This is a genomic window from Marinobacter sp., assembly GCF_040882185.1.
Classification (GTDB): Bacteria; Pseudomonadota; Gammaproteobacteria; order Pseudomonadales; family Oleiphilaceae; genus Marinobacter.
This window is the reverse complement of sequence record NZ_JBBEBW010000016.1, coordinates 1-109513: the sequence shown is the minus strand read 5'-3', so window position 1 is coordinate 109513 and position 109513 is coordinate 1. Positions and strand designations below refer to the sequence as shown.

The 109513-nt window shown below is 54.2% G+C and carries 95 protein-coding genes, 1 tRNA gene and 1 pseudogene; 53 read left to right on the top strand and 44 right to left on the bottom strand.

The features are described 5' to 3' along the window. Window positions 1–240 precede the first annotated feature (240 nt). The 5 genes from WEB64_RS09615 (at window position 241) to WEB64_RS09595 (ending at window position 10018) form a co-directional block, all read left to right on the top strand. Window positions 241–1086, top strand: a complete 846-nt coding sequence (locus WEB64_RS09615; protein ID WP_368058762.1) for an AAA family ATPase — start codon at window positions 241–243, stop codon at window positions 1084–1086. Window positions 1087–1135: 49 nt separating this feature from the next. After that, window positions 1136–2314, top strand: coding sequence for a VWA domain-containing protein (locus WEB64_RS09610; RefSeq protein ID WP_368058760.1), 1179 nt, complete (start codon window positions 1136–1138; stop codon window positions 2312–2314). A 662-nt stretch (window positions 2315–2976) separates the two neighbouring features. After that, window positions 2977–4656: an AMP-binding protein gene (locus WEB64_RS09605; protein WP_368058758.1), complete on the top strand. Its 1680-nt coding sequence runs from the start codon at window positions 2977–2979 to the stop codon at window positions 4654–4656. Window positions 4657–4780: 124 nt separating this feature from the next. Then, window positions 4781–8716 carry an ATP-dependent RNA helicase HrpA gene (gene hrpA, locus WEB64_RS09600; protein ID WP_368058756.1) on the top strand — a complete coding sequence of 1312 codons (3936 nt, stop codon included), beginning with the start codon at window positions 4781–4783 and terminating at the stop codon, window positions 8714–8716. Between the two features lie 180 nt (window positions 8717–8896). Beyond that, a complete protein-coding gene (locus WEB64_RS09595; protein ID WP_368058754.1) occupies window positions 8897–10018 on the top strand; it encodes a beta-ketoacyl-ACP synthase III in 1122 nt (373 codons plus the stop codon). Here the strand turns inward: WEB64_RS09595 and WEB64_RS09590 are convergent. Then, a complete protein-coding gene (locus tag WEB64_RS09590; RefSeq protein WP_368058752.1) occupies window positions 10015–10425 on the bottom strand; it encodes an acyl-CoA thioesterase in 411 nt (136 codons plus the stop codon). The genes WEB64_RS09595 and WEB64_RS09590 overlap by 4 nt on opposite strands. 103 nt (window positions 10426–10528) lie before the next feature. On the opposite strand from WEB64_RS09590, the gene WEB64_RS09585 reads away from it, so the two are divergent. From WEB64_RS09585 to cysB, 5 genes are all read left to right on the top strand, one after another. Further along, window positions 10529–11335 carry a VacJ family lipoprotein gene (locus WEB64_RS09585; RefSeq protein ID WP_368058750.1) on the top strand — a complete coding sequence of 269 codons (807 nt, stop codon included), beginning with the start codon at window positions 10529–10531 and terminating at the stop codon, window positions 11333–11335. 175 nt (window positions 11336–11510) lie between these two features. Continuing rightward, window positions 11511–13259 (top strand): AAA family ATPase, encoded by a 1749-nt coding sequence (locus WEB64_RS09580; protein ID WP_368058748.1) that lies wholly within the window; start codon window positions 11511–11513, stop codon window positions 13257–13259. Between the two features lies 1 nt (window position 13260). Next, window positions 13261–14010: a general secretion pathway protein GspB gene (locus WEB64_RS09575; RefSeq protein WP_368058746.1), complete on the top strand. Its 750-nt coding sequence runs from the start codon at window positions 13261–13263 to the stop codon at window positions 14008–14010. Beyond that, on the top strand, window positions 14010–16190 hold the full coding sequence (gene dinG, locus WEB64_RS09570) for an ATP-dependent DNA helicase DinG (RefSeq protein WP_368058744.1): 2181 nt from the start codon (window positions 14010–14012) through the stop codon (window positions 16188–16190). The genes WEB64_RS09575 and dinG overlap by 1 nt, the downstream gene beginning before the upstream one ends. Window positions 16191–16431: 241 nt before the next feature. Continuing rightward, window positions 16432–17409: an HTH-type transcriptional regulator CysB gene (gene cysB / locus WEB64_RS09565; protein WP_368058742.1), complete on the top strand. Its 978-nt coding sequence runs from the start codon at window positions 16432–16434 to the stop codon at window positions 17407–17409. A 52-nt stretch (window positions 17410–17461) separates the two neighbouring features. Here cysB and WEB64_RS09560 read toward each other — a convergent pair whose 3' ends face one another. After that, the gene (locus WEB64_RS09560) at window positions 17462–18184 is read right to left on the bottom strand and encodes a phosphoadenylyl-sulfate reductase (protein ID WP_368058740.1); all 723 of its coding nucleotides are present in this window, start codon (window positions 18182–18184) and stop codon (window positions 17462–17464) included. Window positions 18185–18374: 190 nt separating this feature from the next. On the opposite strand from WEB64_RS09560, the gene thrH reads away from it, so the two are divergent. Continuing rightward, complete coding sequence (gene thrH / locus WEB64_RS09555; RefSeq protein WP_368058738.1) at window positions 18375–18986, top strand: bifunctional phosphoserine phosphatase/homoserine phosphotransferase ThrH; 612 nt, start codon at window positions 18375–18377, stop codon at window positions 18984–18986. 5 nt (window positions 18987–18991) lie between these two features. Here the strand turns inward: thrH and pabB are convergent, their stop codons facing one another. Beyond that, entirely contained in the window at window positions 18992–20350 is a 1359-nt protein-coding gene (pabB, locus tag WEB64_RS09550; protein WP_368058736.1) for an aminodeoxychorismate synthase component I, read from the bottom strand. A 424-nt stretch (window positions 20351–20774) separates the two neighbouring features. On the opposite strand from pabB, the gene WEB64_RS09545 reads away from it, so the two are divergent. The 10 genes from WEB64_RS09545 to WEB64_RS09500 all read left to right on the top strand — a co-directional run bounded on the left by WEB64_RS09545 (window position 20775) and on the right by WEB64_RS09500 (window position 31599). After that, window positions 20775–21614: a DUF58 domain-containing protein gene (locus WEB64_RS09545; protein ID WP_368058734.1), complete on the top strand. Its 840-nt coding sequence runs from the start codon at window positions 20775–20777 to the stop codon at window positions 21612–21614. Further along, a complete protein-coding gene (locus WEB64_RS09540) occupies window positions 21604–23667 on the top strand; it encodes a DUF3488 and DUF4129 domain-containing transglutaminase family protein (RefSeq protein ID WP_368058732.1) in 2064 nt (687 codons plus the stop codon). Before WEB64_RS09545 ends, WEB64_RS09540 begins: the two co-directional genes overlap by 11 nt. Before the next feature lie 24 nt (window positions 23668–23691). Then, window positions 23692–24690: a DNA polymerase III subunit delta' gene (locus WEB64_RS09535; protein WP_368058730.1), complete on the top strand. Its 999-nt coding sequence runs from the start codon at window positions 23692–23694 to the stop codon at window positions 24688–24690. A gap of 124 nt (window positions 24691–24814) precedes the next feature. Then, window positions 24815–25165, top strand: coding sequence for a PilZ domain-containing protein (locus WEB64_RS09530; protein ID WP_368058728.1), 351 nt, complete (start codon window positions 24815–24817; stop codon window positions 25163–25165). Window positions 25166–25181: 16 nt separating this feature from the next. Beyond that, window positions 25182–26093 carry an alpha/beta fold hydrolase gene (locus WEB64_RS09525; RefSeq protein WP_368058726.1) on the top strand — a complete coding sequence of 304 codons (912 nt, stop codon included), beginning with the start codon at window positions 25182–25184 and terminating at the stop codon, window positions 26091–26093. After that, the gene (locus WEB64_RS09520; protein WP_368058724.1) at window positions 26083–26985 is read left to right on the top strand and encodes a DUF4892 domain-containing protein; all 903 of its coding nucleotides are present in this window, start codon (window positions 26083–26085) and stop codon (window positions 26983–26985) included. The genes WEB64_RS09525 and WEB64_RS09520 overlap by 11 nt, the downstream gene beginning before the upstream one ends. 34 nt (window positions 26986–27019) lie before the next feature. Continuing rightward, the gene (locus WEB64_RS09515; RefSeq protein WP_368058722.1) at window positions 27020–28231 is read left to right on the top strand and encodes a patatin-like phospholipase family protein; all 1212 of its coding nucleotides are present in this window, start codon (window positions 27020–27022) and stop codon (window positions 28229–28231) included. Between the two features lie 114 nt (window positions 28232–28345). Further along, window positions 28346–29251, top strand: coding sequence for a 50S ribosomal protein L3 N(5)-glutamine methyltransferase (gene prmB, locus WEB64_RS09510; protein WP_368058720.1), 906 nt, complete (start codon window positions 28346–28348; stop codon window positions 29249–29251). A gap of 35 nt (window positions 29252–29286) precedes the next feature. Beyond that, window positions 29287–30384: a chorismate synthase gene (aroC, locus tag WEB64_RS09505; RefSeq protein WP_368058718.1), complete on the top strand. Its 1098-nt coding sequence runs from the start codon at window positions 29287–29289 to the stop codon at window positions 30382–30384. A gap of 48 nt (window positions 30385–30432) precedes the next feature. Continuing rightward, window positions 30433–31599, top strand: a complete 1167-nt coding sequence (locus WEB64_RS09500) for an MFS transporter (RefSeq protein ID WP_368058716.1) — start codon at window positions 30433–30435, stop codon at window positions 31597–31599. On the opposite strand, the gene WEB64_RS09495 is transcribed toward WEB64_RS09500, so the two are convergent. Beyond that, window positions 31596–32462 carry a LysR family transcriptional regulator gene (locus WEB64_RS09495; RefSeq protein ID WP_368058714.1) on the bottom strand — a complete coding sequence of 289 codons (867 nt, stop codon included), beginning with the start codon at window positions 32460–32462 and terminating at the stop codon, window positions 31596–31598. The genes WEB64_RS09500 and WEB64_RS09495 overlap by 4 nt on opposite strands. A gap of 167 nt (window positions 32463–32629) precedes the next feature. On the opposite strand from WEB64_RS09495, the gene leuC reads away from it, so the two are divergent. The 20 genes and pseudogenes from leuC to cobA all read left to right on the top strand — a co-directional run. Continuing rightward, window positions 32630–34048, top strand: a complete 1419-nt coding sequence (gene leuC / locus WEB64_RS09490) for a 3-isopropylmalate dehydratase large subunit (RefSeq protein ID WP_368058712.1) — start codon at window positions 32630–32632, stop codon at window positions 34046–34048. Between the two features lie 10 nt (window positions 34049–34058). Continuing rightward, complete coding sequence (gene leuD / locus WEB64_RS09485) at window positions 34059–34697, top strand: 3-isopropylmalate dehydratase small subunit (RefSeq protein WP_368058710.1); 639 nt, start codon at window positions 34059–34061, stop codon at window positions 34695–34697. A 16-nt stretch (window positions 34698–34713) separates the two neighbouring features. Next, window positions 34714–35787, top strand: coding sequence for a 3-isopropylmalate dehydrogenase (leuB, locus tag WEB64_RS09480; RefSeq protein ID WP_368058708.1), 1074 nt, complete (start codon window positions 34714–34716; stop codon window positions 35785–35787). A gap of 118 nt (window positions 35788–35905) precedes the next feature. Then, a complete protein-coding gene (gene asd / locus WEB64_RS09475; RefSeq protein ID WP_368058706.1) occupies window positions 35906–37021 on the top strand; it encodes an aspartate-semialdehyde dehydrogenase in 1116 nt (371 codons plus the stop codon). A gap of 465 nt (window positions 37022–37486) precedes the next feature. Further along, window positions 37487–40621 (top strand): FimV/HubP family polar landmark protein, encoded by a 3135-nt coding sequence (locus tag WEB64_RS09470; protein ID WP_368058704.1) that lies wholly within the window; start codon window positions 37487–37489, stop codon window positions 40619–40621. A 118-nt stretch (window positions 40622–40739) separates the two neighbouring features. After that, window positions 40740–41582, top strand: a complete 843-nt coding sequence (gene truA / locus WEB64_RS09465) for a tRNA pseudouridine(38-40) synthase TruA (protein WP_368058772.1) — start codon at window positions 40740–40742, stop codon at window positions 41580–41582. Further along, complete coding sequence (locus WEB64_RS09460) at window positions 41579–42208, top strand: phosphoribosylanthranilate isomerase (protein ID WP_368058702.1); 630 nt, start codon at window positions 41579–41581, stop codon at window positions 42206–42208. The genes truA and WEB64_RS09460 overlap by 4 nt, the downstream gene beginning before the upstream one ends. 4 nt (window positions 42209–42212) lie before the next feature. After that, entirely contained in the window at window positions 42213–43409 is a 1197-nt protein-coding gene (gene trpB, locus WEB64_RS09455; protein ID WP_368058770.1) for a tryptophan synthase subunit beta, read from the top strand. 29 nt (window positions 43410–43438) lie between these two features. Further along, the gene (trpA, locus tag WEB64_RS09450) at window positions 43439–44251 is read left to right on the top strand and encodes a tryptophan synthase subunit alpha (protein WP_368058700.1); all 813 of its coding nucleotides are present in this window, start codon (window positions 43439–43441) and stop codon (window positions 44249–44251) included. 50 nt (window positions 44252–44301) lie between these two features. After that, window positions 44302–45228, top strand: coding sequence for an acetyl-CoA carboxylase, carboxyltransferase subunit beta (gene accD, locus WEB64_RS09445; protein WP_368058698.1), 927 nt, complete (start codon window positions 44302–44304; stop codon window positions 45226–45228). After that, entirely contained in the window at window positions 45212–46516 is a 1305-nt protein-coding gene (gene folC, locus WEB64_RS09440; protein ID WP_368058696.1) for a bifunctional tetrahydrofolate synthase/dihydrofolate synthase, read from the top strand. The genes accD and folC overlap by 17 nt, the downstream gene beginning before the upstream one ends. A gap of 142 nt (window positions 46517–46658) precedes the next feature. Continuing rightward, window positions 46659–47303, top strand: a complete 645-nt coding sequence (locus WEB64_RS09435) for an SPOR domain-containing protein (RefSeq protein ID WP_368058694.1) — start codon at window positions 46659–46661, stop codon at window positions 47301–47303. A gap of 86 nt (window positions 47304–47389) precedes the next feature. Next, window positions 47390–47935: a CvpA family protein gene (locus WEB64_RS09430; protein WP_368058692.1), complete on the top strand. Its 546-nt coding sequence runs from the start codon at window positions 47390–47392 to the stop codon at window positions 47933–47935. 35 nt (window positions 47936–47970) lie between these two features. Then, the gene (purF, locus tag WEB64_RS09425) at window positions 47971–49500 is read left to right on the top strand and encodes an amidophosphoribosyltransferase (protein WP_368058690.1); all 1530 of its coding nucleotides are present in this window, start codon (window positions 47971–47973) and stop codon (window positions 49498–49500) included. A gap of 11 nt (window positions 49501–49511) precedes the next feature. Further along, complete coding sequence (locus WEB64_RS09420; RefSeq protein ID WP_368058688.1) at window positions 49512–50735, top strand: O-succinylhomoserine sulfhydrylase; 1224 nt, start codon at window positions 49512–49514, stop codon at window positions 50733–50735. Between the two features lie 75 nt (window positions 50736–50810). After that, entirely contained in the window at window positions 50811–53420 is a 2610-nt protein-coding gene (locus tag WEB64_RS09415) for a DNA translocase FtsK (protein ID WP_368058686.1), read from the top strand. Between the two features lie 11 nt (window positions 53421–53431). Next, window positions 53432–54070: an outer membrane lipoprotein chaperone LolA gene (gene lolA / locus WEB64_RS09410; protein WP_368058684.1), complete on the top strand. Its 639-nt coding sequence runs from the start codon at window positions 53432–53434 to the stop codon at window positions 54068–54070. Further along, window positions 54070–55407: a replication-associated recombination protein A gene (locus WEB64_RS09405; protein WP_368058682.1), complete on the top strand. Its 1338-nt coding sequence runs from the start codon at window positions 54070–54072 to the stop codon at window positions 55405–55407. Before lolA ends, WEB64_RS09405 begins: the two co-directional genes overlap by 1 nt. Before the next feature lie 141 nt (window positions 55408–55548). Then, window positions 55549–56823: a serine--tRNA ligase gene (gene serS, locus WEB64_RS09400; protein ID WP_368058680.1), complete on the top strand. Its 1275-nt coding sequence runs from the start codon at window positions 55549–55551 to the stop codon at window positions 56821–56823. 104 nt (window positions 56824–56927) lie between these two features. Next, window positions 56928–57671 (top strand): annotated as a pseudogene (cobA, locus tag WEB64_RS09395) (uroporphyrinogen-III C-methyltransferase); the annotation flags it as partial. 65 nt (window positions 57672–57736) lie between these two features. Here the strand turns inward: cobA and WEB64_RS09390 are convergent. Then, window positions 57737–58810 carry a 3-deoxy-7-phosphoheptulonate synthase gene (locus WEB64_RS09390; protein WP_368058678.1) on the bottom strand — a complete coding sequence of 358 codons (1074 nt, stop codon included), beginning with the start codon at window positions 58808–58810 and terminating at the stop codon, window positions 57737–57739. A gap of 245 nt (window positions 58811–59055) precedes the next feature. Between WEB64_RS09390 and WEB64_RS09385 the strand changes: the two genes are divergently transcribed. Continuing rightward, on the top strand, window positions 59056–60897 hold the full coding sequence (locus WEB64_RS09385) for a DUF1631 family protein (RefSeq protein ID WP_368058676.1): 1842 nt from the start codon (window positions 59056–59058) through the stop codon (window positions 60895–60897). Window positions 60898–60923: 26 nt separating this feature from the next. Beyond that, a complete protein-coding gene (locus WEB64_RS09380; RefSeq protein ID WP_368058674.1) occupies window positions 60924–61337 on the top strand; it encodes a PilZ domain-containing protein in 414 nt (137 codons plus the stop codon). A 50-nt stretch (window positions 61338–61387) separates the two neighbouring features. On the opposite strand, the gene WEB64_RS09375 is transcribed toward WEB64_RS09380, so the two are convergent. The 7 genes from WEB64_RS09375 to gloB form a co-directional block, all read right to left on the bottom strand. Next, on the bottom strand, window positions 61388–62185 hold the full coding sequence (locus tag WEB64_RS09375; RefSeq protein WP_368058672.1) for an enoyl-ACP reductase: 798 nt from the start codon (window positions 62183–62185) through the stop codon (window positions 61388–61390). A gap of 80 nt (window positions 62186–62265) precedes the next feature. Continuing rightward, window positions 62266–63885 (bottom strand): ABC transporter ATP-binding protein, encoded by a 1620-nt coding sequence (locus tag WEB64_RS09370; RefSeq protein ID WP_368058670.1) that lies wholly within the window; start codon window positions 63883–63885, stop codon window positions 62266–62268. Between the two features lies 1 nt (window position 63886). Then, window positions 63887–64906: an ABC transporter permease gene (locus tag WEB64_RS09365; RefSeq protein ID WP_368058768.1), complete on the bottom strand. Its 1020-nt coding sequence runs from the start codon at window positions 64904–64906 to the stop codon at window positions 63887–63889. A 10-nt stretch (window positions 64907–64916) separates the two neighbouring features. Further along, window positions 64917–65993 (bottom strand): microcin C ABC transporter permease YejB, encoded by a 1077-nt coding sequence (locus tag WEB64_RS09360; RefSeq protein WP_368058668.1) that lies wholly within the window; start codon window positions 65991–65993, stop codon window positions 64917–64919. Window positions 65994–66042: 49 nt separating this feature from the next. Beyond that, window positions 66043–67743: an extracellular solute-binding protein gene (locus WEB64_RS09355; RefSeq protein ID WP_368065584.1), complete on the bottom strand. Its 1701-nt coding sequence runs from the start codon at window positions 67741–67743 to the stop codon at window positions 66043–66045. Window positions 67744–67936: 193 nt separating this feature from the next. Continuing rightward, window positions 67937–69718 carry a LysM peptidoglycan-binding domain-containing protein gene (locus WEB64_RS09350; RefSeq protein ID WP_368065583.1) on the bottom strand — a complete coding sequence of 594 codons (1782 nt, stop codon included), beginning with the start codon at window positions 69716–69718 and terminating at the stop codon, window positions 67937–67939. Window positions 69719–69893: 175 nt separating this feature from the next. Then, window positions 69894–70688, bottom strand: coding sequence for a hydroxyacylglutathione hydrolase (gloB, locus tag WEB64_RS09345; protein ID WP_368058663.1), 795 nt, complete (start codon window positions 70686–70688; stop codon window positions 69894–69896). A gap of 123 nt (window positions 70689–70811) precedes the next feature. Here gloB and WEB64_RS09340 point away from each other — a divergent pair, with 123 nt between their 5' ends. The 4 genes from WEB64_RS09340 (at window position 70812) to WEB64_RS09325 (ending at window position 74641) form a co-directional block, all read left to right on the top strand. After that, the gene (locus WEB64_RS09340; RefSeq protein ID WP_368058661.1) at window positions 70812–71609 is read left to right on the top strand and encodes a class I SAM-dependent methyltransferase; all 798 of its coding nucleotides are present in this window, start codon (window positions 70812–70814) and stop codon (window positions 71607–71609) included. Continuing rightward, window positions 71602–72048 (top strand): ribonuclease HI, encoded by a 447-nt coding sequence (rnhA, locus tag WEB64_RS09335; RefSeq protein ID WP_368058659.1) that lies wholly within the window; start codon window positions 71602–71604, stop codon window positions 72046–72048. Before WEB64_RS09340 ends, rnhA begins: the two co-directional genes overlap by 8 nt. A 12-nt stretch (window positions 72049–72060) precedes the next feature. Continuing rightward, a complete protein-coding gene (dnaQ, locus tag WEB64_RS09330; protein ID WP_368058657.1) occupies window positions 72061–72786 on the top strand; it encodes a DNA polymerase III subunit epsilon in 726 nt (241 codons plus the stop codon). 145 nt (window positions 72787–72931) lie between these two features. Continuing rightward, window positions 72932–74641, top strand: a complete 1710-nt coding sequence (locus tag WEB64_RS09325; protein ID WP_368058655.1) for a chemotaxis protein — start codon at window positions 72932–72934, stop codon at window positions 74639–74641. A 56-nt stretch (window positions 74642–74697) separates the two neighbouring features. Here the strand turns inward: WEB64_RS09325 and WEB64_RS09320 are convergent, their stop codons facing one another. Further along, complete coding sequence (locus tag WEB64_RS09320; RefSeq protein ID WP_368058766.1) at window positions 74698–75012, bottom strand: SCP2 sterol-binding domain-containing protein; 315 nt, start codon at window positions 75010–75012, stop codon at window positions 74698–74700. 215 nt (window positions 75013–75227) lie between these two features. On the opposite strand from WEB64_RS09320, the gene sohB reads away from it, so the two are divergent. Together sohB and WEB64_RS09310 are read left to right on the top strand one after the other, a co-directional pair. Continuing rightward, window positions 75228–76304 carry a protease SohB gene (gene sohB, locus WEB64_RS09315; RefSeq protein ID WP_368058653.1) on the top strand — a complete coding sequence of 359 codons (1077 nt, stop codon included), beginning with the start codon at window positions 75228–75230 and terminating at the stop codon, window positions 76302–76304. A gap of 63 nt (window positions 76305–76367) precedes the next feature. Continuing rightward, window positions 76368–77366 (top strand): YhdH/YhfP family quinone oxidoreductase, encoded by a 999-nt coding sequence (locus WEB64_RS09310; protein ID WP_368058651.1) that lies wholly within the window; start codon window positions 76368–76370, stop codon window positions 77364–77366. A 73-nt stretch (window positions 77367–77439) separates the two neighbouring features. On the opposite strand, the gene WEB64_RS09305 is transcribed toward WEB64_RS09310, so the two are convergent. The 4 genes from WEB64_RS09305 to metH all read right to left on the bottom strand — a co-directional run bounded on the left by WEB64_RS09305 (window position 77440) and on the right by metH (window position 84014). Continuing rightward, window positions 77440–77943 (bottom strand): DUF934 domain-containing protein, encoded by a 504-nt coding sequence (locus WEB64_RS09305; protein WP_368058649.1) that lies wholly within the window; start codon window positions 77941–77943, stop codon window positions 77440–77442. Next, a complete protein-coding gene (locus WEB64_RS09300; protein WP_368058647.1) occupies window positions 77936–79588 on the bottom strand; it encodes a nitrite/sulfite reductase in 1653 nt (550 codons plus the stop codon). Before WEB64_RS09300 ends, WEB64_RS09305 begins: the two co-directional genes overlap by 8 nt. Before the next feature lie 473 nt (window positions 79589–80061). Then, window positions 80062–80280 (bottom strand): DUF2970 domain-containing protein, encoded by a 219-nt coding sequence (locus WEB64_RS09295; protein WP_368058645.1) that lies wholly within the window; start codon window positions 80278–80280, stop codon window positions 80062–80064. A gap of 35 nt (window positions 80281–80315) precedes the next feature. Next, window positions 80316–84014, bottom strand: coding sequence for a methionine synthase (gene metH / locus WEB64_RS09290; protein ID WP_368058643.1), 3699 nt, complete (start codon window positions 84012–84014; stop codon window positions 80316–80318). Between the two features lie 213 nt (window positions 84015–84227). On the opposite strand from metH, the gene nfuA reads away from it, so the two are divergent. The 3 genes from nfuA to WEB64_RS09275 all read left to right on the top strand — a co-directional run bounded on the left by nfuA (window position 84228) and on the right by WEB64_RS09275 (window position 86693). Beyond that, the gene (gene nfuA / locus WEB64_RS09285; protein WP_368058641.1) at window positions 84228–84815 is read left to right on the top strand and encodes a Fe-S biogenesis protein NfuA; all 588 of its coding nucleotides are present in this window, start codon (window positions 84228–84230) and stop codon (window positions 84813–84815) included. 255 nt (window positions 84816–85070) lie between these two features. Next, the gene (locus tag WEB64_RS09280; RefSeq protein WP_368058639.1) at window positions 85071–86273 is read left to right on the top strand and encodes a hypothetical protein; all 1203 of its coding nucleotides are present in this window, start codon (window positions 85071–85073) and stop codon (window positions 86271–86273) included. 12 nt (window positions 86274–86285) lie between these two features. After that, a complete protein-coding gene (locus WEB64_RS09275) occupies window positions 86286–86693 on the top strand; it encodes a hypothetical protein (RefSeq protein WP_368058637.1) in 408 nt (135 codons plus the stop codon). Here WEB64_RS09275 and WEB64_RS09270 read toward each other — a convergent pair. From WEB64_RS09270 to WEB64_RS09245, 6 genes are all read right to left on the bottom strand, one after another. After that, window positions 86667–87725 (bottom strand): glycosyl transferase family protein, encoded by a 1059-nt coding sequence (locus WEB64_RS09270; RefSeq protein ID WP_368058635.1) that lies wholly within the window; start codon window positions 87723–87725, stop codon window positions 86667–86669. The two genes, WEB64_RS09275 and WEB64_RS09270, sit on opposite strands and share 27 nt — an antisense overlap. 12 nt (window positions 87726–87737) lie before the next feature. After that, window positions 87738–88055 carry a TusE/DsrC/DsvC family sulfur relay protein gene (locus WEB64_RS09265; RefSeq protein WP_368058764.1) on the bottom strand — a complete coding sequence of 106 codons (318 nt, stop codon included), beginning with the start codon at window positions 88053–88055 and terminating at the stop codon, window positions 87738–87740. Between the two features lie 5 nt (window positions 88056–88060). Then, window positions 88061–88333, bottom strand: coding sequence for a sulfurtransferase complex subunit TusB (gene tusB, locus WEB64_RS09260; RefSeq protein ID WP_368058633.1), 273 nt, complete (start codon window positions 88331–88333; stop codon window positions 88061–88063). A gap of 18 nt (window positions 88334–88351) precedes the next feature. Then, entirely contained in the window at window positions 88352–88699 is a 348-nt protein-coding gene (locus WEB64_RS09255) for a DsrE family protein (RefSeq protein ID WP_368058631.1), read from the bottom strand. Window positions 88700–88702: 3 nt separating this feature from the next. Further along, on the bottom strand, window positions 88703–89119 hold the full coding sequence (gene tusD, locus WEB64_RS09250) for a sulfurtransferase complex subunit TusD (protein WP_368058629.1): 417 nt from the start codon (window positions 89117–89119) through the stop codon (window positions 88703–88705). A gap of 97 nt (window positions 89120–89216) precedes the next feature. Then, a complete protein-coding gene (locus WEB64_RS09245; RefSeq protein ID WP_368058627.1) occupies window positions 89217–89936 on the bottom strand; it encodes a Bax inhibitor-1/YccA family protein in 720 nt (239 codons plus the stop codon). Between the two features lie 274 nt (window positions 89937–90210). Here WEB64_RS09245 and WEB64_RS09240 point away from each other — a divergent pair. Beyond that, window positions 90211–90301 (top strand) — tRNA-Ser (locus WEB64_RS09240). A 197-nt stretch (window positions 90302–90498) separates the two neighbouring features. Here the strand turns inward: WEB64_RS09240 and WEB64_RS09235 are convergent. From WEB64_RS09235 to WEB64_RS09135, 21 genes are all read right to left on the bottom strand, one after another. Further along, window positions 90499–91002, bottom strand: coding sequence for a hypothetical protein (locus tag WEB64_RS09235; protein WP_368058625.1), 504 nt, complete (start codon window positions 91000–91002; stop codon window positions 90499–90501). A 615-nt stretch (window positions 91003–91617) separates the two neighbouring features. Beyond that, a complete protein-coding gene (locus WEB64_RS09230; protein ID WP_368058623.1) occupies window positions 91618–92103 on the bottom strand; it encodes a hypothetical protein in 486 nt (161 codons plus the stop codon). 263 nt (window positions 92104–92366) lie between these two features. Next, complete coding sequence (locus tag WEB64_RS09225) at window positions 92367–92516, bottom strand: hypothetical protein (protein WP_368058621.1); 150 nt, start codon at window positions 92514–92516, stop codon at window positions 92367–92369. Between the two features lie 455 nt (window positions 92517–92971). Beyond that, a complete protein-coding gene (locus WEB64_RS09220; RefSeq protein ID WP_368058619.1) occupies window positions 92972–93829 on the bottom strand; it encodes a hypothetical protein in 858 nt (285 codons plus the stop codon). A gap of 42 nt (window positions 93830–93871) precedes the next feature. Beyond that, entirely contained in the window at window positions 93872–96244 is a 2373-nt protein-coding gene (locus WEB64_RS09215; protein WP_368058617.1) for a phage tail length tape measure family protein, read from the bottom strand. A gap of 9 nt (window positions 96245–96253) precedes the next feature. Further along, window positions 96254–96526: a hypothetical protein gene (locus tag WEB64_RS09210; RefSeq protein WP_368058615.1), complete on the bottom strand. Its 273-nt coding sequence runs from the start codon at window positions 96524–96526 to the stop codon at window positions 96254–96256. A gap of 151 nt (window positions 96527–96677) precedes the next feature. Further along, entirely contained in the window at window positions 96678–98072 is a 1395-nt protein-coding gene (locus WEB64_RS09205; RefSeq protein ID WP_368058613.1) for a hypothetical protein, read from the bottom strand. Further along, window positions 98069–98425, bottom strand: a complete 357-nt coding sequence (locus WEB64_RS09200; RefSeq protein ID WP_368058611.1) for a hypothetical protein — start codon at window positions 98423–98425, stop codon at window positions 98069–98071. The genes WEB64_RS09205 and WEB64_RS09200 overlap by 4 nt, the downstream gene beginning before the upstream one ends. Window positions 98426–98857: 432 nt before the next feature. Further along, window positions 98858–100687, bottom strand: a complete 1830-nt coding sequence (locus WEB64_RS09195; RefSeq protein WP_368058609.1) for an AAA family ATPase — start codon at window positions 100685–100687, stop codon at window positions 98858–98860. After that, window positions 100677–100889, bottom strand: coding sequence for a hypothetical protein (locus WEB64_RS09190; protein ID WP_368058607.1), 213 nt, complete (start codon window positions 100887–100889; stop codon window positions 100677–100679). The genes WEB64_RS09195 and WEB64_RS09190 overlap by 11 nt, the downstream gene beginning before the upstream one ends. Continuing rightward, entirely contained in the window at window positions 100886–101062 is a 177-nt protein-coding gene (locus tag WEB64_RS09185; RefSeq protein WP_368058605.1) for a helix-turn-helix transcriptional regulator, read from the bottom strand. The genes WEB64_RS09190 and WEB64_RS09185 overlap by 4 nt, the downstream gene beginning before the upstream one ends. Before the next feature lie 88 nt (window positions 101063–101150). Beyond that, the gene (locus WEB64_RS09180) at window positions 101151–101588 is read right to left on the bottom strand and encodes a hypothetical protein (RefSeq protein WP_368058603.1); all 438 of its coding nucleotides are present in this window, start codon (window positions 101586–101588) and stop codon (window positions 101151–101153) included. A 185-nt stretch (window positions 101589–101773) separates the two neighbouring features. Continuing rightward, window positions 101774–103069: a tyrosine-type recombinase/integrase gene (locus WEB64_RS09175; protein ID WP_368058601.1), complete on the bottom strand. Its 1296-nt coding sequence runs from the start codon at window positions 103067–103069 to the stop codon at window positions 101774–101776. A 387-nt stretch (window positions 103070–103456) separates the two neighbouring features. Next, a complete protein-coding gene (gene hemH, locus WEB64_RS09170; RefSeq protein ID WP_368058600.1) occupies window positions 103457–104548 on the bottom strand; it encodes a ferrochelatase in 1092 nt (363 codons plus the stop codon). Between the two features lie 114 nt (window positions 104549–104662). After that, window positions 104663–106423 (bottom strand): SulP family inorganic anion transporter, encoded by a 1761-nt coding sequence (locus WEB64_RS09165; protein WP_368058598.1) that lies wholly within the window; start codon window positions 106421–106423, stop codon window positions 104663–104665. A gap of 3 nt (window positions 106424–106426) precedes the next feature. Beyond that, on the bottom strand, window positions 106427–106858 hold the full coding sequence (locus tag WEB64_RS09160) for a TIGR01244 family sulfur transferase (protein ID WP_368058596.1): 432 nt from the start codon (window positions 106856–106858) through the stop codon (window positions 106427–106429). A 31-nt stretch (window positions 106859–106889) separates the two neighbouring features. Continuing rightward, window positions 106890–107753 (bottom strand): MBL fold metallo-hydrolase, encoded by an 864-nt coding sequence (locus WEB64_RS09155; protein ID WP_368058594.1) that lies wholly within the window; start codon window positions 107751–107753, stop codon window positions 106890–106892. A gap of 12 nt (window positions 107754–107765) precedes the next feature. Beyond that, entirely contained in the window at window positions 107766–108212 is a 447-nt protein-coding gene (locus tag WEB64_RS09150; RefSeq protein WP_368058592.1) for a DUF6691 family protein, read from the bottom strand. Then, the gene (locus tag WEB64_RS09145) at window positions 108196–108633 is read right to left on the bottom strand and encodes a YeeE/YedE family protein (protein WP_368058590.1); all 438 of its coding nucleotides are present in this window, start codon (window positions 108631–108633) and stop codon (window positions 108196–108198) included. The genes WEB64_RS09150 and WEB64_RS09145 overlap by 17 nt, the downstream gene beginning before the upstream one ends. Continuing rightward, the gene (locus WEB64_RS09140) at window positions 108630–108956 is read right to left on the bottom strand and encodes an ArsR/SmtB family transcription factor (protein WP_368065582.1); all 327 of its coding nucleotides are present in this window, start codon (window positions 108954–108956) and stop codon (window positions 108630–108632) included. The genes WEB64_RS09145 and WEB64_RS09140 overlap by 4 nt, the downstream gene beginning before the upstream one ends. A 171-nt stretch (window positions 108957–109127) precedes the next feature. Beyond that, on the bottom strand, window positions 109128–109513 hold a 386-nt coding region (locus WEB64_RS09135; protein ID WP_368065581.1), incomplete at its 5' end, for a group II intron maturase-specific domain-containing protein.

Here is a 109513-nt window from a genome sequence, read left to right as displayed (position 1 = left end):
GTAATGTCTGGACCTTGCAAGAAGTCGCAACGCGGAGTGTGAATCGCTCTGAAAGCCCCGAAGGGCGCGCTCTGAAGGCTGCATCTGCGGCGTTGCGACTCTTGCCAAGGGCTACGGCCATTGGCGGCGAGCCGCGCCTTGCACCTACAGCCTTCAGAGCACGCAGAGGCGATTCAGGAGTTAATCAGAGGCTCCCCCCTACTCTTTACGAATCAAGACTCTCAGAACAGGATCACTTGCATGAAATTTACCGGTACCGAGAACTATGTCGCGACGGAAGACCTTCAAATTGCGGTCAACGCGGCTATTGCACTGCAGCGTCCACTACTGATCAAGGGTGAGCCGGGCACCGGTAAGACATTGCTGGCAGAAGAAATGGCAGCCTCTCTGGGGATGAGACTGATTCCCTGGCATATCAAGTCCACCACTAAAGCCCAGCAGGGGCTCTACGAATATGACGCGGTATCCCGTCTTCGGGATTCCCAGCTTGGGGACGAGAAGGTCAAGGACATCAGCAATTACATAGTCCAGGGTAAGCTATGGGAAGCTTTTGACTCCGAGGAGCAAGTGGTGCTGCTGATTGACGAGATCGACAAGGCCGATATCGAGTTTCCGAACGACCTGTTGCTTGAACTCGACCGCATGGAGTTCTTTGTTTACGAGACCAAGAAGCTGGTCAAAGCCAAGCATCGTCCAGTCATCGTGATCACCAGTAATAATGAGAAGGAATTGCCGGACGCTTTTCTGCGTCGGTGTTTTTTCCACTACATCAGCTTCCCGGATCACGAGACTATGCAGAGCATTGTGGATGTGCACTTCCCGAACCTGCAGCAGAATATCGTTCGTGATGCGCTGGAAGTGTTTTTTGATGTCCGCAAGGTGCCGGGGCTCAAGAAGAAGCCGTCCACGTCTGAACTGATTGACTGGCTGAAGCTGTTGATGGCGGATGAGCTCTCCGCCAAGCTGCTGCAGGATGGGGATTCCAGTTCGGCGCTGCCACCTCTGTACGGTGCACTGGTAAAAAATGAGCAGGATGTTCATTTGCTGCAAAAGCTTGCGTTTATGGCCCGTCGCCGCCGTGGCTGAAACGCCTCTGAACGAGTCCCTCATTCACCCTGATGGCAGGGGGTAGCTTATGCTGATTGATTTTTTCATGGAGGTTCGCCGGGCCAAAGTTCCGGCCAGCCTGCGGGAGTTCCTGGATTTACTGGAAGCGCTCAAGAGTCGTGTTGTTTTTGCCAATATGGAAGAATTTTATTATCTGGCCAGATTGTGCCTGGTAAAGGACGAGCGCCATTACGACAAATTTGATCGGGCGTTCGATGCCTACTTCAAGGGCATTGAGAACCTGGACGAGCTAATGCAGGCGCTCATCCCGGAAGACTGGCTCCGCGCCGAGTTCGAAAAACAACTCTCTGAGGAAGAGAAAGCGAAGATCGAATCGTTGGGTGGCCTTGAAGAGCTGATCGAAGCCTTCAAGAAGCGTATGGAAGAGCAGAAGGAACGCCACGAGGGCGGTAACAAGTGGGTCGGGACCGGCGGTACCTCTCCATTTGGCGCCAATGGTTATAACCCGGAAGGTTTCCGTATCGGCCAGAAGAACGGCCGCCACGGTCGAGCAGTCAAAGTCTGGGAAAAGCGGGATTTTCGTGATCTGGACGACAGCATCACCCTCGGTATTCGTAATATCAAAGTGGCCATGCGCCGGCTGCGTAAATTTGCTCGACAGGGGGCTGCTGATCAACTCGATCTGGACGACACCATCAGCTCCACAGCCCGGAATGCGGGCTATCTGGATCTGAAAATGGTTCCGGAGCGGCATAACGCGGTCAAGGTTCTGATCTTCTTCGACGTGGGCGGTTCCATGGACCCCCATGTGCGGGTCTGTGAGGAGCTGTTCTCGGCGGCGCGGGTAGAGTTCAAGCACATGGAGTACTTCTACTTTCATAATTTCATTTATGAAAGTGTCTGGAAGGACAACATCCGGCGCATGAATGAAACCACCAGTACCTGGGATATTCTGCATAAGTACACGTCGGACTATAAGGTTATTTTTGTGGGCGACGCCACCATGGCGCCTTACGAAATTGCCCAGCCTGGCGGATCGATTGAGCACTGGAACGAAGAGGCCGGGGCTACCTGGTTTCAGCGCCTGAGCGACCACTTCCGCAAGGTGGTTTGGCTGAATCCGTTACCAGAGCAGTACTGGGGCGGCGGTGGTTCACTGGGCATGACCCAGCAACTGGTCAATAATCACATGTACCCGCTGACCATTGAAGGCCTTGAATCCGCCATGAAACAGCTCAGCAAATAAGGGAGCCTCCAGGGAATTGACCGGGGCTCCCCGAAGCGATAGGCAAAAAAAAGCCGATGCAGTTGAGGTGCATCGGCTAAGCTCGGCATATCAGGCAAGCACCACCTCAGGATGGTAAAAATGATGTCGCCAATTTAGCTAAGCAATCGGTAAGCCATCTATTTCAAGTGTTTGAATTTAAATAATTATATTTTTTGCCCTTCTTTGTTTTTCCTTGTTGCGCGTTCGCCTTCCTCTAAATTTGTAAAGCTTTTCGACAGATCAATTTTTAATCTGGTGATCTGGATACCTATTCATGCTCACAGGGATCGGGTCAAGTCCACAGAGATCGGGTCTTGTTCCCAAGGATCGGGCCAAATTCACGAGGATCGGGCGAATAAAAGTTTCTGCGACTAAAGTTCAATATTGCAGCCTGCAGACGCTACCTCATTGGCTTTAAAACTGATATTCTCACGACTCTTTTTTATGGCTGAGACTTTAGTCTGGTTGTTTTTAAACCAGTTTTCCTATTTGTGCGATTCGTAATTGATCGGCGACGTGGCGATAGGGCAGTGTCAGTAACCAACAATAGAAGTCAGGCCAGCGCTGCCGGAAAAAGCGTCGGGAACTGACCAATGCCTGTCAAATACTATAAGCATAAGCGACAAACAGGAGACGGTGTGATGGATTTAGCGCAGTTCTATCAAGATAAATATCCCCCTGGCGTGCCCAGCGAAGTCGACCTTAACAAGTACCAGAGCATGGTGGATGTGTTTGATCAGGCGGTTAATAAGTACGCCGACCGTCCGGCTTTCAGTGCTGTGGGCGTAACGCTGACTTATCGCGACCTGGACACTCAGAGCCGCAACTTTGCCGCCTGGCTACAAAATAAAACCAATCTGAAACCCGGAGACCGGATAGCCGTTCAGATGCCCAACCTGACTCAGTATCCGGTTGTGGTGTTCGGGGCGATGCGCGCAGGACTGATCGTGGTGAACACCAACCCGCTCTATACCACTCGCGAGATGGAGCACCAGTTTAACGATTCGGGTGCCAAGGCGCTGGTGGTGCTCGCGAACATGGCCCACAACGCTGAGAAAGTATTGCCGCAAACTGGCATTGAACATGTGATCGTCACTGAAATTGCCGATATGCACGCGCCGCTCAAGCGCACGGTGATGAATGCAGTGGTAAAGCATGTGAAGAAAATGGTGCCCGGTTTCAGTCTGCCCCAGGCCTATAAATTACCTGCGGTGCTGGCTGCTGGCGCCCGCGAAAAATTTACGGCGGTGGCGTGCAAGCAGGACGATATCGCAGTGCTTCAGTACACCGGTGGCACCACTGGCGTGGCCAAGGGCGCAATGTTGACCCACGGCAACCTGGTGGCCAACCTGCTCCAAACGCGCCCGATGATGGAAGATATCATCACAGAAGGTAAGGAAGTGATTATCGCGCCGTTGCCGCTGTATCACATTTACTCCTTCACTTTGAACTGCGGCATTATGTTGGAAGCTGGCGCGCACAACGTCTTGATTCCCAATCCCCGAGATATTCCGGGCTTCGTCAAGGAACTCAAGAATCACAAGTTCTCGGGTTTCTTGGGGCTCAATACGTTGTTTGTCGCGCTTTGCAATAATGAAGAATTCAAGTCACTGGACTTCAGTGCCCTGAAATTGACTTCGTCGGGCGGCATGGCGTTGACCAGTGACACAGCGAAACTCTGGACCCGGGTGACGGGGTGTGAGATCAGCGAGGGCTACGGCATGACAGAGACCTCGCCGGTGGTTACCTTCAATCCGCACAGTGCGATCCAGCTTGGTACCATTGGCTTGCCGGTTTGCAATACCCAGATCAAGACTATCGACGACGACGGTAATGAGACACCATTAGGTGAACCGGGTGAGCTTTGCGTCAAAGGCCCGCAAGTCATGCGCGGATACTGGCAGCGGCCGGAAGAAACTCAGAAATCGTTTACTGACGATGGTTACTTACAGACCGGCGACATTGCGTTGATCCAGGAGGACGGTTACGTACGCATAGTTGACCGCAAGAAAGACATGATTATCGTCTCCGGGTTTAACGTCTACCCGAACGAGATCGAGGACGTGGTAACCGGTCATCCCAAGGTAGTCGAGTGTGCAGCTGTAGGCGTAGCCGATGACAAGAGTGGCGAAGCCGTGAAAGTCTTCGTGGTGTCCTCGTCCCCGGATCTGACTGAAGGCGAGCTCAAAGAGTTCTGCCGGGAGCGACTGACGGCGTACAAGGTGCCCAAAAAGTTTGAGTTCCGTGACGACCTGCCCAAAACCAACGTGGGCAAAATTCTGCGTCGGGAACTTCGCGACGAAGACGCGAAAAAGAGTTAGTTGAAGCCCGAATGTTGCCCCGGTCGCGATATACTGCCGCAGGGCAACAGGCATCGAACAGAACCCTGCTCAGGCGGGGTTTTTTGTGGGTGGTTCACCGGTAATAATCAGGGCATGGGTTTTCATGGGTCGTAAAGCAACAGACAACGAGCAGATCAACGGAGAGGCATTGGGGGCAGACGCGGCTCTGAATGCTGTCCTGGCGCAGTTGGCACAATGCAATCAATGGGAAGCTGCCCGCATTCGCCAGCTCGTTGCCCGTAAAAAAGGCTCTCTGACGTCTGCTGATCTGGCAAAAATCAATCAGTGGCTTGATCGCGGCCTGACCCGTGTTCTGCACCGCCAGGCCAGCCATAAACCGGCAAGCTATCCCCCGGCGTTACCGGTATCCGAGCGCATTGACGATATCCGGGTAGCGCTGGAGCAGCACCAGGTGATTATCGTGGCGGGCGAAACTGGGTCCGGTAAAACCACTCAGATCCCGAAGTTGTGCCTGAATGCCGGGCGCGGTACCCGGGGCCTGATCGGTCATACACAACCCCGTCGTATAGCGGCCCGCAGCGTCGCGGCACGGTTATCTGAAGAGCTGGGAGAACCCCCCGGCGAGCGCGTCGGTTTTCAGATTCGTTTTACCGACACCACGTCCGAGCAGTCCCAGATCAAAGTCATGACGGATGGTATCCTGTTGGCGGAAGTTCAGCACGATCGGTTCCTTGATCGATACGATACCCTGATTATTGATGAAGCCCATGAGCGGAGCCTCAACATCGATTTTCTGCTGGGCTATCTGCGCCAATTGTTACCAAAACGCCCGGATCTCAAAATCATCATCACCTCGGCAACCATTGAGGTGGAACGATTCAGCCAGTTTTTCAACAACGCGCCGGTGATTGAGGTATCCGGCCGTACCTATCCGGTTGACGTCTGTTACCGCCCCTTGGCGGGTGATGACGAAGACAAGGATCAGGGCTGGACCGAAGGGGTGCTTTCTGCGCTGGGGGAAATCGAGCACCACGAGCGCAGCCATCGGCAGCCCCCGGGTGACCTGCTGGTATTCTTGCCCGGTGAGCGTGAAATTCGTGCCATGAGCCGTAACCTTCGCCATGCGGAGTTGCGCCATACCGAAGTTATCCCGCTGTATTCGCGCCTCAGCAATAAAGAGCAGAACCGGGTTTTCCAGCCCCATAGTGGCCGTCGTGTGGTGCTGTCGACCAACGTGGCGGAAACATCCCTGACCGTGCCGGGCATTCGCTATGTGATCGATACCGGAGTTGCCCGCATCAGCCGATACAGCGTGCGCTCAAAGATTCAGCGGTTGCCGATTGAGCCCATCTCCCAGGCGAGCGCAAACCAGCGTTCCGGACGTTGTGGCCGGGTGGCACCGGGTATCTGCTTCCGTCTTTATGATGAAACGGACTTTCTCAACCGACCGGAATACACAGACCCGGAAATCCTGCGTACCAATCTTGCGTCGGTAATTCTTCAGATGGCCAGCTCCGGCCTCGGAGAGATCCGGCGGTTTCCGTTCCTGGAGCCCCCGGATAACCGGCAGATCAATGACGGTTACAAATTGCTGGAAGAATTGGGCGCGGTGGATGACAAGCGCAGGCTGACAGGCCTCGGGCGCACCATGGCGAGACTGCCCCTGGACCCGAGGCTGGCGCGCATGCTGGTAACCAGCGCCGAACTGGGCAGCCTGTCGGAAACTCTGATTATTATTGCAGGGCTCAGTATTCAGGATCCCCGAGAGCGGCCGCAGGACAAACAGCAAGCGGCTGATCAGGCCCATGCGCCATTCAACGATACCGACTCTGATTTTGCGACCTTGCTGAACGTCTGGAACTTTTATGAAGAGCAGCGCCAGACGCTGTCACAGAACCAGTTAAAAAAAGTGTGCCAAAAGCATTTCCTGTCCTGGATGCGAATGCGGGAGTGGCGGGATATTCATCGTCAGCTCGCGTTGATTTGCCGCGATCAGAAGCTGACTATTAATAAAGCTCCGGCCACTTACGACAGTCTACACAAGGCCGTTTTGGCGGGGTTGCTTGGCCAGGTAGCAACCAAACTTGAGAAGCGGGAATACCTGGCGACCCGTAACCGCAAGGTGCTGATATTCCCCGGCTCGAAAGTAGCGAAAACCTCCCCCAAGTGGATTGTGGCGGCTGAAATTGTCGAGACCAGCCGGGTGTTTGCCCGCGTCGTTGCAAGGATAGAGCCGGAGTGGGTTGAGCCGCTGGCAGCTCACGTAGTGAAACGGCAGTACTTTGAGCCCCACTGGGAGCGTAAGCGGGCGCAAGTGATGGGCTATGAAAAGGTAACCCTGTACGGCCTTGATGTCATCCCCAAACGACGGATTGCCTATAGTAAGGTTGACCCGGCGGAGTGTCGGCTATTGTTTATCCGGCGGGCTTTGGTCGAGGGCGATTACGATACCGGTGCGCCCTTCATAGAGGCCAATCGCCAATTGCTCGACTCGGTTGAGAATCTGGAACGTAAAACCCGGCGGCGAGACTTGTTGGTGGATGAACAGGCACTGGTAGACTTCTATGACCAGCGCCTGCCCGCCGACATTGTCAGTGGTCGGCATTTTGAGACCTGGTGGCACTCCCTTGATAGGGCTGGACTGAAAAATCTGGAGCTGACCGAAGACGATGTACTTCAGCGCCCGTTGGACAGCGGAGCCGTTGCGCAGTTTCCGGACCACCTGGAGTGGGAGGGGGTAAAGTATCCTCTCGACTACCAGTTTGAGCCCACTGAAACCGATGACGGTGTCACCTTGAAAGTGCCTTTGATGGCACTCAAGCAACTGCCTGCGCAGCGACTTGAATGGCTGGTACCGGGGCTGGTGAGAGAGAAATGCATCGCACTGGTAAAGAGCCTGCCGAAGTCGATACGCAGGAACTTTGTGCCCGTGCCTGACTTTGTCGATGCTGCGCTTGATAATATGACGCCCTCCAATGAGCCCCTGACCCAGACACTCGCCGAGCAGCTCAGACGTATGACCGGTGTCAGGATCGCATCGGAGGCCTGGCAGGCAGGGGATCTTTCCACCCACCTGCGGATGAACCTGCGGGTAGTCGATGATAAAGGTCAGACTGTTGCTCAGGGACGGGACATCGAAACACTGCAGGATAAGCTCGATAAGCAGGCCGAAGCTGCGCTCAAGACCTCCGAATCGACCGCTGACAGCCCCATCGAGCAAATAACCGCCCGTGACTGGCAATTCGGCACCTTGCCTGCTGCCCTGCAGACTGAGCGTGGAGGTATGCAGGTGACGGTATACCCAGCGCTGGAAGATCTGGGTGACAGTGTAAGAACCACCCGTTTTCTTGATCCCGTGACGGCAGAGGACAGCACCCGTCGTGCCGTTGCACGCCTGGTACTGAATCAACTTGGCAACACCCTTGACGATATCGAGCGCCGGTTGCCCCTGTTTAAAGCCTCCGGTCTATTGTTTGCGCCAATAGGTAAGGCCAGTGGTTTGCTGGACGATCTCCTTCTGGCGACAGCTATGGCCTACTTTACACCTGACGCCTTGCCCCGTTCCGGGTCCGAATTCCAAGCTATGTTCGAGGCCGGAAGGGCAGACTTCATCCCGGTTCTGGAAGCCGCAGACACGCGTCTGAATAAGGCCCTGAAGGGTTACAACCGCTTGATGAAACAGCTCAAAGGCAAGATCAACCTGGCACTGGCGAGCAGCATGGCCGATCTGAAATTCCAGCTCCAGAACCTGATATATCCGGGGTTTATCAGTGCCACCCCGGCCCGATGGCTGGCAAATTTCCCCCGGTATTTTGAGGCTGCAGACGCACGACTCGAGAAAATGCCCAGGGAGATGGGCAGGGAGCGGGAATTTCTCCATAGTATAGAGCCATTGTGGGCTCGTTACGCCAAGAAAAGGGAGGACCACCAGCGTCAGGGTGTTCGGGATCCAGAGCTGGTGCTGTATCGCTGGATGCTGGAAGAATACCGGGTGTCGTTCTTTGCGCAGCAGTTGGGCACCGATATTACGGTGTCGGTCAAACGACTCGATAAACAGTGGGAAAAAGTGCGAATATAAACGAATTTAATGGGTTGGGGAGCCTCTGATTAACTCCTGAATCGCCTCTGCGCGCTCTGAAAGCCAGAGACGATCCAGGAGTTAATCAGAGGCTCCTTAGCGGGCAGGGCATCTTTCTTCGGGTGTGTTAAGATTTCGCTCTGTCTCACTATATTTCACTAACATGACGTGGGGTAATACGTGATTAAAGCCGTCATCAGCGGAACCGGACTCTATACTCCGCCAGCAACGATTGATAACGATGAACTGGTACAGGCCTTCAACGCCTACGTTGAGCTTTATAACGAGCGTCACCGTGACGAGATTGCGCGGGGCGAGCTTGTTGCCATGGAGCCGTCAGCCTCCGGTTTTATTGAGAAAGCGTCAGGCATCAAACGTCGTCATGTTATTGACCGCGAGGGCATACTCGACCCCGAACGCATGTGCCCACGTATTCCGGATCGCAGTAATGACGAGCCTTCAGTTCAATGCGATATGGCAGTGGCGGCGTGTAATGAGGCGCTGAGCCGTGCCGGTAAGACCGCCGCCGATGTCGATGCGATAATTGTTGCCTGTTCGAATTTGCAGCGAGCCTACCCGGCAGTGTCGATAGAAGTGCAAGCAGCGATGGGGGTTGATGGTTTCGCCTATGACATGAACGTCGCCTGTAGTTCAGCGACCTTTGGGCTTCAGGCAGCAGTGAACGCTGTGGAAAATGGAACGGCGCGCGCCGTTTTGGTGGTCAGCCCGGAAATCTGTTCTGGTCATCTCAATTTTACCGACCGCGACAGCCATTTCATTTTCGGGGATGCCTGTACAGCGATTCTGGTTGAGCGGGACTCGGACGTTGCTGACGGCCAGGGTTTTGATGTTCTGGGTACGCGGCTGAAAACCCAGTTTTCAAACAATATCCGGAATAACTTCGGCTTTCTCAACCGGGCGGACGAGGAGGGCGTTGGCAAACCGGACAAGCTCTTTATTCAGCAGGGCAGGAAAGTATTCAAGGAAGTATCACCGCTGGTGGCCGAAACCATTCAGGGCCACCTCGAAAGCCTGTCACTTACTCCAGGCGCCTTGCGGCGGATGTGGTTACATCAGGCCAATCTGAATATGAATCAGTTGATCGCACGTCGGGTTCTGGGTCGGGACGCTACGGAAGACGAAGCCCCGGTGATTTTGGACGAGTACGCCAACACCAGTTCGGCAGGCTCAATAATCGCCTTTCACAAGCATCAAAGTGATCTGGTGTCGGGCGACCTCGGCGTCATCTGCTCTTTTGGTGCAGGGTACTCGATTGGTAGCGTGGTGGTTCGCCGCCGCTAGGAGGAGGTCGCCAGGGCTCGGAGGGTGTCGGGTAAAGGTGTGGATTTGTGCGCTTCGCGATCGAACCAGACCACCTTCGCGTAGCCCTCTGAATACAAGGCTCCGGTGTCTTTGTCCACAATCTCATGCCAGGTGTCGAGGCTGGTATTTCCGGCCTTTCCAGCGTATGTTCTCACCTCTACGGTTGCTGGGTGGCTGAGTTCTTTCAAAAACGTCGCGCTGGTTTTGATGATAATGGGACCTGTAGGTTCGCCCTTCAGACCCAGCTTGAGTGAAGTAAGCCAGGTAATACGGGCTTCTTCAAAAAACCGGAAATAAACCGTATTGTTGGCGTGGCCGTATGCATCCATGTCGCCCCAACGAAGCGGCATATCGATGACGTGGACGAGATTACCGGGATCAGACATAACGACTCCTCTGGGTGGTTCAGGTCGGCAAGTATAATGGCACCTTATAGACAGCTGTCATTATCGACGATTAAACCGTTAAGTCAAAATTTCAGGCCTGAACATGACCTTACGCATCACAAACAACGCTGCAATCTTCAAATTCGCGATCCTGCTTTTGTGTCTTTCCTCGGTTGCAGCTTCTGCGCAAGGTAACGGTGAAACCACACAGAGTGATATTGTCGAGGCAGACATCCGTTCCGGCGCAGCCAGCGAAGCAGATCCCTACGAGAACTGGAACCGAAAGGTTTACGATTTTAATGTGTTCATTGACGACTGGTTTCTGAAACCCGTAGCACAGGGTTATCGGGCAGTCATGCCTTCAGTTGCGGATCGAGCGGTAACCAATTTCTTCAATAACATTGGAGAAATCGGTAATTTCGCCAACAGCATTTTCCAGTTGAAGGGCGAGGCGGCCGTGGTCGCAGTGGGACGCTTTACCTACAACACTGTTTTCGGGCTTGGCGGATTGTTTGATGTGGCAACTGTTTTTGAGCTGCCTGAACGTCCGGAAGATTTTGGTCAGACCCTTGGATATTGGGGCATGGGCAGCGGACCATACCTGATGCTGCCGCTGATGGGCCCGTCCACCGGCCGGGACTTTACCGGTTTTGTAGTAGATGTGACCGCTTTGCCGGGCCTCAGTACCGCGGTGGACGAGCCTGATTACTATTATCTGGTCGGGGTGCAAGTCGTTGATCGACGCGCTGATCTGATTCCTGCCGAACGGTTTATTTCCGGTGATCCATATACGTTTGTCAGGAATGCGTATCTGCAAAGACGGGCGTATCTTATCAATGACGGACAGCCCTCCTCTGACCCGTTTGCCAGTGGTGAAAATAATGAGGACTTGATGCTTGAGGATTTCTGATCTGGAGCGCTGCATTGCACGGCTTCGGGCCAGGCAAAAGCACAAAAAGGCCGAGTTGAGGCTTATTTCATCCATCGAACCTGTCTGACGGGTAATGTCCACTTTTTCCGCTAGTGACAGTCGCAAGACCCTGACGGTATGATTGTGAATCCACAGCGCACCTGACTGGACACGCATGTACTACGATTTTTTCGGTTTTCGGGAACCCCCGTTCTCGATTGCCCCTGACCCGCGCTATCTTTATCTGAGCGAACGCCATAAAGAGGCGTTGGCCCATTTGATGTATGGGGTGAAAGGTCAGGGTGGCTTTATTGTGATTACCGGCGAAGTGGGCACGGGCAAGACCACCGTAAGCCGCTGTTTCATCGAAAATGTGCCGGACCACGTTGATATTGCCCTGATCCTTAATCCCAAACTGTCCTCCCGTGAGCTGTTGTCCAGTATTTGCGATGAACTGGGCATTGGTCATCCTGCAGGTGCCAGCATCAAGCGCATGATCGACCTGATCAATGCGCACTTGCTCGAAGCGCACGCCGCTGGCCGGCACAAAGTGTTAATGATTGACGAAGCTCAGAACCTCTCAGCCGATGTTCTTGAGCAGCTACGTTTGCTGACCAACCTGGAAACCGCAGAGAAAAAACTACTGCAGATTGTATTGCTCGGACAGCCGGAATTGCAGGAAATGCTTGCGCAACCTGAGCTCCGGCAGTTGTCGCAGCGAGTAACGGCGCGTTATCACCTGGATGCCATTGAGCGCAACGAACTACCGGCATACCTGAGTTACCGGTTAAGCGTGGCGGGTCAGCGCACTGAGTTTTTCAGTCCGGGGGCAGTGAAGACTTTGTTCAGACGTAGCGGCGGCGTGCCCCGACTTATCAACCTGATTAGTGATCGGGCCTTTCTCGGAGCTTACGCAGAAGGGTTGCATCATGTGGACGCGAGGCATATCAAAAACGCTGCAAAGGAAGTACTTGGTGGGACCAAATCTCGTGAAGTGAAACCGCTGGCTTCACAAAAATTGCTCATTGCAACGGTAATCGTCAGCCTGGCTGTCGCAGTTGTCCTGACAATAGGGTTGTTCCAGAAAGGTCCCGTGAACTTCGGCAACGAAATCCCGGTATTGGCTGGCACCGTCCAGAGGACGGAGAATGCCCCGGTGGTGCCCTCTGTAGAGAGCGAGCCGGTTACTGACCAGAGCGTCGAGCCTGAAAATACACAGGAAGAGCCGGAGGAGACGCAAGCCCCGCAAGACACGCAAGCCACTCCACCTGATACGACGGCAGAGCCCGAGCAGAACCTGAGTTTTTCGGTCGAAAACGATGGTGTTTCCCTGTCAGATGGGTTTCAGTCTTTGTTTGGGGTCTGGGGTATTAATTACCAACCCGCGGAGAACCCGGTAGCCTGCGACTTTGCTGAGAGCACGGGCCTTCGGTGCCTCCATCGTCAGGGTAATTGGCGAAGCCTGCAGCAAATCAACCACCCGGTGATACTCGAATTACGGGATGACGGGGGCGAGCAGCGGTTCGTCACGGTCATTTCCCTGGCCGGGGACAGGGCTACTATTGCCTCTGAAACGGGGCCCCGTGAAGTCTTGCTGGCTGAACTTGAGCGTCACTGGTTCGGTGCTTACTCCCTGGTTTGGCGACTGCCGCCCTACTTGCGCTCTGATAACACCGCCGCTACCGGCGCAGACCGTGAGCTCTGGCTCAATGCTCAGTTGATGCAACTGGTTCGTCGCTTCGCCAGCGATAGCGATGAGCGTCAAAGTCTGGAGGCCATGCCGCTGGATCAACAGATAAGGTGGTACCAGAAGGAAAAAGGTTTGGAGGCGGACGGTATCGCCGGAGCCATGACGCTGATTCAGTTGAATAACGATTTGAACTCCGGGGTCCCGAACCTCATCGCCGACGGGGATGCGAGCTGATATGTCGTATATTCTTGATGCGCTGAGAAAGTCCGAAGACGAGCGGCGGCAGGGCCGGGTTCCGGATCTGGGGCAGCAGGTGCAATTGATACACCGGCCAAAGAAAAAGGCCATCCCGGTAACGGCCTGGGTCGGTATCGGGTTGATTCTGAATGCCTGTATTCTCGCGGCCATATTTTGGCCGGGAATCGGGTTGATGTCGCTGGGTGTGTCCTTGTCATCCGACAAAAAGTCGTCGGAACCCGCCTCAATCAATGGAGATGAATTCGTGCCCGCGCCCGTTCTTGACCCTGCTTCCGTTCAGCCAGATAAAGAACCGCAGGTTCTCCAACCGGTAGCGGCTGGCTCGGAGGAATCTATCGATAGCGACGTCAATTCGCCGTCTCCAGAGCTTGTTAACGAGAGCGAGGAACGTCCAACGTTGATCGTACCGTCCTGGAATGCTCCGCTGGAGGATTATCCGGGGAGTGCTGGGAGGGATGAGCGTTTTGCTTCGAGTGAGCGGGTGCCTCATCTGGTTGAGTTGCCTATGTCGTTTCAGCGCCGGATTCCCAATCTCATTTTCAGCAGTCATATCTATGCCTCCGATCCCGCTGCCCGCCGAGTGATGATCAATGATAATTACTTGCGACCGGGTGAGCGCTTTGCCGGTATTCGCGTGGATCGAATCACGGCGGAGGGGGTTGAACTGAGTCTCGACGGACAGCGATTCCGGGTTGGTGTGGTACGTGACTGGATAAGCCCCCGCTAATGACATTAACAGAAGCCGTCAAGACGTCTATCCAACAAGCATATCGCGATGTCCTCAGTGGCAAGGGTATCCGTGCCCGCTACGGCCAACGTTTGATGATCGCCGAAATTGCCCGCTATATTGGCAACATCACCGCCAATGATGGTGAGCGCACATCCGCCCCTGCTGCTTGTGTTGTCGAGGCGGGGACGGGCACCGGAAAGACCCTGGCGTATCTGGTCTCAGCAATACCGGTGGCGCAGGCCCTGGGCAAGAAGCTGGTGATTTCTACGGCGACGGTGGCGCTGCAGGACCAGATCGTCCACAAGGACCTCCCGGATCTGAAAAAACACAGCAAGCTGGACTTCACCTGGACCCTGGCCAAGGGCAGGGGACGCTACCTGTGCCTGTCGCGCCTGGAGACTCGTCTTCATGAAGAGGGTGTGGGGGACAGCGAGAGCATGCCGCTGTTTGTGCTGGATGAGCCGCGTAACGATGAACCCGGTACCCGGGAATTCTTTGAAGATATGTTGGCTCGCTACGGAGCCCGTGAATGGGATGGCGACCGCGATCACTGGCCCACCCAGATTCCTGATGACACCTGGCGCCAAGTGACAACAGATCATCGCCAGTGCACCAATCGTCACTGCAGCTACTTCGATAGTTGTGCGTTTTTTGACGCCCGCAAAGGTCTGGATGATGCAGATGTGATCGTTGCCAATCACGATCTGGTGCTCGCGGATCTGGCGCTTGGCGGCGGAGCGATATTGCCGGAGCCGGAAAACGCGCTGTTTATTTTTGATGAAGCGCACCATCTCCCTGATAAGGCGCTGAACCACTTTGCGGCGTCGGTTCCGCTCAATGCGACCAGGCAATGGTTGAAGCAACTCTCCCAGGCGCTGGCAAAGATTCCACCCTTCCTGACCCCCGGGACCCTGGCAGCTAAAACCGTCGACAAGATCAGCACGGCCTCTCGAGACCTCGACAACGTTATCGTCCAGGTTTATGACGAATCAGAGCAGAATACGGTCTGGGAATTCAGCGAGGAGCGGCGCTCAGCACAGTGGCGATACCCGGAAGGGGAGTTGCCGGAGGCGATGGCCGAGCTGGCAGCCTCTGCTCAGATATCCACCGCTGCCCTGGTTCGTCAGCTCGGCGTGTTGGTTGACGAGTTGCAGAAAGCCTTCGACGATAAACGGGAACACGATGTTGACCGGGACACCGCCGAGGCCTGGTTTCCCATTTTGGGAGCTTTTCACAGTCGGGCGGAAGATCAGCTCCGGTTATGGGTCGCCTGGTGTGAGAAACACCGGAATACTGACGGCGAAACCAGTGACGGTAAAGAGATCAAGCGGTCGAAAAATCCGCCACCGGCCCGGTGGGCTATTCGGCAACGCTGGGACCATGCTGAGGACATTACCTTCTACAGCAGCCCGGTGCTGGCCAACAGTCTGCTTTATACCCGGCTCTGGTCACGGGTTTACGGCGCCATCCTGACCAGCGCCACTCTGACCGCACTCGGTCGGTTTGACCGGTTACAAGCCAGGGCGGGGCTGCCGGAGGAAAGTCGATTCCTGGTGGTGCCCAGTTCTTTTCGCTATGGCGAAATGGCCACCGTCGAAGTGCCCAACATGCCAGCGTTGCCGACGGAAACAGAAGCCTTCACGGATGCACTGGTAACCAAACTGCCGACTCTTTGGGCCGGGGAGAAAGCGACCCTGGTGCTGTTTACGTCGCGTCGTCAAATGAATGCGGTCCGTGACAGGTTAGCCCCTGAGTATCCGGAGCTGATCACAACCCAGGACGACATGGCGAAAGGCGAGGTGTTACGCCAGCACTGCGAGCGGGTCGATAAGGGGCGCCCCAGCGTGTTGTTCGGGGTAGCCAGTTTTGCCGAAGGTATCGACCTGCCAGGCACCTATCTTGGGCATGTTGTAATAACCCGCTTACCGTTTTCGGTTCCCGATGATCCGATCGAAGCCAGTCTTGCGGAGTGGGTTATTCGTCGCGGCGGCAATCCCTTCATGGAGATCACGGTCCCGGATGCTTCAATCAAACTGGTGCAGGCCGTCGGTCGCTTACTTCGCACGGAATCCGACACTGGCCGGGTAACCATTCTGGATCGCCGCATCATCAGCAGACGCTATGGGCAGCTTTTGCTCGATGCGCTACCGCCGTTCCGACGCTTGATTGAGCACTAACCAGAGACTTCCTAATTCCGGGCGGGCAGATAAAGCGCCATCCCAACATTCGCTTCGTGCTCCTTGTCATTATGAAGTCAAGCACCCTGGGATATTAATCGATGACACTCCAGTATAAGAATAGTTTTGGGCTACACTGCTAAACAGGCACTATCTATTCTTAAAAAGTATGATTGCAGATATTTTTATACGCATACTGTGCTCAGCGACAGGCCGAACACATTGGGGAGCGAGGGGTTAAATGAAATTACAACAGCTACGTTACATCTGGGAAGTGGCGCACCACGAACTGAACGTCTCAGCCACTGCCCAGAGCCTGTTTACCTCTCAGCCCGGAATCTCAAAACAGATTCGTCTGTTGGAGGATGAATTGGGCATCGAGGTCTTTGCCCGCAGTGGCAAGCATCTCACCCGAATCACCCCAGGTGGAGAAACCATAATTCGGGAGGCTGGCGAGATTCTCCGCCGCGTTGAGGGCATCAAGAAAATTGCCCAGGAGTTCAGCAATCAGCGCAAAGGTGATCTCAGCATAGCGACTACCCATACCCAGGCCCGTTACGCTTTGCCTCCAGTCATCCAGGGCTTTATCGAATCTTTTCCTGATGTTTCGCTGCACATGCACCAGGGCACACCCATGCAAATATCAGAGATGGCCGCCAACGGTGCGGTGGATTTTGCCATCGCCACTGAAGCGATGGAGCTGTTCAGCGACCTGATTATGATGCCTTGCTATCGCTGGAACCGCTCGGTTATTGTGCCAAAAAATCATCCGCTAGCCAGTGTGCGGGAGCTTACCCTGCCGGTTTTGGCCGAGTATCCGTTGGTCACCTATGTATTCGGCTTCACGGGACGCTCCAAACTCGACGAGGCATTCCAGTCTGCAGGTCTGAAACCGAAAGTTGTGTTCACGGCGGCCGATGCGGACGTGATCAAGACCTACGTGCGCCTGGGTCTCGGGGTGGGGATCATCGCAAGTATGGCGTTTGATGAGAACGTCGATACTGACCTTGTGGCGCTGGATGCCCGCAAGCTGTTCAGCCCCAGTATCACGCGGATTGGTTTCCGCAAAGGCACGTTCCTGCGGGGCTACATGTACGATTTCATCAAGCGGTTTGCGCCTCATCTCACCAAGGAGCGGGTGGACAACGCCGTGGCACATCAGGGCAGTCGTGCGGAGATTGAAGAGTTATTCCGGGACGTAGAACTGCCCACCTATTGAAGTGTAGCGTCCCACCGACTGAGTCATCATTGGTGGGGCGCCCGCGCTGGTGTCATTCTCTGGCAATCACATTACCAGCGTGCAGTCCGCATTCTTTTTTCGTGGCTTCTTCCCACCACCACCGGCCTTCGCGCTCGTGCTGGCCCGGCAGGATAGGGCGCGTGCACGGCTGGCAGCCGATACTGACGAAACCTTTTTCGTGCAGCGTGTTGTAGGGCGCCTCTGTCATCCGGATATAGTCCCAGACTTCTTTTGAGGTCCAGTCTGCCAGTGGATTGAACTTCACAAGCGTTTTCGCATCGCTTGAGAAGGCGTCGTCCCGCTGCACGATGGGCACGTCATTGCGAGTGTCGGGGCTCTGGTCCCGGCGTTGTCCGGTAATCCACGCATCAACGCTGGCGAGTTTGCGGCGCAACGGGTTGACCTTGCGAATCCCACAGCACTCTGAATGGCCGTCTTCGTAGAAACTGAACAAGCCTTTCTTGTTCACCAGCGCTTCCACTTCAGTAGCATCCGGAAACAGAATTTCGATATCAATCCTGTAATGACGACGAACCCGGTCGATGAACTCATAGGTTTCCGCATGGAGCCGTCCGGTATCCAGGGTGAACACCTTCAGGTTGTCAGTCATTTTATGAGCGAGCTCAATCAGGGCGACATCTTCCGCGCCGCTGAAGGAAATCGCGATATTGTCATATCGGGCCAGGGCTGCCTTGATAATGGCTCGGGGAGACTGGCCCTGAAGGTCGTTTTTCAACTGGTCGATGTCGGTCATAAACTCTCGGATGGATGATTATTTTGGAGTGAATTTACCATTGTCTGGCGCCGGGATGAAGGAATGACCCTGTCTAACCTTATGCCGTTGTGAACAAGAAATGCATTTTGAGGCGGTTTTTTCTATCATACGACCACTTGAGCCGACCGCTAAATCACGGCTCTCTTTTTAGAACTGACAGGAGAAACTTGTGGAACTTGCTTGCCTTGACCTCGAAGGTGTACTGATCCCGGAAATCTGGATCGCATTTGCGGAAAAAACCGGTATTGATGAGCTCAAGGCCACCACTCGCGATATTCCGGACTACGATGTGCTGATGCAGCAGCGCTTACGCATACTGGATGAACACGGTTACGGTCTGCCGGAGATTCAGGAAGTCATCGGCACGCTGAATCCACTGGAGGGCGCCCGGGAATTCATTGACTGGCTCCGCGAGCGTTTTCAGGTCGTCATCCTGTCAGATACGTTTTATGAATTTGCGATGCCATTGATGGCGAAACTGGGTTATCCCGCGCTGCTTTGCCACAAGTTGGAAGTGAACGAGCAGGGCCGGATTACCAATTACCTGCTGCGCCAGCGTGACCCTAAGCGCCAGTCTGTCAGGGCCTTTCAGTTGCTGAATTACAGGGTGATCGCTGCCGGTGATTCCTACAACGACACCACCATGCTGAAACAGGCAGAGGCAGGCATTCTGTTTCACGCCCCGAAAAATGTTATCGACGAGTTTCCTCAATTCCCGGCTGTTCACACCTTTGACGAACTTAGGGCAGAGTTCCTGAAAGCGAGTCAGCTGCATAGCTGATCTGTTCATTGTAGGATTTCAAGAAGCTCCATGAGGGGGCGCACCTTGGTCAGTGTCTCCTCATACTCGCTGACCGGGTCAGAATCCGCCACGATGCCGCCGCCTCCCCAGCACCGTATCTTTCCGTTTTCGCAATAGAGCGTCCGAATGGCGATATTGCTATCGATCCGGCCATTCAGGCCCCAGTAAAATACTGATCCGCAATAAGGCCCGCGCCAGTGCGGCTCAAGCTCCCGGATTATCTCCATTGCCCGAATTTTGGGAGCGCCGGTGATCGACCCGCCGGGAAATGCCTCAAGAAACGCTTTGAACGGGTCGGTGCCCGGCGTGAGTTCACCCTGGACATGGCTGACAAGATGGTGAACGTTCTGATAGGTCTCCAGCTCGAACAGACGGCCTACTTTGACGCTACCGGGTTGGCAGTTGATGCTGAGGTCGTTGCGCAGCAAGTCGACGATCATCAGGTTTTCTGCCCGATCCTTTTCTGAACGCTGCAGCTCTGAAGCCAGGGCGGCATCTTCGTCCGGGGTGTCACCCCGTCGGCGAGTGCCCTTTATTGGGCTGGTTTCGACGTGCCCCCGGTTGATTTTCAGAAAGCGTTCAGGGGATATTGAAAGCAGGGCCTGCCCGTTGAATCGCATAAACGCGCTAAACGGCGTTGAGTGGGTTTTGCTGAGTGCCAGGAACGCTGCCCAGGGGTCACCGTCATAGGTACCCTGGAATTGCTGGGCAAGGTTGGCCTGATAACAGTCCCCGGCCTCAATGTAGTCTTTAACCCGCCGGATGCCTGCAAGAAATACTTCCCGGTCCTGCTCAGGCTGGAAAGCTCGCGTCATATACCAGGAGAGTGGCCGCTCGGTTCCGGACTCTTGCCGCCAGACCGCTAACTGCTGCCGTGTTTGCGGTGCGCAATCCTTATGCAGAAACAGCAAGTACTCCCCGGTATGACGGTCGTAGGTCGCGACCCACAGGAACAGGCCAGCGCAGAATACCGGTGAGGGCATCGGCGGACAGAGCGCCTGGAGTCTGGGCTCCCGCAGATAGCCGAATTCATAACTGACGAACCCGAACCAGCCTCCGGGCAGGGGGTGTTCAGCGGCGCTTTCTTCAACCACAAAGGGTGCCGCTGCCTCAGTCAGTTCCTGACTGACGGGCCCCGCCGGGGCGCGCCCGAATTGCTGGCGGCAGGTGGCGTGGTCAAAGGTTATCTGATGGTGGGCGCAGGCTGAAAAGTGTTGATAGCGGCCAGAATTTCCATGATCCGCAGTACTCCCAAGGAAGATGAAATCTTTCTCCTGACTGGCATGACACCGCAAGCGCTCGAATTCCGATGCACTCAAGGCCTCAATGGAATGGTGTTTCAAGCCGACTCCCCGATTAATGAAAACAATGCCAAACAGCTCACAAAACGCTTATTGCGGCTTAATAGGGGGCTGCTTTAATGGCGACCACCCCCTCCGGTGCCCTTGATTTCATTATTTTACAGAAATTATGAATCAAGGGCGGCCTGATTCCTCCAATATGAAATCGAAAGACCGTCACCACGGGGTTTGCCCCTTTGAAAATTTTTTCAGAGCAAAGTGTTTGCTATAAAAATACATGGAGCCAGCTCACAATTCAGAATTCAGAGGTTCCCTGAATATACCGCAGGCAGAAAACAGAGAGCAGTAGATGGTTAAAGCGCTAAGAAGACGGTGGAGTCGGTGGGTTCATAAACGGATCCCCAGGTCGGATACCCAGCGTTTTGTTCAGAAAAATATCTTTATCTTGCCTACCGGTGCCGGGATCGTGTTCGGCTTTTTGTTGATCATTATGTTGCTCACCGGCATCAACTACCAGAACAGTCTCATCTACCTGATGACCTTTTTGCTGGGTGCCATCTTTGTTGCCGCGATGCACCAGACTCATCGTAATCTGTCTGGTCTTGAGCTGACGTTGATCAAGGCTGGCGATGGCTTCGCCGGTGATGATATCCCGTTTACTCTCCGCGCCGCCGCACCAGACGAAAATGCTGCAGCAGTCCGGCTGTCCACAAACGACCGTCATCTGGAGCATCAGAATATACACGCTGGCGAGCCTATCGATCTGGTAGTGTTGATCAAATCCTCAGCTCGGGGTTACCTGAGTATGGACCAGCTTCGGGTCGAAACCCGCTTTCCCTTCGGTCTGCTGAGCGCCTGGTCCTGGATGCGTCCGGCGGCGCAGGGCGTAGTCTTTCCTCGGCCTATAACACCGCCAGACAAGGGTGTGCCGTCAGCGAGTGGCGACAATGCGGCCGAAGAACGCTCCAGCGAAGGGCACGATCACGCTGAATTGCGGCCATGGCGTGCTGGTGATCTTAGCCAACGGGTACTCTGGAAGCGGTATGCACGTAGTGGCGATATGATCATTGCGGACTGGGAGGGCGAGCGGGGTAGCCCCCAGTGGCTGGACTACGATGCCTTTCCGGGCACTGATCCGGAGCTGCGGCTGAGTTACCTCAGTGCCCAGGTGCTGGACCGCGAAAGGTCAGGTTCTCCCTATGGTTTGAAGTTGCCCGGTCAGGTAATCGAGCCTGATGATGGCGCCGCCCACAAGGTACGCTGTCTCCGCGCCCTGGCCGTGTTCGGGGTGCGGGATGAAGGTTGAAGTTAACGAGCACGGCATTCCCACTTGCGCCTTGATATGGCTTATCGCCAGTTTTGGAATTCTGATACTGCCACAGTTTGATCGGTTGCCGGTTTGGCTGATGGCTGTCTGCATTACTCTGGCCGGTTGGCGCTGGCTGGCGCAAATGGGCCGGTTTCGTTTGCCTGGCCGTATTCTCCGTACCACGATTATGCTTGCGACCGTCGCACTCTATGTTGCGACGGTGAACGGTCACTTCTCCGTGGATACCGCAGCGTCCTTTTTCGTGCTGGCGGTTGGACTGAAATGGCTTGAAACCCGTGCGTCGCGGGATTTCTACGTGCTGTTTTTCATTCTCACCTATCTTGCAGCGGTGAACTTCCTGTTCCAGCAGGGTATTGGCTGGACATTGATGAATCTGGCTGGCGTGGTGTTTTTGCTGATCGGTCTGCAATTGCTCAACGCGCCAACCATGGCAGGAGCAATCAAAGCGAGCTGGAAGCGACTGGGCATGATGACGCTGAAAACGCTGCCCATTGTTCTCCTGCTATTCGTGTTTTTCCCCCGTATGTCGCCCCTCTGGAGTGTGCCGTTAGTCTCGGACCGCGGCATAACCGGCATCAGTGACACCATGACGCCCGGCTCAATATCAGGTCTTGCACAGTCCAGTGAACGGGCCTTTCGGGCGACCTTTGGTGGCCCCATTCCCGCGCACAGAGACCGTTACTGGCGTGGTTTGATTCTGGACCGCTTTGACGGTGAAACCTGGGATCAGTGGGACGATGCTCCGCTTCTGAGGCCTGGCAGGGTGGCTCTGGATGGCGGTATTGGAGCATTGAAGGTGAATCAGTACGACGTTTTGCTGGATGCCACAAATCAGCAATGGGCGTTTGCGCTTGAAAATTCTGTAGTGGTGTCGAATAACGTCCAGTCTGCTCCCGGCGAGTTATTCCGCTTCAGACGACCGGCGGATACCAGCGTGCGCTATCGCATGGCTTTTGGGTCCGAGGGCGTCAATCAACGCGATGGTGACCCGCTGTCAGATCTTGATCGTCGCCGTTATCTTCAGTTGCCGTCTGACGGCAACCCACGTGCACGCGCTTTAGCGGCCGATCTGAAGCAGAACACCAATGGCCCAAGGGCGTTGGCACAGTCCATTCTGGAGCGTTTTCGTTATAACGAGTATTTTTACACCCTCCGACCACCGGTAATGCTAGAGAACGGAGTTGATGCTCTTCTGTTCGATGAAAAGCGCGGCTTCTGTGCGCATTACGCCAGCGCGGCCACGTTCCTGCTGCGTGCAGCGGGCGTTCCGGCCCGTGTGGTGGTGGGGTATCAGGGCGGTGAAGTCGTTGCTGAGGGCGAGTATGTACTGGTCCGCCAATACGATGCCCATGCCTGGGTTGAAGTCTGGCTGTCTGAATCCGGCTGGACGCGCATGGACCCGACCGCGGCGATTTCTCCCGACCGTATTGAAAGTGGGTTGCGTGAAGCCGTGGCGGAAGAAGGCTCATTCCTGGAGAACAACTGGACGTCGCCGCAACGGTACGGTGATTTGGCCGTTGTACAGTGGGCGTCGTTGTACATGGACCGGCTCAACTATCAATGGCAGCGCTGGGTGGTCGGCTATCAGGGCCAGTCCCAGATGGATCTGATGTCGCGTTTGCCCGGAGGGTTGGGATTGCGGGAGTTGGGTTATGTCAGTGCGGGCCTGGTCGGCGTGGCGTTACTGGTCGCCGGACTTATCAGCCTGTGGCAGCAGCACACAGGCCGGTCCCGTGACCCCTATACCCGTTTACTTCATCGCTGGCACCGTCTGGTGGCGCGCAGGGGTATTGGTTTCGAAGCCGGTGACACTCCGGATCAGATTGCCCGTAAGGTAGGGCAGGCATACCCCGCTGCGCAAAAGCCAGCTGAGGCCTTTGCTCGAGGTGTGAACAATCATTACTATGGAGCTTCATACCAGTCGCCCCGACACACTCGAAAACAGGATCTTGCGCGCATGCGGCGGCTGTTGGCGAATTTCCGCGCAGCGCTGCATCAAACTGACAAACGCCCATTGAAATCGAGGTAAACCTTGCACACACCGGAACATGCAATGCCCTGGCTCGATGCGGCAAGGGCGTCCGTACACGGCCGATTTACTGCAAGCCAGCTTCCCCATGCGCTATTGATTGCCGGGGAGAAGGGTGTTGGCAAACGGGCATTCGCTGAAGAAGTGTCATCGTTTCTGGTGTGTGACCAGCCTGTCGATCAAGCGCTGGTAGCGTGCGGCAAGTGTAAGCAATGTGAGTTGCTTGCTGGTGAATCCCATCCGGATGTTCGGGTATATGCCCCGGAAAAATCCCGCATGATCAAGGTGGATCAGATCAGAGCACTCTCTGGCTTTGCGGTGGCATCTCCCCAGGTTGCCCGCCGGAAGCTGATCATTGTGGACCGGGCGGATCAATTGAATATTAATGCTGCCAACGCTCTGCTCAAGACTCTGGAGGAGCCTTCGGCAGACGTGGTGTTATTGCTGTTACAGGAAACCGGACGGCCAATTCTGCCTACCCTGATGTCGCGTTGCCAGCGATTGCTGATTCCTACACCCTCGACAGACATCGCTCAGCAATGGTTGCAGGGTAAACTGGCGGATACTGGCGTGGAGTATGGTGATGAGTTGCAAAGGCAGGCGCTGGAGCTGGCGGGGTTTGCACCGAGGCTGGCATTCGATTATCTGGCGGGTGATTTTCTGTCACTGCGGGCTGATGCCTTAAAGGCGTTTCGTCGTTATATGAAATCTGAAATTCCGGTATCTGAAGCTTCCAGGCCGTTCAAGGCACTGGGCCTGGAAGCCACACTCTGGTTAATGGAAGTCTGGGCGGCGGATCTCGCCCGGACGAGTGCAGGGGGAACCCCACGAGACAGCGATGCTGCAGAGATGTTGTCATTTCTGGCGTCGGTTAACCCCGCTTTCCGGGCGCACCAGTTGCGGGATGCTATCCATGAGGCCCGCTCGGCCAGTATTTACAATGCGAATCCTGAGCTCGAAGCACAGCGACTTCTGATACAGTGGCGCAGCCTCATGCCGGTCCGTAAACGTCGGGCCGGATAACAATCGAATAACAACAGCGCGAGGGTGAATCGTCACCAAGCCTGCTATGATTCGTTAAAAAGCTTTGGTGGCTTGCAAGGCGGCAACGCTGACAAGACAATTACGTTGATGAAAGGATAGAGTTATGGGGCCTGGTTTCGGCGCACGCAGTGGCATTCTGACCCTGACAATCAAAGATAAGGCCGTGCTGTACGCAGCGTATATGCCTTATATACGCCAGGGGGGTCTTTTTATCCCCACCCAGAAACAGTACCAGCTTGGTGATGAGGTTTTTCTTTTGCTTAATCTCATGGACGAGCCGGATAAGATCCCTGTAGCCGGTAAAGTTGTCTGGATTACGCCCAAAGGAGCCCAGGGTAACCGCGCCGCTGGCATCGGGGTTCAGTTCAACAGTGACGATGAAACCGCCAAAAACAAGATTGAGTCCTATCTTGCCGGTGCTCTCAGCTCGGATCGACCGACCCACACCATGTAAGGCATTGCTTCGTTCAATGACACAAACTTCTGTTTTCGACGCCAGCCAAGCCAGCGTGGCTATTTGTCATGAAATGCGCTGGACACTGCCCCATATGTCGCTGTCAGGTCTTCACTGGCCCTCAAAAGCACCGTCGCCTCAGCATCCACCCGTGATCATGCTTCATGGCTGGTTGGATAATAGCCTGTCTTTTACGCACCTGGCCCCGGGCTTACAGGACTTTACCGACGTTTACGCGGTTGATATGGCCGGTCACGGGCTATCAGACCACCGACCATCAGGGCAAAGCTATTTATTGGTAGATTATGTCGCCGACCTAGCCATGCTGGTGGAAAACGAGTTTGACGCGCCGATTGATCTGGTTGCTCATTCCCTTGGCGGTATTGTCGCTATGATGTATGCGGCTGCCCATTCGGAAAAGGTCCGCAAGCTGGTGTTGATCGACAGTCTGGGTCCGATCACTAGAGGCGCGGATGATGTGGTCGGCCAGCTTCAAAAGAGCATTACGAAACGTATCGCTGGGTCTGGTCGCAGTGCCCATTACACAACCATAGCCGAAGCGGCAAAAGCGAGGGAGGGCGGGCTGAGTCCGCTTTCCCATGAGGCAGCGATGACATTGGTACCGCGGAACCTGAAGCCGATGAGAGATGGTTTTGAGTGGAGGACGGATCCGAAACTGCGCCATCCCTCACCAATGCTGTTTGCAGAACCTCAGGCCATCGCTTTCCTGGAAGCGGTGACCACCGATACGCTCCTGGTACTCGCAGATAAAGGCCTGCTAGCTGAGCGTAAGTTTTGGTGTTCGCGCCTTGAAGCGGTCCCTTCTTTCAATAGGGTCGTAGTACCAGGTACACATCATTGTCACCTCGATGGTGATACCGCACCTGTAAAAGAAGCGGTCAGGAGGTTTTTGTTTCATGAGCTTTAACGTAGTGGGTTTCGTTCGTGCCAGCTGTTACCTGTTGGTTTTGATGTTGTCGGTATCCGCGGCGCAAGCGGCGAAGATTGAGCCGTTCCCGCTTGCTACCCTGGAAGCGGAGCGCCCGATCATCTCACCGAGCCACCGCATCCTTCTTAGCCCGGTTCGGGAGGTAAACAATGAAATTCGGTCCGACTCCCTTGTCCGCCTTGCCGTGCGCGGAGTTGGCCAGCGAATGCAAATAAGTCCGGATTCTGGCCGCGATGAAGCCAAAGATTACTATCTGAACGAGCTGGCTTCGCGTAATGCGGTCATTTTGTTTGACTGCACTGGCAGGGATTGCGGGAGAAGCAACGTTTGGGCGAATCAGATATTTAATGAGGCCACGCTTTATGGTCGCGACGCCGATCAGGATTATCTGGCCGCTGCCTACCGGGATGTAGACGATACTATCCATGTGGTACTGCTTTACACCGTTACCAGAGGTAACCAGCGTGAATACGTCTGGACAGAGCAGTTGTCAGTGCCGGAAGGCTCGGTAATTCCGGGCTTTCATGCCAGCTCTACACGCCTGCGTGGACCGATTATCGTGCCTTGGTCGGGTGGGGTGACCTACCGTTTTGACTGGAACGCGAATGACCGCCGGTTGCTGCAGGAATGGACGCAATCCGAAACCGACAGGGTGGTACTCGTGAGTTATTCGACTCTTGGTGAGCAGGGAGCATTTGAGGAATCGATGCGTCGGGCCACGGATGCAGTTGAATCGATGACAGTATTGCTCGGTAAAAGCGGCGTTCGAAAAGACCAGATAACACCGATTATCGTTGGGCCTGCGCTCGCATTTACTGACCCCGGGCGACAGGGCGACAGAATTGAAATTATGGTGGTCAGGGCTCCTTGAACCTGATTTTCCAAATGCCATGGAGATACAGCGGATGAGCAAGGCTTCCGACCCGGCAAAAGATGCCGCTGAAGACAATGACAAAGCTGGTGAAACCCGAAGCGAGAACCAGGTGGTTTCTGGCAATTCGGCCGCGGTCACCTCTGACAAACTCTCTATCAGAGGGCAACCCGACGGCGGGGACACAGAGACAAAACCCCCCAAGCGAAAAACCGTCGCTCTGACACTGGGAAGTGGCGGGGCCAGGGGCTACGCCCATATTGGCGCCATCGAGGCTCTGGTTGAGCGGGATTATGAGATTATAGCGATATCCGGCTGTTCCATGGGCGCCTTGATTGGTGGCGTGTATGCTGCGGGTAAAATGAAGGATTACAAAGACTGGGTTACCGGGCTGGGTCAGTTTGACGTATTGAAACTGCTGGATATTTCCTTGTCAGCCGCCGGGGCGATTCGTGGTGACAAGATATTTACCGTGGTTCGAGACATGTTGGGAGACATCCGGATTGAGGACTTGCCCATCTCGTTTACCGCGGTGGCTACGGACCTCCTGGCCCATAAAGAAATCTGGTTTCAGGAAGGGCCGCTTCACAAGGCTATACGGGCCTCGGTGGCCATTCCTAGTGTCGTGACGCCCGTGGTGCTCAATGGACGTGTGCTGGTTGATGGCGCTTTGCTGAATCCGTTGCCTATCGTGCCAACGATTTCCTCCCATGCTGATCTCATTTTTGCCGTTAACCTCAGTGGTGAGGACGACCGGCGCCACCGTATACCGGATGCAGCGTTTGCAGATGAACCGGAGAGTGACCTTGAAGAATGGGTCACCAGAATGCGGGGCAAGGCCTCCCGCTGGTTCGACTGGGATGTCCTTAAAAAGGTTGGTGGCAAGCCAGGCGATGAAGAAACGGCTGAAGAAAAGCTCAGCAAAGAGGCGCAAAAGAAAGAAGCCGAGAAAAAGCACTCTGACCATAAACCAGATGAAGATCCTGACACTATTGCCTGGGATAAGCTGGGTATTGGTAAGTTTGACGTTATGAACCTGGCCATCGAGACCATGCAAAGCGCCCTGGTGCAATATAAGTTGGCAGGCTATCCGCCGGATTTGCTGATCAATATCCCCAAAAATGCTTGCAGTCCATACGATTATCACAAGGCTCCGGAATTGATCCAGTTAGGGCGGGAGCGCATGATGGCCGCCCTGGACCGTTTCGAGCAGAACGAGAGCAGCTCCGGCGCATTGGCACTTTAGAATAAAGCTTCCGCGCAGGCCCGCGCCAGGGCTGCAGAGGCATGAAAATTCAGCGTATAATGCCTCTCAGTGGCGGGACAAACCGCCAACCAGTAATCCAGGAACCGGCTATCCGTGACTCACCCGATTGATGATTTGAAAACCGTCCGTGATTTTCTACGTTATGCGTCGTCGCGATTTGCCGCGTCGGATCTCTTTTATGGTCACGGTACTGACAATGTATGGGACGAGGCGGTCCAGCTGGTAATGCGTACACTGCATTTGCCCCTGGAGAACAATACGCTGTTTTTGGATGCCAATCTGACCTGGGATGAACGTCACTTGATTCTGGAGCGTCTTGAGCGGCGTATCGACCAGCGTATACCTCTTGCCTATTTGTTGGGAGAAGCCTGGTTCATGGGTATGCCCTTCCAGATTGACGAACGTGTGCTGGTCCCCCGTTCGCCGTTGGCGGAGCTCATTGTCACCGGTGTACAGCCGTGGCTTGGTAATCATCACGTAGAGCGTATTCTCGACTTGTGCACCGGCAGTGGGTGTATTGGTATTGCGGCAGCGACGGTTTTCGACGATGCCCGCGTGGATCTGGCTGATATTTCACCGGACGCATTGGCCGTGGCAGAAGCCAACATCACCATGCATGAATTGGGCGACCGGGTCAGAACAGTGCAATCCGACGTATTTAACGAGCTTGAAGGGCGCTATGATCTTATCCTGAGCAACCCGCCGTATGTTGATGCTGATGACATGGCCAGCATGCCCGACGAATTTCATCATGAACCAGTGCTCGGCCTCGCAGCGGGCCATGACGGTCTTGAATTTGCTCACCGTATTCTGGCTGGCGCCCATGCCCGGCTGAATCCAGGCGGATTGCTGATTGTGGAGGTGGGTAATAGCTGGCCTGCCCTTGAAGCGGCCTACCCGGCGCTGCCGTTTGTCTGGCTGGAGTTTGAACAAGGTGGAGATGGGGTGTTTCTCCTGACGGCAGAAGACCTGGCAGCCTGGTCGGCTGAAAATCAGTGAAAACGCTTTAATTTAACCATATAAGATGATGATTTATGTCTGGAAATTCTTTCGGTAAGCTATTTTCTGTGACCACCTTTGGTGAGAGTCACGGCCTCGCTCTGGGGTGCATTATCGATGGCTGTCCGCCGGGGCTTGAACTGTCTGAAGCCGATATCCAGGGCGATCTGGACCGTCGCAAGCCCGGAACCTCCCGACATACTACCCAGCGCCGGGAGGCTGACGAAGTCCGCATTCTGTCCGGTGTTTTCGAGGGGAAAACCACAGGTACACCGATTGGTATGCTGATCGAGAACACCGACCAGCGCTCGAAGGATTACTCGAAAATATCAGAGCAGTTTCGCCCTGCCCACGCTGATTACACCTACCAGCACAAGTATGGCTTCCGGGATTATCGTGGTGGCGGCCGTTCATCCGCCCGGGAGACCGCCATGCGGGTTGCGGCTGGCGCGGTTGCACGCAAGTTTTTGCAGCAACGTCTCGGGATCCGGATACGCGGATACCTGGCCCAGCTTGGACCCATCGTCATTGATAAACTTGACTGGTCACAGGTTCATGAAAACCCGTTTTTTTGTCCCGATGCCGATAAGGTTGCCGAGTTGGAGCAGTATATGGATGCTCTGCGCAAGGAAGGTAACTCTGTAGGCGCCCGTATCAATGTCGTCGCCGACCACGTGCCTCCGGGGTTGGGGGAGCCGGTGTTTGATCGTCTTGATGCGGATCTCGCCCACGCTTTAATGAGCATCAACGCTGTCAAAGGCGTGGAAATTGGCGCCGGGTTTGATTGCATTGCCCAGAAGGGTACTGAGCATCGCGATGAAATGACACCGGAGGGTTTTCTGTCAAATCATGCGGGGGGCGTTCTGGGAGGCATTTCCTCAGGACAACCTATTCTCGCCAGCATCGCACTCAAGCCCACATCCAGTTTGCGACTGCCAGGGCGTAGTATCAATGAACGCGGGGAGCCCGTGGAAGTCATTACTACGGGACGCCATGATCCCTGTGTCGGAATCCGCGCGACACCGATTGCCGAAGCCATGATGGCCATCGTATTGATGGATCACTATCTTCGTCATCGTGGTCAGAATGCGGATGTCGTGGTATCCACCCCGGATATTGAGTCCGGACGATAGGGTTTTCAGTCTCGTTTCCTTTGCTGGTGCTTCCGTAACAACCCACAGGTGACCGCTATTTACTGGCGATTGTCCAATCTCTACTTCTGGTTTTTTGCCCTGCTGGGGGCGTTGCTGCCTTACTGGTCGCTGTACCTGGAGGGCAGGGGGTTCAGTTACCTCGAAATCGCCACGCTGATGGCGACGATTCAGTTGACCAAAGTGATCGCGCCAAATGTCTGGGGCTGGCTTGGAGATCGTTCGGGTCGGCGGGTGCGACTGGTGCGTTTTGGCTCCGTGTTGGGAGCGCTTTGCTTTCTCGGCGTTTTTCTCGAGCCCGGGTTTTATGGCCTGTTGCTGGTCATGCTGGTGTTCACCTTCTTCTGGAACGCGATACTTCCGCTTTACGAAGTCATTACTCTGAACGGCCTGGGCCGCAACCGCGAACGATACGGTCGTGTGCGCCTTTGGGGATCGGTCGGGTTCATTGTGTCGGTGGCCGGTATTGGCGGGTTACTCGACATCCTACCGCTGGACTGGCTGCCCTGGCTGCTGCTCCCGCTGTTCGGGGGCATTGTGATCGCATCTTTTCTGGTGCCCTCCGAACGCCAGTCAATCAAGCCTCCCGCAGGGACAACAGCGCGCCTTGCCAAGATCGTATCGGATCCGGCAGTACTGGCGTTTTTTGCCATGAACATGCTGTTGCAAGTCTCTCATGGAGCCTACTACACCTTTTTCAGTATTCATCTTGAGAAGATCGGCTATGGCAAACTTGCCATTGGCCTGCTCTGGTCATTGGGGGTGGTGGCTGAGATTGGTATTTTCCTGATCATGCACCGCATTATGCGAGCGTTCAGTATCCGTCAGATAGCGTTGACTGCGTTGGCACTCACTTTATTACGCTGGATCATGATTGCGGAAGTATCAGAGATATTATTGCTGCTTATTGTGGCCCAGTGCCTGCACGCAGCTTCCTATGGGGCGCTGCATTCCATTTCGGTTCACTACATCCAGGGCTATTTTGGCCGCCACCATCATGGTCAGGGGCAGGCGCTCTACAGCGGGCTCACGTTTGGCGCCGGGGGTGCCATTGGGGCCTGGCTGTCCGGTTTTATCGTTGATGGCGCAGGGACACCGCTGGCATTCTGGGGGAGTGCGGCTGCGATTGCTCTTGCGATGGTTGTGGCCTGGTTATGGCTGCGACCACCGCCGTCAACTGTTGCTGGGAACCCCTAATGAAGCTCGCCCACGATGCCCAGCAGGGTTCTGGCGGGAGCCGATAGTGTTCTTCCGCGCAGGGCCACGGCTCCCAGCACCCGGGAAACATCCTGGTCGATTCCGAGCACGGTCAACGAATCGTCTACCATGCTTTGGGGTAATACACTCCAGCCAAGACCGACACTCGTCATCATCTTGATGGTTTCGAGGTAATTGGTTGGCATCTGCGGCTTCAATGTGAGGTCTGCATTCAGAAACAGGGCGCTGATGGCCCGATAGGTAGCGGTGCCCTTGTCTGGTAACAACGCGGGATAGTTGGCGAGATCCTGCAAGGAGGGCTGGGCTATGTCCGCCAGGGTGTGTTGATTACCCACCACAAACGCCATAGGGTCGGGCCAGCGGGTGTGAATCTCGAAACTGCGATCCATGCTTTCATTTAATGTAACGAAAGCGAGCTCCGCACTGCGTTTACGCATCTGATCAAAGGCACTTTCTGAATCCATGAACTGGAGGCTAAGGCTGACTTCTGGAAAATCCCGGTTCAGCCTGCGAAGCCATGCCGGTAAATGGTGAAGCCCGATATGGTGGCTGGCGATTAGCGAAAGCTGGCCACTTACCTCGCCGTCAAGGGCTGATAAAGACAGCCGGGCGTTGTGCAATTCATCGAGGATTCGGCGAGCGTAGGGCAGCAAACGCGTGCCAGCATCCGTTAGTCTGAGTTTGCGCTGGCTTCGGTCAATCACCGGTGACCCCACGAGCGCCTCGAGAGATGCTACACGTTTACTGATAGCCGGCTGAGTGAGATGTAGGGATTCCGCCGCTTCCGAAAACGAGCCTTCATCCACCACCGCTAAAAAGGCTGCCAGCGCCTGAGTGTCCATGTAACCCTCTCTGTCATAATTCCAAATTGGAATAGAGTTTATAATAAACATGAATTGAGGTTATGTTCTAGTAGGGTATATCATTTGTTTATCTGGCAACGCTCAGCGACTTATACCCAGAATTCTTTTTTGCACTGTTCTCGAACATTATGCCTTTGGAGGCTTCCATGGCGGGCAAGACGTTATACGATAAATTGTGGGATGACCATCTGGTGAAGCAACGGGACGACGGTTCTGCGCTGATCTATATTGATCGTCATTTACTCCATGAAGTGACATCGCCGCAGGCATTTGAGGGGCTTCGGATTGCCGGTCGCAAACCCTGGCGACTGGATGCCAACCTGGCGACACCGGATCACAACGTGCCGACCACCGATCGTGTTCTTGGCATCGACGGCATCTTGGATCCGGTATCGCGGATTCAGGTTGAAACCCTCGATAACAATTGTGACGAGTTCGGTATCCTGGAATTCAAGATCAGGGACCAGCGTCAGGGTATTGTCCACGTTATAGGCCCCGAGCAGGGCGCCACCCTGCCAGGTATGTCGATTGTCTGTGGCGATTCCCACACCTCGACCCACGGAGCATTTGGCACTCTCGCTCACGGTATCGGGACTTCGGAAGTCGAACATGTACTGGCGACCCAGTGTCTGGTGCAGCAGAAAATGAAGAACATGCTGGTTCGTGTCGACGGCACGCTGGCGCCGGGTGTCACTGGCAAAGACATTGTGTTGGCGATCATTGGTCGCATCGGTACCGCCGGAGGTACGGGCTGCGCGATCGAGTTTGGCGGTGACGCTATTCGTCAGCTTTCAATGGAAGGCCGGATGACAATCTGCAACATGGCGATCGAAGCTGGCGCCCGGGTGGGCATGGTGGCAGTGGACGACACCACGATTAACTATGTTCGTGGCCGTCCTTTTTCGCCCTCTGGTGACTCCTGGGACCGGGCTGTCGAGCACTGGCGTACTCTCCACAGCGACGACGACGCGGTGTTCGACAAAGTGGTTGTGCTTGATGCCGCTGAGATCGGCCCACAGGTGACTTGGGGCACTTCGCCGGAAATGGTGACCGGAATTGATGGCTTCGTGCCCGACCCGGATAAGGAAGCGGACCCCATCAAGCGTGAAGGTATCGTCCGCGCCCTGAAGTATATGGGTCTGACCGCGAATATGCCGATCTCCGACATCCGGCTTGATCGCGTGTTCATCGGTTCCTGCACCAATTCCCGCATCGAGGATTTACGGGAGGCTGCAGCGGTTGTGAAAGGCCGTAAAGTATCGCCGACTCTCAAGCAGGCGATGGTCGTACCCGGCTCCGGCCTGGTGAAAGTCCAGGCAGAGCAGGAGGGTCTGGACAGAATATTTCTTGAGGCAGGCCTTGAGTGGCGTGATCCGGGATGCTCGATGTGTCTGGCGATGAACGCTGACAAACTCGGGCAGGGCGAGCATTGCGCCTCGACGTCGAACCGGAATTTTGAAGGTCGGCAGGGCTTCGGTGGCCGTAGCCATCTGGTTAGCCCGGCGATGGCGGCCGCAGCAGCGATTACCGGCTACTTCACCGACGTTCGTGAACTGATTCATTGAGGAGAGCGCCATGCGCCCATTAAAGCAACATAAAGGAATCGTCGCTCCCATGGACCGTGCCAATGTGGATACGGACCTGATTATTCCGAAACAGTTTCTCAAGTCCATCAAGCGTACGGGGTTCGGGCCAAACCTGTTCGATGCTGCGCGCTATCTGGATGAGGGCAAGCCGGATCAGGATTGCTCTGAACGCCCGCTGAATCCGGATTTTGTACTCAACCAGCCGAGGTACAGCCATGCTAGCGTGTTGCTGGCGCGGCGCAATTTCGGCTGTGGGTCGAGTCGTGAGCACGCCCCCTGGGCGTTGGATGACTATGGCTTCCGGGTCATCATAGCCCCGAGTTTTGCGGATATTTTTTATAATAATTGCTTTAAGAATGGTTTGTTACCTATTGTTCTTGATGAAAAAATTGTTGATCAACTATTTGGTGAATGTGACGCTTCCGAAGGTTATGAACTCGCCATCGACCTGGAGAATAAATCGGTGGTGACACCGTCGACCGAGACTTTCAGTTTTGATGTCGACGACTTCCGTCGTCACTGTCTCCTGAATGGCCTTGATGATATCGGGGTCACGCTGGAAAATGCCGCACTGATTAAAGAATATGAGGACGCCCGGCGGCAGAGTGCGCCCTGGTTGTTTCACTGAAATAAGGGAAGGATGAATGAGCCAGTCAGTATTGTTATTGCCGGGTGACGGCATAGGCCCCGAAATTGTGGCAGAGGCCGAAAAAGTGCTGCGCAAGGTCAACGAGTCTTTTGGGCTGAATCTGGATTTCGATTCTGCCCTGGTGGGCGGTTCGGCTATTGATGCTACCGGCGGTCCGCTGCCAAAAGAAACCATCGATAAGGCTCAGAAAGCGGATGCCATTCTGCTTGGCGCGGTCGGCGGTCCCAAATGGGATCACCTTGAGATGGCCTTGCGACCTGAGAAAGGGCTGCTGGGGTTACGCTCGGGGCTGGAGCTGTTTGCCAACCTGCGGCCAGCAATCCTCTACCCACAGCTGGCCTCCGCCTCGTCGCTAAAGCCTGAGGTTGTCTCCGGGCTGGATATCCTCATTGTGCGCGAGCTCACCGGGGGTATTTATTTTGGCCAGCCCCGGGGCGAGCGTGTACTGGAGAATGGTGAGCGACAGGGTTTCAATACCTACGTTTACAGCGAGTCGGAAATCCGCCGCATCGGTCGCGTTGCGTTCGAAGCAGCGCGCCAGCGAAACGGAAAGCTTTGCTCGGTGGATAAGGCCAACGTGCTGGAAGTGACGGTGCTGTGGCGTGAAATCATGAACGAGCTTGCGAAAGATTATCCCGATGTTGAACTCAGCCACATGTACGTTGATAACGCCGCCATGCAATTGGTTCGGGCGCCGAAACAGTTCGATGTGATTGTGACCGGCAACATGTTTGGTGATATTCTTTCAGATGAAGCGGCCATGTTAACCGGCTCGATCGGCATGTTGCCGTCAGCGGCTCTGAATTCCGAAAAGCAGGGTATGTATGAACCTTGCCACGGCTCAGCGCCAGATATTGCCGGGCAGGGTATTGCCAATCCCCTGGCAACGATTCTGTCTGTCGCCATGATGCTGCGATATAGCCTGAATGCAGAAGAGGCAGCCTGTGCTATTGAAGCGGCCGTCAGTAGTGTTCTGGACCAGGGCCTGAGAACCGCGGATATCATGGCAGACGGTGGCCAACGGGTAAGCACCCGGGAAATGGGCGAAGCTGTACTGGCAGCGCTTTGAATTAGCAGACTTTCAAACCCGACGGTAGCACGATGCCGTTACCGCGGGATCATCCATCCGGTCCTGAGCCGGCGAGAGAGGCTCAGGGCTGGCATAAAATGAGGTTCAAAGGTCGCACATGAAGCGAGTTGGACTAGTTGGCTGGCGGGGTATGGTTGGTTCCGTGCTCATGCAGCGTATGCAGGAAGAAAACGATTTCGCCGATATTAATCCGGTGTTCTTTTCGACGTCCCAGGCCGGACAACCTGCGCCGGATGTTGGCAAGTCAGATGTGCCAGCATTGAAAAATGCGTTTGATCTGGACGCATTAAAAGAACTCGATGTGATCGTGACCTGTCAGGGGGGCGATTACACCAGCGAAGTCTTCCCGAAACTCCGCGAAGCAGGCTGGCAGGGTTACTGGATTGATGCCGCCTCCACACTGCGCATGGCGGATCACTCGGTTATCGTTCTGGACCCTGTCAATCGCAACGTCATTGATGAAGCGCTGGATAGAGGCACCAAAGACTTTATTGGTGGCAACTGTACCGTTAGCCTGATGATGCTTGCGTTGGGTGGCTTGCTGGAAAAAGACCTGATTGAATGGGTATCACCCATGACCTATCAGGCGGCCTCAGGTTCCGGTGCCCAGAACATGCGAGAACTGTTGTCACAAATGGGAGAACTGAGGGATAGCGTGTCGGACCTCCTGGATCAGCCATCATCGGCCATCCTCGAGATTGACCGAAAGGTTACAGAAACCTTGCGCTCTGATGGTTTTCCGACTGACCATTTTGAAGTGCCATTGGCTGGTAGCCTGATTCCGTTTATCGACAAGCAGTTGGATAACGGCCAGAGCAAGGAAGAGTGGAAAGCGCAGAGCGAGACTAACAAGATCCTGGGCCGCACTGCCAACCCCATTCCCATTGATGGTATTTGTGTGCGTATTGGCGCGATGCGAAGCCATAGTCAGGCGATGACTATCAAGCTCCGCAAGGACCTGCCGATAAGTGAAATAGAAACAATTCTGGCAAACGCCAATGATTGGGTAAAAGTCATTCCCAATGAGCGCGATGCGAGTATCAGGGAACTGACCCCCGCCAAAGTTACCGGTACGTTAAATGTGCCCATAGGTCGGATCCGAAAGCTGGCAATGGGGCCGGAATATATTTCCGCCTTCACTGTTGGAGATCAGTTGCTCTGGGGCGCTGCGGAGCCGCTCAGACGTATGCTGCGAATTTTGCAGGAGCGTTGATTGGGCAGTTTGAATGCCAGAATCGCGGTTAAAACCGCTCCTACGGGAAGCCACCGATACTTGGATAAATCGTAGGAGCGGTTTTAACCGCGAAAATGGAACTGAGTCCGGTTTTACGTAATTTAATTGGGGCGAAGGCTGTAAACAGTCTTCGCTCCTATTACTTTCAAAAGTAGGTTATTTACGCTGTTTCTCGTGATTAATGGGCATCCTGTCACGTTTAATAACCGCCCGGTTACAGACTGGAACCAGTGTTGACAGTAAGTTCCACCATCTTCATGAAAGAATGGTCCAATGATTGTGTGTGATTGATTGATAAAACTGGTTTTATCAACAATACTTGCGCAAATGTAAAATCGGCAACACCCATAATAACTAGACATATCAAGACGGAAGTCATCCAACCTCGTCCGATTCTGTTTAAAAAAAACAGTAACGAATAACGGAGACTGGTAAGGAAAAAGCATGAAGGTACGCAAGCTTGCGATTGCCCTGGCCTTGGCAGGAGGGCTTGGCTCTGGTGTTGCTCAGGCACTGGGGTTGGGAGAAGTTGAACTTCAGTCCTTTCTGAACGAGCCATTGGATGCAGATATCCGTCTGTTGAAGACGGAGGGTGTCAGTCGTGACGAAGTATTCGTCGAACTCGCCTCCCAGCAAAGTTACGAAAGGCTGGGTTTAACCCGAGACTTTTTCCTTAGTAATCTGAGATTTGAAGTTGTTACTGCGCCTAACGGTGAGCTGATGGTCAACGTCACCTCCCGTGAACCCGTGCGTGAACCCTATCTTAACTTTCTGCTGGAAGTGACGTGGCCCAGTGGTCGGCTAATGCGTGAGTACGCCGTTCTGGTTGATCCGCCGATTTACGCAGAAGAATCAGGGCTCCAGGAGCAGGTGCAGGCGACGTCCTCTGCTGCCAGTCCAGCAGAACCTCCCCGGCAGCAGGCGGCCTCGCGTGCTCCGACCCGACAATCTCAGGGTCAGGCAACATCGTCGTCTCCCCGGGTCTCCCCAGACAATACATTCGGGCCAACCAGTGCTACTGACACGCTTTGGGGTATCGCTGTGGCTGTTCGACCGAATGAGAGCCTCAGCCCACAGCAGGTCATGTTGGCTCTGCAGGACCTGAACCCGAATGCGTTTATTGATGGCAACATCAACAAACTCAAGCGCGGCGAAGTACTGCGCATTCCTGACCAGGATCAAATTCAGACGCGAACCCGCGCCGAAGCCGTTCGTCAGGTAACCGCCCAGAATGAAGCATTGACCCGTCCTGCCCGGGAAGTCGACGGAACTGAACAGGCCCCGCAGACAGCAGCAACCGGCTCAACGCCCGATCAAAGTGGTGACGAACTCCGGTTAATAGTACCTGGCGATGGGCCGAGGTCGTCAGAAGACGGAGCCTCTGCGGGGTCGGATGGTAGCAGTACCGGAGGGTCTGAAGCAGATCGTGCCGCTGCCCTTGAAAGCCTGGATGAGTCACGCCGGGAGAATGAAGAACTGACGACGCGAGTCGATGATCTGCAATCTCAGGTAGAGACACTTCAGCGTTTGATAGAGCTGAAAGATTCCCAGTTGGCTGACTTGCAGGCAATGGCCCAGGCAGAGACAGAGACAGAGACAGAGACAGAGAGCGCTGAAACTACTGACAGTCGCATGGCAGACGAAACTGACGTGGCAGAAGGCGGTTCGACGACGAATGATGAAAATGCAGGCCCCGCCAGCGGAGACCAATCTGACTCTGACACAACTTCCTCAGAAGAAGCCACTGTAGAACAGGCTACTGTCGAAGAGGCCACTGAGAGTGAGACGGATACCGGCATCGAGGCGGCGACGGATGCCGATACTGCCACCGAGACAAGTGTCGATATCGAAACTGATACCGACACCGACACCGGTCGCGATGTAGAAGCGGCCAACGGAGGTCAGGAAGCACCGGCGCCTGGCGATTCCGCTGGGCAGGGTGATGTTGCCACGACTAATGCCGAGGCACAGTCTTTATCCGGTGGGACCGATGCCGGGGACGACACTGCCGGTAATACAGGCTCCGAGATGGCAGCGGCCCCACCGGTTACGCAGACCGAACAGAAGCCTGATGCCAAAATGCCACCCGCTGAACGGCCCGTTGATAAGGGCTTCCTGGGCAATACGATCGATGCGATCAGCAACAACCCGCTATACCAGATTGCGCTGGGAGGTGGGCTTGTACTTTTGCTTCTGTTGCTATTGTTGCTTGCTCGTCGCAACGCCAACCGCGAGAAAGCTTTCTACGAGCAATTGCACAATGAATCGGACGAAGATTCTGATGGCTTTGATCTGACGCTCGATGATCATGATGAACCGGAGGAGCCACCGGGGGAAAGTGACCCGATTTCAGACGCTGACGTCTACATTGCGTATGGCCGACTGGATCAGGCAGCGCACTCTTTGGAAACGGCAATTTCCCGCGAGCCCAGCCGAACGGATTTACGACTGAAGTTGCTTGCAGTCTATGCCGACAGTCAGGATCGTGGTGCGTTCGAAAAGCAGTTCAGTGAACTGGAGACGCTGGGCGATGAGCAAGCGGTTGAAGAAGCGTCAGCACTGAGGTTGCGCCTCAATGAAGCGGAAGCCATGCCCAGCATCGATGATCTCGAGTCGCAGTTGCGCTCTGACACCTACGGGTCTGCGGTTGCCTCGGACACCGACCAGGAAGAGGAGACCTCATACTCTTTCAATGAGGCTGCTGAAATGGAGCCTCGTGAAAGTCAGTTCGATACCTCATTGGAAAGCTTCGAGCTTGAGGATGATCTGAACAGGTCATTGGAGAGTGAAGAAGTCGACGAGAGTGATGAACCGATAGAATACGATGTATCGGCGCTTGAAAAATCCTCCGTCAACGAGGAGAGGCTGGAATCCGAAGGCTCACTGGAGGAGGAACTCTCGAACTCGGTCGAGGACGAAAAAGACTTGGACTCCGATGATGAGCCGCTGGATCTGGGCGACGAGTTCGCCTCTCTTGATCTGGATGATGATGGCGATCTTGATCGTCTGCCGGAAGAAAGCGAAGATGAATTGCCTTCTCTGGACGATGATGAGCTGACAACGTCTGAAGACGGTTCACTTGATGAATCCTTCCTGGACGAACTCGATGCGGAGCTTGAAAAGGTGGCGAGTGAGGACAGTGAAGAAGAGGCACTTGCTTCTGACGAAGATCTTGATGATCTCGAGTTGGATGTCTCCGATGAAGATCTGGCTCTGATGGAAGAGGTTGCCGATAAATCAGACGACGCCGATGAAGTGCCATCTCTTGAAGATGAGTTGGATAACGAAGATGATGCGCCGCTTGTTGAACCCGGCTCAGATGTAAGCGATGAGGCAGCACCCGCTTCATCTGCAAGGTCGATGAGTCGTGAAATTGATGAGTCTGAACTTGGGGACGATGACGACGACTTCGATTTCCTCTCAGGAACTGACGAAGCCGCTACCAAGCTTGATCTTGCCCGGGCCTACATCGAAATGGGAGATTCGGACGGTGCTCGGGATATTCTTGAGGAGGTTTCGATTGAAGGCAGCGATGAACAGAAAACGGAAGCACAGGATCTGCTTAAAGATCTGGCCTGATTCGTTATAATTGCCCCATCGTGCGCAAAACGCCGGTACCCGAAAGGTAACCGGCGTTTTGTTTTGTTACTTGTACCTTTAGCCGGTAGACCTCTTGTTTCAGACTCCGCTCAAATTAATGACCGATACTCCGATAGGTAGCGGCCGTGTTGCCCTGGCATTCGAGTACGATGGTGCTGGCTACCATGGCTGGCAATTTCAGAAATCAGGCATCCCGTCCATAGAGGGCGCTCTGGTAAAGGCTATATCCAAGGTGGCAGACCATCCGGTGGAGTTGGTCTGTGCGGGGCGCACAGACGCCGGAGTGCATGCAAGTTATCAGGTTGTTCATTTTGATACACCTTCGGTACGGGATATGCGGGCCTGGGTGATGGGCATCAATACCGGGTTGCCGCCAGCTGTATCGGTGCATTGGGCCGGCGCCGTGCCTGAAGATTTTCATGCCCGTTTTTCGGCTATTTATCGGCGCTACCGGTATATTATTTTCAATCATGAAGTGCGCCCGGGCATTCTCAGGAAGCAGGTTTCCTGGACATTCCGCCCACTCAACGCCGAAGTCATGAATAATGCCGCTCAGGTGTTGCTCGGAGAACATGATTTCTCGGCTTTCAGAGCCGCCGGGTGTCAGTCGAGAACACCGAACCGCCGACTCGACTCCATTGCAGTCAGTCGTCACGGCGACTATCTGGTCCTGGATGTGAAGGCCAATGCCTTTCTTCACCACATGGTCCGGAACATTGCCGGTGCATTGATGGCGGTGGGTTCCGGCAAGCGACCGGAACACTGGATTCGTGAGATACTTACGGGAAGAGACCGCAAGTTGGCGGGTGTAACAGCGCCGCCAGATGGGCTTTATCTGGTTGATGTAGGTTACCCTGATCACTTCGGCGTTCCCAAAAGCCACCCGGGCCCGGGGTTCGTGCGCCCATGGCAGAATGACTTTATGAGCGAAAACGGATGACGGTTCGTACCAAAATATGCGGCATCACCACGGTACATGACGCACGCGCGGCGGCGGAAGGCGGAGTCGACGCCATCGGGCTGGTGTTTTACGATCCCAGCCCAAGAGCAGTGACTCCTTCGGTCGCGTCTGAAATCGCTCGTTCAGTACCCGCTTTTGTGAATGTGGTGGGGTTGTTTGTGAATCCGACAAAAGCTTTTATCGAAGGCGTATTGGCGCAAGTGCCGTTGGATACCCTGCAGTTTCACGGTGACGAGCCCCCTGAATTCTGCCATCAGTTTGGCCGGCGCTGGATCAAGGCGGTACGGGTTCAGTCAGAGGCCGATATTGTGAACGCCTTTGATACTTACCGAAAAGCAGCAGGGATTCTGGTGGATGCATACGACCCTCAACGTTACGGCGGTACGGGAAAAGGTTTTGACTGGACTCTGATTCCTGCAGAGCGCCCACTGCCGCTTATCTTGGCCGGTGGGTTGGACTCTGATAATGTAGCCCGCGCTATAGAGCAGGTCAGGCCGTGGGCAGTCGATGTAAGTGGTGGTGTTGAGCGCGAGAAAGGCATCAAAGATGTCGCTCGCATGAATAATTTTTTGAGAGAGGTTCACCGTGTCGATAAAACTGACTGAAGATATGCTGGCAATGCTGCCTGACACCCGCGGCCACTTCGGTGATTACGGCGGGCGATTCGTGTCGGAAACCTTGATGGACTCTCTGATGACCCTCGAGAAAGAGTATCTCAGGTTGAAGAAAGATCCGGAGTTTCAGGCCCAGTTTGATTACGACCTGGCTCACTATGTGGGCCGACCGAGCCCGTTGTATTTTGCCGAGAGGCTGACCAGGGTTGTGGGCGGTGCGCAGATTTGGCTGAAACGTGAAGATCTTAACCATACCGGCGCTCACAAGATCAATAACACCATCGGGCAGGCTCTGCTGGCCAGCTTTTTGGGTAAAAAACGCGTGATCGCAGAGACGGGCGCCGGGCAGCACGGTGTCGCCACCGCCACTGTGTGCGCGCGTCTGGGGCTCGAGTGTCACGTTTTTATGGGCGCTGAAGATGTACAGCGCCAATCATTGAACGTCTTCAGGATGAAGCTGCTCGGTGCTCAGGTCCACCCTGTAACCAGTGGTACCCGCACCCTCAAAGATGCCATGAACGACGCCATGCGTGACTGGGTGACCAACGTAGATGATACTTTCTACATTATTGGAACCGTTGCAGGCCCCCATCCATATCCACTGTTGGTAAGAGATTTCCAGGCGGTCATTGGACGTGAAACCCGAGCGCAGTGCCTTGAACAGGCGGGCAAATTGCCCGATGCCCTGGTCGCCTGTGTCGGTGGTGGCTCTAATGCTATCGGTATGTTCTATCCGTTTTTTACCGATGAGTCTGTGGAATTCTACGGTGTAGAGGCTGGCGGTCTCGGCATTGAAACCGGAAAACACGCAGCGCCTCTGTCTGCTGGTCGCCCGGGTGTATTACACGGAAACCGAACCTATCTGATGGAGGATGAAAACGGTCAGATTGCCGGTACTCATTCTGTCAGTGCTGGTCTTGATTATCCTGGAGTGGGGCCAGAGCATAGCTGGCTGAAAGACATCGGCCGGGCGCAGTACGTGTCTGTTACTGATGACGAAGCGCTGGATGGTTTCCGCAAACTGACTCGAATCGAAGGCATTATGCCCGCCCTCGAAACTGCCCACGCCGTGGCATATACCATGAAGCTGGCAGCGGATATGGACAAGGACAAGATTGTCGTCATCAATATTTCCGGGCGAGGGGACAAAGACATTCACACCGTGGCTCAACTCGACGGTATTGAGCTTTAATACGGATTGCCAACGATAGAGGAGCAGGCATGAGTCGAATTGAAGGCGTGATGAATGCATTGAAAGACCGGGGTCGCAAGGCACTGATTCCTTTCATAACCGCCGGTGACCCGGCGCCGGAGCAAACGGTTGGTTTGATGCACACGCTGGTGGCCGCCGGTGCCGATATTATTGAGCTCGGGGTGCCGTTTTCCGACCCTATGGCGGATGGACCGGTTATCCAGCGTGCGTGTGAGCGTGCGCTCGTTCACGGTACGTCTTTGCGTCAGGTGCTGGGTATGGTAAAGACATTCCGGGAAACCGACGACAAGACCCCGGTGGTACTGATGGGGTATCTCAATCCGATGGAAGCCATGGGGTTCGAAGCGTTTGCAGATTCGGCAGTTGCCTCCGGTGTTGATGGCATTCTTACCGTAGACTTGCCACCAGAAGAAGCAGATCAGGTGGCTCCGTTGTTTACGGAGCGTCATCTGGACGCTATTTTCCTGCTTGCTCCAACGACCACTGATGAAAGAATTCGCGCAATCAGCGAGCACTCCTCCGGTTATGTGTACTATGTTTCTTTTAAGGGCGTGACCGGCGCTTCCAATATCAATGTGGAAGAGGTCGCTGCCAAGGTTAAGCATATTCACGAACTGACAGCGCTTCCAGTGGCTGTCGGCTTCGGCATTCGCGATGCGGAGACAGCCGCTGCGGTTGGACGGGTATCCGATGGTGTAATTGTCGGTAGCGTTCTGGTCGATACAATAGCCCGAAATCAGAACGATTCCGAACAGCTCAAGCGAGCCTTGACGGACCTTCTGCATCCCATGCGTAACGCGCTGGACGGACTTGCCTCCTGATTCAGCATCACACGCTCTGACTGGCAAGCATCAAAGGACAGGATGACATCATGAGTAACTGGCTGGACAAGATTATGCCGAGCATGATTCGCTCGGAATCCAAACAGCGCACCAGCGTGCCCGAAGGGCTGTGGAAGAAATGTCCCAAGTGTGGGGCTTTTCTCTATAAGCCGGAGCTGGACAAGAACCTTGATGTTTGTCCGAAGTGCAATCATCACATGCGGGTGACGGCGCGTCGACGCCTCGATATTTTTCTCGACGAAGATGGTCGGGAAGAGATTGCCTCGGATCTGGAACCCTGGGATCGCCTGAAATTCAAAGATACAAAGCGCTATAAGGAGCGTCTCGCCCAAGCGCAGAAAGCTACCGGCGAGAAAGACGCCCTGGTGGTTATCCGGGGCGCTACGCTCGGGGTGCCGCTGGTCGCCTGTTCCTTCGAATTTAATTTCATGGGTGGCTCCATGGGCCAGGTGGTCGGTGAAAAGTTCGTGCGTGCCGCCAATATTGCATTGGAAGAGCGTATACCGCTGGTCTGTTTCTCTGCCAGCGGCGGTGCCCGGATGCAGGAAGCCATTCTGTCGCTGATGCAGATGTCCAAAACCGCTGCGGTATTGGAGCGCATGAAGCAGGAAGGCATCCCTTACATTTCGGTGCTCACGGATCCGGTTTTCGGCGGTGTTTCGGCCAGCCTTGCCATGCTGGGTGATCTGAACATCGCGGAACCGAATGCGCTTATTGGTTTCGCCGGCCCCCGGGTTATCGAGCAGACAGTTCGCGAAAAACTGCCAGAGGGCTTCCAACGCAGTGAATTCCTCCTGGAGCACGGCGCTATCGATATGATTCTGCATCGTCACAAAATGCGAGAGCGGATAGCGGCAGTACTGGCGAAATTCACTGGCCAGGAAAAGCCAGCTGAAGAAGCGCCCATTGAATTTGAAGTATCGGAGAAACCGGACGTCGATGCCCCGGAAGCCTGATCTCAGCGAACCACTCCCGGTTGCACCGGCTACGGGCGCTTCTCTGGAGCAATGGCTCGCTTATCTGGAAGCCGTTCATCCGTCAGAAATTGATCTTGGCCTGGACCGCGTACTTGTGGTGTTGCGGCGCCTCTTTGCCGGGCCGATCAAGGGTCGGGTTATCACCGTTGCGGGCACCAATGGCAAGGGCAGTACGGTTACTTGCCTGGAAGCTCTTTTACAGGGAGCAGGGCGGACTACGGGAGCCTACACCTCACCCCATCTCAGTCGTTACAACGAACGCATACGGATCAACGGCGTAGAGGTCGATGACGGAGAGATTATCACTGCTTTCGAGGCTATCGATGCGGCCCGTCGCAAGGTCTCCCTGACGTATTTCGAATTCAGTACTCTGGCAGCCTTTCTGATCATGGAATCCCACGGTGTTGAAGACTGGATTCTGGAAGTCGGGCTGGGTGGGCGTCTGGACGCAGTCAATGTACTTGACGCCGAGCTTGCCATCATCACCTCTGTCGACATCGACCATACCGCGTGGCTCGGTACAGATCGCGAGACCATTGGGTTTGAGAAAGCTGGTATTCTGCGGTTCGGAAAGCCCGCAATTTATGCTGATGTGGACCCTCCCAGTTCTGTGCTGCAGCAGGCCACTGCCCAGAAAGTGCCATTGCTGAGATACGGCACGGATTATACGATTGCTCAGGGCGCGCCCGGCCTGCTGGTCGATCTGAAGGCGTCAGGTCGTTGCATTCAGGTTCCCCAAAGCCCGTTGCCAGAAACGTCCGTGGCTGCTGCTGTTCGGGCTGCGTGTCTGCTGCAGCCCGACATTACTGACCAGATTATCAGTGATAGCCTCCAGGCAGTGCGCATGCCGGGTCGCTTTGAGCTGATTCACGCATCGCCCACGGTGTACGCTGATGTTGGCCACAATCCTCATGCTGCTCGTTGGCTGGCTGGAAGATTAGAGTCGTTGAAAGCGGAAGGTACCAAGATATTCGCTGTTTACGGGTGTCTCACTGATAAAGACTCCCAAGGTGTGGTATCAGCCCTGAGAGGCGTGGTAGACCATTGGATGCCGGGCGGTCTTTCGGTTGCCAGGGGAGTGGATGCCGTTGGGCTAGCAGAACGGCTACAAAAAGTCTTACCGGGTCATGGGGCATATACTGTTTCCAACACTGTGAGCGAGGCACTGGATCTTGCATTGGCGCAGGCGGGTGTGAAAGATATCGTGATTGTGTTCGGGTCGTTTTTTACCGTTTCCCAGGCCAGAAAGCACCTGAATGTCCTTTGAGAGCGGGTGTAATGGTATTAAAGATCAGTCATGGATCGGTCGGACTTTTGAGTTATTGCCTGTCGCCGGTTAGTATCCGGTCAGGTTGTCAGTCAGGTCGTCCGGTTTTCGGACGGTGGAATTTACGGGAGGAGCAGTTAACGTGGATGGACTCAAGCAACGGGTAATCGGGGCTGTGGTTCTGGTCTCACTGGCAGTTATTTTTGTGCCAATGCTTTTTGATGAGCCACACACTGAACGTTCGTCTCGCGTCATCGATATTCCTGAGGAACCACCGTTTCCGGAAGTAGAGGCGCCCCCCGTACTTGATGAAGACGCGCCTTCCTACCGTCTGGAAGAACCTTCTGCAAATCCTGTGTTTGAACAGCCGACACCTGATTCCGAGTTGGCGCCAGCCGAGCGGGAGGCAATGGACTCGCCTCAACCCTCCGTCAGCATTCCCGATTCAGAACCGGAGCCGCCTGAAACCCCGGCGCCGCAACCATCGCCATCCGAGCCAAGCTCGGAACCTGCGCAGGAGACTGAGTCTGAAGAGTTCACTCGCTCTCTCGAAGGTGCGTGGGTGGTCCAGTTGGGTAGTTTTGGTAACGCTGATAACGCACGCCGTCTCCGTGATAACGTGCGCGAAAAAGGCTATGACTCCCACACCCAGCGGATCGAACGGGGTGATACCACCTTTACTCGGGTATTCTCTGGTCCTTACTCTGAAAAAAGTGATGCCGAGAAAGCAAAAAAGGCACTGGATGCCGAATTCGGTGTAAATGGCCTTGTTACGTCCGGAAATTGATTGGCTTCGGACTTTCCCCTTTACCTGTTTGGTGTGACCGGGTTTCCTGATAGAATTCGCGCTCTTGTTTTGCCACTGAGTTGCTCATGAATGCGCTGATCTGGATTGATTGGGTCATTATCGCCGTGATCGCGGTATCCACACTTATCAGTCTTAAACGCGGCTTTATCAAAGAGGCGCTCTCGCTGGTAACCTGGGTCGCTGCGTTCATTCTGGCCCGCACCTTTCACCCCCAGATGCAGTCGTTGCTCGAAAACACCGTAGAAACACCCATGGTGCGCCTGATCGCCGCCTTTGCCATCCTGTTTTTCGGTACACTGATTGTCGGGGCGATCATTAATAACATGATTGGCCATCTCGTTCGGGCAACAGGCCTTACGGCGACTGATCGCGTTCTGGGTATGGGTTTTGGTTTGCTCAGGGGCGTTGTCGTCGTGATTGTTGCGATTGCTTTTACTCGCTATACACCGTTGTCAGAGGATACCTGGTGGCGCACATCCATAATGATTGAACGTCTGGCTGTAGTCGAAGACTGGTCACGCCGTACACTGGGAGACGAATTCGGCCGGCTTCTGGGGCCAGCGTCGTCCAGTGAGCCTGACGGGGCAGCGTCTGAAACGTCGTCTCGATAATACTCAGTTTTAATGCTCTGGAGAATGCATCATCCATGTGTGGAATAGTCGGCATTGTCAGTACCACCAACGTGAATCAGACGCTCTACGATGCGTTGACGGTTTTACAACACCGGGGCCAGGATGCAGCGGGTATAGTGACGTTTCAGGATGAGCGTTTTTTCCTGAGGAAAGATAACGGTCTGGTCCGGGATGTATTCCGAACTCGCCATATGCGGCGCCTGGTGGGTAATGTAGGTATCGGGCACGTGCGTTATCCGACCGCTGGCAGCTCCAGCTCGGCCGAAGCGCAACCTTTCTATGTTAATAGCCCTTACGGTATAACGTTGGCCCATAACGGCAATCTGACCAACGCAGACGACCTCAGTCGAGACCTGTTTCGTACCGATTTGCGCCATATCAACACCAATTCCGACTCTGAAGTTCTGCTCAACGTTTTTGCTCATGAGCTGCAAAAGCAAGGCAAGCTTGACCCGACCAAAGATGAAATTTTTGCGGCAGTCCGATCGGTTCATCAGCGTTGTCGCGGTGCCTACGCGGTTATTGCGATGATTACCGGTTACGGCATTGTCGGTTTTCGTGACCCGAAAGGTATTCGTCCGGCTTGTTATGGAGTTCGCAAGACCGAAGCCGGAGAAGAGTTCATGATAGCTTCCGAAAGCGTGGCGCTCAGCGCAGCCGGATTTACACTGGTACGCGACATTGCGCCGGGGGAAGCGGTGTACATTGAGACCGATGGTACATTGTACACCGAGCAATGCGCCGAGGACCCACACCTGATCCCGTGTATCTTCGAGCACGTTTATTTTGCCCGTCCGGACTCCATCATCGATAAAGTGTCGGTCTACAAGGCCCGTCTGAGAATGGGTGAGACACTGGCAGAAAAAGTTCTCAGAGAGCGACCGAACCACGATATCGACGTGGTGATGCCCATTCCAGACACCAGCCGGACCTCCGCGATGCAAATGGCGCACCGGTTGGGGGTCAAATTCCGCGAAGGCTTCATCAAGAACCGCTACATCGGCCGTACGTTCATCATGCCGGGCCAGACGCTTCGCAAGAAGTCTGTGCGCCAGAAGCTGAACCCCATCGATCTGGAGTTCAGAGGTAAGAACGTGATGTTGGTGGATGATTCAATCGTCCGGGGCACGACCTGTAAGGAAATTGTGCAGATGGCTCGGGACGCCGGTGCCCGCAAGGTTTACTTTGCATCCGCCGCCCCCCCGGTTCGGTATCCGAATGTCTATGGTATCGATATGCCGGCAGCCAGCGAACTGATAGCCCATGATCGTAGTATTGAGGAAATCCAGACGCTGATTGGTGCGGATTGGCTGTTGTACCAGGATCTTGAAGACCTGATTTCCTCAGTCAGCGACGTTAATCCCGAGATCGAACGGTGGGAATGCTCCGTTTTTGATGGCGATTACGTCACCGGTGATATCGACAAGGCCTACCTGGATCGCCTGGAAGCGCAGCGTTGTGACGACAACCAGTCGAAGAATAACGCCGGACAGGATATGGATAGCGACAACGGTATTATTGACCTTTATAACGACGAAGACTGAGGCACTGATTTATGACTTACCGTCGTGAAGAACATAACTGGATCCCGGAATCAGATCTTGAAGGTGTCTCGGTGGATACACTCGCTGTCCGTGCGGGCCAGATCAGGACCGGTCAGCTTGAACATAGCGATGCTATATTTCCCACCTCCAGCTTTGTATACGGCAGCGCCGCCCAGGCCGCAGCGCGCTTTTCCGGTGATGAACCCGGTAATATCTACTCCCGATTTACCAATCCGACGGTCCAGGCGTTTGAAGCCAGGATCGCGGCGATGGAAGGCGGTGACCGAGCTGTGGCTACTTCTTCCGGGATGGCAGCGATCCTGGCCACTTGCATGGCGTTGCTGAAAAGCGGTGATCATGTCATTTGTTCAAGGGGAGTTTTTGGGACGACCAATGTGTTGTTCCAGAAGTACATGGCCAAATTTGGTCTCGAAACGACTTTTGTTTCATTGACTGATATGAGCGCCTGGCAATCCGCCGTGCGCCCTGAAACCAGAATGCTGTTTATTGAAACCCCCTCCAATCCGTTGTGCGAAGTGGCGGATATGACGGCACTCTCCGCCCTGGCCAAAGCAAATGATGCGTTGTTTGTGGTGGATAACTGCTTTTGCACCCCGGTACTGCAGCGCCCTTTTGAGTTTGGTGCGGATATTATCATTCATTCGGCAACCAAGTATCTCGACGGGCAGGGGCGATGTGTTGGCGGCGCTGTGGTAGGCCCCAATAACCTGATGGAAGAGGTGTACGGATTTCTCCGGTCAGCGGGCCCGACCATGAGTCCATTTAACGCCTGGGTTTTTCTTAAGGGTCTGGAAACCTTACCGATTCGTATGCGCGCTCACTGTGACAATGCGTTAGGGTTGGCGGTATGGTTGGAACAGCAACCGGGCATTGAGCGGGTGTTCTATGCTGGCCTTAAAAGTCACCCACAGTACGAGCTGGCGGCGCGGCAGCAAAGCGGTTTTGGCGGCGTGCTTTCGTTTACGGTCAAGGGTGAGCGCGAGGCAGCCTGGGCTTTTATTGACGCTACCCGCTTGATTTCTATCACCGCAAATCTGGGCGACGTAAAAACAACGATCACCCACCCCGGCACCACGACTCACGGTCGTTTGTCGCCGGAAGACAAGGCCAGCGCAGGCATTACCGATAACCTCGTCAGGATTTCCGTGGGCATCGAGTCGATAGATGATATCAAGGTTGATCTGGAACGCGGGCTCGCAGCCCTGGCCAAGTGATGTGTGACTCTGGAAGTCAGGGCAGTACGCGGGTTTTCAGGCTAAATCGAAAAGCAAGGGAATATCTGAGCATTCATGGCTGAGCCAAAAAAGGCGAATAAGACGCCCGAACTGACTGAAAAACAACAGCGCTTTCGCCGTCTCGTCGCTCAAGGTGCACGGGAAGGCGCCGTGATTGCGCTGGTGGCCCTGTGTATATATCTGAGTATGGCACTGCTGACGTTTAGCAGTAGCGATCCGGGCTGGGCCAGTATCGGCCACGAAACTCAGGTTTCCAACTATGCCGGACGTACGGGCGCCTGGCTGGCGAGCCTGATGATGGACTTCTTCGGGCACGTTGCTTTCCTGTTCCCTGTGATGATTGCCGGTTATGCACTGATGCTTGTGCGCCTTCGTCATGAGCCATTGGACCTGCACTGGCCACTGTTCATGGTGCGATTCGGCGGTTTCCTGTTAATACTGTTGTCCGCCTCAAGCCTGTTATCCCTGTATTCCGTGCTGGGTCTAGAGGCCTCCTCTGGCGGGGTGCTGGGGGTAGAAGTCTCCGAAGCAATGGTGCGCCTGTTTAATTTACCTGCCACCACGTTGCTGTTAGTCGCTATTTTCCTATTTGCTTTGACGGTTGCGCTCGGGCTTTCGTGGTTCCATTTGATGGGTCGGGTAGGCGCCTGGACGATTCGAAGCCTTGAAACTGCTCGAGCCATGTTCTCGCCAACCCCCCCAGAAAGAGAAACCAGGCCTGATCCCAAATCGTCAACACCCCAGCAGGACCTGTCAGCCCGGCTGCCACCAAAATCCTCCTCGACGAAACCACAACCGCCGTTGGTCAATGATCGGGTGTCCGGGGCAGGGGAGAAGGCCAAATGGTGGCAGCGCTTGTTCGGTATCGGAAAAGCCAAAAAAGCAGACGAGCCACCAAAGCCACGAAAAGAGCCCGGCTTTGATGGGGTGGCAGCCCACGGTGAAGAGCCAGCCCGCATCGAAAGCTTCTCCTCAAGGGAAGCAAAAGAGTCTGATGTCTATGAGTCGAGGCCAGTAAATACCACTAATGGTTCCGGTAAACCTGCCAAGGCTGCGGGCGTGGTGTCAAAATCGCTCAAGATTTCACCGTTCAAGCGGGATGAAACACAAAAAGCACCGAAAGGTGAATCGCAGCCTTCCCTGTTCGACGATATAGAAAGCGAAATACCTCCGATTTCGTTGCTGGACCCGCCTGAAGAACACAAGGAAAAAGGCTACTCAGAAGAATCGCTTGAGCATATGTCGCGGCTGCTTGAGGAGAAGCTTGCCGATTTCGGCGTGTCGGTGGAAGTAGTCGAGGTCAATCCGGGCCCGGTGATTACCCGTTTTGAGATCAAACCAGCTGCCGGGGTGAAGGTCAGCCGCATTTCCAACCTCGCCAAGGATCTGGCTCGGTCACTGGCGGTGCTCAGTGTGCGTGTGGTTGAGGTAATCCCCGGTAAATCGGTTGTCGGCATCGAGATTCCGAACGAAGAACGGGAAATGGTTCGCTTGAGCGAAGTGTTGATTTCCAAGGTTTTCCAGGAATCATCGTCGGCATTGACGCTGGCCCTGGGCAACGATATCGGTGGCAATCCAATGGTTGCCAACCTTTCAAAGATGCCCCACCTGCTGGTTGCAGGTACGACCGGTTCGGGTAAATCCGTCGGTGTGAACGCGATGATCCTCAGTATGCTGCTGAAAGCGACGCCAGAAGAAGTGCGCTTTATCATGGTGGACCCGAAGATGCTCGAACTGAGTATCTACGATGGCATACCCCATTTGCTGGCTCCGGTCGTCACAGACATGAAAGAAGCGGCCAATGCCCTCCGGTGGTGCGTCGCTGAAATGGAACGTCGTTACAAGCTGATGGCGAACCTGGGCGTGCGCAATCTCGCGGGATATAACCGTAAGGTCAGGGATGCCCAGGAAGCCGGAGAGCCTTTGATGGATCCGTTCTGGAAGCCCGATGAATACCTCGACAGTGAAGAGCAGTTCCGGCCTGAGCTCGAAACATTACCCTTTATTGTGGTGGTGATCGACGAATTTGCTGACATGATGATGATCGTCGGCAAAAAGGTTGAGGAGTTGATCGCGCGGATTGCGCAAAAGGCCCGGGCAGCCGGTATTCACTTGATATTGGCGACTCAGCGTCCCTCTGTGGATGTTATCACCGGCTTGATCAAGGCCAATATTCCGACCCGTATATCGTTCCAGGTGTCGTCCAAAATTGATTCCCGGACTGTACTGGATCAGGGTGGCGCCGAACAATTACTGGGCCATGGCGACATGCTTTATCTACCGCCGGGCTCAGGACTTCCGGTTCGTGTCCATGGCGCGTTTGTAGATGATGACGAGGTGCATAGGGTGGTCAGTGCCTGGAAGGCGCGAGGTGAGCCGGTATTCGTGGACGACATACTTAATGGCGCGGAAGGTGAACATTTACCCGGCGTACCTACCCTGTCCGAAGGTGGCGACAATGAAGCTGACGCACTGTTTGATGAAGCCGTAGCGTTTGTGACTGAGGGCCGTCGGGTTTCGATTTCATCAGTACAGCGTAAATTCAAGATCGGCTACAACCGAGCTGCCAATCTGGTGGAGGCCATGGAGGCTTCAGGTGTCGTCAGCTCAGCCGGTCATAATGGCGCCCGGGAAGTTCTGGCACCGCCACCACCGAGAGATTAGGAGTGCAAACGATGAGAATGAAACAGTTCGGAGTGCTTGTGCTGGCATTGCTTACCAGCTTTTCAATGGCGCAGGCGGCAGACAAGGCTGCAGCAGAGCAACTGGCATCAGAGCTCAAGGGGTATACTACCTATCAGGCAGACTTCATTCAGATCGTAGTGGATGGCAGCGGTAGCGAAGTCCAGGAGAGTCGTGGCTCCCTGAAGGCCAAACGTCCCGGATTGTTTTACTGGCAAACTGATCGTCCCATGGCGCAGTTCATTGCTTCCAATGATGAGAAAGTCGAGGTTTATGACCCCGATCTGGAACAGGTCACTATTCATGCGCTTGATCAGCAGGTAGCCAATACGCCAGCGATGCTCCTGAGCGGCGAGGTTGGTAACCTGTCAGAAAATTACGAGGTCTCTATGCAGGCGGCCAGCGAAAAATCCAATATCTATACCCTGGTACCGAAAAGCCAGGATTCCTTGTTTGTGTCTCTGGAGATGAAGTTTTACGACGGCAAACTCGAGGAAATGCGCCTCGAGGACTCACTGGGCCAGCGCAGTATTCTCAGCTTTAACAATATTGTATTGAACGAGGAGATTGCCAACTCCGAGTTTGTCCTCGACTACCCTGACGACGTGGACGTGATTCAGGGCGAAGGCTGATGCAGGAAGGCCTGTTCGAGGACCGGCAAGGCTTTCAGCCCCTGGCCGCTCGCATGCGGCCAGCCACTCTGGATGAGTACGTCGGCCAGGGCCACCTGGTCGGCCCTGGCAAGCCTTTACGACGGGCGGTGGAGCAAAGCCAGCTCCATTCGATGATACTCTGGGGACCACCAGGCGTCGGCAAGACAACGTTTGCACGTTTACTGGCCAACCTGAGCGAACTCAGTTTTGAAACAGTGTCTGCGGTGCTGAGCGGCGTGAAAGATATCCGTGCGGTGGTCGAAAGGGCAAAGTATCGCAAACAATCGGAAGGCCGGGATACGCTGCTATTTGTTGACGAAGTTCATCGCTTTAACAAAAGCCAGCAGGATGCATTTCTTCCCCATATTGAAGATGGCACCTTCGTCTTTGTGGGTGCGACCACCGAAAATCCCTCGTTTGAACTCAATAGTGCGTTGCTTTCCAGAACCCGGGTTTACGTACTGAAAAATCTTGAACAAGCAGACTTGCTGCGTTTGCTGAACCGTGCCCTGACCGCCCCCGACGGTCTGGATGGGGCCATTGCGGTGTCTGACTCCGTCCTTGACACAATCGCCAGTGCGGCTGGCGGTGATGCCCGAAGAGCCCTGAACATTCTCGAAGTAGGGACAGATCTCGCTGAGCCCGACGAGGAAGGGGTGCTCCGAATTACCGAATACCATCTGGAGCAGGTACTCCAGACCAGCCTGCGTCGATTTGATAAAGGCGGTGACGTTTTTTACGACCAGATTTCCGCGCTGCATAAATCTGTCAGAGGCTCGGACCCTGATGGATCCCTGTACTGGATGTGCCGGATGCTGGACGGCGGTTGTGATCCGTTCTATGTGGCGAGACGGCTGGTGCGAATTGCCAGCGAGGATATCGGCAATGCCGACCCACGGGCGCTGCGGCTTTGCCTGGACGCGTGGGAGTCGCTGGAACGTCTGGGTAGTCCCGAAGGTGAGCTGGCACTGGCCCAGGCCGTGATCTATCTTGCTATGGCCCCCAAAAGCAATGCGGTTTATAACGCTTATAACCAATGCCGGGCGGCTATTCAGAATGGGCCGGATTACGACGTGCCGGTCCACCTCCGCAATGCACCGACCAAACTTATGAAATCCCTCGGCCACGGTGATGAATATCGCTACGCCCACGATGAGCCTGACGCTTTCGCAGCGGGCGAGGTATACCTGCCTGAAGCCATCAAAGACCGACGTTTCTATCATCCCGTCAGCCGGGGAATGGAGATCAAAATGGCAGAGAAGCGGGAGTGGCTTGATCAGAAGAACAAAGCAAGCTCCGCAAAGCGGTTCCCCTAACGCCGGAATTGAGTTCTCCGGATGGCCTAACCCGCTTCGACAGGTATAATGCCGCTAATACTTGATTGCAACCTGCCACCCGAGAGGGAATTATCGGTTGTCCGTTGCCAAGGTTGAACCCCTCAGACTCACAGGATCCCCATGCTCGACCCAAAACGTGTCCGGAATCAGACCGAAGAGATCGCCCGCCGATTGGCCATCAAACACTATACGTTTGATCAGGCAGCCTTCGAGAAGCTCGAAGAACAGCGCCGAACGCTTCAGGTTCGAACCGAGACCCTACAAAGCGAGCAAAACAGGCGCTCCAAGTCCATTGGCAAGGCTAAAGCTTCCGGTGAAGACATTCAGCCTTTGCTGGACGAAGTTGATGACCTCAAAGCCCAGCGCTCAGAGGCGGAGGAACAACTGAAAATTCTTCAGGAAGAGCTTAATAACTTCCTGGCTGGCATTCCGAATATTCCTGACGACTCAGTTCCCGCCGGGGACAGCGAAGAAGACAACGTTGAGGTTCGTCAGTGGGGCAAAATCCCGACCTATGATTTCGAGCCCAAAGACCACGTTAGTCTTGGTGAGAATCTGGGTGGACTTGACTTTGAGACCGCCACAAAGCTGGCTCACTCCCGCTTTGCCGTTATGCGTGGCGATCTGGCCAGAATGCACCGGGCGCTGGCCCAGTTCATGATAGATCTGCATACGCGGGAGCACGGCTACACCGAAGCTTACGTGCCTTATCTGGTCAATGCGGACGCACTTTATGGCACTGGTCAGTTGCCAAAGTTTGAAGAGGATCTGTTTAAAACCGAAGGTGAAAAACCCCTTTACCTGATTCCCACGGCCGAGGTTCCCGCTACCAACCTGGTGAGCGATACCATACTGGACGCAGGCGAACTTCCGATCAGTCTTGTTTGCCACACGCCTTGTTTTCGCAGTGAAGCTGGCTCATACGGCAGGGACACCCGGGGCATGATCCGACAGCACCAGTTTGATAAGGTCGAGATGGTCCACATTGTTCGGCCCGATGATTCAGAAGCTACTCTTGAAGCGTTAACCGGTCATGCGGAGAAAGTTCTGCAACTGCTGGAGCTTCCGTACCGGGTCGTGCAACTTTGTGGCGGAGATCTTGGCTTCGCTGCAGCATGTACTTACGATCTTGAAGTGTGGCTGCCGGGCCAGGGCAAGTATCGGGAAATATCCTCCTGTAGCAACACCCGCGATTTCCAGGCCCGTCGCATGGGTGCCCGGTGGCGCAATCCTGAAACCGGTAAACCGGAGCCGGTCCACACGCTCAATGGCTCAGGCCTGGCAGTCGGACGGGCTCTGATTGCAGTGATGGAAAATTACCAGCAAGCAGACGGCAGTATTGTGGTGCCAGAAGTGCTCAAGCCTTATATGGGAGGTGTTGAAAGGATTCAATGAGTAATAAAAAAGATCAACAGGACACTCTTGGTAGGGCACGAAGTATTCCCTCATTGCCTCCGAGGTACAGGGTAAATCCGGTCACCCGGAGCAGTAATGCCTCCGAGGGTGAGGTTTTCCTGGTGGGAGCCGGGCCGGGTGATCCGGAGCTGCTTACGCTGAAGGCTTATCGTTTGATCACTACCGCTGATGTGGTGCTCTACGATCGACTGGTATCCCAGGAAATCATGGCGTTGATTGCGCCGGACGCGGAACTGATTCATGTCGGTAAGCAGCGCTCAAACCATACCTTGCCCCAGGACCAGATTAACGAGCGACTGGTTGAATTCGCCCGGGCTGGGCGACGGGTCGTGCGGCTAAAAGGAGGCGACCCGTTTATTTTCGGGCGCGGGGGCGAAGAGATTGAAACATTGGCCGCCGCAGGCGTTCGTTTTCAGGTTGTTCCGGGGATCACCGCCGCCTCGGGGTGCGCCGCCTACGCGGGTATTCCCCTGACTCATCGCGATTACGCACAGTCAGTGCGTTTTGTGACGGGCCATCTCAAGAACGACACCTGTGACTTGCCCTGGACCGATTTCGTCCAGAATAATCAGACCCTGGTGTTCTATATGGGGCTTGTAGGGTTGCCGATTATTACCCGTGAATTGATGACCCATGGGATGGCGGAGTCCATGCCTGTTGCACTGGTTTCAAAGGGCACAACTCCGGATCAGCAGGTTGTGGTGGGTGAGCTCAATACCATTGTCCGGAAGGTAGAAGAGCGGCAGGTTTCCGCACCCACGTTGATCATAATCGGGCAGGTAGTGCAACTGCGCTCCCGCCTGGACTGGTTGGGCGATAAGTCGTGAAGTGTGTTCGGAATTGTTTTGTTCGCGGTTAAAATCGCTCCTACCCTGGAATGGGTATTACTTGACTACTTGACGCGATTCGGCAGCGCATCCTTCAGCTTATCCCGCATGTCCCGCAGCGCCTTTTCCGTGGTCGGCCAGTCAATGCAGGCGTCAGTGATGGAAACGCCGTATTTCAGGTCTGCCAGGTTTTCCGGGATAGACTGATTCCCCCAGTTAAGATGACTTTCAACCATCAGGCCTTGAATTGAGCGATTGCCTTCCAGAATCTGGTGGGAAATATCCGCCAACACCAGGGGCTGGATGCCCGGGTCTTTACTGGAGTTGGCATGGCTGCAGTCCACCATGATTGATTTTCGCAGGCCCGCTTTTTCCAGAGCCTGTTCACAGAGTGCCACGGTGACCGAATCGTAATTCGGTTTACCGCCGCCGCCCCGCAGAACCACATGGCCATACGCGTTGCCCTTTGTGCGCACGATCGAAACCTGACCTTTCTGGTCAATACCCAGGAAACTGTGGGGGTGGGAGACTGATTTCATGGCGTTGACGGCAACATCAAGGTTGCCGTCAGTGCCGTTTTTGAATCCGATGGCCATGGAGAGACCACTACTCATTTCCCGATGGGTCTGGGATTCCGTGGTGCGTGCGCCGATAGCCGACCAGGAAATGGTGTCCTGAAGATACTGGGGAGAGATCGGGTCCAGCGCCTCTGTAGCCGTTGGGAGACCAAGTTCGGCAATATCCATTAACAGACGACGGCCAATATGGAGCCCTTGCTCTATGTCAAAAGAGTCGTTCAAGTGGGGGTCGTTGATGAGCCCTTTCCAACCAACTGTCGTGCGCGGTTTTTCGAAATAGACACGCATGACAATACATAGGGTATCACTCAGCTCGTCTGCAAGAGCCTTGAGCTTACCAGCATATTCATGGGCTGCTTCGACGTCGTGGATAGAGCAGGGGCCGACCACCACGAACAGGCGGTGATCCTTTCCGTCCATAATGTTATAGATTGCCTGCCTGCCATTGCTGACCGTTTCCGCCGCTGCTGCAGAAAGCGGTATGGCTTGCTTGAGTGCCTCAGGTGTAATCAGTGCTTCCTGACTGGCCACATTGATATTCTCGAGTTTAGTGCCGGACATGCGTTAGTGGTCCCCGATTCTGTCTTTTCCCGAAGGCGGCTGGGTTATTTGGGCGCAAGCCTGTGGGGTTTTACGGTGATTTTGAGTGTCGGATATACTGCGTTATTTACAATGCTAATGCAACGAAGCGACAAACGGATACGCGGCGGTTCTGGACCTTGTGAGCAGGCCATGCTGCAATGATCTTCAGTTGAAAACCTGCATCTGTCGGGATCTTTATCTGCCGCTTGGGAAAACTGAGTTGAATGTCGCCTAACTACCCGAAAAAAATCCAGCCTTCGCAAGCAACCGATGTCATTAGCCGGGATATCGACGCCGTTTTGTCAGGTATCAGAGTACCGGAGCTTCCCTATCCGGTGGGTCGGGGTAGCCCGGAGCAAATGACTGACTGGCGACCTCTGTTATTGTCCTGCTGGGAACAACAGCGGGATGAATCTGTTACTCATGTCATGCAATCAGTTTCGCTGGCCTGGACGGTCAGGCAAGTCAATGCGGCCTACCTGGCCGATCGTTTCATGGACGTTTTCCTGCGCACCTCCGGGTTGCATGAGGCGCTCATACGGCGGGTCGCCCGGCTACGATTTTTTCTTGCCTGGCGGATGGGATCTGATAGCTCAGCAGCCTTTGAAGGCAGTATTCGTCACTGGCTGGACGGGCTTGTGGACTGGCAAGGCTGGAGCGATTCGGGCGGCCGCTCCTCCCGGGCGTTGCTCGACCAACTCGATGCCCTGGTGCATGCGGTCAGAAAAAGCTTTGAAGCTAACGACATTCAAGCGTTTGATGATTTCGCAAGTCAATGGGCCAGCGAAGCGCAACAACGACATCAGAAATCGGAAAAGCTTCATCAGCGTTTAATGGATACGGAGCGCGGAGCGGCGAGACAACGAAGGGCGGAGCAGACCGCTCGGGCTTGTGTCGGTAGGGCGCTTGGCAACAGAAAGCTGCCAGAGGGGATCAACGTCTTCATTTTTGATTACTGGTTGCCTCTGCTACGCCAAATCGCCTGGAATGACGGGCCAGAGGGAGAAGATTGGCGCCATGCAGCAAAGCTGCTGGAATGGCTGGTTTGGATTGGTGATCCGGCGCTGTCAGATAAAGACCGTGATCGACTCTATCAGGTAGGTGAACAGATTGGTGATCGCATCACTGACGTCTGGAACCGTGTTCAGGGTCAGACACTTCCACTGGCGGCCTTGAAAGACGTGGAACGGGTCATGATGGCACGTCTCCGGGGTGAGATACCGGAGCGGATAGCCGCGATCTCGGCGGAGCGTCCTTTGGATTATGATCCTCGCTGGCTGTCGCCAGTGATGGTGGATGCCCAGGCCCTGGAACAAGCCAAGGGTACCTGGTTTGTAGAGGGTGAAGGCGCCACCGAGCATCGGCGTTATTTTCTTGATTTTCTTAATGACTCCCGGGATGTGCTCTGGACTAACGGCTTTGGCGTTAAACTGGCACTGACCCCCTGGCATGAATTCCTGATTGCACAACAACAAGGTACTCTGAAGCCTCTGCCACCTCTGAACAGTTTTGGTACGGTACTCGCAGATACAGTCGAAGCGCTTGCTCGAGTATTGGAAGTCCAGCGACGCCAACGTGACAAGGCAGCTGCAGAGGCTAGCGCAAAAGCGGAACTCCTCAGGCAGGAAAAAGAGGCTGCAGAACAGAAGCGTGCCCAGGACGAGGCTGATCGTTTCGCTGAAGAGGCCCGCGTCAAAGGCGAACAGGATGCCCGGCGGCTTGCGGACGAAGAGGCTGAAACGAAGCGAGTGCTGCAAGAACGCATGGCGCTTGCGGCGAGCCAGGTGGGGAGTATCAAGTTGGGAGGCTGGATAGCGTTGGATTCCGAAGCCCAGGATGAAAAAGATGGGGCCTCATCAATTATCAGGTTAAAGCTTGCGGTCAGGATCAATGCATCCAGAAAGCTGGTGTTTGTTGATCGCTTGGGGTTAAACCGCACGGAATACACCATTGATGACTTGGTACATCGGGTCGCAAAGGGTGAGATACGGGTGCTGAGCAGCGCTGCAGAATTTGACGACACGCTGTCCAGAGTGGTCGGCCGCATTCGTGTTGGCCGCACCTGATGCAGGATAAGAGGAAAACTGAAACGATGAGTGCGGATAGCTCGAATCATTACAGCTTGGGGGCGCCCAGTCTGGATACTGAAGACGATCAACGATCCGAGTTCCGTCTGACCGGGCGGGCGACGGTTTCGCTGCAGTTGGAAGCGCCCGATCTGGACGAGGACGATCCCGGTAAGACCATTGTTTGTCATACCCAGGATCTGTCATCCTCCGGCGTCAGAGTAAAGTCTCTTGAGCCAGTACCCGTGGGCGCTTTATTACCTCTTTCCGTCAGGTTTGAAGGTGATCAGATCGCCTACCAGCTAACAGGAGAAGTGGTCTGGATCGAGTCCCGGGATGACGGCTATTACTGGATAGTGGGTGTTAAGATACTCAAGTCTGATGACACTTCCTTTGTAGAGTGGGTGGAGGCCGTTGCCAAGGTAATGGCAGAAGATTGATCCTATAAGCTGGCGTCCGGGCTGCTGACCCAGACGCCGAAAGAACCGATCTATTCTTCGGCTTTCTCTTCGAGATTTGCCATGGCTGTGATGTTGAACCCGCCATCCACATATAGGATTTCACCGGTGATACCGCTTGCCATGTCAGAACACAGGAAGGCCGCGCTGTTGCCAACTTCAGAAATGGTGACGTTGCGACGGATCGGAGCCCGCTTGGCGTTTTCTGCAAGCATCTTGCGCAAGCTCTTGATGCCGGAGGCGGCGAGGGTCTTGATGGGTCCGGCGGAGATACCGTTTACGCGAATACCATCTTCACCCAAACTGGCTGCCATGTAGCGTACGTTGGCTTCCAGTGAGGCTTTAGCCAGACCCATCACGTTATAATTTGGCAGCACTTTTTCTGAACCCAGGTAGGTCAGGGTCAGCATCGAACCATTTTCCCGCAGCATCTTGCGACCGGCTTTTGCCAGCGCTACAAAGCTGTAAGAGCTGATGTCGTGGGCAATACGGAAACCTTCACGGGTGGTAACATCAACATAGTTGCCGTTCAATTCGTGGCCCGGTGCAAAGCCGACCGAATGCACAATAATATCAATGCCGTCCCAGTGTTTGCCCAATTCTTCGAACACAGCTTCTATTTCTTCATCGTTGCCCACATCGCAAGGAAAAGTCAGTGTGCTACCCCAGCTTTCTGCAAAGCCTTCAACTCGTGATTTCAGCTTTTCACCCTGGTAGGTAAAGGCCAGTTCTGCGCCTTGCTGGTAAAACGCCTCTGCAATGCCTGCTGCAATGGATAGTTTGCTGGCAACCCCGACGATCAGAGCGCGTTTTCCGGTGAGTAATCCCATGATTCTTTTCTCCATTGTTGGAAGATTTCTGGCAAGCATTATCCGTTATCACCGAGGGCGCGGGTAACGCTCAATTGGTCTTAGTCAGCCCCGTTCGACTGGATTTCCTTGGGACTGTGTTGATAAAACAGCGCTGCACTGAGTAGCTCCTTTGTATAATCCGCCGCAGGCGCTTTAAAAACCTTTTCAGCTGGCCCGTACTCGATAACCTGACCATGCTTCAGTACTAACAGTTTATGACTCAAAGCTCGCACGACGGCCAAGTCATGGCTGATAAATACATAGCTTAGACCATACCGCGCCTGCAGTTCACGGAGTAACTCAATTACCTGCTTTTGTACGGTCCGGTCCAGCGCAGAGGTAGGCTCGTCCAGAATAATCAGGTCAGGTTGAAGCACCAGTGCCCGTGCAATAGCAACACGTTGCCGCTGGCCCCCTGAGAACTCATGGGGATAACGATGGCGCGCTTCCGGGGCCAGGCCGACGTCAATCAGTGCCTGAATGACTTTCTGATCGTGATCCTGGCTGGCAGGTTCGTGGACCTCCAAACCCTCACGAATGATTTCAGCGATCGACATGCGCGGGCTCAGACTCCCAAATGGGTCCTGGAACACAATCTGTATTCGACGGCGGAACGGCCGGAATTGCTTCTGATTCAGATTCTCCAACGGCTCCCCCAGAAAACGGACCTGGCCCTGACTGCTGGTCAACTTCAACAGAGCATGGCCGATGGTGGTTTTACCGCTGCCGCTTTCCCCGACAATTCCCAGGGTTTCACCCCGGCGGACTGAAAAGCCGACATCCCGAACCGCGTGGAAGAATTCCCGGGGCTTGCCAAAAAGGGATTTTTTGGTCGAGAACCTGACATCCAGTCCGAGAACGTCCAGCAGTTCCACCGTATTGTCGGGAAGGGTAATGGGGGCCTCAGGCGGTTCCGCGTCCAGCAATTTACGGGTATAGGCGTGTTGGGGCGCGCTGAAAAGTGTCTCTACCTCAGCCTCTTCCACTTTACGACCGTGCTCCATGACCACCACGTGATCTGCGTAACGCCTCACAATCGAAAGGTCATGGGTGATTAATAGCACGGCCATACCCAGTTTTTTCTGCAAGCCTTTAAGCAATTCGAGAACCTGGCGCTGAATGGTTACATCCAGCGCTGTAGTGGGTTCGTCAGCGATCAGTAGATCAGGTTCATTGGCCAGTGCCATGGCAATCATGACTCGCTGCTTTTGGCCACCTGAGAGCTGGTGAGGGTAACTGCCAAGGCGGGTTTCGGCGTCGTCGATTCCTACCAGTTCAAGCAGTTCGATGCAGCGCTTACGGGCCTGCTGCGCCCTGAGCCCGAGATGCAGCGCAAGGGTCTCTGAAATTTGCTTTTCCACCGTGTGTAACGGGTTCAGAGAGGTCATCGGCTCCTGAAAGATCATGCTGATCTGCTTACCGCGAATCTGGCGCATGCGTTTAACCGATGCCGTCAGCAGGTCCTCGCCCTGGTAGGTGATTCGGCCGGTGGGATAAGTGGCATGACGTGCATCCAGTAGCCTTAAGATGGATAGCGCCGTAACGGACTTGCCGGAGCCGCTTTCACCGACAATAGCCAGCGTGCGCCCTTTGTCCAGAGACAGTGACAACCTGTCGACGACCGGCTCGTTTGCGTCAAAGGTTATGGAGAGATCTGAAATGTTCAACAATTCCGTCATATCAGTTCTTTCTCGGGTCGAAAGCGTCTCGCACGGCTTCACCCACGAACACCAGGAGCGTGAGCATGATGGCCAACGTAATGAAGGCTGAAATACCGAGCCAGGGTGCATGAAGATTGGCTTTACCCTGGGCGATGAGCTCCCCCAATGAAGGCGACCCGGACGGCAGACCGAAACCAAGGAAATCCAGGGACGTGAGCCCGGTGATGGCGCCGGTGAGAATAAAGGGAATAAACGTCAGCGTTGCCACCATGGCATTAGGCAAGATGTGCCGGAACATAATCATCCGGTTACTTAATCCCAGCGCTCTTGCTGCTTTAACGTACTCAAAATTACGGGCCCTAAGAAATTCAGCGCGTACCACGTCCACCAGGCCCATCCAGCTGAACAGCAGCATGATGCCAAGCAGCCACCAGAACGTCGGCTGCACGATGCTCGACAGAATGATCAGCAGGTAAAGCACTGGTAAGCCGGACCAGATTTCGATAAATCGTTGGCCGGCCAGATCAGTCTTGCCGCCATAGAAGCCCTGTATGGCTCCCACAATAACACCCACGATACAGCTCAGAATGGTCAATGTAAGCCCGAACAGGACTGAAATACGGAAGCCATAAATCAGCCGGGCCATTACATCCCGGCCCTGATCATCCGTCCCCAGCCAGTTCGCCGATGAGGGCGGGGCCGGGGACGGCTCATCCAGGTCGTAATTGATGGTGTCGTAGTAGAACCGGATGAGTGGCCAGATAATCCAGCCATTGGCCTCGATTTCGTCCCGAATGAAGGGGTCGCGATAGTCAGCCTCGGTTGGCAAGAAGCCGCCGAAGCGCTCTTCCGGAATGGATTCAACGATAGGAAAGAAAATCTCATCCTGATAGGACAATACCAGGGGTTTGTCGTTAGCAAACAGCTCCGCCACCAAGGACAGGCCGAATAACAACAGGAAGATCCAGAGGGACCAGAATCCGCGACGGTTCTTGCGGAAATTCGCAAGGCGTCTGCGCTGGATCGGTGTCAGCGTCATGCCAGCCATATCAGTGCTCCCTGCTCTCGAAATCAATTCGAGGGTCAACCAGCACATAAGTGATGTCGCTGATGAGCTTAAGAGCCAGGCCCATCAGGGTAAAAATAAACAGCGTGCCGAAGATGACCGGGTAATCCCTGTTGAGAGCCGCCTCAAAACCCAGTAGCCCAAGCCCATCGAGAGAGAAAATAACTTCAATCAATAATGAGCCGGTAAAAAACAGCGCAACCAGAACTCCCGGCAAACTTGCAATGACAATAAGCATCGCGTTGCGGAATACATGGCCATAAAGTACCTGGCGCTCTTCCAGACCTTTGGCTCTGGCAGTCACCACGTATTGTTTGCCAATCTCGTCGAGAAAGGAGTTTTTGGTCAGCAAGGTAAGGGTGGCGAAGCCGCCAATAACGTTCGCAAATACCGGCAAGGCGAGGTGCCAAAAGTAGTCGCGGACCTGCTCGTGCCAGCTCATGTCTTCAAAACCCGGTGATGTAAGCCCTCGGAGGGGGAACCAGTCAAAGTAACTGCCCCCGGCGAATAACACGATCAGCAGGATGGCAAACAGGAAACCCGGTATGGCGTATCCTACAACGATGACCGAGCTGCTCCAGACATCAAAGCGAGAGCCGTCAGTGACCGCTTTGCGAATGCCCAGAGGTATCGATATCAGGTAGATAATGAGCGTCGACCATAGCCCGAGAGAAATTGAAACGGGCATCTTGTCGACGATGAGTTCGGTCACGCTGCGGTCACGATAGAACGAATCCCCGAAATCAAACGTGGCGTAATCACCCAGCATTTTAAAGAAGCGTTCGTGAGCAGGCTTGTCGAAGCCGTACATGACTTCAAGCTCTTGCAGTAGCTCATCGGGAATACCGCGGCCGCTGCGGTTATCGCTGGCGGAGGAAACTTCACTGCCGCCTCCACCGGTGGCCCGGCTGAGCGCTCCGCCCCCATGGCCTTCCATCTCGGCAATCAACTGTTCAATAGGTCCGCCGGGAGCGGCCTGCACGATCACGAAATTGAGCAGCATAATGCCGATCAAGGTGGGGATGATCAGCATGAGCCGTCTGAGTATGTAGCTGCCCATGGTTTAAGTGAGGCTCCGAAACAGTCTCAAAGGTAACAGCGCGGTGTGCTCAGCGGTCTGCCCACCAGTTGGTGAGATCCACGCCATTCTTGGGGGTCTGTTCCGGCCGTTCGAGTGATTTCCAGTAGGCGATGCGATCAACGTCGAGATGCCATTGAGGCACCACGTAGTGACTGTGTAAGAGCACGCGATCAAGCGCTTTTACCCGCTGCACCAGGGCATCACGATCTGGCGACTGAATCACCAGGTTTACCAGCTTGTCAACAACAGGATCGTTCACGCCCATATAGTTACGGGAGCCGGTAACGTCTACGTTATCGGAATGCCAGTATTCCCGCTGCTCGTTACCCGGGGAATCAGATTGGGGCAGCACCTGGGTAATGACATCAAAATCGTAACTGCGGACACGCTGAATATACTGATTGGTATCGACCAACCGGACACTGACGTCAATACCCAATTTCTCGAGGTTGGCCTGGAACGGCAGCACGATACGTTCAAAGTTCTTCTGATGCAGCAGAACCTCAAAAGTGAGCGGCTGTCCGGTTTCGGTGTTCGTCATTTTGCCATTTTTGATCGCGTACCCGGCCTCCCCGAAAAGGCCGACGGCGCGCCTGAGGTTATCCCGGAGGCTGTTGTCCTCAGTGGTGGACGGCGGAGCATAGACCTGATCAAACACGGCAGGAGGCAACTGGTCCCGGAGCGGCTCCAGAATTTCGAGCTCTTCACCCTCGGGCAGGCCGCTGGATGCGAGTTCACTGTTTTCGAAGTAGCTGGTGGTACGGCGGTATTGACCGTAGAACAGGTTTCGGTTGGCCCAGTCGAAATCAAAGGCGTGACCAATGGCCTCGCGAACTTTCGGGTGAGAGAACTTGTCTTTTCGAGTGTTGAAGATAAAGGCTTGCATGCCGACGGGCCGCTGGTGATCTATCGTTTCTGCAATGATTTTACCACTGGCGAACTTGTCACCTTCATACGCGGTCGCCCAGTTCTTGGCGGATGACTCAAGCCTGAAATCGTAGTTTCCTGCTTTGAATGCTTCCAGCGCGACGGTATCGTCTGAATAGTAATCGTAACGCACAGCGTCAAAATTGAACCGGCCTTTGCGTACACCGAGGTCCTCGCCCCAGTAATCTTTTATGCGTTCGAAGGTGATCGACCGGCCAGCTTCAAAGTGGCCCACTTTGTAGGGGCCACTACCCACCGGGATATTGAGGCCATCCTGATCAAATTCGCGTCCTTCCCAGTAGTGGGCTGGCAAAATAGGCATCTGACCGAGAATAAGTGGCAACTCCCGGTTGTTGGTCTCGCCAAAATCGAAGCGTATCCGGTGCTCATTTTCAATCGTCACGTTCGATACATCGGCATAGTAATTACGGTAAAACGGGTGGCCGCTGGTGGTCAGAATCTCGAAAGAAAAAGCCACATCTTCTGCAGTGATGGGTTCGCCATCCTGAAAGCGGGCTTCAGGCCGTAGATTAAAGGTAACGTGACTGCGGTCTTCGGGGGTTTCCAGAGACTCGGCAATGAGGCCGTATGCACTGAAGGGCTCATCATCCGAGGACGCCATCAACGTGTCATAGACATAGGTGCTAACGCCAGCCGCTGCGACACCGCGGATGACAAAAGGGTTCAGCGAATCGAATCCGTTCGCCACCACGGCCATTCGAAGTGTGCCGCCTTTGGGTGCGTCTGGATTGACGTAGTCGAAATGGGAAAAGTCTTCCTGGTAAGCCGTTTCACCGTGCATCGCGATGCCGTGCCGGGCTTCTGCCTCTTCGCCGTATGCGGGCAGGGCAAGGGTGCCGAGCACGGTTAATGTTCCAAAAAGTGTTGCTCTAAGGGTCGAGGATATCCAGGTTGAAGCCATGGGTCTCGCTTTTCTGTGTTGTTGTGTCCCGGACCCTTTAAAATGCCTCAGCGTTCACGAGAGGCACATTGAATCAGGGGCTGTTTCGAATATCGACGTAGAGTACCAGACTTTGGCCGGGCTGGAGATAACGGTCAGTGTTGAGATCGTTCCAACTCGCGATATCACTCACATTTACTGCAAACCGGCTTGCAATCGCTGCCAGGGAATCGCCTTTACGAACATTATATCCGACTCTACGAACCATGCCTTTGTCACGGCCCCGGCTTGCCACGACTGTACTCGAGGCTTTCCCCTCCTTGGACCAGATGACCAGGGTTTTGCCGGGCAAAAGCGGATCACCAGGAGCCATGCCGTTCCAGGCTGCCAGCTGCCGAACGCTGACGCTATTATCCCGGGCAATATCCCAGAACGTATCGCCACTCTGAACTTTATGCTCCAGTCGCTGGCCCTGGCCGCTGGATTGTTTCTTGGCAAGGCGCTGGGATTGGCTGAGAACGTAGTCGCTGGTGCCGCCGCGCGCTGTTGGAATCAGAAGCCGCTGGTCAACCCGTATCAGGTTACCCCGCATATTGTTGACCTGCTTTATAACGGACGGGGTCGTACCAAATTTGTTGGCGATACGTATAAGACTGTCGCCGGAGACTACACGGTAGTTTTGCCATGCCACGCGCTTGGCCGGATCAATGGCAGCCAGACCCGCTCGAAACTGTTCTGCATTGGCAACCGGCACCAATAGACGATGAGGTCCGTCAGGGGAGGTCGCCCAGCGATTAAAGGCAGGGTTGAGCAGGTAGATTTCGTCAATGTCTACGCCAGCGAGTTCAGCAGCCTGGGCAAGATCAATCTGGGATTCGGTATCGACTATTTCAAAATACGGTTTGTCTTCGATGGCGGGTAATTCAATACCGTAGGCTTTCGGATCATCGATGATCTTCGCGAGTGCAATCAATTTGGGCACGTAGGCACGAGTTTCGGCGGGTAGCTGCAGGGACCAGAAATCCGTCGCCAGCTTTTGTCGGGTATTTTTCCGGATGGCGATAGATACCGTGCCGCCGCCGCTATTGTAGGCGGCCAGTGCAAGAGTGTAATCATCATCAAACCGGTCAGCGAGTCGTTGCAGATAGCGCAGCGCTGCATCAGTTGATTCAACCACGTCCCTGCGCTGATCGTGCCACCAGCTTTGTTTCAGGCCGAAATATTTGCCGGTCGAGGGGATAAACTGCCACATACCAGCAGCGCGGCCATGAGAATAGGCAAAAGGGTCAAAGGCGCTCTCCACGATGGGCAGCAGCGCAAGTTCTCCCGGCATTCCCCGCTCTTCGATCTCACCGACGATATAATGAAGATATCGACCTCCACGCTCTACTACACGGTCGATATAGCTCGGATGTTTTACATACCAGTTCAACTGCTGCTGGACGCGTTCGTCGGTAACAGAATGATCCAGAACAAAAAGACCTCTCAGACGGAGCCACAGATTGTTGTCGACCGTCGTCTCTTCATCGGCAATGGCATCTTCGTCTGAGTCCAGGCGTTCTCTTGCCTTCTCAGCCTGTTTCTTGAGCTCCGGCTCGATTGTATCGTCGAGAGGTGTGCGGCTGGCTCCATCCAGATTAATGCCAGCCTCGCGCGCTTCAATGGACCTTTTAAGGCCTTCGTCACCTGCGGGTACAGAGACGCTCTGTGATGCAAGCAGTATTTCTTCGCTGATAAAAAGCGAAGTGTTTTTCGTCTCCTGGCTCGCGTCTTTATCCGATGCGCTTCCATCTGATGGAGAGGAGTCAGAGCTCAGAAAGGCGCACCCGCTGAGAATACTCAAAAAACAAAAGGCGGTAAGACTTCTGACCGTCATCATAATTTTCCGTCTGTAGGGCTGACTCGGCAATCGCCGGTCAACTCTTGGAGGCTTAAAACGCTGGTAATATCTGGGTAACAATCCAAACCATTCGATCCGGATTTTATGAGATCGAATTTCAGGGGGTCAAGAACGTTGACGTTACGTCGTTGACACCTTGTGTTACAGGCAGTTAGAAATGGTCCTTGCCGTGACGAACAGCTGCAAAAATTTGATTGTCGTCATTCGCCGGTAAACCATGTTTAGCGGCATAGGCCTGGGCCGCAGCGATAACCACCGGATCATCCCAGCGCAAAAACGGGTTCAGTTTTTTTTCCCGCCCCAATACCGAGGGCACTGTGGGCTCAGAGCGTTCTCTCATTGCCTGACAGCTGGCTTCAAACTCAGCAAGATTGTTATCGTTTGGCAACCAGTGACGGGCGAATCGGAGATTGGCCAGAGTGTACTCGTGGGCGCAATAAACCCGGCTCGTATCCGGCAGACTCCTGAGAGTTGCCAGAGACTGGCGCATTTGCTCTGGAGACCCTTCAAATAACCGGCCGCAACCGCAATTAAACAACGTGTCGCCACAAAACAGAATAGGCCCGCCGTCCACTTCTGTATCCGAAAAGAATGCGATGTGATCAAGCGTGTGTCCCGGTACTGCCATCACTGAAAACTCGTTATCCTGCCAAAGCACCTTGTCGCCCGGATGTACTGTATTGGTGACACCCTTGAAGGGGGAGTCTGCCGGACCTGTAATACGTTCGGGGCCGTGACGCTCAGCCAGGGTCGCGACGCCACCGGTATGGTCGGGGTGGTGGTGAGTGATCAGGATGGTGTCTAGCTTTAAATCGTGAGTTTCCAGATACTCTGTGACCGGGTCTGCCTGGCCTGGATCTACAATCAGGGCTTTGCCTGTCTTACTGTCGGCCAGGCACCAGATATAGTTATCACTAAAGGCTGGTATTGGTGTGATGGTTAGCATGTAACCTCGCATGGGCCTGATTGAATGTGCCTGTTATGATAAAGCAATTAGGCTCAGGCTCCCACCTATCCGATGGCTTAAGCCGAGACCAGGCCGCGACCAGAGAGGTGCCAGGTAACAATAATGAAAGCAGCTAACGAGGTGAACTACGGAGAACGCCACCAGCAGTTTGAAAGCTGGTTTCAGACGCCTTTAGGGCGGGCGTTGCTGGCAGATCAGCGGCATTTCATCGAGCAGCAGGTGGCCAGGCTTACCGGCGCACGGCAGTTACATGTGGGCATTAGTCACCGATTGCCGGTTGCTACTGACAGTGATTTTGGCCAGCGTATTCTAACCACACCCCGGTGGGAAAGTGATCTGCCGGAGAGTGTTGCCGTGTGCGATGCAGATGAATTGCCATTTCCCTCAAGTTCGATGAATCTTGTCATCCTGCATCATAGCGCAGATTTTTCAGCCTACCCTCACCAGGTGATCAGGGAAGGCTCCCGGGTGGTCCGGGGAGGTGGACAATTGTTGATTATCGGTTTCAATCCGGTCAGTGCCTGGGGGCTTCGTAAGCTTCTGTTCAGGCATAACAATGGCCCCTGGGGCGGCCGGTTTTTGTTTCGCAGGCGCATGGAGGACTGGCTCAGCTTGCTGGATTTCCAGGTGGACGATGTTCAAAGTCATTTTTTTCGTTTGCCTGTTCAGTCCACACGCGACATGGGGCGGCCGACGCTGATGGAGCGGACCGGGGCCTGTCACTTTATTCAGATCGGTGCCTATTACTGTATCCTTGCCACCAAACGGGTATGCGCCCCTATTGCCCGCAAGCCAGCCTGGCGCAAGAAGAACGTTATTACCTTGCCAACTGCTGGTAGTCTCGGAATTTCCCGAGGCTACCAGCGCTCAAATCGGACTCACGGGAGTAAACATGGCTGAAAGTGTTGTGGTGTACACAGACGGAGCCTGCAAAGGTAATCCGGGCCCGGGAGGCTGGGGTGTGGTATTGAGATACCGGGGCGTACTGAAAACCCTCCACGGGGGCGAGCGCAATACGACGAACAACCGGATGGAATTGATGGCGGCTATTCAGGGTTTGAAAGCGCTTAAAAGGGATTGCGCTGTTGAACTCTACACGGATTCCCAATATGTCCGAAAAGGCATCACTGAATGGATGATGAACTGGAAGAAAAATGGCTGGAAAACCTCAGCGAAGAAGCCTGTTAAAAATGATGATTTGTGGCGGATTCTGGACGAGGAGGTCGGTCGCCACAAAATCAATTGGCATTGGGTCAAAGGACACGCCGGGGTTCCTGACAACGAGCTTGCTGATGAGTTAGCCAACCAGGGTGTCGAAGAATTACTGGCCGCCAATTAAACAGGAATGACTATGAGACAGATTGTACTGGATACTGAAACCACCGGTATCGACCCATCCCAGGGTCATCGCATTATTGAAATTGGGTGTGTCGAGGTGGTTGAACGCCAACTCACTGGCCGTCATTACCACGTGTACGTTAATCCCGAACGGGAGATTGAGGCTGAGGCGATAGCGGTGCACGGTATCACCAATGACTTTCTGACCGACAAGCCTGTTTTCCGGGATGTCGCTGAAGAATTTTTTAAGTTCATTGACGGTGCCGAACTGGTTATCCACAACGCTGCGTTTGATATCGGTTTCATGGATGCGGAGTTTGCCAGGCTGAAAAACAAACGGGTCACCCGTTCATTTTGCGGTGTGGTTGATACGCTGGCGCTTGCACGAGCCAAGCATCCGGGCCAGAAGAATAATCTCGATGCGCTCTGTAAGCGCTATGGCGTTGATAACAGCAGTCGTGAATTACACGGCGCATTGTTGGATGCCGAAATCCTTGCGGATGTGTATCTGTTAATGACCGGCGGGCAGACTGCGTTATCGCTCGATGCCGGTAGTGATAACGCCAGTGGCGTAGAGGCTATTCGACGGCTGTCGGCTGGCCGCAGGCCTCTAAGAGTCGTGCGGGCACGGCAGGATGAAATGGATGCCCACACGACTATGCTGGAGGTAATAGAGAAGGCCAGCGGCCAGGTTCTTTGGCGCCAGATTGAACAAAATGGAGAGCTTACTGACCATTGATGCCCTCGTTTGAGAACCCGCGCAACCGTACGTTTTGTTACACATCGAGTTTCTTGAGCTACCTGAATTGTGTGTTATAAGTAATTATTAGTTCAGAAATTTTGGATGCGGTTCTCTGCACGTTGATAACGGGAAGTGTCAATTTATGGTTCAATCGTCAATAGCGACGAAATCGCAGTCGTTTGATCTGGTCAAAACCGAAATAGAACAAACGATCAGACAGGCAGAAGCCAGCCTTGAGCGCTTTCAGGAAAACAGGGAGAGTGGGCAAGACCTCCAGAACTGTGTCGATTATCTTAATCAATTACGAGGCATCTTCATTCTGGTCGAGTTGCGTGGCGGAATCCTGTTGTGCCAGGAAGCTGTCGCGATGGCCAACGACGTGCCGGTTGGTGCTAACGATGATAAAAACATCCTGCTTACGACGCTAAGCAGTGCGCTTTTTATTCTTCGCAGGTACGTTGAATATTATCACCAGCAACGCGCGGACCACCCGGAACTACTGCTCCCCATTATTAATGACTCGCGCGAGGCCCTTAAAGAAAAACCTTATCCTGAATCCCGCTTTTTTGATGTCGACGTTAAACACCGTGCTAACTTCTGTTCCAGCTTGACGCTTGCCCCCGTTGAGGGCGACGAAGCGGGCTATGAGGTTTATGCCCGACGTATGCGCCTGATGTTCCAGATTGGTCTTCTTGGGGTCCTGCAAGAGCGTAATGCGGTTGTTAACAAAAAGCTGATTGGGCGCGCTGCCCGTGGTTTTGCCCGCCTCTGTAACGGGGCCTCAATGGGACAGATGTGGTGTCTGCTAGCGGTGGTTTCCGACACCATGCTTGAACGCGACATGGCGTTCGGGAAGGCCCGCAAACGCCTGCTGATGCGTATTGAAAAATACGCACGCGAAATTGTTTATGTTGGCAAGGTGGCTACTGCCAAAGACGCCCCGGATTCTCTTTTCAAGGATATGATCTATTTGCTGTACCGCAGCGGTTCCGACAAGCCTGAAGTGGCAGAAATTCTCAAAGCGTATCAGCTAGCTCCCTCCGAATATCCCGAAGTCATGATGGAGACCCATCGCAAACGTTTATATGGCCCCGGCGCTGATGTTCTCAAATCCCTGTCAGATGCCCTGCAGGAGGAGTTAAACCAGCTGAAGGACAAGTTGGACATTGTGGAGCGGGGCATTGAGCCGGACATTGCAGAACTGTCAACGGTCGCGGCATCTCTGGAGAGCCTGTCGAACACGTTGCTGATGCTGGACCTTAAGCAATTGGCCGGACTTGCAAAACATGAAGCGAGTAAATTACGCACATGGGAAGCGGAAAAACGTTTGCCATTGACTGATGAGCTTTATGTGTTGGCGGATGCGGTTCTGAGCATTGAAGAAGCAGCTATGCTGATGGTCACCCGTGGCATCACCAGCGAAACCGATGCGCTGGCGGGCGTCAGAGTTTCTGACCGCCAAGAGTCGCCTTATCGCCGGGAAGCCATGATTGTCGTAGCCGACGAAGCGCGAAGTGCATTGACTCTGGCAAAACGGGCCATTACCGCTTTTATTGAGTCTGACTACGACAAAATGAACCTGGCAAACCTGCCCGCAACGCTACACAGTATATGGGGCGGTTTTATGATGCTGGATGATCCGAATGCGGCTGCTGTGCTCCAGCGTGTCGCTGTATCCATCCAGAGCAAGCTTCTCGACGAGCGTGAGCCGCCCTCCATGTCGGTTCTTGAGGCTTTGGCCGATGCTCTGACGTCTCTTGAGTACTATATTGAAAGTATTGGCACCCGGGATGATCGCAACATGGATTTGCTCAAGTTGGCTGAATCGTCCCTCGATGATGTAGGGCTCTGAAACCACAAAAGCCTCTGGCCGAATGGCTCAGAGGCTTTTGTCTTCACCAACTCGGCTCAATTCAATGTGAACAGCTCACCCAGCTTGGTTGCCAGCATCATGTCGCCTTCGGCGCGCAGCTGACCGGCCATGAATGCCTGCATACCATCAGTCTCGCCGGATACGATGCCTTCAAGGGTTTCTGAATTCATGATCAGGGTAACTGACGGATCAGCGTGGTCGCCCTCAACCAACTGGCAAGTCCCATCATTAATAATCAGGTGATGATTGGTGTCGTCTTCAATGTCAAACTGGAATACCAGATCCAGGCCTTTGGCGGCCTCCGGATTGAAGTTCTTTTCAAGCTTTTCAAATACCTGAGCTGCAGACATTGTTTTACCCTTTATAGTGTGTTTCATGCGCTTGGCTAACCCGTCCGACTTTAGGGGGAGGGTGGCGCAGTGTCAAGCTTGATCGAACGCTTGTTTTAATTCTGTGAAGTCGTGAATTTGCGCTCTTGGACGCTTTCGTTTAGCAAGGTCTTGTACCTTGCTTTTGCTCAGTTACAATCAATCGACTTTTTGAGTATCTACGCTGGAGATGCAACTTGGAATTTATTACAGAGTATGGGCTGTTTCTGGCCAAAACAGTGACGCTGGTTGTCGCGCTGTTAATCATTGTGGCAACTATCGTATCTGCTATGCATAAAGATAAAGGAGGTGACGACAGTGACGGTGAGCTGAGAGTCCGCAGGCTCAATGACAAATACCGTGACCTTAGGGAGTCAATCCAGGCCAGAATGATGGGTGAGACAGAACGCAAACTCTGGCAGAAACAGCAGAAGAAAAAGCACAAAACGGAACAGAAAGCCGAAAAAAAGCAGACCAAAGCCAAAGCAACCGGGGCTGAACCAGACGAGGCGGCTCGCCCGCGCGTGTACGTGCTGGACTTTGACGGCGACATCAAAGCCAGCGACACCGATTCTCTGCGTAAATCCATTACCGCTGTCCTCAGTGTTGCTGATGCGGGCAGAGACGAAGTGGTGGTGCGATTGGAAAGTGGTGGTGGGCTCGTGCATTCCTATGGCCTCGCATCAGCCCAGCTGGACAGAATCCGTAGCAAAGGCATTGCGCTGACGGCGTGCGTGGATAAGGTGGCAGCCAGCGGTGGGTATATGATGGCCTGTGTGGCAGATCGTATCATTGCATCTCCCTTCGCCATTCTGGGGTCTATCGGGGTAGTTGCGCAGTTGCCGAACTTTCATCGATTACTCAAAGATAATAAGGTCGACTTTGAGGTGCTCACCGCAGGTGAGCATAAGCGCACTATGACTATTTTCGGCGAGAACACTGAGAAAGGTCGACAGAAGTTTCTCGAAGACCTGGAAGATACACACGGTTTGTTCAAGGATTATGTCAGCGAGCGGAGACCAGCCCTGGATATTGCCGAAGTCGCCAATGGCGATATCTGGTTCGGTCAGCGCGCACTGGAAGTAAAGCTGATTGATGAAATCAAGACCTCGGACGAATACCTTATCGAGGCCTGTGATCGAGCCGAGGTAGTCTCCGTAGGCTATCGGCGCAAACGCACCCTGCCGGAAAAACTTGGCTTGGCCGCAACGGTGGCAATGGAAAATACGGTTCTGCGTTTACTCAGCGCATTCCGAAACCAGAAGATGCAGTGAGCGTCTCCGGTAGCAAAACACGTTGAGAATTCCGAAACCAACAACTTCAGAAAAGGTGAGACCATGACCAGCTCAATAGAATACAAAGCATGGCGCGTCCACGAAAAGGACGGTGCCTATGTCGGTGCCGTTGAAACCTGTAACACTGACGATTTGCCCGAAAACGAGGTGCTGATTAAGGTCAGCCATTCTTCCCTGAATTATAAAGATGCGCTTTCAGCCTCCGGTAACAAAGGTGTAACGCGAGCGTTTCCTCATACGCCGGGTATCGATGCGGCTGGCGAAATTGTCGCATCAACCGTAGCGGATCTTGCGGCTGGTCAGCCAGTGATTGTCACCGGATACGATCTCGGTATGAATACCGCCGGTGGTTTTGGTGAATACATTCGTGTTCCGGCAAACTGGTGTATTCCTATGCCTCGCTCCTGGCAGGCGCGAACGGCCATGGTCTATGGCACGGCGGGGCTTACCGCAGGGCTTTGTGTGGCGAAACTGCAAAAAATGGACGTCAAACCAGAGCAGGGCAAAATCGCGGTAACAGGTGCCAGTGGCGCCGTCGGCAGTATCGCTACCGAGCTTCTGTCCAGCTTGGGCTATGAAGTGGTGGCGATCAGCGGTAAAACCGATCAGGCAAAATCACTGAAAGCTCTGGGTGCAACGGAGGTCGTTGGCAGAGATGTGCTGGCAGAAGATAAAAAGCCGATGGCCAAACCTGCCTATGCCGGTGCGGTTGATACGGTAGGTGGAGGTCCACTCGCCGAATTGCTCAAATACATCCAACCGGGCGGATCGGTGTCCTGTTGCGGGCTGGTGGCAGGCCCTCAGCTCCATACCACAGTACTTCCGTTCATACTCCGGGGCGTTAACCTGCTGGGTGTTGATTCCGTTGAAATCCCGTTAGCAGAGAAACAGGCCGTTTGGGATAAGCTTAGTGGCTCCTGGGCGTGTAAACACGCCGAGAATACGGCTCGTGATATCGGAAAGTCAGAGCTGGATGAAGCGTTGAAAGCGTTTCTAAACGGCGCTTCAAGCGGTAAGATCGTATTGGACCACGCCAGGTAACGAGCGGGAATGCCGGGCATGATGAGCATAAGATCTATCCATCATAAGATCTACTCATCATGCCCGGGTCTATTCACTGGGCTCTACGCCGGAATAGCGGCTCCTCTGTATCTGTGGCGGCCTGGTACGCCTGACTGAAAAAGCTAAGGCAGTGAGCGGCGAGTTTGATGTCCTTGTCCGCACGAAGGGCATAGCTGTCGAACCCGCAACGCTTCATGAACTGAAGCTGGTCGAGCAAAACGTCCCCCACCGCGCGTAACTCGTTTTTATAACCAAACCGCTCCCTCAGTAAACGGGCTGAACTATAGCCTCTGCCGTCAGTGAACTTGGGGAAGTTAACGGCAATAATCGCCAGCTCATCAACCGAGTCGGCCAGGATTTCCGGCTCATCGTGGCTTTCCAGCCAGACACCTACCCTTTCCTTGTCTGCATAGTGTTCCTTGTTTGCCAGCCAAAGGTCCGCAGGAATCAATGCTCGCCCCTTAGGCAGCACCAGAACCTCACCTTCCGCCGGACGGGGTATCACCGTCCAATCATCTGTTTTAATCTGGCCGTCAGAAGTAATAATGTCAGGCATAAACACGCTCCTTGAACGGCACAATGCCAATGCGACGGTAGGTGTCGAGGAAAGCTTCCTCTTCGGTCCGGTTTTCCACATACACGTTAATGATCTTCTCAATCACTTCCGGCATGTGCTCCCGGGCAAAAGAAGGGCCAAGCAGTTTGCCGATGGCTGCATCACGCTGGGAAGATCCGCCAAGACTGATCTGATAGAACTCTTGACCTTTCTTGTCGACACCCAATACGCCAATGTGTCCGACATGGTGATGACCGCAGGCATTCATGCAGCCTGAAATATTCAGGTCGATATCGCCAAGGTCATAGACGTAATCCAGGTTGTCGAACCTGCGCTGAATGGACTCCGCAACCGGAATCGATTTGGCATTGGCCAGGGCGCAATAGTCGCCGCCGGGGCAGCAGATGATGTCTGTCAGGGTGTTGAGATTGGCAGTTGCAAAGCCCATTGGCTTGATGGCTTGCCATAATTCGTATAACTCATCCTGACGCACATCCGATAACACTGCATTCTGCTGGTGGGTGACGCGGGCTTCACCAAAGCTGAATCGATCAGCAATATCTGCAATTTGCTCAAGCTGGCGATCGCTAACGTCACCGGGAGGTGTGCCAGTCTTTTTCATGGTCAATGTGACAATGGCGTAGCCTGGCTTTTTATGGGTATCGACGTTACGTGTCACCCATTTATCAAAGGCTTTGGATTCCTTACGCGCCTGGAGCAGGGCTTCCGGCTGGTCTTCCAGAGCTGCATAACCGGGCTCGGTAAAATAAGACTGAATTCGCTTAATGGCTTCATGGGTCAACCTGGAAGGGGAGTCCTTGATGTGGGACCATTCCTCTTCAACCTTTTCCGCAAAGCCTTCCGGTGTCAGTGCTTTGACCAGTATCTTGATGCGAGCCTTGTACTTGTTATCACGACGACCGTAGCGGTTATAAACCCGCAGAATGGCTTCCAGATAGGTCAGCAGGTCGAGTTCTGGCAGGAACTCCCGGATCACCGGGCCGACCATAGGCGTGCGGCCAAGACCGCCACCGACGTGAACTTTGAACCCCAGCTCCCCGGCGTCATTACGAACAGTTTCAAGCCCGATATCATGAACCTGAACAGCGGCCCTGTCGGTATTCTCGGAGGCGTTGACAGCAACCTTGAATTTACGGGGCAGGAAGGCGAATTCCGGATGATAAGTAGACCATTGACGGATTATTTCGCAATAGGGGCGCGGATCAACTATTTCGTCTGACTGGGCGCCAGCGAACTGGTCCGTGGTGGTATTGCGGATGCAGTTGCCACTGGTTTGATTGGCATGCATCTCGACGTCAGCCAATTCCGCCAGAATATCCGGCACGTCCTTGACCGCTGGCCAGTTAAGTTGAACGTTCTGGCGGGTCGTAAAGTGCGCATAGCCTTTGTCGTAATCCCGGCTGACTCTGGCCAGGCGTCGTAGTTGCTTTGACCGGAGCATACCGTAAGGTACGCAGATGCGAAGCATGGGCGCCAGACGTTGCACGTAAAGGCCATTTTGCAGGCGCAATGGCAAAAATTCATCTTCCGCCAGGTCACCTGCGAGGGCACGAACAGTCTGGTGGCGAAATTGTGCAACACGCTCGGCGAGTATCTGCCGATCGTGTTCGTCGTAAACGTACATAGAGCAAAATCCTGGTCAGTAGGAATCGAAGAATATTTTACGATTATACCTTTCAGCCACGGCTGAGATACAGCCGCCGATAACACTGAGTGTGCCATCCGAAAAGCGTTAGGCGCAGGTACCACGCCAGTATAAAAAAAGATATCAGTTTCACTTTATGCTTAAAATGATTATTTATAGATATACTAATAACAGATAGTGCTAAAAGCCTGTAGACGTTGTTGCTGAATCTGAATAGGCTATACAGTGTTTACAGTGTTATGGGCGACGTTTGAATCGCCTCTGGCATTCATTTCACAACAACAACGGGGATAGAAAATGAGCAAAAGCACACTTAGTGACAGTCAGGTTGATTCTGTTGCGGCAATCGTGCTGATCATATTGTCGGTTTCGCTGGCGGTATTCTGGGTCGCCGGGCAGTAATGACGCTTAGGCAGCGGACTGCCGGGCCTACTCCAGGCTGGCAGTCTGTATCATCCGGATAATACCCATCGTACGATCAGTATCAGAGTCCCTACGAACCCCGCCGTGAACAGAATTCCTACAATGATGTAAGGCCAGGGACTCTGGCTTTCGAAGTCTTCTTCGTGACGCTTGCTTGACTGCACCCCCAGCGCCCCTGCGAGTACGCTTTGAAAGACTTTCAATAGTCCAGGGCCCTTCTTCCCGTGTCGTTGTTCGTTGCCCGTCATACTGCTCCCCATACGATGATCTGACCGTTCACACCCTATTCAGCAGGGTCGTAAGCAAGGCTTGGCGCAAGCCAGCGTTCGGCGTCTGCCAGGCTCAGGTTCTTGCGTGTGGCGTAGTCCTGTACCTGATCCTTGCCAATCCTGCCAACCGCGAAATACTTGGACTGCGGGTGGGCGAAATACCAGCCCGACACCGCTGCCGCCGGAAACATGGCGAAGTGTTCTGTTAATTCTATGCCTGCGTTTTCAGGCGCCTTCAGCAGCTCGAAAAGTGTTTCTTTTTCCACATGATCCGGGCAGGCAGGGTAGCCGGGTGCTGGCCGGATACCTTTATAACGTTCGCGTATCAAATCATCACTTTCAAGGGCTTCATCAGGATCATAACCCCATAATTCCTTTCTTACACGCTCGTGTAGACGTTCTGCAAACGCTTCCGCCAGACGGTCTGCAAGTGCCTGAACCATAATGGCGTTGTAATCGTCGTTGGCTTCCTTGAATTCACGCACCATGGCCTCGGCGCCGATACCGGTGGTGACTGCAAAGCCACCAATATAGTCACATTGCGCTGCGGTCTCTGGCAACAGCAAGTCCGATAGCGCCATCATCGGCTTACCGGGCGCTTTCTCGTCCTGCTGGCGAAGATGATGAAGCGTTGTCAGCTCTTCAGTTCTGGACTCATCGGTGTAGACCACCACGTCATCTCCCCGACGGTTAGCAGGCCAGAACCCGATAACACCGCGAGCGGTCAGACGCTTCTCATCAACGATACGATTCAGGATCTGCTGGGCATCGTCAAACAGGGTCTTGGCTGCTTCTCCCCGTTTGGGATCATCGAAGATGGCCGGGTATTTGCCTGCCATGTCCCAGGCGATGAAGAACGGTGACCAGTCGATGTATCTCACCAGTTCTGCCAGATCGTAGTTGTCAAAACTCCGGACACCGGTGAATGTAGGCTTGACCGGTGTAAACCCGTCGAAGTTGATCTCCGGTGCCCGTTCTCTGGCTTCTTTCAGCGAGACCAGCTTTACCCGGTCGCCCCGATTTTTGCGTCGCTCCCGTATCTCGTCGTATTCGGTCCGGGCGGCGTCCACCATTGCGGGCTTTGCTGTTTTACTGAGCAGTTGAGAGGCAACGTTGACGCAGCGCGAGGCATCGGAGACGTAAAGCGCAATATCGTTCTTGTACTGGGGCTCAATCTTGACCGCAGTGTGCGCCTTGGACGTGGTCGCCCCGCCAATCATCAGCGGGATTTGAAAGTCGAGACGCTGCATCTCCCGCGCTACATGGACCATTTCGTCCAGTGACGGCGTGATCAGGCCACTGAGGCCGATGATATCGACGTTGTGTTCAACGGCCGCCGCCAGAATCTTGTCACAGGGCACCATGACGCCAAGATCAATGACCTCGTAGTTATTGCACTGGAGCACCACGCCCACGATGTTCTTGCCAATGTCATGGACGTCGCCCTTCACCGTGGCCATCAGGATCTTGCCTTTGGCTTGTTGGTCTTCTGATTTCTCGGCTTCGATATAGGGGATCAGGTGGGCAACGGCCTGCTTCATGACCCGGGCGCTTTTGACCACCTGGGGCAGGAACATCTTGCCGTCACCAAACAGGTCTCCCACCACGTTCATGCCGTCCATAAGAGGGCCTTCGATAACGTGGATAGGGCGCTCAGCGCGCTGACGACAGGCTTCGGCATCTTCGATGATGTGACTGGTGATGCCCTTGACCAGTGCGTGCTCGACCCGTTTTTCGACCGGCCACTCACGCCATGCCAAATCTTCTTCCTGGGTTTTGCCACCCTTGCTCTTGAAGCGCTCGGCGATCTCCAGCAGGCGGTCGGTTCCGTCAGCACGACGGTTCAGTACGACATCTTCTACCAGCTCTTTCAGTTCGGGTTCAATCGCGTCATAAATGACCAGTTGGCCAGGGTTTACGATCCCCATGTTAAGACCGGCTTTAATGGCGTGATAGAGGAAGACCGAGTGAATTGCTTCGCGCACTGCATCGTTGCCGCGGAACGAAAACGATACGTTACTTACGCCGCCGGAAATAGAGGCATAGGGCAGATTCTTGCGAATCCAGCGACAGGCATTGATGAAATCGACAGCGTAATTGTTGTGCTCTTCGATACCGGTCGCAATGGCGAAAATATTGGGGTCGAAGATTATGTCAGCAGGGTTGAAACCGATACCCACGAGGGTGTCGTAGGAGCGCTTGCAGATCTCAGTTTTGCGCTCGTAGGTATCGGCCTGTCCGGCTTCATCAAAGGCCATGACCACAACTGCAGCACCATAACGCATGCAGGTTCTTGCCCGAGCGACGAACTCATCTTCACCTTCTTTAAGGCTGATGGAGTTCACCACCGCCTTGCCCTGAATACAGCGAAGGCCCGCTTCGATTACATCCCATTTCGACGAGTCCACCATAATGGGTACACGTGAAATGTCAGGCTCAGAGGCCACCAGTTTCAGAAACGTTACCATGACGTCTCTGGAATCCAGCATGCCTTCATCCATGTTGATGTCGATAATCTGCGCACCATTCTCAACCTGATCCCGCGCAACACTGAGAGCCTCTTCGTACTGCTCTTCCTTGATCAGTCTCAGAAAGCGTTTGGAGCCAGTAACGTTAGTGCGTTCGCCCACGTTGATGAACAAAGTGTTTTCATCGGCCGTAAATGGCTCAAGCCCGGAGAGTCGCATGCGACTGGGCCGCTTCGGGATCTTGCGAGGAGGGTACTTCGAAACCGCTTGGGCAATCGCTTCGATGTGCTCCGGGCGTGATCCACAGCAGCCACCAATAATGTTCAGGAAGCCATCACGGGCAAAGCCCTCGACGATCTCTGCCATCTCTTCGGGGGTTTGGTCATATTCGCCGAATTCATTGGGCAGGCCAGCGTTCGGGTGAGCACTGACGTAGGTCTCAGCCTTGTTGGAGAGCTCTTCTACATAAGGCCTCAAGGCGTCCGCGCCAAGAGCGCAATTCAGCCCTACGGAGATCGGTTTGGCATGGGCGATCGAGTTCCAGAAGGCTTCTGTGGTCTGGCCGGAGAGAGTGCGTCCGGATGCATCGGTAATGGTGCCAGAAATCATGATCGGCAGTTCTGTACCGCTGTCTGCAAAATACTGCTGAGTGGCGTAGATAGCTGCTTTGGCATTCAGTGTATCGAAAATGGTCTCAATCAGAATCAGGTCGCAGTCGCCTTCAACCAGACCGGAGACTGCTTCATAATAATTATCAACGAGCGTCTGGAAGTCGACATTCCTGAAGCCGGGATTGTTCACATCCGGAGATATGGAAGCAGTTCGGGACGTTGGTCCGACGGCGCCCGCAACAAAACGCGGCTTATCCGGGTTCTTTGCGGTGAACTCATCAGCAATTTTACGGGCCAGTTGGGACGCGGCGACGTTCAGTTCTTTCGCAATGGACTCAAGCCCATAATCTGCCTGGGAGACCTGTGTCGAATTGAAGGTGTTGGTTTCGATGATATCCGCACCAGCTGTCATATAGTCTGCATGAATGTTGCGCAGCAGGGCAGGCTGGGTCAGGTTCAAAAGGTCATTGTTGCCTTGAACATCGCGGTCATAATCGGCGAACCGTTCGCCCCGGAACGCAGATTCATCCAGTTTGAGGTTCTGGATCATAGTGCCCATACCGCCATCGAGGATGAGAATGCGGTCTTCCAGGGCCTGCCTCAAGGCGGCGAGACGAGATTCACGGTCGATCATAAATACGGGTTCCGGGATTCAGATAGTGTCGTTCAGGCGCAGAATGATAGCAAAAATGCGAGATTGCGTCCCGACTGATCATAATGTAGATCAAGTAGAGGTATCGATTGGTGTTCTATTGGAAGGTCATAAAAGCTGACTATTTTACTAGGTCTTTCAAGTTCCGGCGAAGTCACTTAAAATAGAGTCTGAATTTTCTGACAGGTGGATTACATGGCCCTGGTGACAGTGACAGATTCTGCGCGGGACTACCTTGCGCAACTTATCGAAAAGCAGGACGTTGAAGGCATGGGTGTGCGCATTTTCGTTACCCAGCCGGGCACCAAACATGCTGAGACCTGCCTGGCCTACTGCCCGGCAAACGAGATAGTGCCGACGGATGAGCAGGTAGACCTGGAAAAATTTACCCTCTACCTCGACCACAACTCCGTACCGTTTCTCGAGGAAGCCTTTGTGGATTACTCGAAAGACCAGATGGGTGGTCAGTTGACGATTAAGGCGCCGAACGCGAAAGTACCCAAAATCGATGACGACGCGCCCTTGATGGAGCGTATTACCTACGTGCTTGCATCAGAAATTAACCCGGGGCTCGCCTCCCACGGCGGTGAAGTCTCGTTGGTTGAAGTGGTAGATGAGTCGGTTGCGGTGCTCCGGTTCGGTGGCGGGTGCCAGGGGTGTAGCGCCGTGAGCCTGACCCTCAAACAGGGTGTTGAGTCCACGCTGAAAGAGCGGGTGCCCGAGATCACTGCGGTACGTGATGTAACTGACCATACCGTCAAAGAGAATGCCTATTACCAGTAAGTTTCGGTAATTCGGGCGTGTTCCGGCAGCAGCGGACACAAAGTCAGAAAGCCAGTGCATTAGTGCGCTGGTTTTTTTTCGTTCAAATGGGGCGCGGATGCCTCAATTAATAGCTGTCATCGTCTAACGGGCAGTAGGGCCAATGTGTCCCGGTTGCCATTCGCCCAATATTTCGCCTGTAAACAATGGCCTCTTGCACGTAAGCTGGATGTGTTCTGGTAACTGTATTTACGTCTTCTGCACTGAGGATCTGCTTTGGTCGAAGTTGCGCTTTGGTCCGTGCCTTTAATGGCAGCGATTGTGGGGTGGGCTACCAACTGGCTGGCAATCCGGATGTCGTTTCACCCGGTCCGTTTCGTTGGTGTGGGCGGTTGGCTGGGCTGGCAGGGCGTAATTCCGCGCAAGGCGGAAAAAATGGCGCACATTTGCATCGATAGGACCCTGGTTAAGTTCGGTAATCTTAACGCGGTTTACCAGAAATTTGAGCCCCAGCGCATCGTTGAGCAGGTGATCTCCCAGGTCAACCCACGTCTCGATGAATATATTGACGAAGTCATGTATGAAATCCAGCCGGTGTTGTGGGACAACCTGCCAACTTTCATGAGAGAGCGTATCTACCAGTGGGCGAGGGAGCAGTTGCCTTCGCGTATTGAGTCGCTCGTCGAGGACTTTGGTGACGATCTTTCACATCTTGTAGATTTGAAAGCCCTGCTGAGCCGTGAACTCAGGAAGCATCCGGACCTGATGAACCGGATTTTCAGCGAGGCGGGAAGCGTTGAACTCCGATCGGTCATTAATAAGGGCGCCTGGATAGGTGGTTTGCTGGGTGCCTTGATTCTGCCTTTCTGGATACGCTATCCAGAACCCTGGCTATTGCCCGTGGCGGGCTTTTTCGTTGGCTTTGCGACCAACTGGTTAGCTATAAACCTGATTTTTCGCCCGCTCAACCCGCAGCGATTTTTTTTCTGGCGGGTACAGGGCCTGTTCCTGAAGCGTCAGCCGGAAATCAGTGATGTCTGGAGTCGGCTGGTGGCGGAAGAGCTCATCACAGTGGAGAAAGTCGCCGATGCCATGATTCATGGCGAGCGCGGTGACCGAACCCGGGCGATCATTCAGAAACATCTTCGGCCGCTACTGGACAACTCGATTGTGATGAAACTGAGCACCCAGGTTACTATTGGTATGTCAGGTTATACTGAGTTAAAAAAAGCAATGAATAACAAGGCAATAAGTGCGACTCATGATGTGTTTTGTGATTCCGTGTTTAATCGGGAGCGAGCACCGGTCGTAGCCGCTGTCCTGGCTGATCAGATGAAGTCCCTGGCGCCTGAGGAATTTCAGGATATTCTCAGGCCAGCGTTCAAAGAGGAGGAAGTCAAGCTGATGCTGTTAGGCGGTATACTGGGCTTTGTTGCAGGTGTTATCCAGTACGGATTCTTCTATTTCTGGCCCATATAAGGAAACTTCACTATGACGCTCATTATGGGATTCTCGATCGCCTTCTGGCAGCAATTATTAATCCAGATCGCAGCCACGGGTCTGACTGTCCTATTGGTCCTGTCAGGGTTTCATCGCTGGGTCATCAAGCCTCAACTGGATCGGAATGTGAAGGAAATCGCAGAAATTGCGGAGACGATTGAACCCAGGGTTACCCGGGGCGTTAAAATCGGAGTATCCGAGACGCTCCGGGAATTGCCGGAGAGCACGATGCAAGATTCTACCAGACAGTTTCTCAGGTTCGGGTCTGACCTGATGGAAAACGGGTTAAGCAGCTTTCTGGGTGGCTCGAAGGAGCTTCAGCACCGGTCAAGGTCAAACCGTAACCCGGGGAAACGCGATAAAATGGGAGGTTCAGAGGCCCCGGGCGACCGGAGCTGAATTAAATCTGTCCCGGTCTCGGATTTCCCACAGGCTCTTTGCCTGACTCAAGGCGTCGTCCTGATTGGCGGCCTGTCCTGACTCATACAAAGCGAGTGCCGTTGTTGAGAGAATAGCCGCTTCCCCGTAACTGTCTTCCTGGCGGCCTTGCCAAAGCGCCAGCATTTGCTCTGCACCCAGTGTCTCCGGCTTGACGTGGCGGCGCTCGAACAGCGCGGGCCAGATATCTTCTTCGACCACCCCGGTATTCTTGCTCTGGCGAGCACGGAAGACTTTCAGATTATTGTCCGGGTTGCGCTCGATCTCGCCACCCTCGCCACGAATAACGGCGATCCTGCTATACCCCAGTAATAACCCGGCTTCCTGATGAAGGCCAGCGTAGGGCGGGTGAAAAATACCTTGCAGCACCAGCGGAGCGTTAAGCGGATTAATGAGTCGTGACAACGAGTGCACCGGGGAGCGGAGCCCGAGGATCGGTCGCAGATCGATCATTTCAGCCAATTTCGGTGCCACCACTGATAACGGCAGGTAACTCAGATGTTCCTGGTCCAGTTGTCGGGCAACTTCGTCCCAGCTTTTAGCCGGGGTGAGGCCGAAAGATTTCATGACTTCTGTCAGGTAAAGCCGCTCCGGAGTATGGCCCTCGGCCCCATGCACAAACACCCTCAAGCCGTGCTGGGCTAATAAAAGCAGTGAGAACAGGAACCATGGCGCGTGCCGTCGTTTGCCAGCGTAGGATGACCAGTCAATATCTGCCCGCAAGTTCTCGGGTGCTCCGGCGCCGGATTGTACCGCATCGACAAAACCGGCGAGCTCCTCCGGCGTCTCTTCCTTGACCCGCAATAACATCAGAAACGCGCCCACTTGCACAGGCTCTGCTTCTCCGGCCAGAATCATCGCCATTGCATGGCGGGCTTCTGCTCGATTCAGCGAACGGGAACCCCGCTTACCTTTACCGAGGATGCGTACATAGGGGGCAAACGGATGCTCGCCGGGCTTCGGTTCGGGCAGGGCGTGGTCGGTGTCAGTCATGGTGTTTCCTGGTCAGAGGCAGTTGGTTGGTCTGGGTAAGCCTGCGATCCGGCAGGCTGTTTTAGCCGGAGTGCCCGGAAACAGCTGCATCAGATAAATGCTGTTGCCTTTCTCTTCTCCCAGTCGCTCTTTCACCGCTTTGACAAACAATCGGTTTGAGGGTGGTGATATTTCATGTTGTTTATAAAATTCACGTAGCAACTCGATAATTTCAATATGTTTTTCAGTTAAATTCATTGCGATTTCACTGGCTATTTCGCAGGCGACGGGCATGGACCATTCCTGGGGGTTTTCCAGAAATCCCTCGTTATTTCGCGGTGGCAAAGTCATGGTCGTCACCAATTCACAATCCGCTGATGGGTTTCAGTCAAGGCTACCAGGTCCGGATAATTGATCGTTTTAACCCCCGGTATCGAAACCTCCGATAACGCTCGAGCACTAACGTCAGGTTGTAACGCGTAACAGGACGGTAGCGACAGTGTTTTGAAAACCAGCGCCATAACAGCGTTTTCCATCAGGACCAGGGTGTCATCTTCGGCCAGCGCTTCCAGGCAGGCCAGGAAGCGAGGATGGTCGGGGGCCTTGTTAATAATGTGCAGTGTCAGCATTAAAGCCTCATTTGCCAATCAGAGAACGACGACCGCATCAAATTGTTGGTAGAAAGCCGGCGTGAGGTCAGTTTCGCTTGTAGCCTTTGGAAGCTGATCCGCCGACAACCGATAGTCGCGCAGGGCGGTTTTCTCCGCAACCAGGGCCGATACTCCAAAAACCGGAGCCGCCGACAGGTTCCGTTCGACAGACTTCTGATCTAGCTGTTCTGTTAACTGTCCCGGACGCAACCAGTTTACGCCAGCGCCGCGGAACAGAAGGGTCACGGGTCGGTCAAAAGCGGCAAGAGAAAAGGCCATATCGAGCGCTTCGCGCCCGCGCCAATCACCGTAGGGTAGTCGATCGATGACAATGAGTGTGTTCACAGGCTAGTCCGTCGGCAGAAAATAGAGAATTCGTGACGATGTTATCGTCGCTTCCACCCAGTCTCCGAGCCCCGCCATTTCAAAGGGTTCGGCGATGTTACTGGCTGCCTTCTCATATCTGATCTGTTCTGCATTGTCGAGAATGCCCCTGCGCAAAGCCGACGCAATGCAGGCCACCGCCGGAGTACTGGTTTCGAGCAAGAATTCAGTCCAGGCCTGCGTCCAGTTCACTTCATCGCTGGGCGGGGATACAAGACCCGAGGCCAGAAAAACGCCGTCACCGTACAGAAATACCCGCTCAAGTTGATGACCTGCAGTAACGAGAGCTTTTGCAAAGGCGAGGGCACTTTGAGGCGCCTGACTCGTATACGGCGCACCGGAAATCACCAATGTGTAGGATAGCGACTGTGTTTGTGTCATAAGCGCTTATAACCAGATAAGTCAGCCCGGTAATCATTGTAACCCGGAAACAAAAAACCCCGGCAACAGACCGGGGTTTTTGAAGCAACCGACCTGATCAGTCGTCGCCACCAAAGGCACCCAGCAAGTGAAGCAGGCTGGTAAACAGGTTATAGATGTTCAGGTACAGCGCTGTGGTTGCCATGATGTAGTTGGTTTCGCCACCGTTTACAATGCGGCTGGTGTCAAAGAGGATAAAGCCCGACATCAGCAACACCACTGCGGCACTCAGGGCCAAGCTGAAAGCGCTGACAGCAACACCAAACATGCTGGCGACGAGGGCGCCAACCATGCCGACGACCACTACCACCAAGCCTGCAACCAGCATGCCCCGCATGAAGCTGAAGTCTTTCTTGGTAGTGAGGACGTAGCCGGACAGGGCAAAGAAGACTACTGCTGTTCCGCCCAGCGCCTGCATGACAACCTGGCTGCCGTTAGACATCGCCAGGTAGTGCAGGAGGGTGGGGCCTAGGGCAAGGCCCAGCAAACCGGTGAAAGCAAACACCACAGCAATACCAGCCGAACTGTTGGCCGTGCGCGGCAGTACCAGCCAAACCAGACCGAGCGCGCCGAGCATGCACATAAGGCTGACACCGCGGCTCATTTCAATAGCCATGGAAACACCTGCCATCGCGGCACTGAAAAGCAGTGTCATCGCCAACAGGCTGTAAGTATTTCGCAGGACTTTTGTGGCCTCTGCGCTTATGCCGGTGCCCGCCGAGGTCTGACCTGAATAAGCGCCTTGGCCTTGCTGGACATTAAATCGTCTGTTTTCCATCATCATCTCCGGTTATAGCAACACTGAGGAAAAAGTTCTCTCCCCCCATAATAATGTCGAAAGCGGAACTTTCAATCATTTAAGACCGAAAAGTGTTAATAAAAATCCGCAACACGGAGAAATAAGGAAACCGGCCGTCAAGGCGTTGACACATCGGCCTATTCCGGTATCATTCACACCGCTGTCGCAACGGCAGCATATTACTCCGATGGCTAAATCCGATGGCTGAAGAAGCACCAACGGCTATATCAGCATTTGAGTTGAGCAGAAAAACGGTGGGCTGGCAGAGTGGCTTAATGCAGCGGTCTTGAAAACCGCCGAAGGTTAGTAGCCTTCCCGGGGTTCGAATCCCTGGCCCACCGCCATTATTGCTTTATTTTCAAGTAGTTAGCAGATAAAAATTAGTTTAACTGTCTACCTACCTATCAACATGGAAATGGTTAAAAACCGATCAATTGGTTACTTTTTAGCTGCTTGCAAGCATTGCCCAGCGGTTGCGACACCTGCCGAAAATGGTGGGATTGTCAGGAGAGACTGACAACCCAAATCAAGTTCACATCATTCAATCTGCATTTCTACCTCGATTTTTGCACGCCTCTTTAACTTCTCGGACTGCGTTGGTAGATCCGCGGAGGGTATATCGGGCACTAGAGGTATCGTAGTCATAGCTTCTAAGCTGAACGAGAATAGTGCTCTTGCCGTTCTCCAATGCTTTGAAGAATGGAGAGTTAAAATTATTGAAATAGACGTAGGTCTTACTCGTCGGCTTCATCGTCAATTCAACGGGGTTCTCTTCGTCAACCCGGAATTTGAAGTTGTCTCTTATCCTTTTATCCCCAATGTACTCACCGGCGCTAACTTTTCCTTCGAATCCATCTGAATAACAGGTTAAAAGAATAAAGCCGTTTTCAGGCCCTCCCTCCGCTACCACCATAGCGGTTACGACTGAATTATCAGTAAACCCGTCAGTTTCCTCCGTTACACCCCAATGCTCCTCGCTACCATTTAGTGCATAGGCATTAAGTGCAAAAAAAAGGGCTGTAAGACCAACAATGACACGCAACATAAAATCTCCTGAAGTGTAGCTTTTTATACATAGGTCGCAAACTAAAAGTATATTCAGATCTCCAATTGAGCAAATTTATCTATATCTGACGGAAATGTTTGGTCTATTTTTGTAATGCCCATTTGCAGTGGCGAGTGGTGTATGTGCGGGGGCTATTCTCGTCCGCGTGCCAGTGGGTACTACGAATAATCGCGTTTGAAACGCGGAATTGCCAGCATATCGTGTGCGTGGCACCACGCGATTGGCAATACCAGAAAATCTGGTAACGGTCATCTCGCCCGCGTGCGCATGGGTACCACGACCTACACCCCCGTTCTGGGGGTGTAGGGGCTCTTTGGTAGCTTTGCTTTTGAATAAGTGCAGATTTCTCACTTATTGCATCTTCCTCCATGAGTACCTATTGGCACTGGCCGAAGCCCTTACATGTGATCCTGAGTCACTTGTAAAAACCAGTCGCCTGAACCTTTGTTCTTGCAGCGCCTCCAGATGTGTTCAACTTCTTGATTTCGTTCAATTGTGTCAGAACGCCACATTTAGCACCCAGGGCTTTAGGTAGGGCCGCCGCTGCACTATCAAATGACGGAGCGGTCATTGGAATACCTTCCCCACAGAACTTTATTCATCGGCGCGAATGCGCAAGAGCTGAACGCCGAGATAACCCTTCTCTCTCAGGGTGGCCATTCTCGTTACTGCATCACGGTACGTATGGTGGCTTAAATCAGTGTTGAGCCCCCATTTTCCGGGCTGACTCTCACAGATATATTCAATGTGAAAATAGTCTCCAGGTAAGGGGCATTGCGTTTCAGCTAGTCCGTCTTCTGTAATGCTTACTTGGCAAACTTTGGCATCTGGAAACTGCCCAAGCATTGCAGTACAGATTTGTTCGGCTTCCTGGCGGCTAGTTGGTGCGCTCGGGACTACAGGGCCCACTTTACGCAAGCTCACACCGAAGCCGCAGACAAACTTTTTATACAAGCATCGTTCTCCGCGCTCCAGGGCTGCAGTGTATTGTTCGGGCTGGTCTGCTGTGAGGTTGATTCTTGATGCCTCGCTCACTGATGGGATAGGATCCCAGCCTTGCTCTTCGACGGCTAACTGCATGTGTGCTTTAGTCTCCGGGCGAAGGCGGCCCGCTATGGACTCGTTATCTAGCGCCTCACGGTAGGTACCGCGCCAGACTTTGTTCCCGACAGCTAATATGACTTCCTGTGTTTCAGGGTCCATCGTGACGCCTCTGAGCGGTCCTGGCTCGTTCGCTATGGTCTCAGTGGTAGCAATGCTATAATTTGACTGTTGCATGGTGTGGTTCCTCGTTTACTTCGCTATGTAATCCCCGGCCTGTTGGCGCAGGTTCGGGGAACTTGTTACTTCTTCAGATAAGCTTCTAACGCCTCCCGAATAACATCAGCTTTTGTTGCTGCCTCTCCGGTTTTCTGGCGTCGTCCTCTAACCTCCTTTTCTAGAGTTTCAAAGATTGGCATGGGTAACCGCACAGTTACGGTCTTTGTTTTCATCTTACATTCCTGTTTGCTGTATTACATGAATACAGTAATACGTGAATCGTAAGAGTGCAAGGGGAAATTATCAGAATCAACTTTCGTGTTTTCCGCCCACTAAGCCTGGCCCAGTTCTAGCCTGCAATCAGGTCAGGAAACAGGAACGAATCAAATCCCTACGATTGTAGGTATTAAGTGCTGTTCTAGCCTGCATGCAGGTTGGTCGGTCAATTTGATCGATGAGGTGGGGATTATCGGTAGAGATGATTAAATTCGCCTGCCACCGCTTATCCCCAAAAATAAGCGCGCAGGCTCTCGCGGTTTTGACGACCTGGGGCACTCACGAGTAATCCCCGTTGACTTGATCTAATGTTCTATCACGGGCCCAGCCAACGCTTAGACCCTATACATTACGCCTCGGCTCGACACCTTAATGCGGGAGAATCCCGCAATTTGGTGCGGTCCAGCCGTGGTCATGCGGCGGACAGTGCACGGAACTCGTCAAGCCAGGCTGCCAGGCGCTCTGTTCCCTCATCACTTCTCCAGGAGCCAGCCTTAATCTTAATGTCCGCTGCTCCCGGGTGGATGGCAGCCAGAGTCTGGAGGCCAGAAATGGCGGTTCTCGCTACGTCATTGCGAATCATCAGCACAGCCCTCAGCTCGCGAAGCTCTTTAGAGTAGTTGGCCATGATTCCGGCTCGTCGCATGGATTCCCGAGCGTTTTCAGAGATGCCTGACAGGATGGCAGGAGCCCTTAGAATGGCGCTGACCAGTTCCGGTTGATCACCCCTTGCCGCGGCTAAAGTAACCGCCTGTCGATCGTTGGGCGCGGCTGAGCGGATATACTGGCGGAGCTCCTGATCCATCAGGTGTGCACCAACATTATCTTTTTCCAGCGGCTTGACCATGGAGAACACGCTAGGCGCTGCATCGGCAAGGCTGGCCATGGATTCGGCTAACTTTTGGGCGATGCCGTTAATCGCCGTGTAGTAGCCTTCGACTGCTTCCCGAGCCTGGCGGGATTTGGCCTCTACAGTAAGATCCGGGTTTGCCTTAACTTTCGCGATGGCGCTGGAGGCGCGGTCGAATTCGAGCAGGGCAGTGTCCTGCATATCCCTCGCAGGTCGCAGGCTTCCACCAATGCGCCAGGGCCCGCCATCAACCTGGATGCTGGTCCCCAGAATGGTGTCCCATTTGTGATCTGAGTAATGGAGTCTGTACTGTCCCGCTGAAATGAACGGGCGGCCTTCTCCGTGTTCAGGTGGATCAAAAGCCGCCTGTGTTGCCTGAGCTTTCACTTGCACGTTTTCTGATTGCGTCATCGTTGCCATGTTAAATATTCCTACGTTGTGTTTGATATGTCTGGGGCGCCATTAGCGGCGTCTCCCGGTTGCGCGGGAAATCGCCCCGCCTTTGCCTGCATCCTCGATCACGCTGCGCTTGACCATCTGCTCAATGGCGGGGAGCGCCTTTCGGATTTCAGCATTAATGGCGCCCGTCATTCCCGGCGAGATTTGGAACACGTTCGTTACCTCGGAACCGCCGCCGCCCGATGGCCGGCTGTTTTCGCGCTCAAGGTATTGGGTCATGTCGCGGTTCAGGGAAGTGCTCATTACCCGCTCGCCTTTCTCAAGGTTGTAGGTGCCGGACTTGGGTAGGTTGTCCCATCCGTCGTGGGCCTGGCCAGCGTATTGCTGACTCTGTATCTGGCCTACCTGAACAGCGCCGAGAGCTGCGATTGAGCCTGCGGCGATGATGTTTGCCGGGTATGGAATATCTGAGGCTAGCGTTTTAGTGAAAGCCAGAGCGGTCGCGATTAATGCCTGCCCTGTAGCGAGGTTTTTGTATGATTGAAAGCTGTCCTCACCGCCTTGCTTGGCTATCTCAGCGAAGTTCCCTAGCGCATCTCCGATAGCGCCCATGGCAGTCTGCTGGCTGTCAGTCAGCATCTTGAACCTGTCGTTTTCAATTTGGGCAAGTTGCCTATTTCGCTCTTCTGTGGAGGCGATAATTAAAGCGTTAAGTTGGTCTTCGTTCTCGATCAGGCCCAGCCGTTGACCATCGCGTAACGCCTGCATTCGCTGCTGATAGTCCTGCTCGATCGCGTATTTCTGGTCAAGGTGCCTGCGGGTCGCTTCGAATTCTTTCTGTTGGGCGTCAAGTATGCCTTGGCCACGCGCGCTGGCTTCCAGCCCTTCCAGAATAGAGTCACCGCGAACTTGGTTGCTGCGGTCCCTCGGCTTCTTTGCGCTACCTGAAGCCTTGCTTGTGAGCTCTTGCAAGGAAGGAACAGTGGAGGCAACGCTGCGCTTCTTGCGAGCTTCCTCAAAGCCTTCGAGTTGCTCGACGCCAGCCGCTAATTGTTTCTCAAGGTTGCCAGCCTCAATCTCAGCCTCTTCCAGGTCGTGCTTGATTTGGCTGATTATGTGGCCGGATACCCCGCCACGATTACCGGGGCGGTCGATTCTTTCCAGTTGGGCGCGTAGGCGGTCGGCTTCGGTTTCCGCTGTTGCGAATTGGCGTTGCAGGTCTTCAACAAAGCCGCGTTGCGCCTCCAGGTTAAGCCCCTGCATGGCCTGGGTGACTTCATCCACGGCACCGGCTGCGGTCATTGCTTCAGCGGAGGTTAACCCGAGCTCTTCCCGGAAATAGTAGATTCCACCAGCTGCAATAACGGCAGCACCAACGGGACCACCTAGCAGGGCCATTGCTCCAGCGGCTCCGCGTGTGGCTACCCCTAGCGCGGCCTGAGAGGCTGCTGCGGTTCGGGATACGCCAGCCATGGATGCCAGAGCCGCTTGATAGCGGACAGCTTGGAGTTGTGCGGCGCCGAACGATCCGGCGGAGGTGAGCAACGAGGCGGACAGCCTGCCAGCCGCCAGTATTGCCAGCGCTTCTGCGGCGGTTGTGATGTTCTCTATGTGTCCGTCAAGGTCGCCCGCTTCTAAGCTCTCGGTGAGCGAATCAACCCCGTCAGCAATGCTCAGATAGAAACCGGAAGCCCTGTCCCCCAACTTCAGGTAATCAGCAATGGCGATTCCGCCTTCCTGAAAGGATTGGCCTAGCGTGTCCTGGGCGCCTGCCAGCCCCTCAGCTTCAGCCCTTGCTGTGCCCCCGTATTGAGCTGCAAGCTCTCCTAGAATGAACTCCTGTGCTTCTGCGGTGCGGTTGGTCTCCACCATCTCCTTAACCATGTCTTTCTGCGCTTGCGTAAAGACGGTGCCGGAGCGGGTCAGGGCGGTCATGCCGGTTACAGGATCTTCCAGGGCCTTGCCAAGCTGTAAAACAGCGCTGTTAAGGTCGGTGCCCATCGATGAGGCGAGATCAACAGCCCCGTCAATGGCCAGGTCGAACGTATCGCCGGTAATGTTGCGAAAGGTCAGCAGGGTTTGTTGTGCCTGCATGATGCCTTCAGTGGATTGCAGGGTTGCACGGGCAATGCCCCGCGCTTGCTCCATGAGTTGCTCGGCGCTGGTTTCTGCCGCCCTGCCAGTCGTCTCTATAAGCTGGGTGGTTCTGAGCATGTTGCGCTGCAACAGCTCCTGCTCCTCGATAACCCCCTCCAAGGCACGGGAGGCTCCAATGGTTCCGAGAGCCCCCGCGAATCCAAGGGCCAGCGTGCGGAGCTTGTTAAACGACTGTACCCCTTGGCGCTCTGTGCGATCTAGCTCGCCTTGAACCCGGCGGAGATTGCGCTCCCCGGTGCTGCTGTCGATTACAATCTCTAACCTGCTTTTATAAGGCACAAGCGCCTCCTATTGCACAGCCCTGGTGGGGCCCATGTCGCGTTGGTATTCCGCCTGGGCTAATTCATAGGCTCTTTCGGGCGTCCGGGCTTCCACGGTCGCGGTCATGCCGGTGTCGGGATCGAATGACAGGAAGCTGTAACTGATTCGAGTAAAATCCAGGTTGTAAATCATCATTACCGCCTTGGCGCGGTCTGACAGACTGCGGATTTCAACCAGCGGGTGCTGTTCGGTCTCATGCACGACGCCTGTGAAGGGCTCACGTAGGTCAAACAGAAGCATGGCGGCCACCCTCTGATTTTGGGTTAGTGGGCTGGGGTTCTTCCTTCCTGGGGCCCTGCTCTTGAGCCGCTTTAAGGCTTTGGCAGAACTGATGGACTCCACTCTGTGTCTCTTTGGGCTTCCGGTAACGTCTGATCACTGTTTCTCTCCTTCAGGCCATGCCGGGGATCCGGCGCATGCCGCTTTTATAGCGTTTTGCCATCGCCAGTTGTGCCGCTCCTGCAATGGCGTTGGCTCTATCGTCATGCCCTTGTGGAGCATGGTCGATAATGTCCCGGCCACTGCGCCCGGTTCTGCGTTCCAGTAGGGTCAGTTGCAGCAGGGCTTTTTCGTCGGGCGGAAGTTCAACTGATCCGGTCTGCAGCATGGGCATTAGCTCCAGGTACAGTTCAGAGCGGTTTAGCTCACTGTTCTCCATGGTGATGCCGTGCTTCCTGTACTCCTGGCGGGGCCATTCAGCGGCGTAACGGTCGCCGGTACATTGACTGATCCCGTACTGGCGCATAACGCGGGCATAGCTGGCAGTAATGATCGCTGGGTCACCATGCTCAGCCCAAATCCCATCTATAACGGTTCGTTCGTCTTCCTTGTGGCTGATGGCCAGGGTGTATTCATCAGCACCACCACCGGCCACATCCACAAAGGCGCTGTAGTGGTTGATATGGGCAGCCGGAAGAATGAGCGGACGCGTTCGGGCATTGCTGTCAACAAGCTCTCGGGTGATAAAGCCGGTTATGTCGTCTCGGAACTGGGCCAGGTATTCAGCAGAAGCGGCGGCGGGATCCCGTGCAAGGGCTTGATCTACCAGCCGTCTCGGCAACGTCGGGTTCATAGTCAGGGTCGGGGCCTGAGCAACCAGAATGCCGCCCTCTTGTCCGTAGTGGCGGCGGTATGCTTCCCAAAGCGCACCACGGCGGCTGTAAGGGCTGGAAAGAGCAATCAGGGGGCCATCCAGTGTGGCTAGACCGGGGCGGACTGCGTTCAGGATCTCATAGTCCGGGTTAGCTGAATCCTCAGATCGCCAGAAGGCTATTTCATCGGCAATGACAGCGGCGAACGTATAACCACGGGTGGCCCGGAACGATGCAGTACCCACTTCGATTACGGCACGGTTGGCAAGCTCCAGGGTTTCGGTGGATTCTTTAATGATCAGCCTGGCCAGCATGGGGTTAGCGTTCATCAGCCCGGATATGTAGCGGAATACAGAGCGGGCCTGTTTACGGTCGGCAGCCAGCACCATCACGGTTGCCACTTCACCGGGTGCCAGGTTCGGGCGGTGGTCATTAAAGCAAGCCTCAAAGACGGCCAGCAGGGCGGCCATATTGGACTTACCACCACGGCGACCAATGGCCAGCCATAGTTCATCGTGTGCGGCTTCAGGGGCGCTCTGACGGTCCGTTAGGGCTTGCCAGTGGGGTAACTCGTTATCGGTAAGTTCAAGGCCGTAGAAGCCAGCAAGGAGGGCACGCCACGCAGCGAAGGACTCACCACCGAACTGTTCACCGAACAGGTCTGAGTCCGTCATCAGGTCGCGTATGGTGATCATTTTTCAGATCTCGCTTTCAGGTACTCAGCCAGGTCAGGGACTTCACGGGCCACCCGCTGCAATCCCAGCTTGGTCAGAATCCCTTGAAGGCTGTTAGCTGCCTGTACCCATTTGCCGACATCGAACTCCGCCCCCGATGCCAGGGCCTGTTCCTGCTGTGAAAGCCAATACTCCAACCACAGACTGCGCTCCACTAGAGAGCGTTGGGCATAACTGAGCTGACTGACTCCCCCTAGATCATTGGTGAGCGCCTCATAGCGCTGGCGCATGACTTGGGCAATGCCGGTACGCCCGTCCAGTTCGGTTAGCCAACCTTGTGCAAACTTCTGGGGAGGTTCGTGCAATCTGCTCATGTTCACCCTGCAATCTGCGTGTAAATGCGCTGTTTATGATAGGTAGTATGACAGGTAGATTCGTATATGTGAAGCAACTAACTGTATGGTATGGGCTATTGTCGGTGGGTATGACCGCCAACTCTCGATATTCAGGGGGGTAGGGGCCTGTAAAATCCAATTTCGCAGCGGCTCTGAATCTTCCTTCATTCCTTCCCCAAACCAGTCGCTGTGTCTCAGCATGGGCGCCGCACCTTGGGGGCGGGCAAATAGCCCAGTCCCCCTTTAGGGGGTGCCCGTTGCCCGTTGCCCGGCCTAGTGCCACAAGGGGTTTCAGGTAGTGGCGGGCAAAATTCAAAAGTGCCCGTTGCCCTCTGGGTTGCCTTGTGCTGCAAGGGATGAGGGCGGGCAGGCGGGCAAACGCCCAAACCTGCCCGGTTGCCCGTTGCCCGCTCATGCTGCCCGCTCAGTCTGGTTGAACTCGGGTACACCGATATTCTCTTGCCCGTCAAATCGCTTCATGCGAACCAGCAAACCTTCCTCTATGGCACGCGTGATGGTGTTCCTGACTTTCTTCTGTCCTGCTTTCAGGATATTGGTGGAGCCTCCGTATTCATCCTCTATGCGGCGTTTGGCCATGGGGCCTTTCTTCTCGATCAGCTCGGAGATCCGGCGTACCAACTCGAGGTATTCCACCTCAGATTTACGGGCCCGCTTTTCCTCCTTCTCGGGCTTCAGGTCGGATATGGACAGGATTCCGCCTGCACGGCGCTCAAGCCATGCACCTTCCCAAGGTGGTCCGTAGTTGTTTTTTGGCGTCCTAAATCTGACATAGCGTCCAGCGTCGTCGGGGTCGATTCCATAGCTCTCGGCATCGTCGGCTCTCATGGTGGAAAGCAGTCCAACCCATCGCGCACCGTCTACCAAGCCAGACGCCCCCCTTACGGCTTCCTGCCCGCTCTGTGAGTCCCTTATTCCGGCTTTGCTGACATGGTGAGGCAGCAGAACCGTAGCGCCTGTCTCGCGGCGTATGGACTCGGCAGCTTCAATTAATCGGGTTCCGTCTGAGTTGTCGTTGGGGTCGCCTCCGTCAAACCGTGACAGCGGATCCAGGACAATCAGCACACAATTACTGATCTGGTTCGCTGCGCCAATGATTGACTGAGCAAGGGCGGTGCGGCGTGTCTCTCGGTCAACCTTTGCGGTCAGCCGGTTGTCATCCCCTACACGGTCGAATATAAAAAGGCGCCTCTTGATGAGGTTCAGGTATGGGCGGAATGCTGCCCGGTCGATAGGGTCTACCATTTCGGCATAATGGCTTATGACGGCAGCCAGGCGGCGGTGTACTTCCTCCCTGTCATCCTCTGCGCTGAGTATCAAAACCGATCCCTGGGTTTCTATGGCGTGTTCCAGCCATTCCAGCCCTGTGCAGACACTAACCGCAAGTTGAAGCGTTGCCATGCTCTTACCGGTGCCGCCAGCTGCCGCCAGAATCCCGACAATCCAGAGCGGAAGCCTATCCCTTACAAGCCACTCTCTCGGAGGAGGTGAGGAGTCCAGCAGGTCTATTACGGACGCCCGACTTAAATCAAAGGGGCCGCGCTCGGGCGCTATCAAACCTTCCTGGTATTCCGCAAGTACGCCATCAGATCCCGATTGCTGGTAAACGTCGCTCCAGTCTTTGGCGGTTTGGGGGTGGCTGTAATTGAGCCCTGATTCCTTGCCAGCCCTGATCCCAGATTCATCGTTATCGACGGCAGCCACCAGCCTTATATGTGGGTGCTTTTCAGAGATCACGGTTGCAATGCTCTTAATACTTCCATCACCGACACCACAAGCAACGGGCAGCATCAGAGCCTCATGGAGACGGCAGCCTTCTGCCAGGCCGTTACAAATAACAAGGCGCTCCAGGCTGTCGAGGCTCGATACCGTAAAGCCGATTGGGGTGAAGGTACCCGATACTACTGATCCCTTGCTGACAAACTTATCGTTGGGCTTGTCATCGGGTCGGAAGGCTATTTTCTCGGGGAGAATCCGTTCTGCGCCTGCCGGTTGTCCTTCGGAATCAAAGAGGGGGCGGAAAAGGGCAGGGCCTTGGTAGTGGCCTATGCTGGTGTTTTCTATGTAGCATCCAAGCCCGGATAGCTGGGATTCGCTGAGCTCTTTGCGGATAACGTAAGGGTGGTCTGAAATGCGTTCCTCGTGCGATACTTCAGGTGATTGGTTCTGCTTTACGCCCTCGGTCAGTTGCCCGCTGCCGGGGGCTTTCCTTTCATCTACCATTCGCTGACCTCCCATCCAAGTAACGGTTTAACTCAGACTCTCGAACGCATTTGCAGCCATTTACCTGCTCTATTGCCAGCTTGCTTTTCACGATTGCGTCAACAATCTCGTGAGCAGGCACGCCGGTAAGGTGGTGGATATTGGAGAGGGCAAAAAGGTTTTCTTCATTGCGGACGAAAACGCCAGGAGAGCGCAGCATCATGCGGCCACCTCCTTGCTGGCTTCCCAAGCTTCAACATCCGAAAGTTTCCATCGGGTGCAGTTGGGGCCTAATTTCAGAGGTGCGGGGAATTTGCCTTCTCGGACCCAGCGCCAGACAGTTTGGCGGCTGACTTCATAACGTTCAGAGATATGCTTGTCAGAAAGGTATTGCATTTGGATGTGCCTCGATATTCTCGGATGACACAACCCATTTTTCACATGCGGCTACAGACAGATAGAAACAAAAATTCGGAAAAAGTTATCAGCCGAAAATGAAGTTGAACCGCTCCTTGGCTAAGACGGCACAATACAGGTCGTAACTTTCACCGCCCTTGCCAATTGCGCGGAAAACGCTAGTCTTCAGACTTTCAGACTTGCTTATGTACTGGTCGAAAGTCTCTAGGTCGGATAGGGTCGCGCCATTTGCGACAAGTGCGCCTTTCAAGTGGTTCTCAATTGCCGTTTTTATAGCCTGGGTTTTGGATTGGCCAGACCATATTTGAATGCTTGCGACTTGTTGCGCAAAAGAATCCAGCAACATCCGCTTTCTCATTCGCGTTACGTAGGGTTTTTGTGGACTGTGGAATATTGCCGCCAGCACCTCCCGCTTAGGATGGGTCAGGCTGAGGAACCAGTCGGTGCTTAGAAAGCAACTCAAGTCCCGATTGTCGCCATAGCAAGCATTTTTTAGTCCTTCCATGAATGCAACTTCCCTAAAGCTATCACTCGGATGCCTAAACCTGTTGGCATCCATTGAGAGGCACTCTTCCAAGAAGCACCGCAAATCTAGGATTGGGAGTCGCTTCTGAAGCCATCTATCAAGGTTTATGTATCCAGCTCCGCGAAGCCTCACCGTCGGCAGTCCCGTGGGATCGCAGACCCTTATCACGCGACACCCCCACCTATAGAAAGCACATTCCCTGCCTTCTGGGCCTTGCCATGATTGCAATACTGCTCCCAGTCGCCCATCAGCTGCCGGCGCTTGTCTATCAGCTCTGAGCGGGCGTAGGCGGCACGTGTGGCGTCACTATTGATATGGGCCAGGGCCAGCTCTGAAACCTCGTCAGCGTAGGCTGTATACTCTCGTGCCCAATCCTTAAAGGTGGAGCGGAAGCCGTGCGCGGTAATCGGCTGATCCATCCGCTTGAGCAGGGCAGAAAGGAAGTTATTAGATGGAAGGTCACCTTTCGGGCCTGGGAATATCAGTTGATCCGGTGCGCCTTCTCCCATGCCCTTGAGCAGATCCACGGCGGCATTAGTAAGCGGTACACGGTGTTCCTTTCCTGACTTCATGCGATCAGCGGGCACTGTCCAGACTTTCCGTTTGAGGTCGATTTCCTGCCAGGTGACGCCAGCTTTCCTGATCCGCTTGTCTCCAATAACCTCATTGGTGCGGGCGGCAGTCAGGATGAGAAATTCCAGCGCTTGGGCTGCGGTTCCGGTGCGCTTTTTCAATGCCTTCATAAACTTCGGCATTTCGTCCACAGACAAAGCTGCATAGTGACCTTTCTTCTTTATTTTCTCCGGTGAGGGGTAGATCTCATCTAGGTAGCCTTGCCACTTGGCCGGGTTATCATTGGAGCGGTAGCCGTGGATAGCACACCAGCCCAGTATGTTCTCCATCCGAGCCCTGACACGGTTGGCGGTTTCGGTTTTTTCCTGCCAGATGGGATCTAATACCGCTTTAATATGCGTTAGCTCGATTTCCCGAACGGGCACTTTGCCGATATGCGGTAAAGCATAAGTGGTCAAGCTGTTAGTCCACTGTTGTTCCTGTCGCGGGTTCCTGAACTCTTTGGACTTCATCTTGATATAGTCGGCCATTGCATCGGCAAAGGTGACAGTGCTCAATCTGGCGGCCATCAGGGCGCGTTTAGTGGCCTGCCTGTCGGCCACAGGGTCTATGCCATCCGCGATCTTGTCGCGCAGCTCTCGCGCCTTCTCGCGGGCCTGAGTCAACGTCACATCAGGAAAGCCACCTACACCAATGTTTCGGCGTTTGCCCGCTACAGTGGTTCGATAGATCCAGGACTTTGCCCCGCTGGGGGTAACTTGCAGCAGCAGACCAGACACACCGCCTACGGGGTGCAATCCGTTGTACTCTTTGCCGGTCGTTTTGCTGACTGCGTGTGTCAGTCTCCTGACTTCGGTGGCGCTCAGTTCTCGCGCTTTCTTTGGCATGGTCGCTGTCTCCAATCAATCCCTTTTGCGGATTCCAAACCGGGATTACAACCGGTAGAAAATCCTGTGCGATCGTCGTTTTTGAAAGGTAGGTGGCGGGGTAAATGGCTTCAATTTGAAAAGGGTCACTTTTGATCATTTTCCCTGCGTAGTCGATTTACGAACCTAACTACCTACCTATCAAAAAAGGGTATAATTGGAAATTACAGCATGTTCAGGGAAGTTACAAGGGTTGATAGGTTTTTCAGCCAGGGCAAAGAGTTACAAATAAAAATACCTTTTAAAACATATGGTTATGTACGGTTTTGCCGGTCTGGCCCACCGCCATTTTTAAACCCTCATTCCAGCATCCGTTATGAACAACCCCTCAGATTCTCCATATTCCCCTTAAACCTCTGATCCTAACGATTTAGCGCGTTCAGCACGGGCTGCCAGTATCTCCGGATCATTGCTCGGCACTGTCCACCCCTGCAAGTTCTCTTCGATCAGCGAGACCAACGCCTCGATATGACCAGGGGTCGCGTTCAGCGCCGGTATGTAGTTAAACGCCTTGCCTCCGGCTGCCATGAAATAGTCACGGTTTTCTTCGTCGATTTCCTCAATGGTTTCCAGGCAGTCGGAGGAAAAGCCAGGGCAGAATACGTCTATGGACGCCACGCCCTGTTCGGGAAGGCTCTGGAGAGTTTTGTCCGTGTAGGGCTGCAACCACTCTTCCCGGCCAAAACGGGACTGAAAGGTCGTCATGTACTGATCTTTGGTCAGGCCTAGCCGCTCGGCAAGCAACCGTGAGGTTTTGTGGCATTCGCAGTGGTAGGGATCGCCCCGCGTCAGGTATTTCAGGGGTACGCCGTGGTATGAAAGGATAAGTTTTTCATGGCGCCCGTTATTGCTCCAGTAGTCCTCGATATGCCGGGCCATGGCTTCAATGTAAGGCGGGTAATCCGGGTAATGACTGACAAAGCGGAAATCCGGTAGCCAGCGCCGTTTGGCGAAATCGCTGGCTAGGGCGTCAAATGTTGAAGCCGACGTGGAAGCGGAATACTGCGGGTACAAGGGCAATACGAGTAACTGTCGAACGCCCTGACTCTGCAATTCATCCAGCACGCTGGTAATGGATGGGTTTCCGTAACGCATCGCAAACGCAACCACGATGTTTTGCCCGTATTTGGCATGCAGACTCTTACGGATTTCTTCGCATTGATTAGCGGTGTGGGTCAGCAGGGGAGATCCTTGCTGTTCCCACACTTTGCTATAAGCCTTTGCGGAGCGTGACGGCCGAATCCTCAGGATCACACCATGGAGAATGAGCCACCAAAGCAGCCTGGGAACCTCGACAACCCTGGGATCTGCGAGAAATTCGCCAAGATAGCGCCTCAACGCGGGCGCAGTGGGGGCATCCGGAGTACCCAGGTTGGTCACCAGAACGCCGAGTTTTTCGGTCTGGTTGTGACGAAAACCGTTCTCACCTTTGTATTGCATGTCCTGATGTCACCTAAGATTTGTAAAAAAGTGGCTGTAAAAATTTGAAACTAGCGCTCAGCTTCTACGACGCAGATGCGAAGCGGGATGAGTCGACTTCGTTCAAAACGCCTATCAAGTCGGGGTTTTCACCTCCGTCTCTGTTTCCGGGTTGTCTGTTTCGGCAATGTGTAATTTACACCACGCTCGATAGGTACTCAGAAACACTTCACCGGTCAGGGCCTTCAGAAACGTGCTTTTATCCAGTTTGTCCATCACAGGTCCTTTGACTTCGGACAGGTGCAGCCGGATGTCGGCATCTTTCAGTCGGCCGTTAATAGCTTCGAGGCTTTCGAGTGCCGATGCGTCAATATAGTTGACGGCTGGGCACATCAAGACAAAATCCGTCAGCTGCGGCTGTTCAACGATTAACGTATAGATGCGGTCTTCGAGGTAGCGGGCATTGGCAAAATAAAGGCTCTCGTCTACCCGGAGAATCATCAGGTGTGGGTCGGTCTCGGTTTTGTAGCGATGGATATTTCGAAAGTGTTCACTGCCGTAAATCCTGCCCACCAGCGCGCTGTGAGGTCGACTGGTACGCCAGAGGTAGAGTATCAGCGATAGTGCAATGCCGGTCAGAATGCCAGCGGTTACTCCAACCAACAGAGTAATAATAAGGGTGCTTAGCAGCGCTGCTCCGTCGTGCTTTGAATATTGCCAGGTCTGTCTGATTGAGCGGATATCTACCAGGGTGAGAACGGCAATGATCACAGTCGCGCCGAGTATGGCGTGAGGCAGATAATAGAATAATGAGGTAAAAAAGATCGTCACCAGGCCAATACAGAGGGCCGTTAGTGCTCCTGCGGCCGGAGTGCGGGCGCCTGCATCAAAATTGACGATAGAGCGTGAAAAACCGCCAGCGACGGCAAACCCGCCGGACAGGGCAGAGGCGATGTTGGCTGCGCCGAGCCCGAGCAGCTCCTGATCTGGATTGATTCTTTCCTTGCGCCGTGCCGCCAGTTTATGGGCCAGCGACACTGACTCCACGAACGTCACAATACTGATCAGGAATGCAGGTACCAGTAAAGCCTGAAACAACGCGAGCGACCCGCCCGGCAGACCCAACGCTGGCAGGCCTGACGGTACCTCACCGACCACCGACACACCCTGTTTTTCCAGGCCTATTGTTGCAACCAGGCCTGTCGCTACGACGACCGCAATGATTGGGCCTGACCTTACAAGCATGCCGGAAATCCGTGCATCAATGCCCAGCCTGGAAAGGCCAATGGCGAGGTGGTTCCGCACGGTGTAAAGAAATATCAGGGCAATCAGACCGACCATCAGGGTAGGGGCGTTAACAGCCCCGGCGGATAACCAGAATGAATGTGCCAGTTCGATGAGATTATCGCCGGATATGTCGGTGCCAAAAATGTGTCTGAGCTGACTGGCCGCAATCAGCAAGCCAGAGGCTGTTATAAAGCCGGAAATGACCGGGTGGCTGATGAAGTTTGACAAGAACCCTAATCGAAGCAAACCCATGATCAAGAGCATAAGACCGGAAATCAGCGCCAAGGCCACTGAGGCCACCGCGTAACCCGCAGTGCCTGCCTCAGCAATATCGCCAACGGCCGCTGCACTCATCAGGGAAATCAGTGCAACCGGCCCCACCGCCAGAGTATTACCGGTACCAAAGACCGCATAGGCGACGGCAGGCAATATGCTTGCGTAGAGGCCTGCTTCCGGGGGCAGCCCTGCTAACAGGGCGAATGCCAGGGACTGGGGAATAACCAGAATGGTGACGATGATGGCAGCTGATGCATCGCTCGCCAGCAGCTTTCGGTTGTAACTGCGCGACCAGTTAATACAAGGGAAATAGCCCAGTAGTCGCCGCCTCATCTATCAGGCGCCTTTGGAGGCTTGCTGAATCAGGCGTGGCCTGAGTGGTCCAAGGTCATAGCCCGCCTCACGCGCCCGGTTTATCAGAGGGTCCGCAGGGATGAAGCGAGCATTGCTGAGTGCCCAAAGCACCGTACAGCGCAAACCGGAGCGACAGAACGCGAGGATGGGCTTCTGCGCAGTCTCAAGCATGGGAACAAAGTCATCCACGTCGCTGTCGAGAATGTTGCCTGACTGAACCGGCAGGTAAACCCAGTCCAAGCCATTTTCCCGGGCGGCTGCTTCGATGTCAGACATGGAAGGCTGCCCGGGTTCCTCGGCGTCCGGGCGATTCGCCACCAGCGTTTTGAAGCCAAGGCTGGCAGCGTCTTCTACATCTGAGACAGTCAACTGGGGAGAGACTGATAGGTTGTCGTCCAGTTTTTTTATGTTCATCGGTGTACGTCTCCGGTTGCGTGTATGAAGTCTAAAACAGGTTCAGGGGAACCTTGAGGTACTGCTGCCCATTTTCCTCCGCTGGCGGGAAGTGGCCAGCCCGCATGTTTACCTGCACCGAAGGAATAATCAATCTGGGCATCCCAAGGGTGGCATCTCGTTCCGTGCGCATTTTGACGAATTCGTCCTCACTGATGCCCTCGTGTACGTGAACGTTGTGTTTGCGCTGCTCCGCAATCGTCGTTTCATTCTGAAAATAATCTCGGCCCGGAGCCTGGTAATCATGACAGAGAAAAACCCGGGTTTCCGAGTGTAATGCCAGTAATTTCTGGATCGAGCGGTACAGCGTACGAGCGTCACCGCCGGGAAAATCACAGCGGGCAGTACCGTAATCCGGCATGAAAAGGGTATCACCCACAAATGCCGCGTCGCCAATAAGATAGGTCAAACAGGCAGGGGTATGCCCCGGTGTGTGCATGACACGACAGGTAAGGTTGCCGATGGAAAACTCACCGCCATCTGAGAACAGAGTGTCGAATTGACTACCGTCGCGCTCAAACTCCTCACCCGCGTTGAAGGCTTTATCGAAGATTTCCTGAACCAATTTGATATTTGCACCGATACCAGTGTGGCCCCCCAACTGATCATGGATATAAACGGCAGCGGAGAGGTGGTCAGCGTGAACATGGGTTTCGAGAATCCAGTCAACTGAAAGTTGCTCCCGTTTCACGAACTCAATAAGGGCGTCGGCTGACTGAGTGCTGGTCCTGCCAGCGGCGTAATCAAAATCCAGCACAGAGTCGATAATAGCGCATGCCCGGGAGGTCGGATCTTTCACCACATAGCTGTAGGTGTTGGTTTTCTGATCAAAGAAGTGAGTAACGTTCGGTTTCATGGTGACTTTACCTCAAGCCCGTTTCCGGGCACGTTCGATGAATTCAAAGGCTGCCATGCCAGCAATCATGGCGGCCACAAAAACAACAGCTTTGGTTTCGCCAGCCCCCGACGCCACCAGCGCCGGGCCCGGGCAGAAACCCGCCATTCCCCAGCCAGCGCCGAAAGTCAGGCTACCAATAACAAGACGCTTGTCGATTTCCCGGTTGGAAGGCAGTTTCATTTCGTTTCCCAGCATTGAGTATCTCCACCTGCCTGCAATGGTAAAGGCGACAAGGCCTACGGCAACTGCTCCGGTCATCACCAGTGCAAGTGAGGGGTCCCACGCACCGGCCAGATCCAGGAACCCAAGTACTTTTTCGGGATTAGCCATGCCCGATAGCAGCAAGCCCAAACCGAATAGCAACCCCACCATGAACGAAACGAAGGTGTCTTTCACAGCATCAATCTCCCAACCCATGACGTATCAGATAAACCGTGACAAATCCGGCGACCATAAAGGTGATGGTGGCTACCAGCGACCTTGGGGACAAACGTGATAGCCCACAGACCCCATGACCGCTTGTGCACCCAGAGCCATACCGGGTACCCACGCCCACCAGAAAACCTGCAATGACGATTGTGGGTAATCCGGCGTTGATTTCGATCGCCGGTAAGCGAAACAGGGCCCACGAAATCAGAGGCGAAATGACCATGCCGACCAGGAAGGCTATTCGCCAGGATTGGTCTGATTTGGGACCACTCAAAAGGCCGCCCAGAATGCCGCTGATGCCGGCGATTCTGCCACTCAACAACACGAAGCCTGCTGCCGCAAGACCAATTAGTGCGCCACCCCCCAATGCACTCCAGGGTGTAAAGGCTTGCCAGTCCACATTAATCATTTTCGGTGTTCTCCTTCAGGACAAAACATATCGTAAAGCTGTTGAAGAATGACCAGCACATTCGGCTCGGATATTTGGTAAAAAACGCTTTTGCCATCTTTGCGAGGCGCAATAAGCCGTTGCCGCCGCAAGACACCCAGTTGTTGAGAAAGCGACGGCTGCTTGATGCCGGTTGCATCGGCGAGTTCTGCAACGCTTAGCTCGCCTTGGCTGAGCTGGCAGAGCAGAAGCAGACGGTCCTGATTGGCAAGGGATCTCAGAAAGCTGCTTGCCTGTGCTGCCGCCTGTTCCAATAGCTGGAGATCAATGGCTTGAGTATTCATGGTCACCATCGTATGTAAAAATATAATATGTTTAATTATATAATAAAATTCGCGATGAAAAATGCGTAGAAAGACATACTGAAGAATCGGGATAGGGGGGAGCCATAAGGCTCCGCCCCTCCCACACCACCCGGCAAGCGGGTCCGCACCGGGCGGTTCGAGAAGTTGAGGTCATGAGAGACGCGGCACCCCCAACCGATCAAAGTAGGCAATCGTCAGCACATTGTGGATGGCAGACCGACTATTATGCCACCAGCGGCGGCTCAGAGCCGCCACCGATTCCGCAACCCAGGGGCTCGCGCCAAGGCGCAACAGTTCCCGGTAAATCGTCTTGCCCCGCCGCCACTGCTTGAGGCGAAGGGCTCTTAAGCGACGACGTATCCACTCATCCAGCGACCGCCAGATGCGTGGCGTTTGCGCCAGCCTGAAGTAGCTCTTCCATCCCAACAGATAGCGCCGGAGTTTCTCTACCACCTGCTCAACACTGCGCCCTCCATTGCGGCGGGTCAGTTGCCTGATTCTCCGCTTGAACGCCTGCAACGCCTTACTGGACAGTC

What these genes read in the sequence shown, in the direction of transcription:
- WEB64_RS09270 (WP_368058635.1), bottom strand. Translation starts at nt 87,725, where the DNA reads ATGACTGACACCGACCACGCCCTGCCCGAACCGAAGCCCGGCGAGCAT.
- WEB64_RS09530 (WP_368058728.1), top strand. Translation starts at nt 24,815, where the DNA reads ATGGGGCCTGGTTTCGGCGCACGCAGTGGCATTCTGACCCTGACAATC.
- WEB64_RS09360 (WP_368058668.1), bottom strand. Translation starts at nt 65,993, where the DNA reads ATGGGCAGCTACATACTCAGACGGCTCATGCTGATCATCCCCACCTTG.
- WEB64_RS09340 (WP_368058661.1), top strand. Translation starts at nt 70,812, where the DNA reads ATGAAAGCAGCTAACGAGGTGAACTACGGAGAACGCCACCAGCAGTTT.
- WEB64_RS09585 (WP_368058750.1), top strand. Translation starts at nt 10,529, where the DNA reads ATGACCTTACGCATCACAAACAACGCTGCAATCTTCAAATTCGCGATC.
- WEB64_RS09375 (WP_368058672.1), bottom strand. Translation starts at nt 62,185, where the DNA reads ATGGGATTACTCACCGGAAAACGCGCTCTGATCGTCGGGGTTGCCAGC.
- tusD (WP_368058629.1), bottom strand. Translation starts at nt 89,119, where the DNA reads ATGACACAAACACAGTCGCTATCCTACACATTGGTGATTTCCGGTGCG.
- hemH (WP_368058600.1), bottom strand. Translation starts at nt 104,548, where the DNA reads ATGCAATACAAAGGTGAGAACGGTTTTCGTCACAACCAGACCGAAAAA.
- WEB64_RS09245 (WP_368058627.1), bottom strand. Translation starts at nt 89,936, where the DNA reads ATGGAAAACAGACGATTTAATGTCCAGCAAGGCCAAGGCGCTTATTCA.
- WEB64_RS09470 (WP_368058704.1), top strand. Translation starts at nt 37,487, where the DNA reads ATGAAGGTACGCAAGCTTGCGATTGCCCTGGCCTTGGCAGGAGGGCTT.
- WEB64_RS09415 (WP_368058686.1), top strand. Translation starts at nt 50,811, where the DNA reads ATGGCTGAGCCAAAAAAGGCGAATAAGACGCCCGAACTGACTGAAAAA.
- WEB64_RS09615 (WP_368058762.1), top strand. Translation starts at nt 241, where the DNA reads ATGAAATTTACCGGTACCGAGAACTATGTCGCGACGGAAGACCTTCAA.
- tusB (WP_368058633.1), bottom strand. Translation starts at nt 88,333, where the DNA reads ATGCTGACACTGCACATTATTAACAAGGCCCCCGACCATCCTCGCTTC.
- WEB64_RS09145 (WP_368058590.1), bottom strand. Translation starts at nt 108,633, where the DNA reads ATGATTAATGTGGACTGGCAAGCCTTTACACCCTGGAGTGCATTGGGG.
- cysB (WP_368058742.1), top strand. Translation starts at nt 16,432, where the DNA reads ATGAAATTACAACAGCTACGTTACATCTGGGAAGTGGCGCACCACGAA.
- WEB64_RS09220 (WP_368058619.1), bottom strand. Translation starts at nt 93,829, where the DNA reads ATGGCAACGATGACGCAATCAGAAAACGTGCAAGTGAAAGCTCAGGCA.
- hrpA (WP_368058756.1), top strand. Translation starts at nt 4,781, where the DNA reads ATGGGTCGTAAAGCAACAGACAACGAGCAGATCAACGGAGAGGCATTG.
- WEB64_RS09320 (WP_368058766.1), bottom strand. Translation starts at nt 75,012, where the DNA reads ATGTCTGCAGCTCAGGTATTTGAAAAGCTTGAAAAGAACTTCAATCCG.
- WEB64_RS09230 (WP_368058623.1), bottom strand. Translation starts at nt 92,103, where the DNA reads ATGCAGTTAGCCGTCGAAGAGCAAGGCTGGGATCCTATCCCATCAGTG.
- aroC (WP_368058718.1), top strand. Translation starts at nt 29,287, where the DNA reads ATGTCTGGAAATTCTTTCGGTAAGCTATTTTCTGTGACCACCTTTGGT.
- WEB64_RS09575 (WP_368058746.1), top strand. Translation starts at nt 13,261, where the DNA reads ATGTCGTATATTCTTGATGCGCTGAGAAAGTCCGAAGACGAGCGGCGG.
- leuC (WP_368058712.1), top strand. Translation starts at nt 32,630, where the DNA reads ATGGCGGGCAAGACGTTATACGATAAATTGTGGGATGACCATCTGGTG.
- gloB (WP_368058663.1), bottom strand. Translation starts at nt 70,688, where the DNA reads ATGCTAACCATCACACCAATACCAGCCTTTAGTGATAACTATATCTGG.
- WEB64_RS09390 (WP_368058678.1), bottom strand. Translation starts at nt 58,810, where the DNA reads ATGTCCGGCACTAAACTCGAGAATATCAATGTGGCCAGTCAGGAAGCA.
- metH (WP_368058643.1), bottom strand. Translation starts at nt 84,014, where the DNA reads ATGATCGACCGTGAATCTCGTCTCGCCGCCTTGAGGCAGGCCCTGGAA.
- WEB64_RS09155 (WP_368058594.1), bottom strand. Translation starts at nt 107,753, where the DNA reads ATGAAACCGAACGTTACTCACTTCTTTGATCAGAAAACCAACACCTAC.
- WEB64_RS09180 (WP_368058603.1), bottom strand. Translation starts at nt 101,588, where the DNA reads ATGGAAGGACTAAAAAATGCTTGCTATGGCGACAATCGGGACTTGAGT.
- WEB64_RS09405 (WP_368058682.1), top strand. Translation starts at nt 54,070, where the DNA reads ATGCAGGAAGGCCTGTTCGAGGACCGGCAAGGCTTTCAGCCCCTGGCC.
- dnaQ (WP_368058657.1), top strand. Translation starts at nt 72,061, where the DNA reads ATGAGACAGATTGTACTGGATACTGAAACCACCGGTATCGACCCATCC.
- WEB64_RS09610 (WP_368058760.1), top strand. Translation starts at nt 1,136, where the DNA reads ATGCTGATTGATTTTTTCATGGAGGTTCGCCGGGCCAAAGTTCCGGCC.
- WEB64_RS09195 (WP_368058609.1), bottom strand. Translation starts at nt 100,687, where the DNA reads ATGGTAGATGAAAGGAAAGCCCCCGGCAGCGGGCAACTGACCGAGGGC.
- WEB64_RS09460 (WP_368058702.1), top strand. Translation starts at nt 41,579, where the DNA reads ATGACGGTTCGTACCAAAATATGCGGCATCACCACGGTACATGACGCA.
- WEB64_RS09300 (WP_368058647.1), bottom strand. Translation starts at nt 79,588, where the DNA reads ATGTACGTTTACGACGAACACGATCGGCAGATACTCGCCGAGCGTGTT.
- rnhA (WP_368058659.1), top strand. Translation starts at nt 71,602, where the DNA reads ATGGCTGAAAGTGTTGTGGTGTACACAGACGGAGCCTGCAAAGGTAAT.
- WEB64_RS09140 (WP_368065582.1), bottom strand. Translation starts at nt 108,956, where the DNA reads ATGAATACTCAAGCCATTGATCTCCAGCTATTGGAACAGGCGGCAGCA.
- WEB64_RS09590 (WP_368058752.1), bottom strand. Translation starts at nt 10,425, where the DNA reads ATGTCTGATCCCGGTAATCTCGTCCACGTCATCGATATGCCGCTTCGT.
- WEB64_RS09420 (WP_368058688.1), top strand. Translation starts at nt 49,512, where the DNA reads ATGACTTACCGTCGTGAAGAACATAACTGGATCCCGGAATCAGATCTT.
- WEB64_RS09560 (WP_368058740.1), bottom strand. Translation starts at nt 18,184, where the DNA reads ATGACCGACATCGACCAGTTGAAAAACGACCTTCAGGGCCAGTCTCCC.
- WEB64_RS09580 (WP_368058748.1), top strand. Translation starts at nt 11,511, where the DNA reads ATGTACTACGATTTTTTCGGTTTTCGGGAACCCCCGTTCTCGATTGCC.
- WEB64_RS09350 (WP_368065583.1), bottom strand. Translation starts at nt 69,718, where the DNA reads ATGACGGTCAGAAGTCTTACCGCCTTTTGTTTTTTGAGTATTCTCAGC.
- WEB64_RS09210 (WP_368058615.1), bottom strand. Translation starts at nt 96,526, where the DNA reads ATGCTTCTGTTTGACCTACGTGAGCCCTTCACAGGCGTCGTGCATGAG.
- WEB64_RS09385 (WP_368058676.1), top strand. Translation starts at nt 59,056, where the DNA reads ATGTCGCCTAACTACCCGAAAAAAATCCAGCCTTCGCAAGCAACCGAT.
- WEB64_RS09190 (WP_368058607.1), bottom strand. Translation starts at nt 100,889, where the DNA reads ATGATGCTGCGCTCTCCTGGCGTTTTCGTCCGCAATGAAGAAAACCTT.
- WEB64_RS09160 (WP_368058596.1), bottom strand. Translation starts at nt 106,858, where the DNA reads ATGAACATAAAAAAACTGGACGACAACCTATCAGTCTCTCCCCAGTTG.
- truA (WP_368058772.1), top strand. Translation starts at nt 40,740, where the DNA reads ATGACCGATACTCCGATAGGTAGCGGCCGTGTTGCCCTGGCATTCGAG.
- WEB64_RS09370 (WP_368058670.1), bottom strand. Translation starts at nt 63,885, where the DNA reads ATGACGGAATTGTTGAACATTTCAGATCTCTCCATAACCTTTGACGCA.
- serS (WP_368058680.1), top strand. Translation starts at nt 55,549, where the DNA reads ATGCTCGACCCAAAACGTGTCCGGAATCAGACCGAAGAGATCGCCCGC.
- WEB64_RS09520 (WP_368058724.1), top strand. Translation starts at nt 26,083, where the DNA reads ATGAGCTTTAACGTAGTGGGTTTCGTTCGTGCCAGCTGTTACCTGTTG.
- WEB64_RS09175 (WP_368058601.1), bottom strand. Translation starts at nt 103,069, where the DNA reads ATGCCAAAGAAAGCGCGAGAACTGAGCGCCACCGAAGTCAGGAGACTG.
- WEB64_RS09355 (WP_368065584.1), bottom strand. Translation starts at nt 67,743, where the DNA reads ATGCACGGTGAAACGGCTTACCAGGAAGACTTTTCCCATTTCGACTAC.
- WEB64_RS09515 (WP_368058722.1), top strand. Translation starts at nt 27,020, where the DNA reads ATGAGCAAGGCTTCCGACCCGGCAAAAGATGCCGCTGAAGACAATGAC.
- WEB64_RS09225 (WP_368058621.1), bottom strand. Translation starts at nt 92,516, where the DNA reads ATGAAAACAAAGACCGTAACTGTGCGGTTACCCATGCCAATCTTTGAA.
- WEB64_RS09205 (WP_368058613.1), bottom strand. Translation starts at nt 98,072, where the DNA reads ATGATCACCATACGCGACCTGATGACGGACTCAGACCTGTTCGGTGAA.
- WEB64_RS09380 (WP_368058674.1), top strand. Translation starts at nt 60,924, where the DNA reads ATGAGTGCGGATAGCTCGAATCATTACAGCTTGGGGGCGCCCAGTCTG.
- WEB64_RS09165 (WP_368058598.1), bottom strand. Translation starts at nt 106,423, where the DNA reads ATGAGGCGGCGACTACTGGGCTATTTCCCTTGTATTAACTGGTCGCGC.
- WEB64_RS09200 (WP_368058611.1), bottom strand. Translation starts at nt 98,425, where the DNA reads ATGAGCAGATTGCACGAACCTCCCCAGAAGTTTGCACAAGGTTGGCTA.
- trpA (WP_368058700.1), top strand. Translation starts at nt 43,439, where the DNA reads ATGAGTCGAATTGAAGGCGTGATGAATGCATTGAAAGACCGGGGTCGC.
- WEB64_RS09535 (WP_368058730.1), top strand. Translation starts at nt 23,692, where the DNA reads ATGCCCTGGCTCGATGCGGCAAGGGCGTCCGTACACGGCCGATTTACT.
- accD (WP_368058698.1), top strand. Translation starts at nt 44,302, where the DNA reads ATGAGTAACTGGCTGGACAAGATTATGCCGAGCATGATTCGCTCGGAA.
- leuB (WP_368058708.1), top strand. Translation starts at nt 34,714, where the DNA reads ATGAGCCAGTCAGTATTGTTATTGCCGGGTGACGGCATAGGCCCCGAA.
- WEB64_RS09325 (WP_368058655.1), top strand. Translation starts at nt 72,932, where the DNA reads ATGGTTCAATCGTCAATAGCGACGAAATCGCAGTCGTTTGATCTGGTC.
- WEB64_RS09185 (WP_368058605.1), bottom strand. Translation starts at nt 101,062, where the DNA reads ATGCAATACCTTTCTGACAAGCATATCTCTGAACGTTATGAAGTCAGC.
- WEB64_RS09295 (WP_368058645.1), bottom strand. Translation starts at nt 80,280, where the DNA reads ATGACGGGCAACGAACAACGACACGGGAAGAAGGGCCCTGGACTATTG.
- leuD (WP_368058710.1), top strand. Translation starts at nt 34,059, where the DNA reads ATGCGCCCATTAAAGCAACATAAAGGAATCGTCGCTCCCATGGACCGT.
- WEB64_RS09265 (WP_368058764.1), bottom strand. Translation starts at nt 88,055, where the DNA reads ATGACTTTGCCACCGCGAAATAACGAGGGATTTCTGGAAAACCCCCAG.
- WEB64_RS09605 (WP_368058758.1), top strand. Translation starts at nt 2,977, where the DNA reads ATGGATTTAGCGCAGTTCTATCAAGATAAATATCCCCCTGGCGTGCCC.
- nfuA (WP_368058641.1), top strand. Translation starts at nt 84,228, where the DNA reads ATGGCCCTGGTGACAGTGACAGATTCTGCGCGGGACTACCTTGCGCAA.
- lolA (WP_368058684.1), top strand. Translation starts at nt 53,432, where the DNA reads ATGAGAATGAAACAGTTCGGAGTGCTTGTGCTGGCATTGCTTACCAGC.
- folC (WP_368058696.1), top strand. Translation starts at nt 45,212, where the DNA reads ATGCCCCGGAAGCCTGATCTCAGCGAACCACTCCCGGTTGCACCGGCT.
- WEB64_RS09525 (WP_368058726.1), top strand. Translation starts at nt 25,182, where the DNA reads ATGACACAAACTTCTGTTTTCGACGCCAGCCAAGCCAGCGTGGCTATT.
- dinG (WP_368058744.1), top strand. Translation starts at nt 14,010, where the DNA reads ATGACATTAACAGAAGCCGTCAAGACGTCTATCCAACAAGCATATCGC.
- purF (WP_368058690.1), top strand. Translation starts at nt 47,971, where the DNA reads ATGTGTGGAATAGTCGGCATTGTCAGTACCACCAACGTGAATCAGACG.
- WEB64_RS09275 (WP_368058637.1), top strand. Translation starts at nt 86,286, where the DNA reads ATGACGCTCATTATGGGATTCTCGATCGCCTTCTGGCAGCAATTATTA.
- WEB64_RS09310 (WP_368058651.1), top strand. Translation starts at nt 76,368, where the DNA reads ATGACCAGCTCAATAGAATACAAAGCATGGCGCGTCCACGAAAAGGAC.
- WEB64_RS09540 (WP_368058732.1), top strand. Translation starts at nt 21,604, where the DNA reads ATGAAGGTTGAAGTTAACGAGCACGGCATTCCCACTTGCGCCTTGATA.
- asd (WP_368058706.1), top strand. Translation starts at nt 35,906, where the DNA reads ATGAAGCGAGTTGGACTAGTTGGCTGGCGGGGTATGGTTGGTTCCGTG.
- WEB64_RS09150 (WP_368058592.1), bottom strand. Translation starts at nt 108,212, where the DNA reads ATGGGTTGGGAGATTGATGCTGTGAAAGACACCTTCGTTTCGTTCATG.
- WEB64_RS09495 (WP_368058714.1), bottom strand. Translation starts at nt 32,462, where the DNA reads ATGGACACTCAGGCGCTGGCAGCCTTTTTAGCGGTGGTGGATGAAGGC.
- WEB64_RS09305 (WP_368058649.1), bottom strand. Translation starts at nt 77,943, where the DNA reads ATGCCTGACATTATTACTTCTGACGGCCAGATTAAAACAGATGATTGG.
- WEB64_RS09235 (WP_368058625.1), bottom strand. Translation starts at nt 91,002, where the DNA reads ATGTTGCGTGTCATTGTTGGTCTTACAGCCCTTTTTTTTGCACTTAAT.
- WEB64_RS09365 (WP_368058768.1), bottom strand. Translation starts at nt 64,906, where the DNA reads ATGACGCTGACACCGATCCAGCGCAGACGCCTTGCGAATTTCCGCAAG.
- trpB (WP_368058770.1), top strand. Translation starts at nt 42,213, where the DNA reads ATGCTGGCAATGCTGCCTGACACCCGCGGCCACTTCGGTGATTACGGC.
- WEB64_RS09430 (WP_368058692.1), top strand. Translation starts at nt 47,390, where the DNA reads ATGAATGCGCTGATCTGGATTGATTGGGTCATTATCGCCGTGATCGCG.